This window comes from Kitasatospora sp. NPDC043949 (assembly GCF_056435365.1).
This window is the reverse complement of the sequence record NZ_JBWKEQ010000005.1, coordinates 163,899-257,033: the sequence shown is the minus strand read 5'-3', so window position 1 is coordinate 257,033 and position 93,135 is coordinate 163,899. Positions and strand designations below refer to the sequence as shown.

At 74.7% G+C, this 93,135-nt stretch carries 78 protein-coding genes (1 of these 78 cut by a window edge); 43 read left to right on the top strand and 35 right to left on the bottom strand.

Translation table 11 applies throughout. The features are described from left to right. Positions 1–388: 388 nt before the first annotated feature. From AC07AL_RS07370 to AC07AL_RS07360, 3 genes are all read right to left on the bottom strand, one after another. Entirely contained in the window at positions 389–1,252 is an 864-nt protein-coding gene (locus AC07AL_RS07370) for a hypothetical protein (protein WP_400810151.1), read from the bottom strand. After that, positions 1,239–1,763, bottom strand: a complete 525-nt coding sequence (locus AC07AL_RS07365) for a SigE family RNA polymerase sigma factor (protein WP_363585614.1) — start codon at positions 1,761–1,763, stop codon at positions 1,239–1,241. Before AC07AL_RS07365 ends, AC07AL_RS07370 begins: the two co-directional genes overlap by 14 nt. Before the next feature lie 351 nt (positions 1,764–2,114). Then, on the bottom strand, positions 2,115–3,590 hold the full coding sequence (locus tag AC07AL_RS07360; RefSeq protein ID WP_400810154.1) for a M1 family metallopeptidase: 1,476 nt from the start codon (positions 3,588–3,590) through the stop codon (positions 2,115–2,117). 411 nt (positions 3,591–4,001) lie between these two features. Here AC07AL_RS07360 and AC07AL_RS07355 point away from each other — a divergent pair, with 411 nt between their 5' ends. Further along, the gene (locus AC07AL_RS07355; protein ID WP_363585612.1) at positions 4,002–4,892 is read left to right on the top strand and encodes a carbohydrate kinase family protein; all 891 of its coding nucleotides are present in this window, start codon (positions 4,002–4,004) and stop codon (positions 4,890–4,892) included. A gap of 8 nt (positions 4,893–4,900) precedes the next feature. Here the strand turns inward: AC07AL_RS07355 and AC07AL_RS07350 are convergent, their stop codons facing one another. After that, a complete protein-coding gene (locus tag AC07AL_RS07350; RefSeq protein ID WP_363585611.1) occupies positions 4,901–5,422 on the bottom strand; it encodes a GNAT family N-acetyltransferase in 522 nt (173 codons plus the stop codon). Positions 5,423–5,675: 253 nt separating this feature from the next. On the opposite strand from AC07AL_RS07350, the gene AC07AL_RS07345 reads away from it, so the two are divergent. Then, positions 5,676–6,611: a polysaccharide deacetylase family protein gene (locus AC07AL_RS07345; RefSeq protein WP_478317136.1), complete on the top strand. Its 936-nt coding sequence runs from the start codon at positions 5,676–5,678 to the stop codon at positions 6,609–6,611. A gap of 27 nt (positions 6,612–6,638) precedes the next feature. Here AC07AL_RS07345 and AC07AL_RS07340 read toward each other — a convergent pair whose 3' ends face one another. The 3 genes from AC07AL_RS07340 to AC07AL_RS07330 all read right to left on the bottom strand — a co-directional run bounded on the left by AC07AL_RS07340 (position 6,639) and on the right by AC07AL_RS07330 (position 9,335). Continuing rightward, on the bottom strand, positions 6,639–7,076 hold the full coding sequence (locus tag AC07AL_RS07340; protein ID WP_478317135.1) for a YchJ family protein: 438 nt from the start codon (positions 7,074–7,076) through the stop codon (positions 6,639–6,641). A gap of 69 nt (positions 7,077–7,145) precedes the next feature. Beyond that, positions 7,146–8,696: an FAD-dependent monooxygenase gene (locus AC07AL_RS07335; protein WP_363585608.1), complete on the bottom strand. Its 1,551-nt coding sequence runs from the start codon at positions 8,694–8,696 to the stop codon at positions 7,146–7,148. 27 nt (positions 8,697–8,723) lie between these two features. After that, a complete protein-coding gene (locus AC07AL_RS07330) occupies positions 8,724–9,335 on the bottom strand; it encodes an acyl-CoA-like ligand-binding transcription factor (protein ID WP_363585607.1) in 612 nt (203 codons plus the stop codon). Positions 9,336–9,591: 256 nt separating this feature from the next. On the opposite strand from AC07AL_RS07330, the gene AC07AL_RS07325 reads away from it, so the two are divergent. Continuing rightward, on the top strand, positions 9,592–9,990 hold the full coding sequence (locus tag AC07AL_RS07325; protein ID WP_350881931.1) for a cytochrome C oxidase subunit I: 399 nt from the start codon (positions 9,592–9,594) through the stop codon (positions 9,988–9,990). A 78-nt stretch (positions 9,991–10,068) separates the two neighbouring features. Here the strand turns inward: AC07AL_RS07325 and qcrB are convergent, their stop codons facing one another. Continuing rightward, positions 10,069–11,691, bottom strand: a complete 1,623-nt coding sequence (gene qcrB / locus AC07AL_RS07320; protein ID WP_478317147.1) for a cytochrome bc1 complex cytochrome b subunit — start codon at positions 11,689–11,691, stop codon at positions 10,069–10,071. A 395-nt stretch (positions 11,692–12,086) separates the two neighbouring features. Between qcrB and AC07AL_RS07315 the strand changes: the two genes are divergently transcribed. From AC07AL_RS07315 to efeB, 3 genes are all read left to right on the top strand, one after another. Next, the gene (locus tag AC07AL_RS07315) at positions 12,087–12,410 is read left to right on the top strand and encodes a hypothetical protein (protein WP_478317134.1); all 324 of its coding nucleotides are present in this window, start codon (positions 12,087–12,089) and stop codon (positions 12,408–12,410) included. 207 nt (positions 12,411–12,617) lie between these two features. Then, positions 12,618–14,687, top strand: a complete 2,070-nt coding sequence (efeU, locus tag AC07AL_RS07310) for an iron uptake transporter permease EfeU (RefSeq protein WP_363585605.1) — start codon at positions 12,618–12,620, stop codon at positions 14,685–14,687. Continuing rightward, the gene (efeB, locus tag AC07AL_RS07305; protein WP_400987463.1) at positions 14,687–16,012 is read left to right on the top strand and encodes an iron uptake transporter deferrochelatase/peroxidase subunit; all 1,326 of its coding nucleotides are present in this window, start codon (positions 14,687–14,689) and stop codon (positions 16,010–16,012) included. The genes efeU and efeB overlap by 1 nt, the downstream gene beginning before the upstream one ends. Positions 16,013–16,142: 130 nt before the next feature. On the opposite strand, the gene AC07AL_RS07300 is transcribed toward efeB, so the two are convergent. Beyond that, positions 16,143–17,534, bottom strand: coding sequence for a sensor histidine kinase (locus AC07AL_RS07300; RefSeq protein ID WP_363585603.1), 1,392 nt, complete (start codon positions 17,532–17,534; stop codon positions 16,143–16,145). Continuing rightward, entirely contained in the window at positions 17,531–18,211 is a 681-nt protein-coding gene (locus AC07AL_RS07295) for a response regulator transcription factor (protein ID WP_363585602.1), read from the bottom strand. The genes AC07AL_RS07300 and AC07AL_RS07295 overlap by 4 nt, the downstream gene beginning before the upstream one ends. Positions 18,212–18,448: 237 nt before the next feature. On the opposite strand from AC07AL_RS07295, the gene AC07AL_RS07290 reads away from it, so the two are divergent. Then, the gene (locus AC07AL_RS07290; protein WP_363585601.1) at positions 18,449–19,918 is read left to right on the top strand and encodes a glutamate synthase subunit beta; all 1,470 of its coding nucleotides are present in this window, start codon (positions 18,449–18,451) and stop codon (positions 19,916–19,918) included. Between the two features lie 87 nt (positions 19,919–20,005). On the opposite strand, the gene AC07AL_RS07285 is transcribed toward AC07AL_RS07290, so the two are convergent. Next, positions 20,006–20,455, bottom strand: coding sequence for a hypothetical protein (locus AC07AL_RS07285; RefSeq protein WP_478317133.1), 450 nt, complete (start codon positions 20,453–20,455; stop codon positions 20,006–20,008). Positions 20,456–20,667: 212 nt separating this feature from the next. Between AC07AL_RS07285 and AC07AL_RS07280 the strand changes: the two genes are divergently transcribed. Continuing rightward, positions 20,668–21,177: a hypothetical protein gene (locus AC07AL_RS07280; RefSeq protein ID WP_478317132.1), complete on the top strand. Its 510-nt coding sequence runs from the start codon at positions 20,668–20,670 to the stop codon at positions 21,175–21,177. A gap of 38 nt (positions 21,178–21,215) precedes the next feature. On the opposite strand, the gene AC07AL_RS07275 is transcribed toward AC07AL_RS07280, so the two are convergent. Beyond that, entirely contained in the window at positions 21,216–22,526 is a 1,311-nt protein-coding gene (locus AC07AL_RS07275; protein ID WP_478317131.1) for an MFS transporter, read from the bottom strand. A 122-nt stretch (positions 22,527–22,648) separates the two neighbouring features. On the opposite strand from AC07AL_RS07275, the gene AC07AL_RS07270 reads away from it, so the two are divergent. Further along, on the top strand, positions 22,649–23,296 hold the full coding sequence (locus AC07AL_RS07270) for a TetR/AcrR family transcriptional regulator C-terminal domain-containing protein (RefSeq protein ID WP_363585597.1): 648 nt from the start codon (positions 22,649–22,651) through the stop codon (positions 23,294–23,296). A gap of 25 nt (positions 23,297–23,321) precedes the next feature. On the opposite strand, the gene murQ is transcribed toward AC07AL_RS07270, so the two are convergent. The 4 genes from murQ to AC07AL_RS07250 form a co-directional block, all read right to left on the bottom strand. Then, positions 23,322–24,224, bottom strand: a complete 903-nt coding sequence (gene murQ / locus AC07AL_RS07265) for an N-acetylmuramic acid 6-phosphate etherase (RefSeq protein WP_478317130.1) — start codon at positions 24,222–24,224, stop codon at positions 23,322–23,324. 166 nt (positions 24,225–24,390) lie between these two features. Then, on the bottom strand, positions 24,391–25,008 hold the full coding sequence (locus AC07AL_RS07260) for an HAD family hydrolase (protein ID WP_363621849.1): 618 nt from the start codon (positions 25,006–25,008) through the stop codon (positions 24,391–24,393). A 156-nt stretch (positions 25,009–25,164) separates the two neighbouring features. Beyond that, positions 25,165–25,845 (bottom strand): DUF6445 family protein, encoded by a 681-nt coding sequence (locus AC07AL_RS07255; RefSeq protein WP_363621847.1) that lies wholly within the window; start codon positions 25,843–25,845, stop codon positions 25,165–25,167. Positions 25,846–25,941: 96 nt separating this feature from the next. Next, positions 25,942–26,688: a TetR/AcrR family transcriptional regulator gene (locus tag AC07AL_RS07250; protein ID WP_400987473.1), complete on the bottom strand. Its 747-nt coding sequence runs from the start codon at positions 26,686–26,688 to the stop codon at positions 25,942–25,944. Positions 26,689–26,850: 162 nt separating this feature from the next. Between AC07AL_RS07250 and mca the strand changes: the two genes are divergently transcribed. Beyond that, positions 26,851–27,804 (top strand): mycothiol conjugate amidase Mca, encoded by a 954-nt coding sequence (mca, locus tag AC07AL_RS07245; protein WP_400987475.1) that lies wholly within the window; start codon positions 26,851–26,853, stop codon positions 27,802–27,804. A 23-nt stretch (positions 27,805–27,827) separates the two neighbouring features. On the opposite strand, the gene AC07AL_RS07240 is transcribed toward mca, so the two are convergent. Further along, positions 27,828–29,270 carry an extracellular catalytic domain type 1 short-chain-length polyhydroxyalkanoate depolymerase gene (locus AC07AL_RS07240; RefSeq protein WP_400987477.1) on the bottom strand — a complete coding sequence of 481 codons (1,443 nt, stop codon included), beginning with the start codon at positions 29,268–29,270 and terminating at the stop codon, positions 27,828–27,830. A 201-nt stretch (positions 29,271–29,471) separates the two neighbouring features. Here AC07AL_RS07240 and AC07AL_RS07235 point away from each other — a divergent pair, with 201 nt between their 5' ends. After that, a complete protein-coding gene (locus AC07AL_RS07235) occupies positions 29,472–30,056 on the top strand; it encodes a PaaI family thioesterase (RefSeq protein WP_400329178.1) in 585 nt (194 codons plus the stop codon). Positions 30,057–30,176: 120 nt separating this feature from the next. Here the strand turns inward: AC07AL_RS07235 and AC07AL_RS07230 are convergent, their stop codons facing one another. The 3 genes from AC07AL_RS07230 to AC07AL_RS07220 form a co-directional block, all read right to left on the bottom strand. Then, on the bottom strand, positions 30,177–31,175 hold the full coding sequence (locus tag AC07AL_RS07230; protein ID WP_363585589.1) for a YdcF family protein: 999 nt from the start codon (positions 31,173–31,175) through the stop codon (positions 30,177–30,179). Between the two features lie 120 nt (positions 31,176–31,295). Beyond that, positions 31,296–32,249 (bottom strand): prolyl aminopeptidase, encoded by a 954-nt coding sequence (gene pip / locus AC07AL_RS07225; protein WP_478317129.1) that lies wholly within the window; start codon positions 32,247–32,249, stop codon positions 31,296–31,298. A gap of 119 nt (positions 32,250–32,368) precedes the next feature. After that, positions 32,369–33,046: a TetR/AcrR family transcriptional regulator C-terminal domain-containing protein gene (locus AC07AL_RS07220; protein WP_478317128.1), complete on the bottom strand. Its 678-nt coding sequence runs from the start codon at positions 33,044–33,046 to the stop codon at positions 32,369–32,371. Positions 33,047–33,215: 169 nt separating this feature from the next. Here AC07AL_RS07220 and AC07AL_RS07215 point away from each other — a divergent pair, with 169 nt between their 5' ends. Further along, on the top strand, positions 33,216–34,934 hold the full coding sequence (locus tag AC07AL_RS07215; protein ID WP_478317127.1) for an MFS transporter: 1,719 nt from the start codon (positions 33,216–33,218) through the stop codon (positions 34,932–34,934). Positions 34,935–34,984: 50 nt separating this feature from the next. Here the strand turns inward: AC07AL_RS07215 and AC07AL_RS07210 are convergent, their stop codons facing one another. The 8 genes from AC07AL_RS07210 to AC07AL_RS07175 all read right to left on the bottom strand — a co-directional run bounded on the left by AC07AL_RS07210 (position 34,985) and on the right by AC07AL_RS07175 (position 46,311). Beyond that, positions 34,985–35,797 carry a lysophospholipid acyltransferase family protein gene (locus AC07AL_RS07210; RefSeq protein ID WP_363585585.1) on the bottom strand — a complete coding sequence of 271 codons (813 nt, stop codon included), beginning with the start codon at positions 35,795–35,797 and terminating at the stop codon, positions 34,985–34,987. After that, the gene (locus tag AC07AL_RS07205; RefSeq protein ID WP_363585584.1) at positions 35,794–36,630 is read right to left on the bottom strand and encodes a GNAT family N-acetyltransferase; all 837 of its coding nucleotides are present in this window, start codon (positions 36,628–36,630) and stop codon (positions 35,794–35,796) included. Before AC07AL_RS07205 ends, AC07AL_RS07210 begins: the two co-directional genes overlap by 4 nt. Positions 36,631–36,980: 350 nt before the next feature. Further along, the gene (locus AC07AL_RS07200; protein ID WP_363585583.1) at positions 36,981–38,360 is read right to left on the bottom strand and encodes a serine hydrolase domain-containing protein; all 1,380 of its coding nucleotides are present in this window, start codon (positions 38,358–38,360) and stop codon (positions 36,981–36,983) included. Between the two features lie 233 nt (positions 38,361–38,593). Beyond that, positions 38,594–39,973, bottom strand: coding sequence for a M1 family metallopeptidase (locus AC07AL_RS07195; RefSeq protein WP_363629693.1), 1,380 nt, complete (start codon positions 39,971–39,973; stop codon positions 38,594–38,596). Beyond that, the gene (locus AC07AL_RS07190; protein WP_478317126.1) at positions 39,955–43,881 is read right to left on the bottom strand and encodes a Pls/PosA family non-ribosomal peptide synthetase; all 3,927 of its coding nucleotides are present in this window, start codon (positions 43,879–43,881) and stop codon (positions 39,955–39,957) included. The genes AC07AL_RS07195 and AC07AL_RS07190 overlap by 19 nt, the downstream gene beginning before the upstream one ends. Before the next feature lie 438 nt (positions 43,882–44,319). Continuing rightward, positions 44,320–45,186: an NmrA family NAD(P)-binding protein gene (locus AC07AL_RS07185; protein ID WP_363585580.1), complete on the bottom strand. Its 867-nt coding sequence runs from the start codon at positions 45,184–45,186 to the stop codon at positions 44,320–44,322. Next, positions 45,183–45,665: a hypothetical protein gene (locus AC07AL_RS07180; RefSeq protein ID WP_400810182.1), complete on the bottom strand. Its 483-nt coding sequence runs from the start codon at positions 45,663–45,665 to the stop codon at positions 45,183–45,185. The genes AC07AL_RS07185 and AC07AL_RS07180 overlap by 4 nt, the downstream gene beginning before the upstream one ends. A gap of 124 nt (positions 45,666–45,789) precedes the next feature. Then, entirely contained in the window at positions 45,790–46,311 is a 522-nt protein-coding gene (locus tag AC07AL_RS07175; RefSeq protein ID WP_363373080.1) for a MarR family winged helix-turn-helix transcriptional regulator, read from the bottom strand. A gap of 140 nt (positions 46,312–46,451) precedes the next feature. Between AC07AL_RS07175 and AC07AL_RS07170 the strand changes: the two genes are divergently transcribed. The 4 genes from AC07AL_RS07170 to AC07AL_RS07155 all read left to right on the top strand — a co-directional run bounded on the left by AC07AL_RS07170 (position 46,452) and on the right by AC07AL_RS07155 (position 51,037). After that, a complete protein-coding gene (locus tag AC07AL_RS07170; RefSeq protein ID WP_478317145.1) occupies positions 46,452–46,691 on the top strand; it encodes a hypothetical protein in 240 nt (79 codons plus the stop codon). A 302-nt stretch (positions 46,692–46,993) separates the two neighbouring features. Beyond that, positions 46,994–48,613: an alpha/beta hydrolase gene (locus AC07AL_RS07165; RefSeq protein ID WP_363585578.1), complete on the top strand. Its 1,620-nt coding sequence runs from the start codon at positions 46,994–46,996 to the stop codon at positions 48,611–48,613. A 471-nt stretch (positions 48,614–49,084) separates the two neighbouring features. Continuing rightward, on the top strand, positions 49,085–50,704 hold the full coding sequence (locus AC07AL_RS07160; RefSeq protein WP_363585577.1) for an FAD-binding oxidoreductase: 1,620 nt from the start codon (positions 49,085–49,087) through the stop codon (positions 50,702–50,704). 57 nt (positions 50,705–50,761) lie between these two features. Further along, positions 50,762–51,037, top strand: a complete 276-nt coding sequence (locus AC07AL_RS07155; protein WP_363585576.1) for a hypothetical protein — start codon at positions 50,762–50,764, stop codon at positions 51,035–51,037. Positions 51,038–51,166: 129 nt separating this feature from the next. Here AC07AL_RS07155 and AC07AL_RS07150 read toward each other — a convergent pair whose 3' ends face one another. Then, complete coding sequence (locus AC07AL_RS07150) at positions 51,167–51,892, bottom strand: ABC transporter ATP-binding protein (RefSeq protein WP_363585575.1); 726 nt, start codon at positions 51,890–51,892, stop codon at positions 51,167–51,169. 394 nt (positions 51,893–52,286) lie between these two features. Here AC07AL_RS07150 and AC07AL_RS07145 point away from each other — a divergent pair, with 394 nt between their 5' ends. The 3 genes from AC07AL_RS07145 (at position 52,287) to AC07AL_RS07135 (ending at position 59,567) form a co-directional block, all read left to right on the top strand. Next, positions 52,287–55,634, top strand: coding sequence for an ABC transporter permease (locus AC07AL_RS07145; RefSeq protein ID WP_478317125.1), 3,348 nt, complete (start codon positions 52,287–52,289; stop codon positions 55,632–55,634). Then, on the top strand, positions 55,631–58,435 hold the full coding sequence (locus AC07AL_RS07140; protein WP_363629697.1) for a hypothetical protein: 2,805 nt from the start codon (positions 55,631–55,633) through the stop codon (positions 58,433–58,435). The genes AC07AL_RS07145 and AC07AL_RS07140 overlap by 4 nt, the downstream gene beginning before the upstream one ends. Positions 58,436–58,577: 142 nt before the next feature. After that, positions 58,578–59,567 carry an ABC transporter ATP-binding protein gene (locus AC07AL_RS07135; RefSeq protein WP_363585572.1) on the top strand — a complete coding sequence of 330 codons (990 nt, stop codon included), beginning with the start codon at positions 58,578–58,580 and terminating at the stop codon, positions 59,565–59,567. Between the two features lie 46 nt (positions 59,568–59,613). On the opposite strand, the gene AC07AL_RS07130 is transcribed toward AC07AL_RS07135, so the two are convergent. Then, positions 59,614–59,793, bottom strand: a complete 180-nt coding sequence (locus tag AC07AL_RS07130; RefSeq protein WP_363621809.1) for a hypothetical protein — start codon at positions 59,791–59,793, stop codon at positions 59,614–59,616. A 151-nt stretch (positions 59,794–59,944) separates the two neighbouring features. Continuing rightward, a complete protein-coding gene (locus AC07AL_RS07125; protein WP_363629700.1) occupies positions 59,945–61,486 on the bottom strand; it encodes an AMP-binding protein in 1,542 nt (513 codons plus the stop codon). 175 nt (positions 61,487–61,661) lie between these two features. Between AC07AL_RS07125 and AC07AL_RS07120 the strand changes: the two genes are divergently transcribed. Continuing rightward, the gene (locus AC07AL_RS07120) at positions 61,662–62,324 is read left to right on the top strand and encodes an AAA family ATPase (RefSeq protein WP_363585569.1); all 663 of its coding nucleotides are present in this window, start codon (positions 61,662–61,664) and stop codon (positions 62,322–62,324) included. 77 nt (positions 62,325–62,401) lie between these two features. On the opposite strand, the gene AC07AL_RS07115 is transcribed toward AC07AL_RS07120, so the two are convergent. Continuing rightward, positions 62,402–63,352 carry an SDR family NAD(P)-dependent oxidoreductase gene (locus AC07AL_RS07115; protein WP_363629703.1) on the bottom strand — a complete coding sequence of 317 codons (951 nt, stop codon included), beginning with the start codon at positions 63,350–63,352 and terminating at the stop codon, positions 62,402–62,404. 229 nt (positions 63,353–63,581) lie between these two features. Here AC07AL_RS07115 and AC07AL_RS07110 point away from each other — a divergent pair, with 229 nt between their 5' ends. From AC07AL_RS07110 to AC07AL_RS07100, 3 genes are all read left to right on the top strand, one after another. After that, positions 63,582–64,334 carry a thioesterase II family protein gene (locus tag AC07AL_RS07110; RefSeq protein WP_350881847.1) on the top strand — a complete coding sequence of 251 codons (753 nt, stop codon included), beginning with the start codon at positions 63,582–63,584 and terminating at the stop codon, positions 64,332–64,334. 105 nt (positions 64,335–64,439) lie between these two features. After that, complete coding sequence (locus AC07AL_RS07105) at positions 64,440–65,744, top strand: styrene monooxygenase/indole monooxygenase family protein (RefSeq protein WP_363629705.1); 1,305 nt, start codon at positions 64,440–64,442, stop codon at positions 65,742–65,744. 100 nt (positions 65,745–65,844) lie between these two features. Beyond that, complete coding sequence (locus tag AC07AL_RS07100; protein ID WP_363621797.1) at positions 65,845–66,300, top strand: archease; 456 nt, start codon at positions 65,845–65,847, stop codon at positions 66,298–66,300. A gap of 109 nt (positions 66,301–66,409) precedes the next feature. Here the strand turns inward: AC07AL_RS07100 and AC07AL_RS07095 are convergent, their stop codons facing one another. Next, positions 66,410–67,909, bottom strand: a complete 1,500-nt coding sequence (locus tag AC07AL_RS07095; protein WP_478317124.1) for a carboxylesterase/lipase family protein — start codon at positions 67,907–67,909, stop codon at positions 66,410–66,412. A gap of 387 nt (positions 67,910–68,296) precedes the next feature. Continuing rightward, positions 68,297–69,613, bottom strand: coding sequence for a COG1470 family protein (locus AC07AL_RS07090; protein ID WP_363585564.1), 1,317 nt, complete (start codon positions 69,611–69,613; stop codon positions 68,297–68,299). Between the two features lie 239 nt (positions 69,614–69,852). Between AC07AL_RS07090 and AC07AL_RS07085 the strand changes: the two genes are divergently transcribed. The 8 genes from AC07AL_RS07085 (at position 69,853) to AC07AL_RS07050 (ending at position 79,729) form a co-directional block, all read left to right on the top strand. After that, positions 69,853–70,578: a helix-turn-helix transcriptional regulator gene (locus tag AC07AL_RS07085; RefSeq protein WP_400329592.1), complete on the top strand. Its 726-nt coding sequence runs from the start codon at positions 69,853–69,855 to the stop codon at positions 70,576–70,578. A gap of 135 nt (positions 70,579–70,713) precedes the next feature. After that, positions 70,714–73,992: a hypothetical protein gene (locus tag AC07AL_RS07080; protein ID WP_478317143.1), complete on the top strand. Its 3,279-nt coding sequence runs from the start codon at positions 70,714–70,716 to the stop codon at positions 73,990–73,992. Further along, entirely contained in the window at positions 73,989–74,732 is a 744-nt protein-coding gene (locus tag AC07AL_RS07075) for a Pvc16 family protein (RefSeq protein WP_363585561.1), read from the top strand. The genes AC07AL_RS07080 and AC07AL_RS07075 overlap by 4 nt, the downstream gene beginning before the upstream one ends. Next, positions 74,729–76,867: an AAA family ATPase gene (locus AC07AL_RS07070; protein ID WP_478317123.1), complete on the top strand. Its 2,139-nt coding sequence runs from the start codon at positions 74,729–74,731 to the stop codon at positions 76,865–76,867. The genes AC07AL_RS07075 and AC07AL_RS07070 overlap by 4 nt, the downstream gene beginning before the upstream one ends. A gap of 195 nt (positions 76,868–77,062) precedes the next feature. Then, positions 77,063–78,610, top strand: coding sequence for a phage tail sheath family protein (locus tag AC07AL_RS07065; protein ID WP_478317122.1), 1,548 nt, complete (start codon positions 77,063–77,065; stop codon positions 78,608–78,610). Between the two features lie 38 nt (positions 78,611–78,648). Then, positions 78,649–79,089 (top strand): phage tail protein, encoded by a 441-nt coding sequence (locus AC07AL_RS07060; protein ID WP_063346012.1) that lies wholly within the window; start codon positions 78,649–78,651, stop codon positions 79,087–79,089. Next, entirely contained in the window at positions 79,086–79,574 is a 489-nt protein-coding gene (locus AC07AL_RS07055; protein ID WP_363585558.1) for a hypothetical protein, read from the top strand. Before AC07AL_RS07060 ends, AC07AL_RS07055 begins: the two co-directional genes overlap by 4 nt. Further along, the gene (locus AC07AL_RS07050) at positions 79,571–79,729 is read left to right on the top strand and encodes a DUF6760 family protein (RefSeq protein WP_347878560.1); all 159 of its coding nucleotides are present in this window, start codon (positions 79,571–79,573) and stop codon (positions 79,727–79,729) included. Before AC07AL_RS07055 ends, AC07AL_RS07050 begins: the two co-directional genes overlap by 4 nt. A 609-nt stretch (positions 79,730–80,338) precedes the next feature. On the opposite strand, the gene AC07AL_RS07045 is transcribed toward AC07AL_RS07050, so the two are convergent. After that, positions 80,339–80,872 (bottom strand): hypothetical protein, encoded by a 534-nt coding sequence (locus AC07AL_RS07045; protein WP_400810209.1) that lies wholly within the window; start codon positions 80,870–80,872, stop codon positions 80,339–80,341. A 2,368-nt stretch (positions 80,873–83,240) separates the two neighbouring features. On the opposite strand from AC07AL_RS07045, the gene AC07AL_RS07040 reads away from it, so the two are divergent. The 12 genes from AC07AL_RS07040 to AC07AL_RS06985 form a co-directional block, all read left to right on the top strand. After that, a complete protein-coding gene (locus AC07AL_RS07040; RefSeq protein ID WP_363585556.1) occupies positions 83,241–83,516 on the top strand; it encodes a hypothetical protein in 276 nt (91 codons plus the stop codon). A 67-nt stretch (positions 83,517–83,583) separates the two neighbouring features. Continuing rightward, positions 83,584–84,012, top strand: coding sequence for a phage tail protein (locus AC07AL_RS07035; protein WP_363373130.1), 429 nt, complete (start codon positions 83,584–83,586; stop codon positions 84,010–84,012). Between the two features lie 58 nt (positions 84,013–84,070). Beyond that, complete coding sequence (locus tag AC07AL_RS07030; RefSeq protein ID WP_363585555.1) at positions 84,071–84,790, top strand: CIS tube protein; 720 nt, start codon at positions 84,071–84,073, stop codon at positions 84,788–84,790. Beyond that, complete coding sequence (locus AC07AL_RS07025; protein ID WP_400810212.1) at positions 84,787–86,568, top strand: VgrG-related protein; 1,782 nt, start codon at positions 84,787–84,789, stop codon at positions 86,566–86,568. Before AC07AL_RS07030 ends, AC07AL_RS07025 begins: the two co-directional genes overlap by 4 nt. Before the next feature lie 60 nt (positions 86,569–86,628). Further along, positions 86,629–86,940 carry a PAAR domain-containing protein gene (locus AC07AL_RS07020; protein ID WP_363585553.1) on the top strand — a complete coding sequence of 104 codons (312 nt, stop codon included), beginning with the start codon at positions 86,629–86,631 and terminating at the stop codon, positions 86,938–86,940. After that, positions 86,937–87,392 (top strand): GPW/gp25 family protein, encoded by a 456-nt coding sequence (locus AC07AL_RS07015; RefSeq protein WP_350881814.1) that lies wholly within the window; start codon positions 86,937–86,939, stop codon positions 87,390–87,392. Before AC07AL_RS07020 ends, AC07AL_RS07015 begins: the two co-directional genes overlap by 4 nt. Continuing rightward, a complete protein-coding gene (locus AC07AL_RS07010; RefSeq protein ID WP_363585552.1) occupies positions 87,392–89,353 on the top strand; it encodes a putative baseplate assembly protein in 1,962 nt (653 codons plus the stop codon). Before AC07AL_RS07015 ends, AC07AL_RS07010 begins: the two co-directional genes overlap by 1 nt. Next, entirely contained in the window at positions 89,350–89,976 is a 627-nt protein-coding gene (locus AC07AL_RS07005) for a phage tail protein (protein ID WP_478317121.1), read from the top strand. The genes AC07AL_RS07010 and AC07AL_RS07005 overlap by 4 nt, the downstream gene beginning before the upstream one ends. Positions 89,977–89,979: 3 nt before the next feature. Further along, a complete protein-coding gene (locus AC07AL_RS07000; protein WP_478317119.1) occupies positions 89,980–91,167 on the top strand; it encodes an NADase-type glycan-binding domain-containing protein in 1,188 nt (395 codons plus the stop codon). Between the two features lie 83 nt (positions 91,168–91,250). Beyond that, complete coding sequence (locus tag AC07AL_RS06995; RefSeq protein ID WP_478317117.1) at positions 91,251–92,297, top strand: TIGR03617 family F420-dependent LLM class oxidoreductase; 1,047 nt, start codon at positions 91,251–91,253, stop codon at positions 92,295–92,297. A 305-nt stretch (positions 92,298–92,602) separates the two neighbouring features. Continuing rightward, the gene (locus tag AC07AL_RS06990) at positions 92,603–92,962 is read left to right on the top strand and encodes a hypothetical protein (protein ID WP_363585548.1); all 360 of its coding nucleotides are present in this window, start codon (positions 92,603–92,605) and stop codon (positions 92,960–92,962) included. Next, positions 92,959–93,135, top strand: the start of a protein-coding gene (locus AC07AL_RS06985; protein WP_478317115.1) for a GMC family oxidoreductase. The gene runs 1,719 nt beyond the window's last position; only the first 177 of its 1,896 coding nucleotides appear in the window; it begins with the start codon at positions 92,959–92,961; its stop codon lies beyond the right edge, outside the window. Before AC07AL_RS06990 ends, AC07AL_RS06985 begins: the two co-directional genes overlap by 4 nt.

The window sequence follows — 93,135 nt, the reverse complement described above, 5'->3', positions numbered from 1 at the left end:
TCTTTCCCCTTCCCCCCCCCCCCCCCTCCCCCCCCCCCCCCTCCCCCCCCCCCCTCCCCCCCCCCCCCCCCCCCCCCCCCCCCCCCACCGCCGTGTCACGGCCGCGTCAGGACCGGTGGAACGCCCGCCCGGCGGCACCCGAGGAGACCGACCCGACCCCGGGTATCAGCCCGCCGGTGATCGGCCGGGTGTCCGCACCGCGCAGGGCCGCCCCGCCGCCCGCGCCGTACCACCGCGCCGTCCACCGGTCGCAGCCCCCGGCACCTACCCGTCGCCGCTCGCCACCCATGAGAGGACCCCCGTTCTCTGATCGTGCTCGGGACGCTAGCAGGAGCCACTGACACTGAACCCAGGTCGGCCAGGTCGGCCAGGTCGGCCCGGACGGTCCTCAGCGGGTCGTGGTCGAGGAGGGAGTGCTCCCCTCGGAGGTCCGGATCGAGTCCAGCACCTGCTGCACCTGCTGGATCGTCACGTGCGACGGCTCCCGCAGGCAGGCCGTCAGCTGGATCAGCACCAGCGTGCCGGTCCGGGCGACGGCCCGATGGCCGATGAGCTCGCGGGTGCCGCCGAGCGTGAGGCATTCCTTGTCGAGCGTGACGTCGGAGGTGACGGCCAATGAGGTGGTGAACTTCCCGACCAGGTCCGGTTGGTCCACCAGCCGGAGGGTGAGGAGGGCGCCGCCGACGGGCAGCAGCGTGTCGGACGGGCAGGCGATGCCCGCCGTCCGGCAGGGGGACGCGGGGCTGATCGGCCCGGTGGCCAGGTAGCCGATGCCGTTCCGGGGGTCGCCGTTGAAGGTGCTCTGGCTGTACCAGCCGCTCGGCAGGTCGAGCGCCAGGTTCGGGTACGACGAGAAGCGGACCTGCGATCCGGGCGTCGGCACCATGGTCGGTGTCGCGCTGGGGCCGATCGTCGGAGTGGGCGGTACCCCGCCCGGCACCGTTTCGGCCGGTCCGGTCACCCCCGGTCCCGCAGCCGTCCCCAGTCCCGCGCCCACCCCGCGCTCCGGCGTGGGCGCGATCGCGGGCGCGGCGGCCAGCGCCGCGGCGACCAGCCCGGCGGTCAGTCCGGCCCCGAGCCCGGCGGCCCGCCGTCGGCGCCGGGTGCCGATGGCGCGGGCGCGTACCCGTTCCATCCGGTCCTCGGGCGTGGCGAGCTCCGGTACGGCCTGGTGGAGCAGGATCCGCAGCTCCTCGCCCTCACCGCCGTCCGGCCTCGGGTCGTCCGGGTCCAGCAGGTCAGTACCGATCACGGGGTCCCCCCGCCAGCAGCAGTTCCCGGGCCGGCAGTCGGCCGCGCAGCGCGGCGAGCGCGCGGTGCGTCTGGCTCTTGACCGTGCCGGTGCTGCAGCCCAGGACCTCGGCGGTCTCCTCGACGCTGAGGTCCTCGAAGAAGCGCAGCACCACCACGGCCCGTTGGCGCGGCGGCAGGGCACGGACGGCCTGGGCGACCACCTCTCCGAGCACCACCCCTTCGTACGGGTCCGCGCTCGCCGGCGGCGGCTCCGGCAGTTCGCCGTGCGGCAGTTCGCCGGTCCAGCGGCGGCGCCACCAGGAGACGTTGCAGTTGACCAGCACCTTCCGCAGGTAGGCCTCGGGCCGGTCGATGGAGATCCGGTCCCATTTGGGCCAGATCTTGGCGAGCGCGGTCTGCAGCAGATCCTCCGCCTGGTGCGGGTCGCCGGTCAACAGCCAGGCCACCCGCAGCATCTTCGGGCCGCAGGCGGAGACGAACTCCTCGAAGTCCGGTGTGCCATCCCTCATCCCGCCGTCCCCGCCATGGTGTCCGTGCCGTCCCTGTCAGCCGTGGCGGCCTGCTGGGCCGCGATCGTGGTGTCCTACTCACAGCTGATGAACGTGCTGGACGGTGTTTCGGGTTGTCTTCCGGGCACGGGGATTTTCGGCCGGCCGGCGCGGGGAGGTTGGACGGCCCGCGAGCCGGCCGGGACTCGGCCGGGCGGCGGGCGGGCCGTGGGCACCACGATGGCCGCGTCGGGCCCGTCCGGCCAGAGGCGCTCACGGGGCGTCCGGGCGCACGATGCGGCGCGCCAGGGGCGTACGGGTGGGACGCAGGGGGCGGCGGACCACGGACCGGGCCAACCGGGTGACGGCGGGTCAGAGCGTCCCGGAGCCGTGCGGCGCCTCGGTGGGGACACCGCGAGCGGCGGCCGCCGGGTCCGAGGTCACCGGGGTGACCGTCCAGTCGGGGTGGCCGGGCATCGGCGGGGTGCGCAGCCCGTACAGCCAGTCGGTGAGGAAGCCGGAGAGGTCCTGGCCGGAGACCTCGGAGGCGGTGCGCAGGTAGTCCCGGGTGGTGGCGGTGCCGTACCGGTGCCCGCGCAGGAAGGTGTGCTCGATCCGGTCGAAGGTCCCGGCGCCGACCCGCTCGCGCAGTGCGAACAGCACCAGCGCGCCGCCGGTGTAGCGCTGGCTGTCGAAGAGCTTGGCAGCGCTGGGAGCGGCGACCGGTCCGGAGTCGTGCCGCCACTGGTCGCCGAGGCCGTAGAGGGCCCGCATCCGGTCGACCAGGGTGGTGTGGCCCCAGGCGTCCGGCCAGCCGCGCTCGTAGCGGTAGACCAGGGCGTAGTAGTCAGCGTGCCCCTCGTTGAGCCACAGGTCCGCCCAACTGGCGGGGGAGACGCTGTCGCCGAACCAGGAGTGCACCAGCTCGTGCATCTGGTGCGAGCCGATCGCGGACTCGGGCTGGCGCAGGAAGTCAGGCTTGTAGAGGGTGAGGGTCTGGGTCTCCAGGCCGGTGAAGCCGAACGCGGCGGGGTCGTCGGTGTCGGCCGGCAGGAGGCCGTAGGTCTCGAAGGGGAACGGCCCGAGGTGCTGCTCGGCCCAGGTCAGCTGGTCGGCGGTGAGCGCCAGGGCGGGTTCGAGGTCGGCGGCCCGGGCGGTCGGGACGACGTCGCGCAGCGGCAGGCCGTGCGGGCCGGTGCGCTCGCGGACGGTGTAGTTCCCGACGGAGACCTGCACCAGCTCGGTGGCCATCGGCTCGCGGGAGGCGTAGCGCCGGGTGGTCCGGCCGTCGCCGAGCCGTTCGGTCTGCGTCAACTCCCCGTTGGCGACGCCCAGCAGGCCGTCGGGCGCGGTGACGGCGATGGTGAACCGGGCCTTGTCGCTGGGGTGGTCGTTGCACGGGAAGACGGTGTGCGCGCTGTCCGGCTGGCCGGCCACCGCGAAGCCGTCCGGGGTCGGGACCCAGCCGGTGTGCGGGAGCCTGGCGCGAGGGTCGGCGGTGTACTCGACGGTCAGCCGCGCGGTGGTGCCGCGGTGCAGGGGCCGGGGCGGGGTGATGGTCAGTTTCTCGTCGTGGGCGGCGAATCCCGCCGGGCGCCCGTCGACCCGGACGGCGCGCACGGTCAGGCCCAGCGCGTCCAGCTCCAGGCGTGCCAGGGTGCGGGACGGCCGGGCGGTGATCGCCGCGGTCGCGTCGACCGTACGGGTATCGGCGCGGTAGTCGAACGACAGGTCGTAGGCGAGCGCGTCGTACCCGCTGTTGCCGAGTGAGGGGAAGACCGGGTCGCCGAGGCCGTCCGCGGCGGTGGCGGCCGGGGTGCCGGCGGACAGCAGCACCGCACTGAGCACGAGTGGGAGGACGAGGCCGACACGGGGCCTGGACAGGGTGATCACCGCACTTCGGGAGTCGTGGCCTCGGGGGGCCTGGCTGCGGGATTCGTGGCTTCGGGAGCCCCGGTGAGGAGCGGGGCCGGGCGGCGGTACGTGCGCGACGCACCGGGCACGGACCCTAGCGGACCGGGGCGCCCGCCAGGCGCCGCCGCCCGGACGGTTGTCGACACGAGTCCATCCCCCGGACGGCCTACAGCGATGGCGGGGCCGCCGCGCGCTGGCTAACGTTCGAAGTGCTTCGCCCCCTGACGGACGAGGCCACGGCCGTCGGAGAACCTGGCCAGGTCCGGCGGCCGTCCTTCATGCCCGGGTGCACCCCGTAGGCTGGCGGCCGAGACGACGCCCGCGTACCGGATGCCAGGAGCCGCCGTGACCAGCCCCGATTCGCACGTTCTGGTGATCGGCGAGTGCGTCGCCGACATCGTCCGCACGGATGGCGCCCCGGACACCGTCCACCCCGGCGGCAGCCCCGCGAACGTCGCCTACGGCCTGGCCCGGTTGGGGCGGCCCGCCACCCTGCTCACCCAGCTCGGGGAGGACGCCAACGGCCGGCTGATCCGGGCGCACCTGGAGTCGGCGGGGGTGGTGGTCCGGGCCGCCGGGGTGGCGCGGACCCCCTCGGCCGTGGTGCGTCTCGACGGGCAGGGGCGGGCGCGCTACACCTTCGACATCGGCTGGACGTTGCCGCCGACCGAACTCGCCGAAGCGCCGGGCGCGATCCACCTCGGCTCGATCGGGGCGGTCACCGACCCGGGCGCGGCGGCGGTGCTGGCGCTGGTCGAGCGGTGGCGCGGCCGGGCGCAGATCAGTTACGACCCGAACGTGCGCCCCGCGCTGATGGGCGAGCGGGCGCGGGCCGTGCGGCGGGTCGAGCGCTGCGTGGCGCTGAGCGACGTGGTCAAGGCGAGTGATGAGGACCTGGCCTGGCTCTACCCCGGTGAGGATGCGGAGGCGGTCGCGCGCAGCTGGCTCGCCCTCGGCCCGGCCGTGGTCGCGGTGACCCTGGGCGCCGACGGCGCGTTCGCGCTCACCGCCGGGGGCGGGCACGCGCGGGCCGCAGCCGTTCCGGTGCCGGTCGCCGACACCGTCGGCGCCGGGGACTCCTTCACGGCGGCTTTCCTGCACGCCCGCGCGGCCGGCGCCGACCTCGCCGGCTGCCTCACCCAGGCGGTGACGGCCGCCGCGCTGACCGTCTCCCGCCCCGGCGCCAACCCGCCCTCGACGGCGGAGCTGACGGCCGCCCTGGCGCAGGCGAGTTAGGGCGTGCTCTAGCCGGCCAGCTCCTTGCCGTACCAGATCTGGGCGTACGGGCCGCTGCTGTAGGCGGGGATCTCGCGGTAGCCGTGGCGGGTGTAGAGCGCGCGGGCCTCGACCAGGTCGAGGCGGGTGTCGAGGACGATCCGCCGGGCGCCGAGCGAGCGGGCGGCCTCGTCGACGGCGGCGAGCAGCCGGGCGCCGCCGCCGGTGCCGCGCAGGCCGGGGCGGACGAACACCCGGGTCAGCTCGACGGTGTCGGCGTCGCGCCGGCGCAGCCCGGCGCAGGACTGGGCCGCGCCGTCGTAGTGGCCTAGCAGGAAGAGGCCGTCCGGTGCGGCGAGGTCGTCGCTGGGGGATCCGGCCAGCCCCGACTCCAGTTCCTCGGGGGTGCCTTCGCGGCCGAGGTGCAGGCGGTAGTAGCGGTTGGCCACGTCGTAGTAGTACTCGCGCAGCAGGGCCAGGGCCTCGGGTGCGGTGACGTCCGCCGTGGCGACGGACCAGAGGCGGGCGGTGCGGGGCGCGGTGTCGGTCATGGGCGCATGATCGGTGGTCGCGGGCCCGGTCCGCAATCGGGTTTCGCACGGCCGCCCGGTCGGCTCGGGTGCCCGGCCGGTTCGGCAAAGGAAGGGCAAGGAGCCCGGCGCGTCGTTGCCCCGCACGGGTGATGAGGGGGTTGGTGGGGGTGCGCTGCGGGGGAGCAGTGCGTCTATGAACAGATCATCAAATCATCGCATTAATGCGGGTTTGAGAGGGATCCGGGGACGCGGCGCCGGTGCTCGGGCGGGTGTGCGGACCAGTCTGCTGGCCACCGTCTGCCTCTCCGCCGTCGCCGCCGGCTGCGCGGGGCCGGCCGACCCCGCGCGGCCGGCCGTCGTCCCGCCCGCGCCGGGTGCCGTGCCCGTCGTCGAACACGGGGTCGGCCGCCCGCCCGAGGCGCTGCCGGTGCTGCCGGGCCTGGCCCGCAAGGAGGAGGAGGCCGGCACCGAGGCGGTCGCGCGCCGGGAGTCGGAAACCCGGGCGGCCCTGGAGACCGCGCACCGCTGGGGCCTGGAGGCCCCGCCGCTGAAGGCTCCGCCACGCCCGGCGACCAGGCCGGTGCTGGCCCAGTCGCAGGGCGTGAAGCTCAAGGAGGGGCGACCGCCGGTGGTCTACCGGGTGCCGACCGACGAGAAGGTGGTCTTCCTCACCGTCGACGACGGCTCCGAGAAGGACCCGGAGTTCTCCCGGATGGCCGACGAACTCGGCATCCCGCTCAGCACCTACGTTTCCGACTACCTGGCCCGCGAGAACTACGGCTACTTCCGCGACCTGCACGTCCAGGGGGTGGAGATCAACAACCACACCATCAACCACCGCAACCTGAAGGTCCTCGGCTACGAGGCCCAGCGCGACGAGATCTGCCGTCAGCAGGACCAGCTGGAGAAGCAGATCGGCGTCCGCCCCCGGCTGTTCCGGCCCCCGTACGGCGAGTACAACGACGACACGCTGCGCGCGGCGGCGTCCTGCGGGGTCCAGGCGGTGCCGCTGTGGAACGAGGAGGCCTTCCCGGACCACATGGAGTGGCGCTACGACGACCGCAAGCTCCACTCGGGCGACATCATCCTCACCCACTTCCGGGGCACCGACCTCTGGAAGGCCTCGATGCCGGACCTGCTCCGCAAGGTCGTCAACGACGTCACCGCGCAGGGCTTCGCCCTCGGCCGGCTGGACGACTACCTGTAGGGGTTCGCCCGTCGGGGCCCCCGGGGGTCAGCCGAGCGAGAGGGCGTCGAGGTACACCCAGGCGCCCTCGTGCCGGACGAACCGGCTGTGCTCGGTGAGCACGCCCTGCTCGCGGCCCTCGGTCCAGTGCGCCCGGAAGGCGACCGTGCCCTCCGCGTGGAAGGCGCCGCCCTCGGTGGTGGCCACCACCTCCAGGCCAGTCCAGCGCAGCGCCGGGTCGAAGTCCACCTCGGCGGGCCGGGTGTCCGGGTGCCAGGTGCGCAGCAGGTAGGCCTCGTCCTGGGCGGCGAAGGCGCTGTACCGCGAGCGCATCAGGGACTCGGCGGTGGTGGCCGCCGTCTGGCCGCGGTGCAGCCGCCCGCAGCAGTCGCCGTAGGCGGCGGGCAGGCCGCAGGGGCAGGGGGAGGAGGGCAGCAGCCGGGGCGCGGAGGAGGCGGCGCGGGGCGCGGGGTGACGTCGGGACATGCGGTCCATTCTCTCCCCCCGGCCCCGGCCGCCCCGACCGGGGCCGGTGGGGCGTCCGGGTGCGGGTGCTCAGCAGTGGGCGGAGTCCGGTTCGCCGAACCAGGCGTGCAGCGCGCGCAGCAGCCCGTCCGGATCCTCCTCCCCGGGAGCGGCGGCCCAGGCGACGTAGCCGTCCGGGCGGACCAGCAGCGCGCCGGCGGGTGGTTGCGGGCAGTCGGCCGTGAGCACGTCCACCCGGCCCTTCCAACCGGCCGCGAGGTCGGCGAGCCGTGGCGGGCCGTCCGCGAGGTCGAGCAGCAGGGCCCGGCCGCCGCGGGCCAGTTCGGCGAGCCGGGTGGGGCCGGTGGCGGTGGTCAGCGGGAGGTCCGGCGCGAAGCCGCCGGCGAGCGGGTGCGGGCAGTCGGTGTCGTACCGGACGTCGCTGCCCGCCATGAGCGCGGCGATCCGCCCGAGGTTGTCCTGGTACGCGAGCAGCTCGCCGAACAGGGCGCGCAGGGCGGTGACGGCCGGGCCCGGGGACATCAGGGCCATCTGGGCCTGCGAGTGCATGAAGACCCGTTCGCCGATGGGGTACCGCTCGCGGTGGTAGCTGTCCAGCAGGCCGGGCGGGGCCCAGCCCTGGAGGTCGGCGGCCAGCTTCCAGCCGAGGTTCGCGGCGTCCTGGAGTCCGAGGTTGAGGCCCGGACCGCCGGTGGCGGCGTGCACGTGCGCGGCGTCGCCGACCAGCAGCACCCGGCCCTCGCGGTAGCGCTCGGCGAGCCGGGTGTTGTGCCCGACCTGGCGGCGCGGGGTGTGCGCGCCGGGCGTGTCGGCCGGGGCGAGCGGCAGGTCGGCGCCGGTCACCCGGCGGACGCTGGCGCGCAGTTCGTCCAGCGTGGCCGGCACGGTCTCGTCGACGGGCGGGCCGGCCCACTCCATGGTGGCCATCATGGCGAGTTCCGGGCCCATCGGGGCGAGCACGAACACGCCGTGCGCGGTGCGGGTGTGGGTGAACGGGCGGAACGGCGTCGGGCAGCCGGGCAGCAGCACCTCGCCGGTGTCGAGCACCCGCAGTCCCTCGGGCGGGCGCACGTGGGCGATGCGCGCGACGGGGTCGGGCGAGGTGACCCCGGGGAAGCCGATCCCGGCCAGCTTGCGGACGGTGCTGCGGCCGCCGTCGGCGCCGACCAGGTAGCGGGCGCGCAGCCGCTCCGGCCCGTCCGGTCCGAGGACCTCGACGGTCACCCCCGCCGCGTCCTGGCTCAGGCCGGTGACCTCGCGGCCGTGGTGCACGGTCACGCCGAGTTCGCGGGCCCGCTCCGCCAGGGCCTGCTCGATCCGGTGCTGCGGCACCGGCAGGGCGTACAGCGGGTTGCCGTCGAGCTCCCGGAGGTCCAGCGGGAACGCGCCGAACACGAAGCGGGGCACCGGGGCCGGGGCGCCCGGGCCGCCGAGCCGCTCGTACAGGCCGCGGTGGTCCAGCAGCCGGATCACCTGGCCGACCAGCCCGTTCGCCTTCTGCTCCGACGAACGTTCGGCCAGCCGGTCCAGCACCACCGGCCGGACTCCGGCCAGCGCCAGTTCGCAGGCCAGCATCAGCCCGTTCGGGCCGGCGCCGGCGATGATGACATCGTGGGTCATGGTAAATCCCCCTGTGCGACGGTGAGTTCACGAAGACGACGGTTCGGGGAGGCCGGCCGCCAGCTGCCGCAGTGCCTCCGCCAGGAGCGTTTGCAGCGGTACCGGCGGGTCGGCGCGCAGCCATACGTCGCTGGCCGCCTTGAGTGCGGCCAGGACGCCGGCGGCGACCAGTCTGGGGTGGAGGCCGCCGGGGTCGACCCCGGTCCGGGCGGCCACCGCCGCGGTGAGCCCGGCCTCGGCGTCCGCGCCGGCACGGGCCAGCTCGGCCTGGAGGGCCGGTTCGCGCAGCAGTAGCCGCACCGCGGCGGTCCACCGCGGGTCCGGCTGCTCCGCCGCGCCGTCGAAGGGCGCGAGGGTGGCCCGGGTGAGCGCCTCCCAGAGCGGTTCGGCCGCGGGCCGCTCGCTCAGCGCCTCGCCGACGAGCCGGATGCGGTCGCAGTGCCGGGAGACGATGGCCTCGGCCTTGCTGGAGAAGTAGTTGTTGTAGGTGCGCGGCGACACCCCGGCCGCGGCCGCGATGTCCTCGACCCGGACGTTCTCCAGGCCCCGTTCCACCGCCAGGCGCAGTGCGGCCCAGCTCAGCGCCTCCCGGGTCGCGGCCTTCTTCCGTTCCCGCAGACCGATCTGACTCTTCGTCATGACCACCACTCTCCCCAGAAGCCTGCGCGCCGCGCAAGACTGCGCGGCACGCAACTTTTTCGGAGCCGACACCCCGGGCGGATCCGCCCCGGCGGGGTTGCGAGGAGTCGCGCGGCGGCTCGGCGAGTCGCCCTGCCCACCCGGTTGGTCACTGATAGTAGTGGCCTGGTTGCGGAGCGGTCTCCCGCGCCGGTTCGGCGGGACGGTTCGACAGGACGTCCCGACAGCACACCTCGACAGGACATGAGGAGCGGTCATGGGTGGCAGACAGCGTCCGCCGGGAGCGCGGACCCCTCGGCAGGGCAGGCCCGTCGCGGGCGGCCGGGTGAACGCCCGGGCGGAGATCGCCCGGCTGGAGGGTTATCTCGCCTGGGAGGCCGAGGTCGCGGCGGCCGAGCGGGACGCCCGGGCCTTCGCCGGGCAGTTCCCGTGGCTGCCCGCCGCGGAGCGGGAGAGCCTGGAGCAGGCCTACGCCGCCGACCGGCTGCGCTACGCCGAGGAGGTCGTCGACCGCGCCGTCGAGCGCTGCCGCCGGCTGGCCGCCCGCTACCGCAGCGAGTGCCGCCGGATCTGCGCCCGCTGGGCCGCGCTCTGCCTCTCCGTCACCCTGGCGGCGGCGCTGTTCGCCGTCGTCCCGGCGGCCCTGCGGGCCTGAGCCGGGCCGATCCGCCGGCACGCCCGAGGGCCCGCCGCGCCGATGACGGCGCAGCGGGCCCTCGGGCGTGCGCGGGGATCAGTGGTGGCCGTGGCCGCTGCTGATCTCCTGGTGCTCCTCGGCGGTGGGCTTGGCGATCTGGCTGTCCTCGCCGTAGAAGCCGCGGGACAGCTTGGCCCTCGTCCGGGCGAACAGCCCGGCCTTGCGGACCACCCCGTTCTCGTCCACCTCCGGCGGCAGGTCCTCCGGCTGCGGCTGCTCGTGCGCGGTGAGGGTGTACATCCGGCCCGGCGGGAGCGGGGCGTGCACCTCGACGAACTCGCCGTGCTGGAGCCGGTTGATCACGCCGGTCTCCCGGCCGTGCAGCACCTTCTCCTTGTCGCGCCGCTGCAGGCCCAGGCACCACCGCTTGGTGACCACGAAGACGACCACCGGCACGATGAAGAAGCCGGTGCGCACCGCGTAGGTGATCGCGTTGATCGACAGGTGGAAGTGGGTGGCGAGCAGGTCGTTGCCGCCGCCGGCCAGCAGGATCAGGTAGAGGCCGATCCAGGCCGCGCCGAAGGCCGTGCGCACCGGTGCGTTGCGCGGCCGGTCGGCGAGGTGGTGCTCGCCGCGGTCCCCGGTGACCCAGGCCTCCAGGAACGGGTAGCACCAGATGATCAGCAGCACGGTCGGGAAGACCATCAGCGGGACGAACACCCCGAGGTTCAGGGTGTGGCCGCCCCAGACGCTGATCTCCCAGCCGGGCATCACGCGCACCAGACCCTCGGAGAAGCCCATGTACCAGTCCGGCTGGGCGTCGGTGGACACCTGGTCGGGCCGGTAGGGGCCGTACGCCCAGATCGGGTTGACGGTGGCGATCGCCGACATGAACGCGACCACGCCGAAGACCAGGAAGAAGAAGCCGCCGGCCTTGGCCATGTAGACCGGCATCAGCGGCATGCCGACCACGTTGTCGTTGGTCCGGCCGGGCCCGGCGAATTGGGTGTGCTTGTGGTAGAAGACCAGGATCAGGTGCGCCGCGAGCAGGCCGACCATGACCCCCGGGATCAGCAGGACGTGCACGGTGAACAGCCGCGGCACGATGTCCTGGCCGGGGAACTCGCCGCCGAACATGAAGAACTGCAGGTACGAGCCGACGATCGGCACGGCCAGGACGGCACCCTCCATGAACCGGATGCCGGTGCCGGAGAGCAGGTCGTCCGGCAGCGAGTAGCCCATGAAGCCGTCGAACATGCCGAGGAACAGCAGCAGCGCGCCGAAGACCCAGTTGATCTCGCGGGGCTTGCGGAACGCGCCGGTGAAGAAGACGCGCATCATGTGCGTCAGCATCGAGGCGACGAACACGATCGCCGCCCAGTGGTGGACCTGGCGCATCAGCAGGCCGCCGCGGACCTCGAAGCTGATGTCGATGGTCGAGGCGTAGGCCTCCGACATCTGGATGCCCTTGAGCGGGACGTACGAGCCGTCGTAGATGACCTCGCCCATGCTCGGCTTGAAGAAGAGGGTCAGCCAGACGCCGGTGATGATGATGATGACGAAGGTGTAGAGCGCGATCTCGCCCAGCATGAAGGACCAGTGGTCCGGGAAGATCTTGCGCAGATTGGCCTTGGCCAGGGAGTAGATGCCGACCCGGCCGTCGGTCCAGTCGGCCAGGGCCTCGGCCTTGTTCGCGGGGTTGGCGCGCGTGCTGGTCACCGGTCCCGGCTGCGACTGCTGGTCGGTTCTCACGACGGACTCCCCGGCGTCCTCGGCGTGCCGGGCTGGAGGCCCGCCGGCAAAGACGCCGGCCGGCGAAGTGTTGTGATCATGGGACCTCTCGATACGGGCCCGCCGGCTGAACCGGCACGCGGAGCGGGTGACCCACTGGCCCGTTGCTCAGGGTGATGGAGCGCTTACTCTGTCATGCTGTCGGCAGGGGGCCGACTGTGCACGTCCATCGGTCCGTACGGCCGCTCGTGTCGGGCCGGACGGGGGGTCCTGACGTCCGATCGGCCGCCGGACGGGTGGCGGTGCTGCGCCCGGGTGCCGCTGAACCGTTTCGGCGCGCGCCGCGTCCGGAGGTCGCGCGATTCCGGGCCTACGCTGCGCCAATGGTGGATCACCCTGAACTCTTCGAGGACGTCACCGCGGCCCTCGCCCGCGCCGGGATCGACGCCCGGCCGGGCCCGTCCCTGCTGCGGATCGGCCATCGGCCGCCGGGGGTGGCGGTCGGCTGGTCGCCGGGGGAGGGGCCGGACGGGCCGCCCTCCCGGGGGGCGCGCGAGGCGGTCAGCGGTGCGGTCGCCGTCGTGCTGCGCGAGTGCGGCTACCTGGTCGCCGAGACGGCCGGCGGCGAGCTGTTGGTGACGCCCGCCGCCGCACCGGTGGCGGTGCCGGCGGAGCCGGAGACGGTGCCGGAGCAGTGGTGGGGCTGAGCCGGGCCGGCTCGGCAGCCCTCATACCGAACCCTTACCTGAACGGGGGGTCCTGTTGACCACGGCGGCTCTAAGGTTTGCCTAAGCTAAGTCGAAGCGCCCTGGACCCCCGTGTCCGGGGCGTTCGGCTGTGCCGCGCCGCCGCCACCCGCGGCGGGCCGCCGAGTTCAGGTACGACCCGGGGTGACCGGGGGAGGAGCCCGCTGCATGTGGGATGAGGCGTTTCCCAGCTTTCTGATCGGGCTGCGCGAGGGTCTGGAAGCCGGACTGATCGTGTCGATCCTGGTCGCCACGCTCGTCCGCTTCGGGCACAAGGCCCGGTTGCCGCAGGTGTGGACCGGTGTCGCGGCGGCGATCGCGCTCAGCCTCAGCTTCGGCGCGGTGCTCACCTTCACCGCCGCCAACCTCTCCGGCCACGCCCAGGAGGCGTTCGGCGGGGTGCTGAGCCTGATCGCGGTCGGCTTCGTCACCGCGATGGTGTTCTGGATGCGCCGCTCGGCGCGCACCCTCTCCGCCGAGCTGAAGGAGAAGGTCCAGGCCTCGCTGGCGATGGGCGCCGGCGCGCTGGTGCTCACCAGCTTCCTGGCCGTCGGCCGCGAAGGGCTGGAGACCTCGCTCTTCCTGTGGACCAACGTGCGCACCGCCGGGGAGTCCACCGGGCCGCTGCTCGGCGCGGCCGTCGGCCTGGTGCTCTCGGCCGGCCTCTGCTGGGGCCTGTACCGGCGGGCGCTGAAGATGAACCTCACCCGGTTCTTCACCATCACCGGCGTCGGCCTGATCGTGGTCGCGGCGGGCGTGCTCGGTTACGGCCTGCGCGACTTGCAGGAGTCCGGGCTGGTCGGCGGCGGCAGCTCGTACGCCTTCGACCTGAGCGGCCACCTGGACGCCTCCTCCTGGTACGCCACGCTGGTGCAGGGCACCCTCAACCTGACCGTCACCATGACGGTCCTCCAGGTCGTCGGCTACCTCGCCTACCTGTGCATCGTGATGACGCTGTTCGTCGAGGGCGTCCGCGGCGGCAAGACCGCTCCGGCCGCCGGGAAGGCGGCGCAGGGCGAGGCGACGCAGGGCGAGAAGGCCGGGGCGGCCGCGCCCGAGGCCGCCGGGCCGGCGCGGTCCGGACGGCCGCGCTGGGCCGTGCCGACCGCGCTGGTCGCGGTGCCGGTGGTGGTCGCCGGGGCCGTGATCGCGGTCAGCGACGGCAAGCAGGGCAGCTCCGCCACCGTGTCCGTCTCCGAGCAGGAGTGCGGCAAGGGCTTCAGCACCCCGCTGCCCGGCCAGCAGGTCTTCCAGATGCACAACACCGGGGACAAGGTCTCCGAGGTCTACCTGGTCAACCCGGCCAGCGGCGCCGTCTACGGCGAGATCGAGGGTCTGGCCCCCGGCACCACCCGCGCGCTGACCGCGACCATCGGCTCCGGCGACTACGCGTGGCGCTGTGTGCCCACCGGCGGCACGTCCGTCACCTCGGCCGCCGTGCACGTCACCGGCGGCGGCCAGGTCAAGGCCGTCAAGCCGGTCGCCGAGGACGACCTCAAGGGCCCGCTCGACGCCTACAAGGACTACGTCGACAAGGGCCTCGCGACCCTGCTGACGCAGACCCAGAAGCTCCAGGCCGACGTCCACGGCGGCGACCTCGCCACCGCCAAGGCCGACTGGCTCACCGCCCACCTCCAGTACGCCTCGCTCGGCGCCGCCTACGGCACCTTCGCCGACCTCGACGGCAAGATCGACGGCCGGCCCGACGGGCTCGCCGACAAGGCCCAGGACAAGGACTTCACCGGTTTCCTGCGCCTGGAGTACGGCCTGTGGCACGGCCAGTCCGCCGCCGACCTGACGCCCGTCGCCGACCAGCTGGCCGCCGACGTCGCCAAGCTCGGGCAGGACTTCCCCGGCCAGGACTTCGACCCCGGAGACCTCCCGCTGCGCGCCCACGAGATCCTGGAGAACACCCTCCAGTTCGAGCTCACCGGCGACACCGACCAGGGCAGCGGCACCAACCTGGCCACCACCCAGGCCAACCTGGCCGGCACCCGGGAACTGCTGACCGTCCTGCAGCCGCTGCTCGACGAGCGCGACCCGCAGTTGCTCCCCCGCGTCGACGCCGGGATGAAGCGGGTCGGCGACCTGGTCGCCTCCGCCCACAAGCCCGAGGGCTGGACCGCACTGGAGCAGCTCCCCGCCGACGCCCGCCGCCAGCTCAACGGCGCCACCGGCCAACTGCTCGAAGACCTCGCCCCCATCCCCGCCCTGCTCGAGATCCGGAAGGCCGCCTGATGACCGACCACACCGCTGCCGGAGGCTCCTGCCCGTTCCCGCACGCCGCCGCGCCCGCCCCGGCCGTCGCCGAGGGCGGCTGCCCGGCCGGCCCGGCCCGCCGCAGCTTCGTCCGGACCGCCCTCGGCGCCGGCGCCGGAGCGGCCGTCATGGCGGGCGGGGCGTTCACCCTGGCCGCCGGTCCGGCCTCAGCCGGGGACAGCCGCCAGGCGAAGAGCGGAGTCGTCCCGTTCCACGGCGACCACCAGGCCGGCGTCACCACCCCGGCCCCCGGCTACGCCGCCTTCGTGTCCTGCCAGGTGATAGCCCAGGACCGCAACGGCCTGGAGGACCTCCTCAAGACCCTGACCGAGCGGATCCGCTTCCTCACCGCCGGCGGCACCCCGCCCGACCTCGGCGTCGGCGCGCCGCCCGCCGACAGCGGCATCCTCGGCCCCACCGTGCCCACCGACAACCTGACCGTCACGGTCGGCGTCGGCGCCTCGCTGTTCGACGACCGGTACGGGCTGGCCAAGGCCAAGCCGACCAAGCTGGCCCCGATGAAGACCTTCCCCAACGACAATCTCCAGGCCGCCGAACTCCACGGCGACCTCTCGCTGCAGATCTGCGCCGACCGCCAGGACACCGTGCTGCACGCGCTGCGCGACATCACCCGGCACACGCGCGGCGCGATGCAGATCCTCTGGCGGATCGACGGCTTCCAGAGCGAGTCCCGCCCGGACGGCGCCCAGCGCAACCTGCTCGGCTTCAAGGACGGCATCGTCAACCCCGACACCACCTCCGCCCGCGAGATGGACCGGCTGATCTGGGTCACCGACGGGCTGGGCGAGCCCGCCTGGGCGACCGGCGGCAGCTACCAGGTGATCCGGATCATCCGGATGCTGATCGAGTTCTGGGACCGCGTCACCCTCGCCGAGCAGGAGAAGATGTTCGGCCGCCGCCGCGACACCGGCGCGCCGCTGGACGGCCGCCAGGAGACCGACGCGCCGGACTACGGCAAGGACCCGGAGGGCAAGGCGATCCCGCTCAAGGCGCACATCCGGCTCGCCAACCCGCGCACCGCCGACACCGACACCTCGCGCATCCTGCGCCGCGGCTTCAACTACGACCGGGGCGTCGACCAGGCCGGCAACCTGGACATGGGCCTGGTGTTCTGCTGCTACCAGCAGGACGTGGTGCGGCAGTTCGAGGCCACCCAGACCCGGCTCGTCGACGAGCCGCTGGTCGACTACATCTCGCCGACCGGCGGCGGGTACTTCTTCGTCCTGCCGGGCGTGAAGGACAACGCCGACTGGCTCGGGCGCGGGCTGCTCGCTGCGGTCTGACGGCGGTCTGACGGGCGGTCTCACGGCGGCCGACGTGACGCCGGGCCCCGGGCGCTGCCGCGTGCCCGGGGCCCGGCGGCGTTGCGCGTGCCCCGGAGCCGCCACGCGGACGGGAGGTCGAGGACACGCCCTACGGGCCGAGGGTGAAGCCGATCACCGCGCCGCCGCCGTCCCGGTTGGCGGCGAAGGCCTCGCCGCCGTGCGAGCCGGCCACCTCGTGCACGATGGCCAGGCCCAGCCCCGAACCGGGCAGGCTGCGCGCGGCGGTGGCCCGGTAGAAGCGGTCGAAGACCCGGGAGAGGTCGGCCTCGTCGATCCCCGGCCCGCCGTCGCGCACCTCGACCCGGCGGCCGCGCACCACCACCTCGATCGGGGCCTTCCCGGCCGGGTCGAACTTGGCGGCGTTGTCCAGCAGGTTGCCCACCGCCCGGGCCAGCGCGTCCGGGCGGGCCGTGACCACCGTGTCGTCGGCGTCCACGGTGATCTCCCGGCCGCTGCGCCGCCGGGCCTGTGCGGCGGCCTCGCGCACCAGCTCGGCCAGCACCAGCTCGGTCGGCTCCTCGTCGGCCTTCCGGTCCGCGGCGAGTGCCACCAGCTCCTCCACCAGAAGCGTCAACTCCCTTGCCTCCTCGGCCAGATCGGCCATCAGTGCGGCCTGTTCGGCGGGCGGCAGGCGGTCCAGGCTGGGCAGGACCGAGAGGTTGGTGCGCAGGCTGGTCAGCGGGGTGCGCAGCTCGTGCCCGGCGTCCTGGACGAGCCGGCGCTGGTTCTCCTTGGCCGTGGCGAGCCGGCCCAGCATCCGGTCGAAGGCCCGGCCGAGCCGGCCGACCTCGTCCGTTCCGGCGGCCGGCACCGGAACGTCCAACCGTCCGCTGGCGGCGACCAGTTCGGCCGCGTCGGTGAGCCGGACCAGCCGGCCGGTGATCCGCCGGGCGAGCAGCCAGCCGGCCCCGCCCGCGAGCACCGCGACCACCGCCACCGACACCCCGGTACGGATCCGCAGCGTCGCCAGCAGGTGCTCGGTGGGGCCCAGTTGCTGGGCGATCTGGACCGCGCCGCGGCCGCCGCCGAGCGAGACCACGGCCACCCGGTAGGTGTCGCCGTGCACGTGCCGAAGCCCGGACGAGGTCTGGCCGGGGTCGTCGGAGCGGGCGAGGGAGCGGTCCTCCGGGGTCGGCCGGAGGTCGATCCGGGCGGTGCCGGGCAGCACCTCCCCGTCGGGGCCGAGGGACTGCGAGGTGACCCGGATCGGGCGCAGCAGATCCTCGCTCAGGCCGCCCGTGCCGTTGAAGTCGCCGGGGAACAGCATCTCCCGGCCGACCTGCTGGTGCACCGCCTGGACGGCCGCGGTGAAGTCGGCGCCCTCGTCGTCCCGGATCAGCCGGGCGGCGGAGTGGTAGCCGAGCGCGCCGATCAGCACCGCGACCAGGGCGGCCATCGCGGCGAAGGCGAGCGAGACGGTGGTGCGCAGCCCCGGGCGCGGCCACAGCGGCCGCGGCCGCGACCGGCCCCGGCCGGTCACGACTCGCGCAGCGTGTAGCCGACGCCGCGGACGGTGTGGATCAGCGGTGTCAGGCCGGGCCGGTCCAGCTTGCGGCGCAGGTAGCCGATGAACACCGCGAGGTTCTTCGAGCCGGGGCCGAAGTCGTAGCCCCAGATCCGCTCGTACACCGTGGCCTGGTCGAGCACCGAGCCCGCGTGCCGGGTCAGCAGCTCCAGCAGGTCGAACTCGGTCCGGGATAGCTCCAGTTCCTGCCCGGCCCGCCAGGCCCGCCGGGCGTGCGGCTCGACCCGCAGGTCGGCCACCGCGAGGACGCCCCCGGCGGGTTCGGGCGCGTTGCGGCGCAGCAGGGCGCGCAGGCGGGCGAACAGCTCGTCCACGTCGAAGGGCTTGACCAGGTAGTCGTCGGCCCCGGCGTCGAGCCCGGCGATCCGGTCCGGGACCTCGACCCGGGCGGTGAGCATCAGGACCGGGATGCGGTCGCCGTCGGCGCGCAGGCGGCGGCAGACCTCCAGGCCGTCCGGGCCGGGCATCATCACGTCCAGCACCAGCAGGTCCGGGCGCTGCTCCGTGAGGGCGGCCAGGGTCTGCGCGCCGTCCGCGGCGGTGCTCACCCGGTAGCCCTCCAGCTGGAGGGCGCGGGTGAGGGAGTCGCGGATGGCCCGGTCGTCCTCGGCGATCAGCACGGTGTGGGTCATGGCCCCGATTCTCCCCGGCGCGCCCACGGCGGCGTCCGGCGGGTCCGGGCGGCGGCGCGTGACGGGTCTGGGGGAAGGGTCTGGGCGAGGGCGGCGTCCGGCGGGTCCGGGCCCGGCCGGTGGCCGTGCCGGCCGCGGCTTTCGCAGCGCCGGGGAGGGGCGTACGGTGGCCACACGGTGGCGTGTCCGCCGGGGGCGCCGCCGGGTCCTTGTCGGCACACCCCGCCGGAGGCCGCGATGGCAGACCGGATGGCCTTCCTCACCACCCCGCGCGCCGAGCGCGAGCGGCGGGACGCACAGCAGCGACTGGGGGACTCCCGGGAGGTGTACCGGCCGCGGACGCCGCTGCCGGTGGTGGGCGGGCAGGCGGGCCGGTGCATGGACTGCGGGCTGCCGTTCTGCCACCACGCCTGCCCGCTGGGAAACCTGGTGCCGGAGTGGAACCGGCTGGTGGCGGACGCGGACTGGCGGGCCGCCGCCGCCCGGCTGCTGGCGACCAACAACTTCCCCGAGTTCACCGGAAGGCTCTGCCCGGCACCCTGCGAGAGCGCGTGCGTGCTGGCGATCGACGGCGCGGCGGTGGCGATCAAGAACGTCGAGCTGGCGATCACCGACCGGGCCTGGGAAGAGGGCTGGGACCTGCCGCAGCCGCCCGAGCGGGGCGCCGGGTGGCGGGTGGCCGTGGTCGGCTCGGGCCCGGCGGGCCTGGCCGCCGCGCAACAGCTGACCCGGGCCGGGTACGCCACCACGGTGTACGAGCGGGCCGACCGCCCCGGCGGGCTGCTGCGCTACGGGATCCCGCCGTTCCGGCTGGAGAAGCACCGGCTGGACCGGCGGCTCGACCAGATGCGGGCCGAGGGCACGGACTTCCGCACCGGGGTGTTCGTCGGCCGGGACCTCGCGGCCGGGGAACTACGGGCCGGGTGCGACGCGCTGGTGGTAGCGGTCGGTGCGACCGCCTGCCGGGAGCTGGCGGTGCCGGGGTGCGCCCTGCCCGGCGTGCACCAGGCGATCGACTACCTGACCTGGGCGAACCGGGTCGACGAGGGCGACCGCGCGGCCCCGCCGGTGTCCGCCGAGGGTCGGCACGTGGTGATCGTCGGCGGCGGGGACACCGCGGCCGACTGCCTGGGGACGGCGCTGCGCCAGGGCGCGGCCTCCGTCACCCAGCTCGACATCAACCCGTGTCCGCCGGTGTGCCGGGCGCCGGAGCAGCCCTGGCCCGTCCACCCGAAGGTGTACCGGGAGACCACCTCGCACGAGGAGTCGGGGGCCGCGGCGGCCGGTCCCCGGGTGTTCGCGGCGACCACGGTCGGCTTCGAGGCCGGACCGGACGGCCGGCTGGCCGCCGTCCGCTTCGCCGAGGCCGAACCGGCCGACCGCAGCCCCCGGACCGGCACCGAGCGGAGCATCCCGGCGGAGCTGGTGCTGCTCGCGCTGGGCTTCAGCGGCCCGGAGCCGGACCAGGGGCTGATCGCCCAACTCGGCCTCACCACCGGCCCGGACGGCGCCCTGGCCCGGGACGACGACTTCGCCACCGGCGCGCCGGGCGTCTTCGTCGCCGGGGACGCCGGGCGCGGGCAGTCACTGATCGTGTGGGCGATCGCCGAGGGGCGGGCGGCGGCCGCGGCGGTGGACCGCCATCTGCGCGGCGGCACCGAACTCCCGGCGCCGATCCGGGCGTCGGCGCGGGCGCTCACGCTCTGAGGGGCGTGCGGGCGCAAACGCGCTGAGGGGCGCACGGGGTACCTGCTGTCGTCGCGTTGAGCACGGCCGGGCCCGGTCGGCTCCGGGTCAGAGCAGCGGCAGTCGGCGGAGGAAGACGTCAGGGGCCTGGTTGGTGTCGCCCGGGACGAGTGTGCCGTCCTCGGAGGTGAACAGCACCGTGGTGCCGAGGGCGTCGACGAACGGCCGCTCCGAGGCGCCGGCGGCCTGCGAGCCGTCCGTCGCCACGCTGACCCGCTCGGTGCGGCCGGTCCACTGATTCCGGACGAGGACGTCCGACTTGCCGTTGGTGTCGCCGGGAACCAGGTTGGCGGCCTTCGAGGTGAAGACGGCGAAGCGGCCGTCGGCGCTCGGACCGGCGGCGTACGAGGCGCCGTCGGGCTGCGTCCGGCCGAGCCCGGCGGACACCCGTTCGGTGCGGTTGCGCGGCGCGTCCGCCTGGGCGGGCTTCGCCACCGTGACGGCGGCCAGCGCGCCGGCCGCGCGTAGTAGGGGTGGTGCGGAACGTGTGCGGGTCATCCGGCCCTCCCCTGGGTGCGGCCGGCCGCGTCGAACTCCCCGGAGGTCGGTTCGTGGTGAGCCAACCGCCGGGTGCGGCGGGAGCTCAACGATGCCCGCCCGGGAGCGGCGGAATCGCGTCACCGGGAGAAGACGGAGAGGGTGATGGATCGGGTGCACACGGCTTTTGCTAGCATCCGGCGGCAGATGCGTCGGAGGGGGTTGGCAAGCAGGTGGAGGAGTCGGTCGAGGTCCGCTACACGCCGACGACCGCGGACTTCCGGGCGGCCTTCGCGGCCCGGGCCCGGGGCACGGCGGCGGGTCGGCGGGCCCAGCGGTCGAGGTACCTGATCGCCTCCTGCGCCGCGTCCGGCGCAGTGCTGACTTCGGTCGCCGACCGGACGGTGGGCCCGCCGGCCCTGGTGATGCTCGCGGTCGCGCTGCTGCTGGTGGTCGGACCGCCCTGGCTGCAACTGCGTCAGGTGCGGCAGATGGCGGCGGACAAGGGCGAGTTCCGGATCGTCCTCGGCGAGGCCGGGGTGACCGTCACCAACGCGGTGTCCAGCACCGAAATCGCCTGGTGGGAGCTTCCGCACTACCTGGAGACGCCCGGACTCTTCGTCCTGCTGGGCGGGGGTGAGCAGACGCACGTGCTGACCCTGCTGCCCAAGCGCGGCACCGGCGACCCGGGCCGGCTCGGCGCGTTGATCGCCCGGCACGCCACGGTGCCCGCCCGGGACTGAGGGGCGGCGCCCCGGTCCGCCGCTGTCGAGGTGGGCGGTCATGGCGTGGGTTGTTGGTCGGGCCGGACGGGCTGGTGGTGTCGGTCGGGTTGGTCGCGGGTGTTCAGCTGGTCGCGCTGGTCGTAGCGCCAGAGCGCGGGCAGCGCGGCCGACAGGGCGGCGGTGCCGGCCAGGCAGAGCAGACCGCCGGTGCGCAGCGCGACGCGGATGCCCTGCCGGGCGGCGAGGCCGCCGGCCCGCAGGTCCCCGAGGGCGGGGCCGGCGGAGCCGATCAGCATCTCCAGGCCGGCGGCGCGGCCCCGCAGTTCGTCCGGAATGGACTGGTTCCAGATCGCGCTGCGGAAGGTGTCGCCGATCTGGTTGGCGCCGCCCGCGACGAGCAGGCAGAGCAGGACGGCCCACAGGCCGGGGGCGATCGAGGCCGCGGCCGTCGCCGCGCCGACGAAGGCGGCGCAGAGCAGCACCAGCCGGCCGTGCCGGTGGACCCGCTCGGTCCAGCCGCCGGTGGCGGCCGCGAGCAGGCCGCCCGCCGCAGCGGCCGAGTAGAGCAGGCCGAGCGCCCACACCGCGTCCAACTCCTGGGCGAGGAAGGGGAACAGCGCGGTCGGCAGGGCGCAGACGGTGGCCGCGAGATCCGCGAGGTAGGTGCCCAGCAGGTCGGGGCGGCGGGCCGCGTACCGGGCGCCGTCGACGAATTCCCGCAGCCGCGGTGCCTCGGCGTCCCGCTGCGAGGGGACGGGCCGGACCCGGGCCAGCAGGGCGATCGAGACCAGGAAGGTGCCGAGGTCGACCAGGTAGGCGGCCGGGACGCCGGCCGTGGCGATCAGCAGCCCGGCGGTGGCCGGGCCGGCCAGGCCGGCGATGCTCCAGCGCAGCGAGAGCAGGTTGCCCGCCGCCACCAGCTGGTCGGGCGGCACCAGCCGGGGGATCATCGCCTCCGCCGAGGGCTGCTGAAGGCCCTGCAGTGCCGCTGCCAGTCCGGCGGCCGCGTACAGCGGCCAGAGCGCGGGGGTGTCGAGCAGCGCGTTGGCGAGCAACAGGGCGCTCAGTGCGGCGAGTGCGAGTTCGGTGACCAGGGCGACGGTGCGGCGGTCGGCACGGTCGGCGAGGACGCCGCCGTAGAGGCCGAACACGATGGTCGGCAGGAGTTCGACGGCGCCGACCGCGCCCACGGCCAGCGGTGAACCGGTGAGGTCGGCGATCTGGAGCGGGATCGCCGTCATGGTGAGGACGGAGCCGAGCAGGGTGACGGTACCGGCCGTCCAGGTGAGGCGGAAGTCGCGGGAGGACCGCCAGGGCGCGGTGTTCGGCAGCAGTCGGGACCTGGGACGGTCCGTTCCTGGGGTCATGGGGTGGTGGTCCCTTCGGGCCGTCGATCACGACGGCTCTCCTTATCGCTGATAAATTCCAGCTCGGAACTTATCGGCGATAAGGTGGAGTGGGCAAGCGGATAACGGAGAGGTGGTCGGCGGTGGCACTGCAGCGCGACGAGGTGGTGCGCACCGCGCTGCGCGTACTCGACGAGGAAGGCATCGACGGCCTGACCACCCGGCGGCTGGCCCGCGAACTCGGCGTCCAGTCACCCGCGCTGTACTGGCACTTCAAGAACAAGCGGGAACTGCTCGACCTGATGGCCGAGGCGATGCTCGCCGAGGCCCTCCCGGCCGACCGCAGCCCGGATCCGGAGCACTGGCCGGACTGGCTGGCCGCCGACGCCCGCGCCAAGCGCCACGCCCTGCTCGCCTACCGCGACGGCGCCCGGGTGCACGCCGGAACGCTGCCCACCGAAGACGAACTGCCCGCCGTCGAAGCCCAGTTGGACGCCCTCCGGCAGGCCGGCCTGCGGCCCCGCACCGCGCTGCGGCTGCTGCTCACCATCGACCGCTACATCATGGGCTGGGTCACCGAGGAGCAGGCCTGGCGACAGGACGCCGCCGACCGCGCCCGGCCGCCCTTCCCGGACGAGGTCCTGCGCGACCTCCCGTTGCTGCGGGAGGCGGCCGACGTGCTGCGCATGACCGACCACGACGCCGACTTCGAGTACGGGCTGCGCGTCCTGATCGAGGGCTTCCGGGCCGAGATCGCGCGCGAGGCGCTCGGGACGGACGGGCCCGCGTGACCGGCCGTGATCGGTCGGACAGTGCCTAACGGTGGGGGTGCAGCGCCTCGCGCAGCCGCCCGCCGGAGGCGGCGAGCTGCCGGGCGGCGGTCGGCGCGTCCACGTCCGCGAGCAGGACCAGGATCGCGTCCTTGGCCCGGCCTCCGGTGGCGGCGAGCGCGTGGCGGACCGCAGCCTCGTCGGCGCCGGTGGCCTCCGTGACGATCCGGTGGGCCCGTGCGCGGAGCTTGGCGTTGGTGGCCCGGACGTCGACCATCAGATTGCCGTACGTCCGGCCGAGCCGGACCATGACGGCCGTCGACAGCATGTTGAGCACCAGCTTCTGTGCCGTTCCCGCCTTCAGTCTGGTCGAGCCAGCCAGCACCTCCGGGCCGACCTCCACCTCGATCCCCAGCTCGGCCGCCGCCACCAGTGCCGAGCCCCGGTTGCACGCCAGTGCGACCGTCAGCGCCCCGGCCGCCCGTGCGGTCCGGACGGCCGCCACCGTGTACGGCGTGCGGCCGGAGGCGGAGACGCCCAGCACGGTGTCGGCCGGGGTGAGCCGGAGCGCGGCCAACTCGGCCGCCGCCAGCTCCGGGCGGTCCTCGGCGCCCTCGACGGCCCCGGTCACGGCGGTCCCGCCCCCCGCGATCAGGCCCACCACCAGGCCCGGATCGGTGCCGAAGGTCGGCGGGCACTCGGCGGCGTCCAGCACTCCGAGCCGCCCGGCGGACCCCGCCCCGGCGTAGACCAGCCGCCCACCGGCCGCCATCCGTGCCGCCGTGGCGTCCACCGCGGCGGCGATCCGGACCAGCTCCCCGGCCACCGCGGCGGGGACGGTGCGGTCCTCGGCGTTCATCAGGCGGAGCAGGTCTGTGGTCGGCAGCTGGTCGATCCCGGCCCAGTCGGGGCGGATCGTCTCGGTCGGCGGTAGGGCGTCCTGGTCCATGCGGCCAGCGTCCCCGGACATGGCGGTCGCCAATCGGCGCGGGGCCGCGCGTGGCGGTGGTCTCCGGGTCCTCGGTCGTGGCGGCGCCATGGCGGACGCCGGGAAAGCCGCGGTGGGAGCGACCGGTGTGCCCGTGATGCCTTCCTCGTGCGGAGTGCCCAGCCCGTCAACGGGCGTCGCCGTCGCCGAGGTGACGGGCGATGCGGGCGATGGCGGGTGCGTTGTCCTCGAACAGATGGGCCTGCATGCCCACCGCCCGGGCGGCTTCGACGTTGGGCGCGTGGTCGTCGACGAAGAGGCAGTCGACCGGGCTGACGCCCAGGGCGGCGCAGGTGATCTCGTAGGCACGCGGGTCGGGCTTGCCGGTCCCGATCTCGTGCGAGTAGACGATGTGCTCCACCAGCTCGTCGAACCGGTAGAGCGGGACCTCGCGTTCGCGGGCGCCGACGAAACTGTTGCTGAGGATGCCGAGCCGGGCCCGCCCGCGCAGTCCGCGCACGTGGGCGATGAGCTCCTCGTTCGGCGTGCCCAGGTACTCCTCCCAGAGGTCGGCCATGAAGGCCTCGACCTGGGCCGGGCCCAGGTGCAGCCGGGCGGCCACCTGCTCGCGCACCTCCGGCTCGGTGATGCCGCCGATCGCGCCGGCCCGCCAGACGTCCCGCAGCCGCTCGTCGATCGCGTGCGGCGGCAGCTCCAACCGGCGCTCCCAGCGCTCCGGCCAGCCCGTCCTCGGGGTGTACTCCAGGACGCCACCGATGTCGAGGATGAGGCAGGGTGCGTTCACGGGTGGTCCCCTCTTCGCTGCGGCCGCCGTGGCGCGGCCCGCACCTGCCACTCTCAGGGGTGCGGGCGGGGCCGGGTCAAGGGGGCGGTGAGTCCTCGGAGGTTCCGGCGAGCGCGTTCGGCGTCCGCGTCGGCGGCAGGGCGTGCTGCGGGCCCGTCAGGCCATCCAGAAGAAGACGGCCGTCATCCGACGCTCCGGCAGCTCGGTGCCGTAGTAGGAGGTCGCGCTGTGCATGAGGTTGGCGTGGTAGAGGAGCAGTTGGTTGTAGCGGTTGGGGACGCGGACGTCCTCGGTGAAGTGGTCGGCGGGCACGTGGCGGGTGCCGAGCGCCTCGACCAGATTGTTGTGCGGCGCGTTGACGAGGTTCCCGCCGAGGCGTCCGCCGGGGAACTGCTGGCGGAAGAAGCTGGTGCCGGCGTCCTTCGGCGCGCCCGGGCTGAGGTAGAGCACGGCGGCGTAGCGGCAGAGCGCGCGGGAGTCGGTGTGCGGGCGGGACTCCGACTCCCCGGCGCCGACGACCTGGACGCAGTTGTGGTTGAGCGTGCCGCCGCCCGGGGTGCTCTGCACCCAGAGCCGGGAAGCGCCGGTGGCCTTGCGGACCAGGGCCTCCACCCGGGCCAGCTCGTCGGGCTCCAGGCCGGGCATGGTGCGCAGGCCGGGCCAGGTCTCGGGGCGGTACGGGTAGCCTTCGGTCCAGTCGCCGCGGGCCAGACAGCGCTCGCGGACGGCGTCCGGGTCGGTGAGGACGTTGTCCAGGACCCAGTAGTCCCGGCCTCGGGTGGGCTTGCGGTAGGGCAGGACCGGCAGGGTGGTGGGCCTGATGGGCTGTGAGGGCATGGGCCGACGATAGGGGCGGCGGTCGTCAACCTTCTGCCGTGAGCAGGTCAACCTTTCGTCAAGGGCTGTCCATGGGCGGGCACCTCGCGCCGCAGGTCAGGAGCCCGGCCGGACGGCGAAGGTGCCCAGGGCGCCCTCCAATCGGTCGAAGGCCCGGACGGCCGAGGGGCGCACCGCCGCCGTGATGGCGGCGGCCTCGTCGCCGGCCAGCAGCCGGCGGAACACTTCGGTGAACACCGTGCGGTCGACGGCGGCGAGGAGCCCGGCGGCCACCCGGCTCTCGAAGTCGACCGGTGGGCCGACCGGTGTGCTGACCGGTGTGTCGGGCGATGCGCCGGACGGAGTGCCGGTTGTCGTCGTGGGGCGGGTGGCCCCGGCCAGGGCCTCGGCCAGGGCGGCCTCGCTCTGCTCGTGCAGTTCGCGCAGCCGGGCGACCAGGGCGGGGCTGTCGGAAACGGTGCGGGCGAACGCCGGGCCGGAGAAGCCGAGCCGCGGGTCGTGCCGGTCGAGGCCGGCCAGGCAGTCGCGGCGCAGCGCGGCGAGGGCGGACTCGCCGGGCGCACGCTCGGCGACCGCCCGGGCGAGCCGGCCGACGATCTCCTCGTGCAGGTCGAGGAGGAGGTCCTCCTTGCGCGGGAAGTGGTTGGTGACGGTCATCTTGGCGACGCCGGCGGCCGTCGCGACCTCGGCGATGGTGGTGCGGTCGAAGCCCTGGTCGATGAAGAGCCTGGTCGCGGCGTGCGAGATCGCCTCGCGGGTGCGGCGCTTGTTGAGCTCGCGCAGGGTCGGGGTGGCCCCGGGCCCCGTCGTGGGCCCCGTCGTGCCCATCGTGGGTTCCGTCACGGTTTCCGTCGTGGGTTCCGTCGTGGGTTCCGTCATGGGGGCAGCGTAGCGCAGTTGGCTGGGTCGGACCCAGAAATTAGGCTTGACCTAATCGCTGGGTTCGTCCTAAGTTCCTTCCGGGCGGTCGGAGTGGCCGCCGGACGGACGACCCGGGGAGGGCGCATGACCACATCGGCCACGTACGGAGGCGCCATGTTCACCCAGCACACCGGGCGGCTCCGCCTGCTCAGCGTCCACGCCCACCCCGACGACGAGTCCAGCAAGGGCGCTGCCACCCTCGCGCGGTACGCGGCCGAGGGGGTGGACGTCCTGGTCGCGACCTGTACCGGCGGCGAGCGCGGCTCGGTGCTCAACCCGGCCATGGACCGCCCCGAGGTCCGGGCGGACCTCGCCCGGATCCGGAGCGAGGAGATGACGGTCGCCCGGGGCGTCCTCGGCGTGCGCCAGCAGTTCCTCGGCTTCGTGGACTCGGGCATGCCGGGCCCGGGCGAACCGCTGCCGGCGGGCTGCTTCGCCGACCAGCCCGTGGCGGCCGCCGCGGCGCCGCTGGTCGCCCTGATCCGGGAGTTCCGTCCGCACGTGGTGGTCACCTACGACGAGACCGGGGGGTATCCGCACCCCGACCACGTGATGACCCACCAGGTCACGGTCGAGGCCTTCGAGGCCGCCGCCGACCCGGGCCGCCACCCCGAGGCGGGGGAGCCCTGGCAGGCGGCGAAGCTCTACTACCACCTGGCGCTCTCCAGAGCCTGGTTCCAGACCCTGCACGACGCGATGACGGAGCGGGGTGTTCCCTCGGGCATGGGCGCACTGCTCGCGGACTGGCCGGACACCCCGCCCGCCCTCGCCACCACCACCCGGATCGCGTGCGCCGAGCAGTTCGCCGTACGGGACGCGGCACTGCTGGCGCACGCCACCCAGATCGAGCCCGGGGTCGCGTTCATGGCCCACCCGCGGGACATCGAGCGCGAGGTCTGGCCGACGGAGGACTACCACCTCGCCCGGAGCCTGGTGTCGGGCGAGGGCGAGAGCGAGGAGGAGGGGCCCGAGACCGACCTGTTCGCCGGGCTGCGCTCAGGAGGGGCGGGGCTGCGCCAAGGAGAGGGGGACGGATGAGCCGGAGGTCGGGTTTCGCCCGCTCAGCACTGGCCGTCGGCGAGCACGAAGTAGCCCGGGCCGGTCTGCTTCAGGGTGTGCGTCACGAAGGTGTTCCAGAGGCCCATGCTCTGGCCCGAGCCGAGTGCGTAGGTCAGGCCGCCGCTCTGGGTGGCCCGCCCGGCCCGGACCTGGTTGTAGTTGCTGTCGGTGAAGCACTGCGCGGCGCCGCCGCCGGTGGTCGCCGTCACCGCCGCCGATCGGGTGCCCACGGCCCCCGACGGGTCGACCGCCGCCACGGTGTAGCCGTACGACGTGCCGGGGGCGAGCCCGGTGTCGGTGAAGGACGGGCCGGTGGCACTGCCCGCCATCGCGCCCTCCCGGTAGACCTGGTAGGAGGCGGCCCCGCTGACGGCCTGCCAGGCGAGGGCGATCGAGCCCTGGCCCGCCGGGGTCGCGGTCAGCCCGGTCGGGGCGGGCAGGCCGGGGTTGGTGGGCCCCGTGCCGCCGTCGAGGCCCCAGAACTGCGCGGTGTAGTAGCTGGAGCAGATCGTGTTGAGGAAGTAGCTGCCGGTGGCCCCGCACCGGTCGGCTGCGGAGCCGGGGTTGACGGCCAGCCCGTGGCCCATCCCGGCGATGGTGAACAGCGCCACGGCGGGCCGCCCGCCCGCGTCGGCGTAGACCTCCTCGGTGGTGCCGCCCGGCAGGCTCCGGGTGCCGGTCGGGCTCTGGCCGACACCCTGGACGTTGGTCCACTGGTCGCGCAGTTCCGTCGCGTTCACCGGCCTGACCACGGTGTCCGCGCCGCCCTGCCAGATCGCCACCCGGGGCCAAGGACCGGCGTAGCCCGGGTACGCGGCCCGGACCTTGTCGCCCCACTGGGCTGGGGTGAGCCCCTGGTCGGAGTTCTGGCAGCCGGAGGCGGCGCCCTGGGTGGTCGCGCACTGGGCCGGGAGGCCGGAGTCGATCGCCCCGCCGGCGAACACGTCCGGGTAGTCGGCCAGCAGGTCGGAGGCCATCCCGCCGCCGGCCGACAGCCCGGTGACGAACACCCGCCGGTCGTCCGAGCCGTACAGGGCCTTGGCCTTGGTGACCATCTCGATCACCGACTCGGCCTCGCCGGCGCCCCGGGCGTCCTTGGTCGCGTCGAACCAGCTGAAGCAGGAGAGGCTGTTGTTGGCACTGCTGGTCTGCGGGAAGACGACCGCGAAGCCGTACCGGTCGGCGAAGGTCGTCCAACCGGAGTTGCGGTAGTAGTCGTTGGCGGTCTGCAGACAGCCGTGCAGCGCGACCACCAGCGGCGCGCCACTCGGCAGTCCGGTGGGGGTGTAGGAGTACATCGCCAGGTTTCCCGGATTGGCGCCGAATCCGGTGACCTGCTGGAAGGTCCCGCTCACGGTGTCGGCCGCAGCCGGGGCGGGTGCGGTGGTGCCGATCGCGAGTGCGGCGGCCGTCAGCAACGCGGCGGCGGCAGGACGGAGAGACATGAGGGCTCCTGGGTGGGGGAGGAGTGGGGGCGGATGCCGTGCAGCGTGGCGCGCCCTGCGCCCCGGTGCCATGTGACGGCCACCCGAGGTCCACCGCGCCGCCATGGCGTGGACCGCCATGGTCCGATGCCAGGGGGACGCGCGCCGGCCGTACCCCGGAAGGCACTTGAGGGGCGTGCGCGAACAGGGCAGGTTGATCCCATGACGACGAACGAGGCAGACCCCGGCGGCGCGACGTCCCCGGAGGGCCAGGAGCTCCTTGAGGGCCAGCAGTCCCTGGAGGGCCAGGCGCCCCGGACCCGGACGCACACCTGGACGGCGGGCCCGCCGATCTCCGCCTTCCCACACCTGAGCGGAGAGGAGATTCTGCACGAGATCCTCGCGGGCCGGATTCAGGAGCCCGCGATCTGCAGCACCCTGGGGTTCCACCTGACCGAGGTGAAGCCGGGTACGGCAGTGTTCGAGGGCGAACTCGGCGACCACCTCTACAACCCGATGAACACCGTGCACGGCGGTTACCTCGCCACTCTGCTCGACTCGGCGCTCGGTTGCGCCGTGCTGAGCCGGCTGCCCGCCGGGATCGGCTACACCACCACGCAGTTGAACGTCCACATGCTGCGCCCGCTGTTCGCCGACTCGGGGCCGCTGCGCTGCGAGGGGCTGGTGCTGCATCTGGGCCGGACGATGGCGACGGCCGAGGCCAGGGTGGTCGGGGTGGAGAACGGCAAGCTCTACGCGCACGCCACCACCACCTGCGCGATCCTGGCGCCCCGCCCGGTGGCCTGACTTGATGGCCTGACCGGTGGATTGATCGGAGGCCTGGTCGGAGGTCTGGGCTGAGGTTCGGCTGAAGGTGCGGCCGGGCCCCGGTCGCTGCGGCGGCCGGGGCCCGGGGTCGGCTGCGGTTCAGAGGGCCGCGAGCAGCCCGCAGAGCGCGAGGAGGCCGCAGATCCCGAAGTTGACCAGCTTGTGGGAGAGGAACACGGCGGCGAACTCGCGGATCGTCGCGCTCGGCCAGTAGTACGCGGCGGTCGGCGAGCCGAACACCTGCCCGTTGACGCCGGTCTTGCGGGCGGTGAGCGCCGCCCGGAAGGCGTGGAAGTTGTTGGTGACCACGACACAGCGGTAGTCGGGCTTGGCCTGTTCCATGATGGCCTTGCTGAAGAGCAGGTTCTCCTCGGTGGTGCGGGAGCGGTCCTCGCGCTCGATGTGTTCGGCCGGGAAGCCGCGCCCGGTCAGGTAGTCGGCCATCGCGTGGGACTCCGGCAGCTTCTCGTCCGGGCCCTGGCCACCGGAGGTGATCAGCACCGGCGGGTTGCCGCGCGCGGCCTGCTTGTCGTACACCTCCCGGCCCCGGTCGAGCCGGCTGGCCAGCAGCGGCGGGACGCGCTCGCCGCCGATCAGGCCGGAGCCGAGGACGACCACGAAGTCCACGTTCCGGCGCGGCCGGTGGCGGCCGTAGAGGAACGCGTAGCCGACGAAGCAGACGAACAGGAAGGAGATGTAGCCGACCACCAGGACGGCGGTGCCCGCCAGGACGCCCAGCTGGTGCGAGCGGGTGGCCAGGGCCGCGAGCAGCAGCGCGATGACGGCGAGGATGCCCAGCCCGGCGAGGAGGGACAGCAGGTTGGCGGGCCGTCTGCCCTCCTTGCGGATCATGGTCAGGCCGTTGGCGATCAGGAACCAGACCAGGGCCGCCGTGCCGAGGGCCGGCAGCAGGATGATCGCCACCGCTGCCAGTCCCATCACCAGCGTGGGCGCCTTGCGCAGCTCGGCGAGCAGGGCGAGGGCGAGCAGGGAGACGGCGATGCCGAGCAGGACGGCATTGCTGAACTGGCGGCGGTCGCGTAGTACCCCGACTCCGAACAACAGGAAGAACAGGGCGGCTGGGACATAGGCGATCATGCTTCGTATCGTAGGCGGAGGCCGTTAGCGCGAACCGGCCGTCCGCCCGAACCGTCCGCCCGGACCGGCCGCCCGAACCAGCCGCCCGAACCGGCCGGGCGGACTGGCCGAGCGGACCGGTCAGGCGAACCGCTCGATCGCGGTGAGGACCGCCTCGGTCATCGCCGGACTCCCGGTGTGCCCGGACTCGTCGATGACGGTCAGTCGGGCCTCCGGCCAGGCCTGGACCAGCCGCCACGCGGTGTCGAGTGGCGAGCCGAGGTCGAGGCGGCCGTGGATCAGTTCGCCTGGGATGCCGGTCAGCCGTCCGGCGTCGCGCAGCAGTTGGCCGTCGGCCAGGAACGCGTGGTGCGCGAAGTAGTGCGCGGTGATCCGGGTGAACGCCATCAGCGCGTCGGTGGGGCGGTCGCTGTAGGCGTTCGGCTTGCCCAGCGCCTCGTGCGCGATGACGGCGTCCTCCCAGGTGGCCCAGGCGTTCGCGGCGGCCCGCCGGACGGTCTCGTCCTGGTTGTTGAGCAGCCGGCTGTAGGCGGCCACCAGGTCACCGTCGCGGTCGGCGGCCGGCAGGAAGTTCCGGAACTCCTCCCACGGGCCGGGCAGGAAGCGGGCGACGCCCCGGTAGAGCCAGTCGGTCTCCTCGGGGCGGGTCGTGGTGACGCCGCAGAGCACGATCTCGGAGACCCGCTCGGGGTGGGCCTGGGCATAGGCGAGGATCAGCGTCGAGCCCCAGGAGCCGCCGTACAGCAACCACTTCTCGATGCCGAGGTGTTCGCGCAGCCGCTCCATGTCCGCGATCAGCCGCTCGGTGGTGTTGTGCTCCAGCCCGGTCGTCGGGTCGGCGGCGTGCGGCAGGCTCTGTCCGCAGCCGCGCTGGTCGAACTGGACCACGTGGTACCGCTCGGGGTCGAAGTACCGCCGGGTGCCCGGCCGGTGGCCGGATCCGGGCCCGCCGTGCACGATCGCGGCGGGTTTGCCAGCCGGGTTGCCGGAGGCGTTCCAGTGCATCCGCTGACCGTCTCCGACGTCCAGCAGGCCTTGTGTGTAGGGCTCGTAGTGGGGGTGCAGCTCGGGCATCGCGGAACTCCTCCGTGGACGTGCGGCCGGACAGACCCTAGCGGGCGCTCGCAGGCCGGGCCGCGGATTTTCGGCGGGCCCGGGCGGGGGCCCGGCCGGCCGGGCCCGCCGTGGTGGGGTCAGTGCCGTTCGGCGGGCAGCAGGGTCGCGAGCCCGTCGAGGACGCGTTGCACGCAGAACTCGAAGCGGGTGTCCATGTCGGGTTCGGTGAGGTCGTCGGCCAGGGCGACGAGGTTGGGGAAGGTGTCGGCGGGCAGGGCGCGGAAGCGGTCTCCGGTGGCGTCGGCGATGTCCCGGCGACTGGTGCCGAGGACTTCGGCGGCCGAGATCGGGGACTGTTCCTGGAGGACGAACCCCTGGACGAATGCGCCCAGCAGGTAGGTGGCCATGGCGGCGTCGGCGTCGGAGAAGCCGGCCGCGCGGAGCCGGTCGAGCTGGTCCTCCATCAGGCCGAGCAGGTGGGGGCCGGGGGAGAGGCGGCCCGAGACGACCTTGGCGGCGTCGCGCTTGTCGAGCAGCAGTCGGCGGTAGCGCCAGCAGTAGGCGTGGAACTGCTCGCGCCACCCGCCCTCGCGCGGCGGGGGTTCGGCCGAGGCCATCACCGCGTCGGTGAGCAGGTCGAGCAGTTCCTGCTTGTTGCGGACGTGCCAGTACAGCGAGGCCGCCTTGACGCCGACCTCGGCGGCGACCTTGCGCATCGACAGCCCGTCGAGGCCGTCCCGTTCCAGTACCCGCAGCGCGGCCTGGGTCAGCGCGTCCCTGGTCAGCGGCGGTGTCGTGTCGTCGTTCTCCGGCATGGCTGTGCGGACGCCTCCAGCGGTCTCATCCGGTCGCGAGTCTCGTGGCGACTGTCCGTGGCGAGTGCCGTCGCGAGATCCCGCTTGCAATCTAACACCGTTAGGGGCACTCTGTGCGTGCCGCACCACTCCCTAACGCTGTTAGGGGCCAGGAATCGGGAGGGTTCCCATGCAGGAGTCGAGCGCCCGGCGCAAACGGCTCGCGCTACTGACGCTCTGCGTCACCATGTTCATGTCCATGCTGGACAACGTCATCGTCAACAACGCCCTGCCCCGCATCGGCCAGGACCTGGACGCCGGGATCAGCGGCCTGCAATGGGTCGTCGAGGGATACAGCCTCGTCTACGCCGGGTTCGTGCTGACCGGCGGCGCGCTCGGCGACCGGCACGGCCGCACCCGGATGTTCCGGTTCGGCCTCGCGCTGTTCACGGTCGGCTCCGCGCTCGCCGCGCTCGCCGGAACGATCGGCCTGCTGGTCGGCGCCCGGATGCTGCAAGGCGTCGGGGCCGCACTGCTCACCCCGGGCAGCCTCGCCCTGCTGCGCCACGTCTTCACCGACGAGCGCGAGCGCGCCAGGGCGATCGGCCTCTGGTCCGGGGTCTCCGCGTTGGGTCTGTCGATCGGCCCGGTGGTCGGCGGGCCGATGGTCGAGCACCTCGGGTGGGCCAGCGTGTTCTGGATCAACGTGCCGATCGGCGTGGCCGGACTGGTGCTCGCCGCCCGCGTGCTCCCGGACATCCCCCCGCGTGCCCGGCGGATCGACCTCGGCGGCCTCGTCCTCTCCGCCGCAGGCCTCGGCCTGCTGGTCTACGCGCTGATCGAGGGGCCGACCCGTGGCTGGACGGACACCCGGGTGCTCCTCTGCGGCGCTGCGGCGCTCGTGCTGCTGGCCGCCTTCCTGGTGCTCGAACTGCGCCTCGCCGAACCGATGCTGGAGCTGCGGCTGTTCCGCGACGGCGCCCTCGGCGGCGCGCTGCTCAGCGGCTTCATGGTCAGCTTCGGGATCTTCGGCGCGCTCTTCTTCCTGCCGCTGCTGATGCAGGGCCCGCTCGGCTGGTCCCCGTCCGACGCCGGCTACGCCGGGCTGCCGATGACCGGGATGATCGTCGTCGCCGCCCCGCTCTCCGGCCGGCTGACCTCGCGGTACGGGCCCCGGCTGCCGTTGGTGCTCGGTCTCGTGCTGTGCGCGGCGGGCCTCGGCGGGCTGTCCCTCTACGGCGAGCACGCCCACTACGTCGAGTACCTGTGGACCCTGTTCGCGATGGGCCTCGGGATGGGGATGACCTTCACCCCGGTGTCGATCGCGGTGCTCCAACGGGTCGCCCCGGCGCAGACCGGGATGGCCTCGGCGAGCATCAACACCCTGCGCGAGCTGGGCGGCGTCCTCGGGATCGCGGTGCTCGGCGCCGTGCTGACCAACCGGATGACCGGCAGCCTGACCGCCGCCCTGCACCGGCTCGGCGTGCCGCCGGACGCCGTCGGCCCGATCGCGGACGCGCCCGCCGGGGCGGGGCACGGCGGTGGCGGCGCGGCCGCCGTGCTGCCCGGCCCGGTCCAGGACGCGGTGGACGGCGCCTTCATCGAGGGCCTCCACCTCGCGGCGCGCTGCGGTGCGGCCGCGCTCGTCGTCACCGCCGTCCTGGTCGCCGTCCTGCTGGGCCGGGCCCGCCCGCTCGCCCAGAGCGGCACCGGCCTCCCGGAATCGGCCCCCGACTCGGCGTCGGCCCCCGACTCGGCGTCGGCCCCCGACTCGGCGTCGGCCCCCGGCCCCGGCCCCGGCCCCGGCCCGGACTCCGGCCCCGGCCCGGACTCCGACCCTGGCCCCGACCTCGACCCGAACTCCGGTCCGGAGCCGCTGGCCGAGGCCCGGACGGTCCGACCGACCTGACGGGTCCGGCCGACCTGATCGGTCTGACCGATCCGCGTGCCGACGCCGCGTCAGCGGATGCCCTCGACCGCCGCCTGCGCCGTGCGGGCCAGTTCCCGGCGCGCCCCCGCCCGGGTGGCCTGCGGCGCGGGCGGCGGAATCGGTGGCAGGAACGTCACGTCGGCGACCAGACCGCGCACCGCGACCACCCGGGCGAGCGAGGTGAGCAGTCCGTCGTCGCCGATGAAGGCGGGCACGCTGGTCGGCCGTCCGTCCGCCAGCCGGTAGCGGATCGTCACCGGCTGGACGAAGGCGCCCGCCTCCACCGCCGCCTGGAACAGCGCGGGCCGGAAGCGGCCGCTCTCCCGCCCGCACCAGGTGGACCCCTCCGGGAAGACGATCACCGGCTGGCCGGCGCGCAGCACCTCGGCCACCGTCGCCACGGTGTCGGGCAGCGCGCGCAGCCGGTCGCGGTCCAGGAACACGGTGCCGCCCCAGGCGATCAGCGGCCCGAGCACCGGCCACCGGCGGACCTCGGTCTTGGCCAGTGAGCGGCCCGGGCGGCCCGCCGCGATCAGCGGGATGTCCAGCCAGGACACGTGGTTGGCCACCACGAGCGTCCCGCCGCCGAGCGCGCCGCCCGGCGTCCCGAGGTGGACGGTGACCCCGAGGGTGTGCAACAGGACGCGCGCCCAGAGCCGGATCAGCCGCTCCCGGGTGCCGTGCGGGAGGAGGCGCAGCGGCAGGCTGAGCAGCACGCCCGCCAGCACCGCCGCCAGGCAGGCCGCCAGCCGCAGCGCCCGCCGGGGGTGCGAGACGGCGGGCGCCGTCTCGGCCAGGCAGGTCTCGGGCCGGCAGGGGGCCGTCGGCAGCCAGACGCTCATGATGAGGCGCCGAGGGGCCGGGCGGGCAGTCCGGACAGGAAGTGCCGCAGGTAGCGCGGGTCGGTGCGCTCCAGCGACAGCAGCACGTACAGGTCGACGCAGTCGAAGTCCGGGTCGTACGCGGGCTCGCCGCAGACCCAGGCGCCGAGCCGCAGGTAGCCGCGGAGCAGGGCGGGCAGCGCGCCGCGCTCGGCGCGCGGCACGCCGGTGGCGTCCCAGCGGCGGCGCGGGGTGACCCGGTACTGCTCGGGCGCCAGGTACTTGGCGCTGACGGTGTCCCAGACCCGGGCCGCGGTGGCGCCGCCGTCGTCCAGCGGGATCGAGCAGCAGCCGCCGACCCAGGTGTTGCCGGTGTCGGCGAGGTAGCGGGCGATGCCGCCCCACATCAGGTTGATGACGGCGCCGTTGCCCCGGTGGTCGGGGTGGATGCAGGAGCGGCCGAGTTCCACCAGGCCCGGGCGGACCGGGGCCAGGGCGGAGAGCTCGAACTCGCCGTCGGAGTAGAGCCGTCCGGCCCGCCGGGCGGCCTCGGGGCGCAGCAGCCGGTAGGTGCCGACGACGGCGCCGTGCTCGCCCTCGCGGACCAGGAGGTGGTCGCAGAACTCGTCGAAGGGGTCGACGTCGAGGCCGGCGACCGGGCTGTGCAGGACGGCACCGAGCTCGGCGGCGAACACCTGGTGGCGCAGCCGCTGGGCGGCGCGCACGTCGTCGGCGTCGCGGGCGAGGGAGACGGTGTAGGCGGCCGGGGCCTGCGGCCGGCGGGGGGCGGGGACGGCGGGGGCGTCCTGGGTGGGGGCTACTGCGGTCGGAGCGTACGTGGGGACGGTGGTCATGGCGGACCCTCCAGGGCAGCACGATCGGCGGCGCCCTGGATCGCCAGGGCACCGGCCCGGCCCGCAGGCGTTGGGCCTGCACGCGAACCGGTCCCCGTATATCTCTCCGAGCCGGTTGGCATCCATGTTGCGGCGCGGCGGAGCGCAGATGTGCAACTGCTGAATGGGACCACCCGTCGCCTCCCGGTCATCTGCCGGGCACCGGGCGCTCGCCCGCCGGGGGTGGACAGCCCGGGCGCCTGTGCGCCCGGGCCTGCCACCCTCCCCCGGGATTCCCCCGGAACTCCCGTGGACGGGTGTGGTGTTGCGCGCGACCGGCGTGCTCCGAGAAGCGCGCGCCCCGGCGGGGCCTAGAGGGCCTGCCAGCCCTGCGGGTCGACGTCGCCCGGGATGACGGGCGCGGGGCCGTAGGGTTCGCGGGTGAGGACGAAGGAGCCGAGGTCCAGGTGGCTGACGGTGCCGTCGGCGGCCCGGACCACCCGCAGGGTCTCGCCCGTGTAGTAGTTGTCCAGCCCCGTCCAGGTGCCGTCCGGCTCGGCGCGGAAGCGGGAGCTGCGGGCTCCGCCGACGAGCGAGGTCAGTTCGAGGCCGCGGTCGGCCCGCAGCCGCAGGGCCTGCGCCGAAGTGCCCCAGTACCAGGGGCCGGTGAGGGCCAGCAGCTCCTCGTCGACCTCGGGCAGCGGACGCCAGGGTTCGGGCAGCCGGGGCTCGTGCTCGGCGGTCAGCGTGATCAACTGGGCGGCCACCAGGGTGGTGCCGGCGCCGGTGGTGGCGTTGGACAGGGCGATCGCGGCCAGGCCGTCCTCATCGCTGACCCACAGTGCGGCGGTGAAGCCGGGCATCGAGCCGGTGTGGCCGTACAGCACCCGGCCTTCGTGGCGGCGCAGTTGCAGGCCGAGGCCGTATCCGGAGGTCCAGGCCGTGTCGTCGGGGCCGGTGGCGGGCCGGCGCATCTCGGCGAGCGAGTCGGCGGCCAGCACCTTGTCGTCCCCGGCGGAGAGGAAGGCCGCCCAGCGGGCCAGGTCGGCGACGGTGGACCAGAGTTGGCCGGCCGGGCCCATCAGCCCGGTGTCGGTGAGCGGCTCCGGCAGCATGACGTCGGCCCACGGGTGGACGGCGAAGCCTCCGGCGTGCGGGTGCTCGGGCAGCAGGGTGGTGCGGTCCATGCCGAGCGGTGCCAGCACCTCGCGCCGCAGCACCTCGCCCCAGGGCTCGCCGCGCAGCCGCTCGACCAGCGCGCCGAGCAGCGCGTAGCCGGGGTTGGAGTAGTGGTGGAGGCGCCCGGCCGGGTGCTTGATCGCGGCGCCGGGCTCCAGCAGGTCGTCCAGTCCGGGCCGCAGGGAGCCGTCGGTCCGTTCCCACCAGGGCCCGGGTGTCTCGGCGGCGAGTCCGGCGGTGTGGGCGAGCAGTTGCGCGACGGTCGCGCCGTCGGCCGGGGTGCCGGGCAGGTGTCGGGCGAGCGGGTCGGCGAGGTCGAGCAGGCCCTCGTCGCGCAGCCGCAGCACGAGCACGGCGACGAAGGTCTTGGTGAGCGAGCCGATCCGGTACTGGACGTCGGGGGTCGGCGCGTGTCCGTCGATCATGCTGCGGGCGCCGCTCCAGACCAGTCGGCCGTCCCGGACCACTCCGGCGGCCAGGGAGGGCGTGCGGCCTTCGGCCTGGGCGACGGCGATCCGCTGCAGCAGGGCGCGGCGGGTGGTCGGCAGCAGTTCGTCGGACTGATCGGTCATCTGATCCTCTGAATCCTTCGGCGTGGTCCGGCGGGGAGGCCCGTCGGAGTGGTCTGCCACGAGGTCCGCCGACGAGACCGTCGGCGAGGTCCGCAGGCGAGGGCCGCCGGCCAACACGGACGGGCAGCAGACGAACCCAACCTAGCCAGGCCGCTCCGAAGGATCCACCCGTTATCTCCGCAAACGCCCCGCGATCGCCCCCTGAACGCCTCGCGATGTCGCCGCCGGCCCGGTCAGCCCGGCAGCGGCGGGAGTTCGGGCCGCTGCAGCCAGGCCTCGAAGACCGGGGCCAGCGGGGCGGCCGCGTACCGGGAGGCGTGCGCGAGCAGGTCGGCGGTGCCGACGACGCCGTGCCGGTGGATGCTCGTCCAGTCCCGCAGCATCGCGAAGAAGGCGTCCTCGCCCAGCGCCCGCCGCAGCGCGTGCACGGCGAGGCCGCCGCGCTGGTACAGCCGGTCGTCGAACATCAGCCTGCGGCCCGGGTCGGCGAGCCTGAGGTCCTGCGGGAGCCCGGCCAGCAGGCCGTGCGCGGCGGCGGCGTGGGTGGCCGCGGCCGGGCCGCCGGCGTGCTCGGACCACAGCCACTCGGCGTACTTGGCGAAGCCCTCGTTCAGCCAGATGTGCCGCCAGTCGGCGATCGTCACGCTGTTGCCGAACCACTGGTGCGCCAGCTCGTGGGCGATCAGCCGCTCGCGCTCCCAGCCGCCGCCGAGGTGGTTCGTCCCGAAGGTGGCGACGCCCTGCGCCTCCACGGGGACGTCCAGTTCCTCGTCCGCGACGACCACCGCGTACTCGCCGAACGGGTACGGCCCGAACACCTCGCCGAAGTACGCCATCATCTCCGGCTGCCGCCCGAAGTCCCGGGTGAACGCGGGGACCAGCCGCTCCGGCACGTAGCCGGTCTGCGGCACGGCCGGGCGGGCCGCCAGCGGCACCGGCCGGTAGTGGCCGATCGACACCGTCACCAGGTACGGCGAGGTCGGCGCGCTCTGCTCGTACACCCAGGTGGTGCTGGACGCCCGGGTGGTGCGGGTCAGCAGCCGGCCGCTCGCCAGCACGGTGAACGGGGACGGCGTGGTGACCGCGATCTGGTACGTCGCCTTGTCGGCGGGCCGGTCGTTGCACGGGAACCAGGACGGCGCGCCGATCGGCTGGCTGGCGACCAGCGAGCCGTCGGTCAGCTCCTCCCAGCCCAGGCCGCCCCACGGGCTGCGCACCGGACGGGGGTTGCCGGTGTAGTGCACCTCGACGGTGAACGCCGCCCCCGCCGCCAGTGCCCTGGCCGGACGGATCCGCAGCTTGCCGGCGCGGTGGGTGTAACGGGCGGCCTTGCCGTCGACCAGCACCCGCCCGATCCGGAACTCGGCCAGGTCCAGCGCGAACTCGGCCAGCGCCGCGTCCGCCACGGCGCTCAGCCGGGCCGAGGCCGCCAGCCGGTTCGGCCCGGGCCGGTAGTCCAGCACGAGCTCGTAGCGGTGGACCCGGTAGCGGTGGTCGCCGTTGGCCGGGAAGTACGGGTCGGGGGCGCCGGCGGTCGCCGGGACGTGCTTGGGCTTCACGGGGGCGGGCACTTCCTGCGGGCCGGGACGGGTGGTCATGACGTGGGCTGCCACGCCTCGATGGGGTTGCCCAGCCACCGCGTGTCGGCGGGGACGGACTCGGCGCGCATCACCAGCGAGGCCGGGCCCAGCGTGCTGCGCGCGCCCACCGTGCTGCCGGGCAGCACGATGCCGCCCGGGCCCAGGGTGGCGCCCTCGCGGAGGACCACAGTATCCATCCGCATGATCCGGTCGTGGAAGAGGTGCGTCTGCACCACGCAGCCCCGGTTGACGGTGACGCCGTCCCCGAGGGTGACCAGGTCCGCCTCCGGCAGCCAGTAGCTCTCGCACCAGACGCCGCGGCCGATCCGCGCGCCGAGCGCCCGCAGCCAGAGGTTCAGCACCGGCGTGCCCGGCACCGCGCCGACCAGCCACGGCACCGCCAGCACCTCGACGAAGGTGTCCGCGAGCTCGTTGCGCCACACGAAGCTGCTCCACAGCGGGTGCTCCACCGCCCGGAACCGGCCGACCAGCAGCCACTTCGCCGCCACCGCGACCAGGCAGGCCACCGCGCCGGCGCCCAGCAGCACCAGGCCCGAGAGCAGCGCGGCCACGCCCGCCGACCAGGAGACGGACAGCCGGGACAGCACCGCGACGGTCAGCACGCCGAGCGCCCCCGAGGCGAGCACCGGCAGCAGCCGGGCCAGCTCGACCAGTCCGCGCGCCCAGAGCAGCCGGGCCGGCGGCTCGTAGGTCAGGCCCTGGTCGGCCTCGTCCGCCGCGCGCGGCAGCCGCATCGGCGGCATGCCCAGGTACGAGCCGCCCTTCTTGGCCTTCTCCGGCGTCGCCGACAGCACGCCCACCAGGCCCCGCTTGGGCACCGCCCGCCCCGGCGCGGTCATTCCCGAGTTCCCGAGGAACGCCCGCTCGCCGACCTTCGCCTCGCCGAGCCGCACCCAGCCGCCGCCCAGCTCGTACGGCGCGATCAGGGTGTCGTCGGCCAGGAACGCGCCGTCGCCGACGGTGGTCAGGCTGGGCAGCGCCAGGACTGTGGACACCTCCGCGCCCCGGCCGACCCTCATCCCGAGCGCCCGCAGCCACAGCGGCGTGACCAGCCCCGCGTACAGCGGGAAGAGCACCTCCCGGGCCCGGTCCATCAGCTGGGTGACGGTCCACGCCTGCCAGCCGACCCGGCCGTGCAGCGGGTGCACCCCGGGGACCAGACCGCGGCTCAGCAACCGGACGGCGGCCACCAGCTGCGCCGCGTACACCGCGCCGTACGCCAGGGTGGCGGGCAGCAGGCCGAGCAGCGCGCCGCCGAGCGCCGCGCCGAGGCCGTCGCCCTGGTGGACGAAACCGGCGAGGACCGCGAGCGCGGCCAGCGCGGGCGCCACCGGGAGCAGGCCGAGCGCCGTGCCGCTGGCACCGTAGAGCGCGGCCCAGAAGACCCGGTGCGGCGGGCGCTCCTTGGGCCACGCCCGCTCGACGCGGCCCAGCTTGACGGCGGGCGCGCCGCCCCAGCGCTGGCCGGTCGGCACGTGCCCGGTGACGCTGGAGCCGGGCAGTACCTGGGCGCGCTTGCCGACCCGGGCGCCGGGCAGCAGGGTCGAGCGGGTGCCGACCACGGCGCCGGAGCCGACCTTGACCTGGCCGACCTCCAGCCGGTCGCCGTCCAGCCAGTAGCCGCACAGGTCCACCTCGGCCTCGACGGCGCAGCCCCGGCCCAGCTTCAGCATCCCGGTGACCGGCGGCAGCGAGTGCAGGTCGACCTCGGGCCCGACCTTGGCACCCAGCGCCCGGGCGTAGCGGACCAGCCAGGCGCCGGACAGCGCGGTGGCGCCGCTGAGCTCGGAGAGCCGCTCGGCGGTCCAGAGCCGCAGGTGGACGGCGCCGCCGCGTGGATGGCTGCCCGGGCGCAGGCCGCGCAGCAGCAGCCGGGCGCCGCCGGCCGCGATCGCCAGCCGGCCCGCCGGGGTGTACAGCGCCAGGGCGCCCGCGCCGACCGCCCACCAGGAGGCGGTGGGCGCCCACGGGTAGTCGCCCAGGTGGGAGAGCAGGTTGCCGGCCGCCAGCAGGGCGACCGTCCAGCGCAGGCCGACCACGGTGAACAGCGGGATCAGCAGGAGCAGCTGGAGCAGCTTGGCCCGGGTCGGCACCAGGGCGATGGTGCGGGCCTGGCCGCCCTGGGCGGCGGTGCGCTCCAGGTGCCGGGCGAGCTTGCGCAGCGTCGGGTGCTGGTAGACGTCCAGCACGGCGGCGTTCGGGTAGCGGGTGCGCAGCAGCGTGGTGAGCCGGGCGGCGGCCAGGCTGCCGCCGCCGATGCCGAAGAAGTCGTCGCGCGGGCCGCTCACCGTCACACCGAGGATCTCGGTCCACTGCTCGGCCAGCCAGGCCTCGGTGCCGTACAGCTGCTCGCTCGGCCCGGCGTTCTCCAGCTCGGGCAGCGGCCAGGGCAGGGCGGCCCGGTCGACCTTGCCGGAGGTGCGGGTGGGCAGGGTGTCGACCGGCGCGAGCAGCGGCACCAGGGCGGCCGGCAACTCGGCGCGCAGCTTCTCGACGGCCTGCTCGCGGTCGAAGCCGTCCTGGACGACCAGGTAGCCGACCAGCAGCTGGTTGCCGCCGCGCGCGGTGCGGACGGCGGCGGCCGCGCCCGCCACGCCGGGCAGGGCCTGGAGCGCCGCGTCGACCTCGCCGAGTTCGATCCGGCGGCCGCCGAGCTTGATCTGCTCGTCGGTGCGGCCGAGGAACAGCAGGCCGGCCGGGTCGGCCTGGACCAGGTCGCCGCTGCGGTACGCCCGCTCCCAGCCGAGCGAGGCCAGCGGCGCGTACTTCTCGGCGTCCTTCTCCGGGTCGAGGTAGCGGGCCAGGCCGACCCCGCCGATCACCAGCTGGCCGGTACCGCCGGCCGCGACCGGCTCGCCGGTCTCGTCGACCACGGCGAGGTCCCAGCCGTCCAGCGGCAGGCCGATCCGGACCGGGCCGTCGCCGGTCAGCAGCGCGGCGCAGGCGACCACGGTGGCCTCGGTGGGGCCGTAGGTGTTCCAGACCTCGCGGCCCTCGGTGACCAGCCGCTGCACCAGCTCCGGCGGGCAGGCCTCGCCGCCGAAGATCAGCAGCCGCACCTCGTTGAGCGCCTCGGCCGGCCAGAGCGCGGCCAGCGTCGGGACGGTGGAGACCACGGTGATCTCCTGCTCCGCCAGCCAGGGGCCGAGGTCGGCGCCGCTGCGTACCTGGGAGCGGGGGACGGGCACCAGGCAGGCGCCGTGGCGCCAGGCCAGCCACATCTCCTCGCAGGAGGCGTCGAAGGCCACCGACAGGCCGGCCATCACCCGGTCGCCGGGGCCGATCGGCTCGTCCTGGAGGAAGAGCGCCGCCTCGGCGTCGACGAAGGCGGCGGCGTTGCGGTGGGTGACGGCCACGCCCTTGGGGCGGCCGGTGGAGCCGGAGGTGAAGATGATCCAGGCGTCGTCGGCCGGCGTCGGGCGGGGGCGGGGTTCCGCGGCCGCCTCGCCGGGGTCGGGGACCGGGCGTTCGCGGTGGACGGTCAGCGCGCGGTCGGTGCCGAGCACCGCGGCGACGCCGGCCTCCCCGAAGACCAGCTGGGCGCGCTCGTCCGGGTCCTCTGCGTCGACCGGCACGTAGGCGGCGCCGGCGGCGAGCACGGCGAGGATCGAGACGTACAGGTCGTTGGTGCCCGAGGGGACCCGCACGCCCACCCGGTCGTCCGGGCCGATCCCGGCGGCGGCCAGCCGGCGGCGCAGCTGCTCGACCTCGGCGGCCAGGGCGCGGTAGCCGAGCACGGTGCGCCCGTCGTCCAGGGCCGGTTCGTCGGGGTGGGCGCGGACGGTGGCGTCCAGGACGTCGACCAGGGTGCGCGGTGCGGCGGCCGGACGGCCCGGGAAGAGGGCCTGTGGCGGTGGGGCCTGTGGTGGTGTGGCGTGGGGCGGCGTGGCGGACTGCTCCGTGCTCGGTTCAGCTGTCATGGCAGCCCGTACGCTCCTCGTCCTCGCCCCGTTCCGACTGATGCCCGGCCCTTCGGGGCGGTGGGAGCACTCGCCTGACCGGGTGACCCCACTCCGGGGCCGGAGCGGACAACCCGACTGATGGTAGCCCCGGGTGCGAGGCGCCGTACGGCCCGACACTTGGCTCAACTAGGCCGGAAATGGCCTGAGCTGACGTTGTGTCAGTCAACAACTGGGTGGGCCTGGCAGTCATGTGACTGGATGTCAGTCAAATTGACGGATCGTCAGGCCTAATTCTCGATCGTGATCCACGCCACAGCGAATGCTGCTCCCTTCGGGTGGCGGGCCCGGCTTCCCGGCCCGGTTCCGGCCCGGCCGCCGGGCCCGCCAAGGCGTCGGAGCGGTGTCCGAGAGGCGCCGGAGAGAGACCCGAATGGCGCCCGAATGGTGTCAGGGCGGTCAGCGGAAGCGGTGCAGGTACTCCTGGAGGAACGCCTCCAGGGTGCGCGGGGCGCGCCTGGTGAGGTGGGCGAGGGTGCCGTCGGGTGCCTCCCGGCGGACCGCCGCGAGCTGCTGGATCTCCACCACGTGGGAGGCCAGCCAGGGCGGCATCCCGGCCCGCTCGACCAAGTGGGTGTGCAGCCCGGCCGGGGGCAGGTCGAGGTAGCGGACCGGGCGGCCGAGCAGCTCGCCGAGCAGCCCGGTGAGCTCCGGGTAGCTGTACGCCCGGCCGCCGGTGAGCGGATACGTTCCGCCGGCGAGCTCCGGGCGGGTGAGCACCTCGGCCGCGGCGTCGCCGATGTCCCGGGCGTCGACGTAGTTGCAGCGGGCCTGGCCCATGGCGCCGTGCACCACCCCGGCGGCGGCGATGCCGGGGGCCAGCAGCAGCAGCTTCTGCATGAACGCGTACGGCCGCAGCACCGTCGCGGTGACGCCGGACGTGCGCAGGCGCTCCTCGACCAGGTGGTGGCCGCGCGAGACGGCCACGGGGGAGTCCGGTTCGGCTGCGGGTGCGGAGATCTTGACGATGTGCTCCACGCCGCTCTCGACCGCAGCGTCGATCGCGGCCAGCTCGTGCTGGACCTGGTGCGGGCCGTTGGCCATGGTGAGGAAGAGCTGGTGCGCGCCACGGAAGGCTTCGCGCAGGGAGTTCGGGTCGGCGGCGTCGGCCGGGAGCGTCTCGGTCAGTGCGAGGGTCCGGTCGTCGAGGCCGGCCGCGAGGCGGGCGGGGTCGCGGCTGAGTGCGCGGCTCGGTGCACCGAGGGCGGCGAGGCTGCGCAGGGTGGCACCGCCGGTGGCGCCTCCGGCGCCCATGACGACGATCATGAGGTCTGTCCTTCCGGTCGGGTGGAGAGTCGGTGCTGCGGGGATCGGGTCCGGCGGCTGCCGCGCCAGCGCCAGGTGATCACGGTGGCCGCGATCGCCGACGAGACCGGCAGGTCGATCGGAAGGCGGCCGGGCCAGGGGCTGGTGGCGAGCCCGTGGATCTGCGGCAGCCAGTGCGCGGCCGCGAGGCCGACGGTGAGTGCGACGGCCGCGGCGGCCAGGCCGAGTGCGGGGGCCAGCAGGGCGCGCGGTGCCCGGCCGCCCGGGGAGCGGTCGGGCCGGCGTCGCAGGGCGGAGCCGACCAGGGTGGCGACGACGGCCGAGGTGCCGCCGATCGTGGTGGCCGCGGCGATCATCAGCTGCGGCTGGTGCGTGACGGCCCCGCCGATGCCGGCCATCACGGCGGGCATCGCGTAGGCGACGAGGACCTCCCGCCACAGGGTGAAGGGGGGCGGTGCGCCGGGTGCTTTCTTGCTCATGGGCTTCTCCTGCGGAGGTGTTGGGGTGAAGTGATTAGGTGGCTAACTATTAGTGCTTAGGTGCCTAACTATTGGGTCGTGAAGCCGGCGGGCCGCCTTGCGCGGCCCGCCGTTCTCGACCGGGTCAGTCCGCGGTCAGCGCGTCGGCACCCTCGACCACCCTGGCCAGGAGGTCGAGGAAGGTGGCGCGCTCCTCGACCGAGAGCCCGCCGACCAGTGCCTGCATCCGGGCGAAGTGCTCGGGCGCCAGATCGCGCAGCCGCTGCGCGCCGCGTGCGGTGAGGACCACCACGTTGGCGCGGCCGTCCTCGGCGGACGGACGGCGGACCACCAGGCCCTCCCGCTCCAGGCCGTCCACCAGGCCGGTCACGGTCGCCCGCGAGACGCCGAGGCCGGCCGCGAGCTGGGAGGGCGACTTCTCGCCGCCGTGGTCCTCCAGGTCGGCCAGCAGTCGGTAGCGGCCGGTGGAGAGCCCGAACCGGGCGAAGTGCACCTCCCCGGCCTGGCCGATCCGGGCGCCCGCCGCCATCAGCCGGGCCGCGACCAGGATCGCCTGCGGGTCGGCCGTGAGGCCGTAGCGGGCGATCTGGCGGCGCGCCTGGTCGAGAGTGGGGGCGCCGCTGCCGGCGTCGGGGCGTTGTGTCATGAAAGTAATATGGCGCCTCATCAGTTTCCCGGTCAAGTCGACGGCCGCACCGACCGGTTCCCGGACGGTGCGGGCCGCGGTGACGCCGGTCCCTCCGGGGTCGAGGGTGGCCGGGCGGTGCGCCCAGGGCGAGTCTCGTCATTCCCGGCGTCGCGCGCCCGGCGGGAACGGCGGGACACGTCCTACGCGGCGCGGCGCGCGCCGCCGTCCGCACCTTCCTGGCCGACCAGGGTGTGCCCGACCCCGACGGGCGGACCGCCACCCTGCTGGCCTGCGTCGACGGACTGGTCTTCGACCGGCTGGTGGGCGGCGGGGAAGTCCGCGTGGACGAGGTCCAGGGGCTGGTGGCGGCTGCGCTGCGCGGGACGGCCGGACGGTAGGGCGTTTCTTCGAACTCCCGTCGCTTGGAGGCAGTTTGAAAAGGCGCCCCCGGCGGGGTGTGGCGGCCTCGCCGCACGAAGTGCCGTAGGGCGGCGCTCCGGCGGCCCGGATGCGGCGGTGGCCGGGGTGGTGGCTCGGTGGTGACGAGCAATCAGGTCAATCAACCGTCAAGTTGGTTCATTCACAGAATAATCCGGTCGCAAAGTGGACGGCATCGAAACATTTACGCTGCTTCCAGGTCTTCACATGGAGATCTCAGACTGACAGGCTGGGGCCGCCCTTTCAGTACTGAGGAGGTTCCTTGTCCCGTATATCCACGCTGGCCGGAGCGGTCACCTGCGCCCTCGCCCTCGTCACCGGTAGTGCTGTCGCGGCATCGGCAGCGCCGATAGACCTGGCGCCGGGTGCGGCGGCCGAGGCGAAGGTCGCCGCTGTCAACTGGACCCCGTGTAACCCCGACCCGAGCAAGCCGGACCCAGGTATCTACGACTGTGCCGTGTACCCGGTTCCGCTGGACTATGACAACCCGTCGGGTGAGAAGATCGGCATCGCCATGATGCGCCGGCGGGCGAGCGACCCGTCCAAGCGGATCGGCTCGCTGTTCCTCAACCCGGGCGGCCCGGGTGGTAGCGGCTACCTGTGGGCGACCACCACCCGGTTCGGTACCGAGGTGCAGTCGCGCTTCGACCTGGTCGGTTTCGACCCCCGTGGCGTGGCCCGGAGCAACCCGCTCAAGTGCTTCAAGACCCAGGAGGACGCCGACGCGGTCAACGGCCGCATGGTCGGCGTGCCGGTCACCAAGGCCGAGATCAACGAGACGCTGGACGCGGACCAGGACTACACCGACGCGTGCAGCAAGAACGCCGGCCCTCTGATCGAGCACATGTCGACCATCAACGTGGTCCGCGACCTCGACCGGATGCGCCGCGCCGTCGGCGACTCCCAGCTCAACTTCGCCGGGTTCTCCTACGGCACCCTGATCGGCGCGACCTACGCCGGGATGTACCCGAACAAGGTGCGCACGATCATCGTCGACGGCAACGTCGACCCGAACCTGCGCCTGCACGACGGCCTGGAGTACGACCGTCAGCGGGCGGGCGGCTTCGAGCTGGCCCTGGACGAGTTCCTGAAGCGCTGCCAGGCCGCCGGCGCCCCGCGCTGCGCCTTCGGCGAGGGCGACACCCGGGCCAAGTTCGACCAGCTCCGCGACCACCTGCGGACCAGCCCGGTCACCCTGCCGAACGGCTCCCAGGTGACGCTGAGCACCTTCACCAGCGAGGTGGCCAGCGCGCTGTACTCGCAGGCCAAGCTGGCGCCGCTGGCCAAGTCGCTGCAGGCGACGTACCAGCTGGTCCAGAAGCCGGCCGCGAACACGCTGATGGCGCCGAAGGCGACCGTCTCGGACGACGACGCCAACATCCTCGCGGTGAACGCCCCGCGGGCGCTGCGTGAGGCCCCGGCCGACTCCGAGTACACCGCCGACGACTCCTACATGGGCGTCAACTGCCAGGACAAGCCGTACCCGTCGAACGACCGGGTCTTCCCGAACGTCGCCAAGGCCTGGGAGAAGGAGTCGCCGACCTTCGGCCGCTACCAGGCCTTCGACGCGCCCGCCTGCGCGAGCTGGCCGGCCCCGGCCCGGGACGCCGAGCGCTTCAGCGGCCCGTGGAACAAGAAGACCTCGAACACCGTCATGGTGATCGGCAACCTCTACGACCCGGCCACCCAGTACAAGTTCGCCCAGCGGATGCAGCAGCAGCTGGGCAACGCCGTGCTGGTCAGCGTGGACTCGATCGAGCACTGCGCCGTCGGCCGCAGCCAGGCGCTGAACGCGCTGGTCACCCGCTACCTGGTCGACGGCACCGCGCCGAAGCCGGGCCAGCTGCTGAAGCCGGACGCGGCGATCTTCCCGGCGGCCTGACGGGGCCGAGCGGCTGGCCGGTGCCGGCCCGCGCGGCCCGCAAGGCCCGCCCGGCAGGACTGGCCGCGCGGCCCCCGGAGGCCTGAGGTACGTGTGAACGGATGTGGTGGTCGGCGGCGCCGGCCACCACATCCGCGTTTTCCGGCCGAGCCCCCGGAGGACGGCGTGAACGCGGATGGCCGTGCGAAAGCGGATGACGGCGCGAACCGGGTATGCGGCGTGAATGCGGCGGTGGATCGCCATCCGGCCCTCCTCGGAAACGAGTTCATCTCGGATTCTTCTCGGATGTCGGGGACCGTAGCCGATACCACTGACAATCGGCCGCCGGGCCCGCAGCGGCCTGGGACCTGCGCTGATTCGCCGAAAATGACGTACTGTCACACTAGTTCGTTAAAGGATTCCCACCCTCGAATACCTGTGTTAGCGTGCCGCCGCCAGCTTCTCTCATCGCCGAGAAAGTGAGGTCGGGCCATGGAGGGCGCATTCTCCCGACGGGGATTCCTGGGCACCGCCGGTGCGGCGGCCGGGGTGTCCGCCGGCTCGACGGGCACGGCGCCCGCGGCCGGGGCGCGCCGGGAGCCGCCGGAGGGGCGGTCGGTCCGGCCGGGCGATCCCCGCTACCGGACGCTCGGCCAGGGCTTCAACCAGCGCTGGCGCAGCAGCCCCGCCCACATCCGCCTGGTGGCCGACGAGGCCGACGCCGTGGGCGAGTTGAACCGGGCGCTGGACCACGGGATGCGGCCGACCGTCCGCGGCGGCGGCCACTGCTACGAGGGCTTCGTCGACAACGACGGGGGCGTCATCCTCGACCTCAGCATGATGCGGGGTGTCGCCGCCGCCACGGACAAGTTCGGCCGTCCGACGTACTGCGTGGAGGGCGGGGCCACCAACTGGGACGTCTACACCACGCTCTTCCGCGCGTACGCGGTGACGCTGCCGGCCGGGTCCTGCTACTCGGTCGGCGCGGGCGGGCACATCTGCGGCGGCGGGTTCGGCCTGCTCTCGCGGCGGCACGGGCTCACCGTGGACCACCTGGTCCAGGTCGACGTGGTCACCGTGCGGGGCGGCACCGCTGTGGTGACCAGGGCGCACCGCGACGACGGCGAGGGCTCCCCGGAGGCGGACCTCTTCTGGGCCCACACCGGGGGCGGCGGCGGGAACTTCGGGGTGGTGCTGCGCTACCACTTCGCGGTCGGCGTGCCGAAGCCGCCGCCCCGGGTCTGGCTCAGCAGCGTCGCCTGGCCCTGGGGCGAACTGGTGGAGCGGCCCGGCGACTTCGAGACCCTGGTGCGCAACTTCGGCGCCTTCATGGCCGAGCACAGCGGCCCGCGGGAGCCGACCTACCAGGGCCTGTTCGCGATCCTCAAGCTCACCCACCGCTCCAACGGGAACGTAGTCCTGGTGAGCCAGTGGGACGGTGACGACCCGGGGCCGCTCGACGCGTTCCTGGCGGCCGTCGAGCGCGGGATGGCGACGCGGTCGGTGGTCCAGACCCACAGCGCCGGCGGGCTGTTCCTGCCCTACCCGGAGAAGCGTCGCCAACTGCCCTGGTTCCAGGCCACCATGACGCTCAACCCGTCGGGCGACAACCAGCGCGGCAAGTACAAGTCGGCCTACCACCGCGAGCCGTTCAGCCGGGCCCAGATCGCCACCTTCTGGGACTGGCTGGTGCGGGAGGTCGAGGGCGTGGACCTCACGAAGACGCTGGTGCAGATCGACTCCTACGGCTGCCGGATCAACACCCGCGGGCCCGAGGAGACCGCTGTCCCCCAGCGCGACTCGATCATGAAGCTCCAGTACCAGACGTACTGGACCGACGAGGCCCAGGACGCCGACCACCTGGCGTACCTCGGCGGGCTCTACCGGGACGTCTACCGGGAGACCGGCGGTGTCCCGGAGATCGACACCGCGACGGACGGCGCCTACGTCAACTACCCGGACGTCGACCTGGGCACGGCCGACCAGCCGGACCCGGCCTACCAGCGGCTCTACTACAAGGGGAACTACCCGCGGCTGCAGCGCACCAAGGCGTACTGGGACGGCGCGGAGGTGTTCCACCACGCTCAGTCGATCACCCTCCCCGGGGCCTGACCGGGAGGGGGCCCGCCACCGGATGCGCGAGCCGCCGTAGGGGCGCAGGGTCGAGGTATGAGCGGAGTGGTCGTGCTGGTCGAGCTGGAGCCGTCCACCGAGGTGCTGGACGCGGGCGAGGTCGACGTGGGCGCGCGGATTCGCTGGGTGCACGCGGCGCCGCCGGATCCGGACGTGCCGGAGGATCCGGGGCCGGTGACCTTCTGCGGCCTCGACACGGCGGACCTCGAACGGGAGTCCTACCGCCCGGCCGGGCCCGGCGAGCCGTGGTACCCGCCGTCCCAGCGCACCCGGCGGTGCCGAGCCTGCGAGGCGGTGCTCAAGGCACCCTGAACGGGCTCGCGGAGCGCGGCCGGTTCCACCACCGGCCGCGCCCGGGAGCGCGGGCCCGCCCGACCGGACAGGCCCGCCCGACCGAACGGCCCGGACAGGCCGGACAGGCCGGCGCACCCCGGGCCACCCCTACGCGGCCGGCTTCGCCGCCTCCTCGACGATCCGCCCGTCACGCAGCTCGATCACCCGGTCGGCGAGTTCCATCAGCGTCGGGTCGTGGGTGGCGACCACCACGGTGACGCCCTCGCTGCGGACGACGGCGCGCAGCAGCTGCATGATCGAGCGGCCGGTCTCCGAGTCCAGCTGGCCGGTCGGCTCGTCGGCGATGATCAGGCCGGGCTCGTTGGCCAGCGCGCGGGCGATGGCGACGCGCTGCTGCTGGCCGCCGGAGAGCTCGCCGGGCCGCTGGTTGGCCTGGTCGGCGAGGCCGACGAGGGCCAGCAGGGTGTGCGCGCGCTCCTCGCGTTCGGCGGCCGAGACCTTGCGCAGCCGCATCGGCACGCCGACGTTCTCGGCGGCGGTGAGCATCGGGATCAGCCCGAAGGACTGGAAGACGAAGCCGATCCGCTCCCGCCGCAGGGCGAGCCGGCCGTCCTCGTCCAGTTCGGCGAGGTCGGTGCCGTCCAGGGCGATGCTGCCGGCGGTCGGGGCGTCCAGGCCGCCGACCAGGTTGAGCAGGGTGGTCTTGCCGGAGCCGGACCGGCCCTTGAGCGCGGCGAGTTCGCCGCGGCCGACGGTGAAGGAGACGCCGCGCAGCGCGTGCACGGTCCGCTCGCCGGTGCCGAAGCTGCGCCGGAGGTCGGTCACGGCCACCATCGGGGCGTTGGTGGTGGCGGTGGCCTGAGGCTGCGTCATTGAGGCTTCCCCCTGTGTGTGTCTACCCAGTGTCTACGGACGGGCGGCGCCACGGGTTCACGGTTTCGGGCGGCGATTTCCGGGGTGCGGGTCGGCGTTCCCAAAGGCGTGCTGTGGAGCCTGAGTTATGAAATGTTCATGGCATTCTGGCGGGTGCCCGAAGTGCGGGTGCTGCCAATGCAAGGAATTTGCTCATTACTTACTTGTTAGCGCAAGTCCCTTCCGTTCCTGGATCGAATCTGACAGAGTCGTCCGCTATCCGGTGATCAAATGCCGGTGATCATTGCGTTGATGTGCCCTAAGTGTGTCCATTCGTGGCCGAGTTGTGACCGAATCGGATCGATGAACGGGGCTGGGACGCGACCTGGGGACGTAAAGACCGGGGAGGAACTTGATGCTCGGCTTCGTCGTGCGCCGACTGCGCGGGCGACTGCCGCTGGCTGCCGCCGTGCTGCTCGCTGTACTGATCACCACGGCCGTGCTGACCGCGCTGGTGGCGTTCAACCGCAGTGTCGGCGAGGCCGGTCTGCGGCAGGCGCTCCAGGGGCCAGGACATGCTCGGACCACGGTCGTGGTGACCGCCGAACACGGGCTCGACCAGCGTGCGAAGGACGAGGCGGAGCTCGCCGCCTACCGCGGCAGGCTCTTCGGGGACCTGCCCGTGCGCACCGACAGCCTGCTGCGCAGCCGCTCCTACGGCCTGCCGGACGGTGCCGGCACCACCGGCACCACTGGTACCAACGGCGCCACCAGCACCAGCGGCGCCCCCGGGTCCGCGGTCCCCGGACCCGGGACCCAGCCCGACCTGACGGTCCTCGCCGACCTCGACCGCGACCGGACCCGCCTGCTCGCCGGCGCGTGGCCCGCCGCGGCCTCCGGCCCGGTCCAGGCCGCCGCCCCGCAGGTCGCCGTCCCGCAGACCATGCTGGCGCGGCTCGGCCTCACCGACCAGGCCCTGCCCGCCGATGTTCAGGTGGCGGACCGCCTCGGCGGCAAGTCGCTGACCGTCCGCGTCACCGGCGTCTACCGGGCCGTCGACCCGACCGACGCGTACTGGCGCATCGACCCGGTCGGCGGCCACGAGGTCGAGGTCAGCGGCTTCACCACCTACGGCCCGATGCTGGTCGACCAGAGCGCCTTCACCACCGGCGGGTTGGTGCAGAGCAGCCGCAGCTGGCTGCTCGACGCCGACTTCGCGGGCATCGGTCGCTCCGCGGCGGAGGCCATGGGCGACCGCGCCCAGGGCCTCGCCGACGACCTGCAGACCCGCGCCAGCATCAGCTCGCGGACCGAACTGCCAGACATCCTGCGCGAGTTGTCCTCCAGCATGATGGTCGCCCGGACCACCCTGCTGATCGGCGCCCTCCAGCTGGCCGTGCTCGCCGTCGCGGCGCTGCTGCTGGTCGTCAACCTGATCGCGACCCGGCAGACGGCCGAGAACGAGCTGCTCGCCGCCCGCGGCGCCTCCGGCGCCCGGCTCGGCGCCTTCACCGCGACGGAGTCGCTGCTGCTCGCCCTGCCCGCCGCGCTGCTGGCCCCCCTGCTGACTCCGTTCCTGGTCCGCGCCCTGGCCGGCTTCGGGAGCGACCACCAGGTGCCCCTGGACACCGGCATCAGCTGGTCGCTCTGGCCGATCGCCGTGCTCTGCGCCTTCGCCTGCATCCTGCTGGCCAGCCTGCCCAGCCTCCTGCGCGGCGCCGGAGCCGCCCTGCGCAGCCGCTCCGGCCGCCGCCAGGCCCTGGTCTCCGGCATCGCGCGCAACGGCGGCGACCTCGCCGTGCTCGCCCTGGCCGTGCTCGCCTACCAGCAGCTCAGCCAGTACGGCGGCGGGCTGTCCACAGACTCCTCCGGCCGGCTCGGCGTGGACCTGCTGCTGGTCGCCACCCCGACCCTGGCGCTCTGCGCCGGCACCCTGGTGGTGCTGCGCCTGCTGCCGCTCGCCGCCAGGCTCGGTGCCCGGGTGGCCGCGCGCGGCCGTGGCCTCGGCCCGGCCCTGGTCGGCTGGCAGCTGGCCCGTCGGCCCGCCCGTGCCACCGGCCCCGTGCTGCTGCTGGTGATGGCCGTGGCCACCGGCGTGCTGGCGCTCGGCCAGCACGCCACCTGGACCGCCTCCCAGCGCGACCAGGCCGCCTTCAACACGCTCGGCGGCCTGCGGATCTCCGCCTCGCACAACGCCCTGATGGGCCAGGGCGGCCGCTACGGCGCGCTGCCCGGCGGCGACCGGCTGGTCCCGTTGGTGCGCGAGGAGCAGTCCCTGCCCAACGGCAAGGGGCAACTGCTCGCCGTGGACACCGCCGCCTTCGCCGAGCGCGTCCCGGTCCGCTCCGACCTGCTCGGCGGGCGCACCCGCGAGGACCTGTTCGGGTCGCTCGCCCAGCCCGCCCCCACCGGGCCGCAGGCCGGCCTGGAACTGCCCGGCCACCCGCTGCGGATCGACGCGGAGGTCACCGTCCAGCAGCCGGAGCAGCAGGCCGGGACGCCCGGCGGCAGGACTGGTCCGTCGCTTCACCCGGAGGCCAGGTTGCTGCTGCGCGACCGCTTCGGCATGATCCACAAGGTCTCGCTGGGCACGCTCCCGCTGACCGGCGACGCCAAGGTCTCGGCCTCGCTGACCACGCTGGTCGACGCCCCGCTCGGCTCGGCCGCCGCGCCGTTGACCGTGGTCGGCGTGATCGTCGCCTTCGGCGACCGGTCCAACGGGGAGCTGACCGTCCACCGGCTGTCCGTCTCCGACAGCGCCGACGGCCCCGCGACCGCCGTCCAGGTGCCGGCCGGCTTCGGCTGGACGGCGACGGCGCCCCCCGTCCGGGCCATCGGCGACGTGGTGCCCGGGCCGGCCGCCGTCCTCGGATCCGAACCGACCGGCGCCGACCGCTTGTTCACCATCCGCTACCGCTTCGCCAACGGCCTCGGGGACATGGTCCGCGCCGTCCTCCAGCCGACCGGGACGAGCGTGCCGGCCACCGTGTCCGGCATCGTCACCCGCGACTACCTGAAGGTCGTCGGCGGCTCCGTCGGCGACACCGTCCAGGTGCCGTTCTCCGGGATCGTCCTGCCGGTCAAGATCACCGCCGTGGTCGACGCCCTGCCGGCGGCCGGCCTCAACGCGCTCATGGTCGACCTCTCCACCACGGCCCGGCTGCTGGCCGCACAGGGCGGCGAACTGCCCAACCGCGCCGAGTGGTGGCTGCCCGCCACCGGCCCCGGCGACCGGACCCCCGCCGAGGCCGCCGCCGCACTGCGCGCCGCCCCCGGCGCCCAGGACGTCCAGCTTTACGAGGAGGCCGTCGAGGACCTGCTCAGCGACCCGGTCGGCGCCGCTCCGCAGAGCGCGCTCATGGTCATCGCGGTCGTCACCGGGGTGCTCGCCGCGATCGGCTTCGGCGCCGCCGTGGCCGCCTCCGCCCGCGAACGCTCCCGGGACTCCGCCCTGCTGCTCGCGCTGGGCGCCCGCCGCAAGCAGGTGACCCGCACCATGGCCGCCGAACAGGCCCTCCTGGTCGCCCTCGGCGGGGCCGTCGGACTGGCCCTCGGCACGCTGCTCGTCCACCTGATCGTGCCGTTCGTCGTGCTGACGCCGGCCGCCCGCCGCCCGACGCCCGGGGCGCTGATCGAGCTGCCGCTCGGCCAGGCGCTACTGCTCACGGCCGCGATCGCCGTCGTTCCCCTGTTGTCGGCCTTCCTGATCGGACGCCGCCGTCGAGACGTGGCCGCCCGGCTGCGCCACGTGGAGGAGATGTGACCACCAAGGCCGGCACCACCGTGCCCACCCCTTCGCCCGCGCCCGCCCACGGCCCCGCGCCCTGGGTCCGCACCCGGCTGCGCGCGACGCCGCTGGCCACCCTGCTCATGGCGGCGCTCGCCTTCGTCACGGTGTTCATGGCGGCGGCCTTCCCCCGCGTCGTCGACCGGGGCGCGGACAGCGCCCTGCGGGACTTCGTGCACCAGAAAGGCGTCAACGCGACCAGCCTGCAAGCCACCTCCGAGCCGAACCTGAGCGACCCGGCCTCCGCCCTCGACGACGTGCAGCAGAAGCTGACCGCGGAGATCGGCCGGAACCTGCCGCTCACCGAGACCAGCCAGCTCTACGGCAGCCGGGCCAAGTCCCCGCGCAAGATGTTCAACGAGGGCTACGCCCGTCTCTCCGACCATCCGCCGGTGCTCGGCCTGCTGTACCTGCACGGGCTCAAGGAGCTCGTGACCCTCACCGACGGCGTCTGGCCGGGCCCCGCGGCCGAGGGCGCACCCCTGCCGATGATCGTCAGCCAGAAGGCCGCCGAGACCATCGGCGTCAAGCTCGGTGACGTCGTCGACAACGGCAGCGACCTGACCGGCCGGACCCGGTCCACCGTGGTCGGCTTCTACCGCGTCAACAACCCCACCGACCCGACCTGGGACGACATCGGCTGTCCCGCCCGCGCCTGCCTGGAGGGCCAGGGCACGGAGCTCCACTGGGCGACCACCGGTTTCGTCGGCGACAGCGGCCTGCACCAGCTGATCCTCTGGGGCAACGGCGGCGTGAACTTCTGGCGGCTGCCCGTCGACTCCGGCGCCCTGCGCGCCGACCAGCTGGCCGAGACCCGCGCCACCGTCGGCTCCTACCTGGTCGGGCGCGGCGCCACCACCCTCGCCGACGTGACCAAGCGCCCGGACCTGCACGTCACCTCGCTCCTGCCCGACGTCTTCACCCGGGCCACCGCCCGCTACGACGCCGCGGCCCCGCTGGCCGCGATCGGACCGGCCGGAGTGGCGGGGGTGGCCGTCGTGGTGCTGTGTCTCGCGGCGGCCCTCACCGCCGACCGGCGCACCGCCGAACTCCGGCTGCTCCAGGCCCGCGGCGGCTCGCGCGGCGGCATCCTGCTGCGCCTGCTCGGCGAGGGCGCGGCGACCGTGCTGCCCTCCGCCCTGCTCGGAACGGCCCTCGCCCTGGTGCTGCTGCCCACCCCCCGGTGGGGCAACGCCCTGCTCACCGCCCTGGCGGTCACCCTGATCGCCGTGCTGGCCTTCCCGGCGCGCGCCGCCGTACTGCTGTCCCCGCCGAAGGCCGTGGCCGGCTGGCGCCGACTCGTCGGCGAACTCGCCGTCCTGGCCGTCACCGCCGCGGCCGTGGCCGAGGTCCGCCGCCGCGGCGTCGCCCCCGGCAACGGCCTGGACCCGCTGCTGGTGGCCGCCCCGCTGATGCTCGCCCTCACCGGCGGCCTGCTGCTGGCCCGGATCCAGCCGCTGGTGGTCGGCTGGCTGGCCGCCCTCGCCGGGCGTGGCCGCGGCCTGATCGGCTTCCTCGGCCTGGCCCGCGCCGCCCGCGACAGCTCGGGCCGCCGCCGGCCCTCCGCGCTGCCGCTGCTCGCCCTGGTGATCGCCGTCACCACGACCGGCTTCGGCGCCACCGTGCTCGACACCGTGGACAGCGTCCGGCTGCGCGCCGGCCGGATCGCCACCGGCGGTGACGTCTCCGTCACCCTGCCGGTCTACGCGACCCTGCCGGAGGCGTTCACCACGGCCGCCGCCGAACTGCCCGGCGTACGGGCCGCGACCGGCGTGTGGGTCGAGCCCGGGGCCTTCTTCACCGGCGCCGACGGCGACTCCACCTCGGCCATCCTCGTGGTGGCCGAGCCGAAGGCCTACGCCGAGATCGCCCGGACCTTCGGGGTGGGCGAGTTCGACCCGGCGGTGCTCGCCGGCACCCCCGGCGGCCCGGACACCCCGGTGCCGGCACTGTTCAGCAGCGGCCTGTCCAAGCAACTGGCCGGCGGCCCGCCCCGGCTGCGCACGCCCAACGGGGGCCAACTGCGCACCACCGTCGCCGGGATCGTCACCGGCACCCCCGCCCTGCCGGACCCCGGCAAGCCGTTCATGGTGGTGCCTGTCGGGCCCGCCTCCGAGCGCCTTCCGGAGCTCAAGCGGACGAACAAGTGGCTCTCCGCCGGCAACGTCGACGCCGGCCAGGTCAGGAACCTGCTCCTGGACCGGGGCCTGACCACCGCCACGGGCCTCGCCAAGCTGATCCGGGACGAGGCCGTGGCCGCCGGCAAGGGCAGCTACGGGCTGCCCCCCGGGTACACGGTCCGCAGCAGCCACGAGGTGGCCGCCACGCTCGCCGCCGACCCGCTGCAGCGCTCCGCGGAACGCCTGTTCTGGTACTCGGGTGCCGCCGGCGCCGGGTTCGCCCTGCTGGCCGTCCTGCTGACACTGGTCCGGGCCGCCCCCGAGCGCACGGCCCTGCTGGCCCGACTGCGCACCATGGGCCTGCGGCCCCGGCAGGGGCTGGCGCTGATCATCACCGAGACGCTGCCGCAGGCCCTGGTGGCGGCCGTCGGCGGCGGGCTGGTCGCGCTGGCGGCGGTCGGACTGCTCGGGTCGGCCTTCGACCTGTCGGCGCTGGTCGGCGCCAACGTCGGCGACGTGCTGACCCCCGTCCTGCTGCCGGTGCTGCTGCCCACGGCGGGCCTGGCGCTGGTGGTCTGCCTCGGGGTGGTCCTGGAGACGGCCGTCTCCGGCCGGCGCCAGATCGCCACCGAACTGCGGGCGGGGGACCAGCGGTGAGGGCGGGAGGAGCGGTACGGGCCGTGACACCGGCGCCGGCCGCCGGGACCGTGGGGACCGTCAAGGTCGTCGAGATTTTCAGGACCGTCAGGACCTTCAGGACCGCCAGGACCTCTAGGACAGTCAAGACAGGAGACGAGCGGTGAAGAGCACTCCCCAGGAGCAGCCGGTCGCCGAGGCCCCCAGCTTGCAGGAGCTCCGGCAGCGGGCCCTCGCCGCCGCCTCGCCCAAGGCGTACGGCGAGGGCGCGGCCATCGTCTGCGACCGGCTGGTGCGGATCTTCAGCGCCGAGGGCGTCGAGGTCCAGGCGTTGCAGGGCTTGGAGCTGACCATCCAGCAGGGCGACCTGGTCGCCCTGGTCGGTGCCTCCGGCAGCGGCAAGTCGACCCTGCTGACCATCCTGGCCGGGCTCGACGTGCCGACCGCCGGAAGCGCCACCGTCGCCGGCTGCGACCTGCTGGAGATGTCCGCCCGGGAGCGGCTGCGCTACCGGCGCGAGGTGGTCGGCTTCATCTGGCAGCAGACCGCCCGCAACCTGCTGCCCTTCCTCACCGCCGCCGAGAACATCGCCCTGCCGATGCAGCTGCGCGGGCGCCGGGCCGGGGCCGGGCGGGCCAAGCAGCAGGCCGACCGGGTGGCCGAGCTGATGGAGGCGCTGGAGATCGGCGACCTCGCCCACCGCCGCCCCAACGAGCTCTCCGGCGGCCAGCAGCAGCGGGTCGCGATCGCGGTGGCGATGGCCAACAACCCGCCGGTGCTGCTCGCCGACGAGCCCACCGGCGAACTGGACTCCGAGACCGCGGGGGTGATCTTCGAGTCCTTCCGCACCGTCAACCGCGAACTCGGCGCCACCGTCGTCATCGTCACCCACGACCCGATGGTCGCGGGCGAGGTGCGCCGCACGGTCGCCATCCGGGACGGCCGGACCAGCAGCGAGGTGCTGCGCCGCACCGTCACGGACGAACACGGCGAGGAGTCGGTCAACGAGCGCGAGTACGTGATGCTGGACCGCACCGGCCGGGTGCAGCTGCCGGTCAAGTTCCTGGAGGCGCTCGGGATGGAGCACCGGGTGGCGGTCGACCTCGCGGCCGACCACATCGAGGTCCGTCCGGACGACATCGCCGGGCACTGAGGCGGCGGGCACCGAGGAAGCGGGTGGGCGGCGGCCGTCGGGTCCGTCAGCTGTCGCCGCCCATCCGCTGGAAGAGCCCGCTGCCTTCGGCGTCCGCGCGCAGGTCGGGTGCGTCCTCACCGGCGCGCTCGCCCCGGGCGGTGGCGGTGCAGAGGGCGAAGACGAGCACTGCACTGGCCGCGACGGCGAGGATTCCGAGTGCGGTCAGGACGCGTAGCCAGGTCAAGGAAGTGCCTCCTGGGGACGGTGCGGAGGAACGCCGCCGGGGTTGTATCGGCAGTTCGGTCCGCACGGTCGAGTGTCCACAGGCGGTTCTTCCCGTCGTCCGCCGCGCGAGAGGTCGCCCGCGCGGGCGCTCGAAGCATCAGTAGGGCGCGTCACACTCCCTCGCGCGCCCCTGTAGGGGTGACGGTCCGGCCCTCCGAGGACGTGGCCAACGCCCGCAGCGCGTCGAGGTCCGGCTTCCCCGCCCCGGTCAGCGGGATCCCCGGCAGCACCAGGACGGAGTCCGGCGCGCACCGCGGCCCGACCCGCTCCCGGGCCCAGCGGCGCAGTTCCTCCGCCGTCGCCCGCGATCCCGGCCCGGTGACCACGGCCGCGTGCACCCGTTCCAGCCGGTCCGGGCCGGCCGTCGCGAACATCACCGCCTCCCGCACCTCCGGGTGCGCGCGCAGCGGCTCCTCGACGTCCCGGGGGAAGACGTTGTGCCCGTCCACGATCGCCATCGGGCGGCGCCCGGCCACCGTCAGATAGCCGGCCGCGTCCAGGCTGCCCAGATCGCCGGTGTGCAGCCAGCCGTCCCGCAGCACCCGGGCGGTCAGTTCGGGGTCGCGCCAGTAGCCGACCATCGCCGTCGGGGTGCGGACGCAGATCTCCCCGGTCCGGCCCGTCGGCAGCACCGTCCCCTCCTCGTCCACGATCCGCACCTCGGTGTCCGGGAACGGGCGCCCGGCCGTCGCCAGCAGCCGCGGGTCCAGGTGCTCGTCCGGGCCCAGCCTCGTCACCGGCCCGCACTCCGTCAGGCTGTACGTCTGGTGCAGCACCCGGCCCAGCCGCCGCGTCGCCTCCGCCAACCGGCGCGGCGACGGCGGACAGCCGGTGTACGTGACGCGGCGCAGGCTGCCGGTGTCGGTCGCGCGCAGCAGCGGATGGTCCAGCACGCGGTAGAGCAGGTGCGGCGGCAGATACACCCGGGAGACCCGGAACCGCTCGATCGCCGCCAGCACCGCCTCGGCGGCGAAGGCCTCCTGCAACACCACCGTGCCGCCCGCCGCCAGCGCCAGATCCGCCGTCGTACCGCCGCCGTGGCACAGCTCCGTACAGAGCAGGAACGTAGAACCGGACAGGAGCGCCGGTCGCGGCGGCCGGGCGAACCGGCGCAGCACACCCTTCGGCCGGCCCGTCGTCCCGCCGGTGAACCGCACCGCCATCACGTCCTGCGGGCGGAACCGCGGGGCCAGCGGCTCCGGCGAGCAGGACGCGGCCGACGCCGACAGGTCCACCCCGAGCGCCGACGGCCCCAGCGCGAACAGGCCCGCCGAGGGCAGCGCCCGCGCGATCCCCGCGGCGGCGGCCCGGCAGCGGGCCGGATCGAAGACCAGCGCCGACGTCCCGGCGAACCCGGCCAGCGCCACCGACTCCCCGACCGGGCCGTCCGGATGCGGCATCGCGACCCGGCACCCCAGCAGGTTCGCGGCCAACCGCACCAGCACCGCCTCCGGCCGGTTCCCGGCCAGCACCGTCACCCCGTCCCCGCGCCCGAGCCCGGCACCCGCCAGCGCCCGCGCCGTCCGGTACACCCCGTCCAGGCACTCCCGGGCGGTCAGCGCCTCCTCCCCCCAGCGGATCGCCACCCGCCCCGGATCCCGCTCCAGCCCCGCCAACACCAGCCCGGTGTACGTCGGCCCCGACTCCGCCATGCTGCGGCCTCCTGTCTGATGGGACGTCAGCTTAGGGCGGGCGCGGTGGTGGAGTGGTGCCGGGGATCCCGGGTGCAGGGGCCGCTGCCGGGGCGTCCTGCCGTGACCGGACCGGAGTGCCGTACCCGCGGCCGGGAGTTGTTAGGGTTCCCCGTCGGACAGGGACGGGGGACACGTGGGCACCAGCACGGGCACGGCCGAGGCGCCGGGCGGGCAGGGGGCCGAGGAGCGCCCGCACGGCGTCCTCGACCTGCGGGGCGTCGCGGGGGCGGCGTTCACCGTGGGCTACCCGCCCGATGCCGTCGTGGTCGTGTCGGGCCTGCCGGGCGCGGGCAAGAGCACGCTGCTGCGGCGCTGGTCCGGGGCGGGGGCGGTGCCGACCGTCGACCCGCGCGCCGTCCACGAGGCCTGCGAGGCGGTCATGCCCGCGCGCCTGCCGTACGCGGTCTACCGGCCCTGGGCCCGACTGGAGCACGTCCGGTTGCTGCGCGCCTCCGTGCGGCGCGGCGGGCCACTGCTGGTGCACGACTGCGGCAGCCGCGCCTGGATGCGCCGCTGGCTCGCCCGCGAGGCCGCCCGGCAGGGCCGGCAACTGCACCTGGTGCTGCTCGACGTCGGTGCCGCCACCGCGCTGGACGGCCAGCGCGCCCGGGGCCGCCACGCCTCCGCCCGGGTCTTCGCCCGCCACCGCCGGGGCCTGGACCAACTGCTCGCCGCCTTCACCCGCCACACGCGCTCCGGCGCGCCGACGCCGGCCCCGGAAGCGGCGTCCGTCCTGCTCCTCGACACCGCCTCCCGCTCCCGCGCCACAGCCGTCCACTTCGGCCCGGCCCGGTGAGGCCCCCGGCGGAGGCGGTGACCGGGAGCAGTGCCTGAGCCGCCGGGAGCGGTGAAGTCCCCTGGCCGGAGCGGTGGTCAGAGGAGGCCGAGGTGGGGGTCCACGGCGGCGAGTCGGCAGGTGGCGTCCCAGAGGCGGTCGGCGACGGCGCGGTCGGTCAGGTGGGGCTGGGCGGGTTCGAGGCGGGGGGCGCCGCGCAGGCCGAAGACGCGGGGGCCCCAGAGCTGGCCGCCCTGCGCCTGCGGGTCGAGGACGGCCCGGACGATCGGCCACGCGCCGTGGTCCTTGCCCTGGAGGAGGAGCCCGGCCGGCAGGCCGCGCAGCCCTTCGCCGACGGTCCGGGTGTGGACCGGCGGGCGGGGCGGGGTGAGCGAGTCGAGTGCGCCGCCGGGGTGCGCCAGCAGGCTGAGCACGGTGCTGCCGGCGGCGCGGAGGCGTCGGTCGAGTTCGAGGCCGAAGGTCATCTGCGCCAGTTTCGAACGGCCGTAGGCGCGTTTGGGCCGGTAGTCCACGGCCGACTGGAGGTCGTCGAGGTCCAGTCGCTCCGAGCGGGCCGCGAAGCTGCCGACCGTCACGATGCGGCCCGCCGGTGCGGCCGCGAGCAGGGGGGCCAGCCAGCGGGTGAGCGCGACGTGCCCGAGGTGGTTGGTCGCGAACATCAGCTCGTGCCCGGCCCCGGTCTCCCGGCGTGGCGGATCGTCCAGCGCGACCCCGGCGTTGTGGACGACCGCGTCGAGGCGGTCGAGGGCGAGCCCGTCCACGGCGGCCCGCAGGGAGGGCAGGTCGGCGAGGTCCAGCGGGAGGTGGCGCACCACGGCGCCGGGGACGCGGGAGCGGATCGACGCCATGGCGGCCCCGGCCCGACCGGCGTCCCGGCTGCCGAGCACGACCGTGGCGCCGGTCCCGGCGAGCTGCTCGGCGACGAAGTAGCCGATACCGGCGTTGCCCCCGGTGACCAGGACGCTCCTCCCGGCGGCGGCCGGCGGCCGGTGAACGTCCCACGGCCGACTGCGGGTTGTGGACGACATGCTGATGACCTCCTGGCGAATTCGGGGCCGCCGGGACACCCGCGATTCGAGACCGCGGCCCCGCCGGCAGCCCCACGATCACAGGCCTGACCGGCAGATCGCTGACAGATCGCCGTCACCGCCGTCGGGCCTCAAGATCGTCGAACCGCCGGGTTTCGGGCCCGCGTCGGGTGGGGCCCTGCGAGACTGGGGTCAGCAGAGTTCGTCACGGAGAGAGGTCCGCATCCGCATGTCCAGCAGTGCCGCCGTCGACAACCCGTGGTTCCGCCGCTTCAGTCCGTCCGACTCCGCCCCCGCCCGGATCGTGATCTTCCCCCACGCGGGCGGCTCCGCCAGCTACTACATGGAGTACGCCAACGCGCTCGCGCCCTACGCCGACGTGCTCACCGTCCAGTACCCGGGCCGTCAGAACCGCTTCGCCGAACCGGCGATCGACTCGGTGCTGGAGCTCGCCGAGCAGCTCTACCGGGAGCTGCGCGAGTGGACGGACCGGCCGCTGACCTTCTTCGGGCACAGCATGGGCGCGGCCGTCGCCTTCGAGACCGCCCGCTGCTTCGCCCGCGACGGCCTCCCGGGGCCCGAGCGGCTGTTCGTCTCGGCGGGCCGCGCGCCCTCGCTGCCCCGGGAGACCGCCGTCTACCGGCTGCCGGACGACGGGCTGCTCGACACGATCGTGCGCCTCGGCGGGACGGACGAGCGGATCCTCACCATCCCGGCGCTGCGCGAGCTGATCCTGCCGGCGCTGCGGGCCGACTACACCGCCATCGAGACGTACCGCTGCGCGCCGGAGGCGACCGTGCCGCAGCCGATCACCGCGCTGGTGGGGGAGACCGACCAGAACGCCACCGTCGACCAGGCCGCCCAGTGGGACCGGCACACCACCGGCGGTTTCGACCTGCGGGTCTTCCCCGGCGGGCACTTCTACGTGGCGGACCAGACCGCGGCCGTGGTCGAGGTGCTCACCGCGCACCTGCGCGGCTGAGCCGGCCGCGCCGGGGCGTAGTCGGCGCTGGTGGAGCCCCGGACCGAGCGGCCGGGCCCGCCCGGCCCCGGTGACGCGCCCCGGCGGCTCGGCTACTGTGCCTGCGTGACGGGCCGTCAGCCGGGCCGCCGGCGGCGCCGTCAGCCGAGACCACCCACCCTGGAGGCCGCCATGCGCCGGATCGCCGTCGTCGGAGCGGGCCAGGCCGGCCTGCAACTCGCGCTGGGGCTGGTGGCGGCCGGCTACCAGGTGACGCTGGTCGCCGAGCGCACCCCCGAGCAGGTGTGCGGCGGGCGGGTGCTGTCCACCCAGGCGATGTTCGGACCGGCGCTGCGGACCGAGGCGGCGGCCGGGCTCGACCTGTGGGCGGGGGAGGCGCCGGCGGTCCGCGCCGTCCGGTCGGTGCTCGCCGTGCCGCCCGGGGTGCGGGCGCTGGAGTTCACCATGACGCTCGACGAGCCCGCCCAGTCGGTGGACCAGCGGCTGAAACTGGCGCGCTGGCTGGAACTGCTGGAAGAGCGCGGCGGCCGGGTCGAGTACCGCTCGCTGGACCGGGACGGCCTGTGCGAGCTCGCCCGCCGGCACGAGCTGACGGTGGTCGCGGCCGGGCGCGGCGAACTGGCCGGGGTCTTCGAACGCGACGCCGCCCGCTCGCCGTTCGACCGGCCGCAGCGGGCGCTGTCCTGCCTGTACGTCCACGGGGTGGGCTCGCCGGATCCGGCCACCGAGCCGCGGGCGCGGATGCACGCGCTGCCCGGCCTGGGCGAGCTGTACCTGCAACCGGCCCTGACCCTCTCCGGCCCGTGCGCGATCCTGTTGTGGGAGGCGCTGCCCGGCGGGCCGCTGGACGCGTTCCGCGACGCCCCGGCGCCCGACGCCCAACTCGCCCGGATCCGAGCCCTGTTGCGCGAGTACCTGCCGTGGGAGGCGGAGCTGTGGGCGGACGCCGAGCCGACCGATGCCGGGGCCGGACTGTCCGGCGCCGTCACCCCGGTGGTGCGGCGGCCGGTGGCGGAGCTGGGCACCGGCGTCGACGCCGTCCACGTGCTCGGCCTCGGCGACGCGGTGGTGGTGAACGACCCGATCGCCGGCCAGGGCGCCAACAGTGCCGCGCGGGCGGCGCAGGCGTACCTGCGGGCGATCGTCGAGCACGGCGAGGCCCCCTACACCGCGGACTGGATGTGCCGCACCGCAGAGCGCTTCTGGCGGCAACACGCCCGGCACGCGGTCGAGTTCACCGCCGCGATGCTCACCGTGCCGGACCACGTGCGGGGTGTGTTCGCGGCCGCCGCCGAGCACGAGCCGGTCGCCCGCCGGCTCGCCAACACCTACGCGGAGCCGAGTGACCACGCCGCCTGGCTGGCCACCCCCGACCTGACCGCCGCCTACCTCGCCTCGGTCCGCGACTAGGTCGTGTCCGACCCGCCCCGGGAGCCTCCGCGGTTGCCTCCGGGTGCCCCACGGGACGAGGCTGGAGGGGGAACGTCAACGGGGGCGGGAGGCGTCACTCGTGGACGGTCGCGGACCCGCGGGGCGTGCCGGCAGCGGCCACCGGACCGTGCCGCACACGGCGGACCTGCGGGTGGAGGCCTGGGCGCCGACGGCCGAGGGCTGCATCGGCGAGCTGGTGCACGCCGTCGTGGGCGGCTTCGCGGACCTCTCCGGCGCGCGGATCGTCGGCGAGCGCGGCTGCACCGTCCTCGCGGCGAGCGACGCGGACCTGCTCGCGGGCGTCCTGGAGGAGGTCGTCTACCGGATGGACGCCGACGGCGAACTCCCCGCCGGGCTGGCGCTCGGCCCGATCCGCGGTCTGGACGGCGCCCGGACGGTCGAGGTCCGCTTCCGGATGGCGGACGCCGCCACCGCGGCCCTGGTCGGCGCCGTGCCGAAGGCGGTCTCGCTGCACGACCTGGACCTGCGCGCCGGCCCGGACGGCTGGACCTGCCGGGTGACGGTGGACGTCTGAGCGGGCCGGGGGCGGCACCGAGCGGGACGGGCCGGGCACGGAACGCGGAACGGGCACGGAACGGGGTGAGCGAAGTGGAGATCGCACTGGTCGGCGGCGTCCCGGGCGGTCAGCGCAGGTCGAAGGCGGCGGGGTGGTGTCCGGTCCAGATCCGGCGGGCGGTCTGCTCGGGGTAGCGGACGGTGCGGGGGCGGGCGTCCAGGACGCGGGTGAGCTGTTCGTCGGGGTGGAAGGCGGGCCAGCCGGGATCGCCGGTGGTGGCGAAGGAGACCCAGGCCCGGTGGAGCTCGTGGGAGACCGCGACGGCCTCCGGCGAGGGGGTGTCGCCGAGGAGCTGCCGCCCGATCGGGCTGTCCAGCGTTCCGAAGGCCAGGGGGACGTCGAGGCTGTGGCAGGCGCCCAGGACCCCGCCGAGCGCGGGCAGGGCCAGCTCGAACAGGTAGGAGGTGCCGCCGGCGGCGGTGTTGGCCTCGGCGAGCTGGAGCGAGGGCATTCGGAACAGGGCGTCGGAGCGGACGGACTCCAGCAGTTCGTCCGGGGTGGCCCGCGGGTACGCGGCGCGGTAGGCGTCGGGGCCGTGCGGCTGCGGGGCGAAGAGGTCGAGCGCGGTGCGGGCGTCCTGTTCGGTGAAGGTGCCGAGGAGGCCGGCCATGACGGTGAACAGCCGGAACTCGTCGCGGGTGTGGCCGACGAGCAGGTCGATCCCGGCGGCCCGGCCGGCGGCCAGGGCGGGCCAGGGTGCTTCGGGCAGGACGTCGCCGTCGACGACCGGGCAGACCGCGAGGCCGGACTGGGCGAAGGCCCCCCAGCGCTCGCCGTGTCCGGGCAGATCGGCGCTGAGGGCGGTGAGCTCCCCGGCGAGGCGCCAGGGGTCGACCGCGGACAGGGCGGCGGCGGTGGGCGCGGTGCCGAGCCGGCCGGCCAGTGCGGCGGTGACGTCGGCGGCCAGGGCGGGGGTGCAGTGGCTGCCCGGCACCGAGTGGGTGACGGCGCGTCGGAACAGGCCGCGCACCGGCTTCATGGTGAGCAGTGCGGCGATCGAGCCGGCCCCGGCGGACTGGCCGGCGACGGTGACCTGGTCGGGGTCGCCGCCGAACGCGGCGATGTTGCGCCGGACCCACCGCAGTGCGGCGGCCTGGTCGAGCAGGCCGCGGTTGGCCGGGGCGCCGTCGAGCCGGCCGAAACCCTCGACGCCCACCCGGTAGTTGAGGCTGACCACGACGAGTCCGGCGGCGGCCAGGGCCGCGGCGTCGTACATGGGGTCGTCCGAGGCCGCCGCGACGTAGCCGCCGCCGGGGATCCAGACCAGGACGGGCAGTCCGGCCGCGCCCGGGTCGGGGGTGTGGACGTTGAGCGTCAGCCAGTCGGTGTCCCCGGCCGGGCTCGCGGCTGTCGGCCCGGACTGCGGCGGGGTCGGGCCGAACCGTGCCGCCTCGCGGACGCCGTCCCAGGGTTCGGCCGGGGCGGGGGCGGCGAAGCGCAGCGCTCCCACCGGGGGCCGGGCGTACGGGACGCCCCGGAAGACGGCGTGCCGGCCGAGGAGGCGGCCGCGCAGCAGGCCCTCGGCGGTGCGCACGGTCGGGTGGGTGGGCAGGTCGAGCTCCGGCACGGGTCTCTCCTCGGTCCGGCTGCTCCGACCGCCTCCAGGGTAATCGACGGCCCTCGACCGGCACCCGGACGGGCCGTTCGCCCGTTTCCGACCGACCGACCGGTCGGCGATCCTGTTTCCGGGCGCGGTGGTTGACGAGGTGTCAGGCATGGGCGAAAGGGCAGGATCCACTGTACGAACGGGCCGCTCCGCTTGCCCGTTCGGGCGGATGACCGGTCCTGGCGGGCCCTATGGCGTCCGCCGGGCTTCCGGGCGGGTGTCACTCACGTCACTCTCTGTCCCATCAAGGCCGGGTTGGTGTTAGAAACGACTACTGAACCCGCCAGTAATGTCGCACTCCATTGACAGGTGCATGGTGTGAACGAGAAGTGAGGGAGAGGTGCGGTTTCAGCGCTTGATATCGCTCAACTGCCCACTGACGTTCAGCAGTTCGTGGCACTGGGTGGCCTGCTTCCCCGAGGCGGGCGTACCCGGCTGCTGGCAGACAACGCTCGCCGTCACCGTCTGGTCCTCGGGGACCTCGATGGGAGTCACCCAGTGATAGTCCTGGTTACGGAAGGTCTCCAAGGCGATGGTCGTGATCGTCTGCTCGCCGAACTTGATGGTCAACAGCCCTTGGTCGCCCTGGAAGTTGGCGGCGACGATGTCGGTGATGCGGAAGACCTTGCCGTGGTCCACCCGGTAGGCGCCCACCGCGGAGCCGCCGGTGTTGGTGGTCACGTCTACCGTCGTGGAGAACTGCTGCTCCGTCCCCGGGACCGAGCGGCCGGAGCCCCCGCCCGAACCACCGCCGGAGCCGCCGCCCGCAGCGCCGCCCTGCTGCCCCTGACCGCTCGGAGTCGCTCCGGGGGCCGGGGCCGGCGGAGCCGCGACGGGGGCCGGGGTGAACGAGGCGACCTTCTGCTCGACGGCCTTGTCGGCGGCCTGCTTCGCGGAACTGCGCACCGCCGGCCGGACCAGCGTGAGCCAGGCCAGCAGCAGCGCGATCAGCGCCGCGATGAGCGCGAGCAGCCACTTGGGCAGCAGCGCGTGCTGGACGAACTCGCCCTCCAGGACGTGCGGCCGCTCGGCCGGCTGCGGGCCGTCCGTCTTGGCGGCCTCGCCCTCCTGGCCGACGGTGACCTCGAAGGGCCAGGTGGCCGGCTTGCCGAACCAGATCAACTTGCGCGCGCGCACCCGAAGCCGGGTCTCGGCGGACTCGCCCGGTGCGAGTCGCAGCCGCTCCGGGGCGAACCCGAAGCGCAGCTCCTCGCCGGGCTGCGCCGGGGCGAACGTCACGACGGCCGCGGTGTTCCCGAGGTTGCGCACCGACGTCCGGTAGCGGGCGCGGAGCCAGCCCCGGCGGCGCCGGGGAGCGAGCGCGGCGCGCAGCTCCCGGAACGGCGTCACGGTGACGGTCGTCTCCGGCACGGTCACCAGTTCGGGGCGCTCGGCGGGCAACACCCGGATGCCGAGCGGGAACTCACCCGCCCGCACCTCGTGCGAGCGGGCCGGGGCGAGCCGTATCGTCACCGTCTCGGACGTCCCCGGGAAGAGCGAGAGACGGGCCGGCTCGACCGTCGTCCACGGAGCGCAGGCCCCGACCACCTCCAGCGAGTACGCCTCAACGATATCGGTGTCGTTGCGTACCGTCAGGGTCGTCGTGGCCACGTCTCCGGGCGACACCGTCAGCGCGGGAAGGCCGAGTTCGGCGGATGCGGTCATGCCGTGACGGTAGGACCGGAGGACACCCCCAGGAGAGAGCCCCGCGGGCAAGCCGCGGGCACACCCCTTGCCCGCGGGAACAACCGGGCCCTGCCCGGGGCCGATGCCCCGCCCCCAGCCAACGCTCCCCACCCCGTCCCCCCGGCAACACCCGCGGCCGGCTCCATGACATGGCGCCCGGCCGTCCTCACCATGCGTCCGGTGACGCAGACGAAGCAGAACGGAACAGTTGGATGACGATGATCGAAACCACCACCCATGAGGCCGTCGGGGCGACCAGGTCCGTGCAGGCCCGACCGCGTGGATCGGCCGAGCCCGCCACGGTGCGCGTGAACGTGAAGCCGGGCCGGGTCCAGGTGGCGGTGTACGCGGAGGACATCATCCTGCACACGGGCGTCGTCCAGCAGCTGAGGCACCGGCCGGAGGTGGAACTGCTCGCCGAGGGCGACGTCGCGCGCGCACAGGTCTCCCTGATGGTGGTCGACGGGCTGAACGACGCCGTGACCGACCGGCTGCGCCGGCTCCGCCTCAACACGCAGAGCCGGACCGGGCTGGTCGTGGGCCACTTCGAGGCCGGCGGCCTGCAGACCATCATCGAGTGCGGCGTCGGCGCCGTGCTGCGCCGCTCGGACGCCGACCAGGACCGGCTCGTCCACCTGATCACCGCCCTGGCCAACGGCGAGGGCGTCATGCCGGGGGACCTCCTCGGCAAGCTGCTCGACCGGGTCGGCAGCCTCCAGCGCACCATGCTCGACCCGCGCGGGCTGACCCTGTCGACCCTGACCGCGCGCGAGGCGGAGATGCTCCGGCTGGTCGCCGACGGCCTCGACACCAGTGAGATAGCGGCCGAGACCTCGTACTCCGAACGCACGGTCAAGAACGTGCTGCACGAGATCACCACCCGGCTGGGACTGCGCAACCGCGCCCACGCCGTCGGGTACGCGATGCGCCACGGCCTCATCTGAGGACGCCGCCGGAGCGTCGGCGCCGGATTGCCCTCAGGGGCACCGGTCGCTACCCCCGGCTCGGGTGCCCGGGGCCTGTCGCCCCGGCGCCCGGGCCGGGGAGACTGCCGGACGTACCCTTCTCGGTCTGTGAGGTTGAGCGTGATCGGCGCCACCGGCACTCCCCGCCCCCTGCGGCGCTCGGCGCGAGCCGCCGTCGCGACGTTGCTGTCCCTGGCCGTGGCCGTGGTGACGCTGGGCACCGCGAACTCCGACGGCGACGGACGAGGCGCCGCCCCGGTGGCCGCCGGGGCCACGGCGGAGAGCGGACGGATCGTCTACGCCGGCACCGGCCACCGCAGCCTGGCGCGGCTGACCGGGCCGACGTCGAGCGCGTCGCTGTTCGGGCCCGGCCCCGTCCACTTCGACACCGAACCCTCCGCGCGCGGCGACCAGTTGGTGTTCACCAGCCTGCGGGACGGCCCGCTGCCCCAGGTCTACCTGCGCGAGGCGTCGGGCGCGGTGCGCAGGCTCACCACCGGCATGGACACCGCGGAGCCGACGCTCGCCCCGGACGGCAGGACCGTCGTGTTCGACGCGGTGGAGCCCGGCGGGCGCAACGGGCAGACCCAGCGGGACCTCTGGGTGGTCAACACCGACGGCACCGGCCTGCGCAGGCTGACCGACACCGCGGACTCCGAGGCGCACCCGACGGTCTCGCCCGACGGCAAGTGGGTCGCGTACACCTGCGACGTGGACCCGGCGCACACCCAGGTCTACGTCATGCCGCTGGCCGGCGGCGCGGCGCGACGGATCACCGCGGTGACCGCCGGCAACGCCGTCGAACCGGCGTGGAACCCGGTGGACGCGCCCGACCTGCGCGACCAGATCGTCTACACCTGGGACCAGGCCGGCCAGACCGGGCCGCAGCTGCGGGTGATCTCGCCCGAGGGCACCAACGACCGGGCGTTCTTCCCCGGCGTCGGCGGCGACTGGCGGACCAGGTCCGCCGGTTGGCTGCCCGACGGCAGCGGCGTGCTCTTCCTCAGCCCCAACCGGCAGAACGCCGACCCGACGCCGTACGAGAACGTGTACCGCGCCCTGACCTGCTTCTGCGGCGGGGCCGAACTGGTGGCGAGCGAGGACCGTGCCGTCCGCACACCGGTCTGGCTCGGCCCCCAGAAGGGCGGCGGGCCCGTCGTGGACCGCAACAGCGCCGACACCCCCAACGTGGCCGACCTGTCGGACATCCGCCCCGACGGAGCGGACCCGCGCGACCTGGGCGTCAGCGTGCTCCGGGAGGACTCGGCCGCCGACACCGACACCGACCCCGCGGCCGACCCCCTGTTCAACCCCCGCCCCGGCTACGACCCGTGGTTCGAACGGCAGACCTACACGCCGGACGGCCGGCGGATCGTGCTGACCCGCTTCGAGGACTCGCCCGCCGGCCGGATCGAACGGATCTGGCAGACCGGCGCCGACGGCTCCGACCCGAAGCCGATGAACCTCGCCGGGCGCGGACCGAAGGACTGGGACACCGACCCGGAGCTCTCGCCCGACGGCCGCCTGATGGCCTTCACCAGGACCTCGCCCGGCGGCGTCGGGGCGGCCTCCGGCCCCGGGCGGGTGCTGATCGCGGACGTGTCGACCGGCGCGATCGTCGGCACCGTCGAACCGACCAACGGCCAGCCGGCCGCGTCCATGGCCCAGCCCTCGTGGTCCCCGGACGGCAAGCTGATCGCCTACACCAGGACCGAGGTCGTCAACGGCAACGGCGGCAACAAGCACGTGTGGACCGTGCCCGCCAACGCCCTCGACCGGCCGACCGACCTCAGCCGCAGGGCCTGCCCGGGCGCCTGCGACGTCATCGACGACAGCCCCGCGTTCTCGCCCGACGGCCGGCGCGTCGCCTTCAACCGCAAGACCGGCGACGGCGGGCTCAACCAGCAGAACGGAGTCCTCGTCAGCTCGGCCACCGGCGACGGCTGCACGGTGGTCCTGCCCGCCGGACTGAGCCAGGACCGGAACGCCTGCCGCCGCCCGCTGCCGGACACCTCCGCCACCGGCCCGTTCCAGCCCCGCGACGTCGCCTGGACGGCGGACGGCGGGCAGCTGGTGCTGACCTCCCGCCGGGCCCTGCCGGCGAACTCGCCGGAGGCGCTGCAGAGCTACGACTTCGCGACCGGCCGGCTCACCTCCATCAACTCCAGGCTGCCGGGGCGGCAGAAGGAACCGAGCGTCCAGCAGTCCGTCGACCTGTCGCTGAGCGCGCCGGCCGCCACCATCCCGATGCAGATCGGGGGCTCCACCACCGTGGCCATCACCGTCACCAACCACGGCCCGGCGCCCTCACCCGGCACCGCGTTCACCGCGTCGGTGCCGACGGGCGCCCGGCTCACCGGGCTCAAGGCCACGGCCGGCACCTGCGCCGCCGACGCCCTCCGGTGCGAACTCGGCACCCTGGCCCCGGGCGCGGTCGTCCAGGTGACCGCCACCGTCGTCGGGACCGTGGCCGGCGACCAGCGGTTCGGCTGGTGGGTGACCGGGGCGGTGGTCGACCCGAAGCCCGAGGACAACATCGCGCAGACGGTCGTACCCGTCCAGGCCGCGTCGCCGTCCCCGAGCCCGTCTCCGACCCCGACTGCCTCGCCGATCCCGACCCAGACCCCGACTGCCTCGCCGATCCCGACCCAGACCCCGACCCCGACACCGCCCGTCTCCTCACCCCCGGCCCCGCCGCCACCGCCGCCCGCCCCGGCCCCCGCACCGCAGCCGGCGCCGCCCGCGCCGAAGGCCGGACCGGCCGTGACGGTCGGCGCCCAGCCGAACCCCGGATACGTCGGCGGCCGGGTCACCGTCACCTACACCGTGCGCAACGACGGCCAGGCCCTCGCCACCGGACTGCGCGTCTCGCTCGGCCTGCCCGCCGGCGTCCCCACCGGGCCGATGCCACCCGGCTGCACCGGCGGCGTCTGCGACGTGGCCGACCTGCCCCCGGGCGGCAGCGCCGTCGTGCAGGTGGTGCTCGCCCCCGAGGCGACCCTGGACACCACCATCACCTCCGTCCTGACCACCACCGGCACGGACGCCGACCCGGGCGACCACGTCGCGCGGACTCCGCTGCGCATCCTGCAGCCCCGCATCGTCGCGGTGCCGCCGATCGGCAAGCCCGGCTTCGTGACCTCCGTCCGCGGCGTGGACTTCCCGCCCGGCACACCGGTGACCCTCACCTGGACGCCCGGCATCACCGCCGCCGCGGCGCCCACCGTCCCCAAGACCGACGGCACCTTCGCGGGCCAGCTGCTCATCCTCGCCAAGGACGAGACCGGCCCCCGGACCATCACCGCGAGCGGCCCCGGCTTCTCCCCGGTGACCACCCCCTTCCTCGTGGTGGCCGGCAGCGTCGGCCCGCCGGGGGAGGTGCAGCGGCGGTGATCCACGAAGTCGACGAGGCGCTGCGGCTCCTGCTCGTCGAGAGCGGCCTCCAGGAACGCGGGATCGAGCTGGTCTTCGAATCGCCGACCCGGGACTGGGCCGCCCGGCGCAACGCCCCCACCGTCAGCGTCTTCCTCTACGGCATCCGCGAGGACGTGTCCCGCCGCCAGGCCGGCGCCGCCGAGCAGCACGACGCCGACGGCGTGGTCGTGGCCTGGCGCAGCGCGCCCCGCTGGTTCGAACTGGCCTACCTGGTGACGGCGTGGACCAACCGGGCCCAGGACGAGCACCGGCTGCTGTCGGAGGTGCTCCGCTGCCTGACGGCCGCCGACGCGCTGCCCGCCCGGCTGCTCACCGGCACGCTCGCCGAACTCGGGCTCACCGTCGGGCTGGAGACCGCCGGGCGCGGCGAGGGCATGCCGTCGGTGTCCGACGTGTGGTCGGCCCTCGGCGGCGAGCTGAAACCCTCGATCGACCTCAGGGTGCTCGCCCCGCTGTCCGGCCGGCGGGCCCAGGCGGGGCCCCCGGTCACCGACGGGCTCGTGCTGCGCGCCGTCGACAAGGGCGGCGAGAGCGGCGAGAGCCACGAGAGCGACGCCGACGCCCCGGAGGCCACGGGTGACCCGGGCCGCCGGCTGCGTTACGAGGGCGGCACGGACCCCGGCGCGGACGGCTTCGCCGCGCCCCGGGAACGCCAGCTGCCGCCGGGCCGCAGACGGCGCGGCGGTGCGCCGCGATGACCCTCGACCTGGAAGCGGCGGCCACCAGCGGGCCCGCCGCCGACCTGGACGACCTGTGGGTGCGGCTGAGCCGCCTCGAACAGCGGATCCGGGCCGCCGTCCGCGAGCGCAGGGCCGACGACCCGGACCCGGACGACCCGTACCGGGGCCAGTACCTCACCCCGGAGGCGGCGGAACGGATCCTCGCGGCGCCCGCCGCGACGGGCCGGGCCGGCGCCGACCTTGGGGAACCGCCGCCGCCACCGCCCGGATCGAGGACCGAACGGCTCGTCGACGGCTTCGGACTGCTCCCGCTGGACCTCGAACTCCTGCTGGTGGCACTCGCCCCCGACCTCGACACCCGCTTCGAACGGCTCTACGGGTACCTCAACGACGACCTGACCCTGCGCCGGCCGACCATCGGGCTCGCGCTCGAACTGTGCGGGCTGTCCGGGGCGGGCGCCGGCCGGTTCCGCTTCTCCGCCCAGGCCCCGCTGGTCGCCGGCGGCCTGCTGGAGATCACCGAACCGGAACGCCCGCTGCTCTCCCGGGGCCTGCGCCTGCCCGACCGGGTGACGGCCCATCTGCTCGGCTCGGACGAACCCGACGGCGCGCTGCGCGGGCTGGTCCGCGTCGGCCGGTCCGGCGTCGGCACCCCGCCGCAGGCCGCGCGCCGACTGCGCGCCACCGTGGCCAACGGAGGCGGACTGGTGCACCTGCTGGACCGGGGCGGCAACGCCGGGCGGCTCGCGGTCGACGCCCTCGCGGGCCTCGGCCGCCGGGCCCTGGTCGTCGACGTCACCGCGCTCGCCGCCCGCCCCCCGGAGGCCGTGGTCCGGGCGCTCGCCCGGGAGGCGCGGCTGAGTGGCAGCGGTGTGGTGCTGGGCCCGCTGGAGCGGATCGAACCCGAACGCCCCGAGCGGGCCGGGCTGTTGCGCGAGCTGTGCGCGGAACTCGCCGAGGTGCCGCTGCTCGTACACGGGTCGCGCCCGTGGGATCCGACGTGGGCGCAGGAGAGCCCGGTGGTGCTCGTGGCCCCTCCGCTGGACCCGGCGCAGCGTGCAGAACGCTGGGCGCACGCGCTGGGCGGGGCTTCGCACGAGCCTTCGGGTGAACCCGGGGAAGGCCCTGCGGAAGGGCCGTACGAGGGCGTGCTGAGACCCGAGTTGGCCGAGGCCGTCGCCCCGTACCAGCTGGACGAGGACCAGGTGGCCAGGGCCGCCGGGGTCGCGACCAGGACGGCCGCCGCCGAACACCGCCCGGTGACCGCCGACGACCTGCGGGCCGCCGTACGGGCGCAGAACGGGGCGGGGCTCGCCCGCCTCGCCCGCCGGATCGAGCCCGCCGTCGGGTGGGACGACCTGGTGCTGCCCGAGCCCACCGCGCGCCAACTGCACGAGCTCGCGCTGCGTGCCAGGCACCGCGACCAGGTGCTCGGCCAGTGGCGGATGCGGCCGGGCGGAGGGCGCGGGCGCGGGGTGATCGCGCTGTTCGCGGGGGAGTCCGGCACCGGGAAGACCATGTCGGCCGAGGTGGTCGCCGCCGAACTCGGCATGGAGCTGTACGTCGTGGACCTGTCCACCGTCGTGGACAAGTACATCGGCGAGACGGAGAAGAACCTGGAGCGGATCTTCACCGAGGCCTCGCACGTGAACGCCGTCCTGCTGTTCGACGAGGCCGACGCGATCTTCGGCAAGCGGTCGCAGGTCAAGGACGCCCACGACCGCCACGCCAACGTGGAGTCGGCGTACCTGTTGCAGCGGATGGAGTCCTTCGACGGGATCGCCGTGCTGACGACCAACCTGCGCGCCAACCTCGACGAGGCGTTCACCCGGCGGCTGGACGTCATCGCGGAGTTCCCGGTGCCGGACGAGGAACAGCGGCACGCCCTGTGGGAGCGCTGCCTGGGCCCGCGGATCCCCCGCGGCGACGACCTCGACCTGGCGTTCTGCGCACGGCACTTCGAACTCGCCGGCGGCTCCATCCGGGCCTGCGCGGTGACCGCGGCCTACCTGGCCGCCGAGACGGGCCGCCCGCTGGGCATGGCGGAGCTGGTGTTCGCGGTCGAGCGGGAGTACCGCAAGCTCGGCCGGCTCGTCCTGGAGAGCGAGTTCGGGCCGTGGTCGCGTGCCTCCGGGGGCACCGGGCGGGCCTGAGCGCGCGGCCGGGCGACCACCGGCCGACGGTCGGCCGGTGACCGACTGACAACCGGCTGACGACCGGTGAGGCCCTGCCGGGGTGCCCGCCGGGGCAGCGGCTCTGCCCCTGGTCCGGGACCTGCGGACATGTCGCGGGTGGCGGCCCGGCAGCAGACTCGGTGGCGAATGATCGGCCACCCCGAAGGAGCGAGCATGCCGTCGTACCTCACCCCGGGCGTGTACGTGGAGGAGGTCCAGTCCGGTGCCCGGCCGATCGAGGGTGTCGGCACGGCCGTCGCCGCCCTCGTCGGCTTCGCCCAGACCGGCCCCTTCCACGAGCCCACCCTGGTGACCAACTGGGACCAGTACGTCCAGCAGTTCGGCGGCTTCTCCGAAGGCACCTACCTGCCCCACGCCGTCTACGGCTTCTTCGCCAACGGCGGCGGCGCCGTCTACGTCGTGCGGATCGGCGAGCCCGCCGGCGAGACGGCCGGCGGCTGGCCGCCGGTCGCCCGATCGGCGCCCGCGCCCACCGCCCACGCCGGCTTCCTGTTCACGGCCCTGCCCGCTGGGGGCGCCGACCTGACCGTCGAGATCGCCGACGTCGAGGGCGACAACGTCCCCGACGACCGGTTCCGGCTGGTGCTCCGCAAGGGCGCCGAGGTCGCCGAGACGTACGACGTCTCGACCCGCAAGAACACCAAGGGCTACGTCGTCACCCAGCTGCGCGAGTCCAAGCTCGTCGCGGTCAGCGAGCAGCCGGGCACCGCGCCGAGCCGCCCGGAGCGCCAGACGCTCGCCCTCGCCGCAGCCCCCGCGCCCGGGCCGGTCGCCCCCGCCGCCACGACCCGGCTCAGCCCCGCCGAGTACGTCGGCGACGCCTCGGCCCGCACCGGGTTCTCCGGCCTGGAGGCGATCGACGAGATCACCATGGTCGCGGTGCCCGACCTGATGAGCGCCTACCAGCGCGGGGACATCGACGCCGAGGGCGTGCGGACCGTCCAGCTCGCGGTGATGTCGCACTGCGAGCAGATGGGCGACCGGATCGCCGTCCTGGACGCCCCGCCCGGGCTGAGCGCCCAGCAGGTGCGCAACTGGCGCAACAACGAGGCGGGCTTCGACTCCCGCTACGCGGCCCTGTACTACCCGTGGATCAAGGTGTTCGACCCGGCGACCGGCCGCAACACGATGGTCCCGCCGAGCGGGCACGCCGCCGGGGTGTGGGCGCGCAGCGACGCCGAGCGCGGCGTGCACAAGGCGCCGGCCAACGAGGTCATCCGCGGCGCGGTGGACCTGGAGATCCGCCTCAGCAAGGGCGAGCAGGACCTGCTGAACCCGATCGGCGTCAACTGCGTGCGGGCCTTCCCCGGGCGCGGCATCCGGATCTGGGGCGCCCGGACCCTCTCCTCGGACCCGGCGTGGCGCTACCTCAACGTGCGGCGGCTCTTCAACTACCTGGAGGAGTCCATCCTCCTGGGGACCCAGTGGGTGGTGTTCGAGCCCAACGACGACCGGCTGTGGTCCAGCATCCGCCGCAACATCACGGCGTTCCTGACCGAGGAGTGGCGGCGCGGAGCGCTGTTCGGCGCCACCGCCGCAGAGGCCTTCTACGTCAAGTGCGACCGTGAGAACAACCCGCAGGAGTCCATCGACCTCGGGCAGGTGGTGTGCGAGATCGGGGTCGCTCCGGTGAAGCCCGCCGAGTTCGTGGTGTTCCGGCTGTCCCAGTTCTCCGACAGCACGAGCCTCGTCAACGAGTGACCAGCAGGCCAGCACAGACCGGAAGGTGACAGGAAGTCATGGCTGAAGGCGATCCGCTCTCCACACACATATTCGGCGTCCAACTCGGCGGCTACAACGTCGAGTCCGTCAAGGAGATCAGCAACCTGACCGTCGACCAGGACGTCGTCGAGTACAAGCAGGTGACCCAGCAGGGCAAGCTGATCGTCCGCAAACAGCCCGGCGCGCGGCTGCCGGGCGAGGTGACGATCACCCGCGGGCTCGACAAGAGCGGGGCGTTCACCAAGTGGATCAACGAGACCCTCAACAACGGCGCGATCAACACCGCGCGGCAGAACCTCACCATCGAGGTCAAGGACACCACCGGTGCCACCCTCCGGCGGATCCAGCTGATGAACGCCTGGGCCAGCCGGTGGGAGGGCCCCACCCTCACCGCCGGTGAGTCCAGCGCCGCGACCGAGACGGTGACCATCGTGTTCGAGGAGATCACCGTCGAATGAGACGACGGATCAGCCTCGACGAACTCCTGGAGCAGGCTCCGGCAGCCGCCCCCGCTCCCGCCGCGGCCCCGCAGGCCGCCGCGCCGCAGCGGGGGCGGGGCCCCCAGGGGCACGGACTGCACACGGAGTTCGAGTTCGAGCTCCCGCGCGGGTACCTGGACGACGAGGGCGTCCTGCACCGGCACGGCGCCATGCGCCTGGCCACCGCGCGGGACGAACTCATGCCCCAGATCGACCTGCGGGTCAAGGAGAACCCGGCGTACCTGAGCGTGGTGCTGCTCAGCCACGTGATCACCCGGCTCGGCACCGTCACCGACGTGCACGCCGGCGTCGTCGAGCAGATGTACGCCACCGACGTCGCGTTCCTCCAGGACTTCTACCAGCGGATCAACAGCGAGGGCCACACCCGCGCCGCGGTGACCTGCCCGCACTGCGACGGCTCCTTCGAAGTCGACCTCGCTGGTGGGCGCCTGGGGGAATGGTGACGTACGCGACCACCCGGCTGTACGAGGAGGTCGCGTACATCGCCTACCACTTCCACTGGCAGCGGGAGGACATCCTCGACCTGTCCCACCAGGAACGCCGCGCGTGGGTGCGGGAGATCGCGCGGATCAACACCCGCGTCAACGAAGGCGGGTGAGCGCGGGATGGGGATTCGGGACCGGCTCGGGCGCCGGAAGGCCGGCGGTCCGGGCGAGGCGGGCGCTTCGGGTGCCCCGGGCACCTCGGGTGCTGCCGGCGGCACGGGTGACGCGGCTCCCGCGCCCCGGGCCGACGCGCCCGCCCCGGACGGTGGTTGGCGCGCGGTCGCGCCTCTGACCCCGACCCTCGCGGGGGCGGCGGGCGGGGTCAGCGACGGCCTGCGGTTCCGGTCCCGGCTCGCCTCCTGGCAGAACCCCTCGCTGACCGGCGCACTCGGGCACGCGGTCCTGCCGTCCGCCCCGGCGGGCATCCTGCGGGCGGTGGCACGGCCCCTCGGCCCGGCGGTCTCCGCCGGGGCGGACGGGCCCGTGCTGCCGTACGCCGCACCGGCGGTGGCGCCGTCGGAGGCTGCGGATCCGGTACCGGCCTCGGCTTCGGATTCGGCTTTGGATTCGGTGGGGCGCGGGCCGGGCGCGACGGGCGGGCTCGGTCAGGTGCGGCAGGTGCAGAGGTCCGGCGCCGTGGTGCGACGGCTGCCCGTACGGGCGGTGGCTGCCGAGGGCGGCGACGCGCAGGCTGCCTCCGCGCCCGCTGCCCCCGCGCCCGCTCACGGTTCCGAGGTGCCGTCTGCCGGGCAGGCCAGGACTGCCAGGCCGGTCCCGTCGCGTCGCGTCGGGAAGCCGCTGACCACCGCACCCCGCCCCCGGTCGCTGCCGACGCGCGCGGTGGCCGTGATCCCGCCCCGGCCGGTGCAACGTGCCGCGAGCGCGACGACGGTGGAGCGTGCCGCTGCCGTCGCGTCGGTGGAGCGGTCCGACGGTGTGAAGCCGGTGGAGCGGTCCGAGGGCGCGGCCCCGGTGGAACGGCCCGCGAGCGCGCCGACGGTGGAGCATTCCGCCGCCGTCGCTCCGCCCGTCGTGGAGCCGGGTGCCACTGCGCGGCCGTCCGAGACCTCCGAGCCGGCTCCGGTGCGGCCGACCGATGCCCCGACCCCGCGCACCGGCAACGCCGTGCAGCGCGCCGCGAGGGGAGGCAGCGCGAGGGGAGGCGCCGCACCGGGCCGACCCGTGCTCGGTGCCCCGCTGACCTCGCTGCCCGCCAGCGCCTCGCCACGGCTCAACGCCGACGGCGCGTCAGGCATCGTCCCTGGTCAAGGCCCCGAGGCCGGGCACGGACCGATGCCGATCGTCTCCCCGCCCGCGCAGCAGGAAGCTCCGGCGGGGAGCGGGCCGGACGGTGTGGAGCCGTCGGCACCGGGCAGCCCGGCGCGCTCGGCTCGCCCTGCCCGTCCCGAGCCCGGACGGCGCGGGGACGCCCCTGTGCAGCGCGCCGTCCAGACCGGCGGCGGTCCGACCGCCGTGCGGCGTGCCACACAGCCGCGCACCGAGCAGGCGCGCCCCGAATCGTCCAACGCCCGCACGCACGGCGGCCTGGGTGCGCCGCTGACCGCGCTGCCGCCGACGGCGGGCGCGGCACCCGGAGCACGGGCCGCCGGTACGGCCGACGGCCGGCGCGGCCCCGTCCGGCGGACCACGGCCCCGGGCCACGGAGCCCCCGCGACTCCCGACACCCCACGGACTCCCGCCACCCCCGTCACTTCCGCACGACCACAGCCGACCGGCCGAAGCGCGGCGGCCCCGAGCCCGGAAAGCGCTCCTCGCGCCACGGGCACGGCCCCCGCCGAGCCGGGCGCCACGGCAGTCCAGCGTGCGGCTGCGCCCGGCGCGCGAAGCGCTGACACGAGCGGGCAGGGCGGCTCCACCGAGCCCGGCCCCGCCGTCGGGCCGCAGTCGCCCCCCGGGACGGCACCGCAGGACGCGGGCCGCCGGGCCCGGCGCAGCGGTGGTACCGGTGGTACGGGGGGTACCGATGGCGCCCGGGACGTGCGGCCCATCGCTTCGCCGGGCGAGCCCGGCCCGCTGGTCGTGGCCCGCTCGCCGATCGGCGGCACCGCCGCACGTCCGGTGGCTGGCCCGGGCCACCGCACGCTGGGCCTGCTCGGCGAGCGCCGCATGGCGTCCACACTCGCCGCACCGGCGACGGCGCCCGCACCGGTGTCCGGCCGAGCGCCGGCGCCGACGCCCGCCCCACCCGTCGTCAGGGCCGCCTGGCCACCGGAGCCGCCCGCGCGCACCCAAGTGCCGCAGGCCCCGGAACCGGTGGCACCCGCGAGCTGGCGGCACCGGGCCGCCGCCGTCCTGCGCCTGCCCCGACGGGCACAGGCGAGCCGACCCGACGCTGCGCGCCCGGCGTCCCCAGCGGCACCGGCGTCCCCGGCGGACCCGGAAGGCACCGGCCCGGCGGCGCGGGGTGGTGTGGTGGCGCGTGCGGGTGCGCGGGGACCGGCGTCCGGCGGCTCCGCCGACCCTGCCGGCTCGGGCGCGGTAGGGCGTTCTGCTGCCGTGAGGCGTCCGAGCGTGCAGCGTTCGGCGGCCGGCGGCGGCGGCCCGGTGAAGGCGGATGCGCGTTCATCGGCGTCGGCAGGCTCGGCGGCGCGGGGGCCGCGGCCGTCGGAGCGCGGTGGGGCCTCCTCGGGGCGTGCGGGTGTGCGGGGTCCGGCGACTGATGGCACCGGTCCGGTGGCCGTCGGCCCCGGTACCGGCCCGATGGAGGCGGATACGCGCCGGTCGGAGCACGGCGGTCCTCCTGCGGGGCGGGCCGGTGTGCAGCGTTCGACGACCGTCGGGGGACCTCGCCCGGAGGCGTCGGACGGGCAGCCCGTAGCGCCGGACACCGCCCCGGCCGGGCGGGCGCGACGCGGGGAGACTCCCGTGCCGCCGCCGGCTGTGGAGCGTGGCGGCCGTGGTCCGGCGGTGCAGCGGTCGGTCTCCGGCGGCCCGAGGCCCGTCGAGCCGGGTGTCCGGTCGGCGGAGCCGCGAGGTGCTGTGGTGCCTGTCGTGGTTCCCGCCGGGCGGGTGCGGCGCGGGGAGCGTCCAGCACCCCCGGTCGTCGTGGCCGATGCCGGCCCGGCGGCCGTGGGCGCCTCTCGTGTCGGGCGCGCTGCGAGCGTGCAGCGCTCGGTGTCCGCCGGCCCTGTTGTCGCGGGCCCTGCCCTCGCCCCCGGCCCCGGCCCGGTCGAGGCGGCCGTGCGACCGGCGTTCTCCGACGACGCGTCGGCGCCTGCCGCCGTCCCCACCGTCCCCGCCGGTCGCGGGGGGCGTCCTGCGTCCGCGCCCGCTGCCTCCTCCGGCGGCCGTGTTCCCAGCGTGCCGTTGGTACGACTCACCCCGCCGAGCGCCCCGGCGTCCCCGGCGGCTCCGGCGATGGTCCAGCGGCTGCCGGTCGCCGGGCCCGCCGGCCCCGCCGTGCCCGCGTCCGCGACGCCGCCGCTGCCGAGCGGTGGCGCCTGGGCGCCGGGCGTCGCGGGGGGCGGCTTCGGCGGACCGGGGGCAGGCGGGGAGTCGCCGTTGCGCACCGGGTCGTGGTCGTGGACCGCGCCGTCCCGAGCCGGCACGGGCCCGTCTTCAGGGCCGTCCGGGCCGGCGCGGCCTTCGACGGAGACGGCCCGGGTGCTGCAACGGGTGGCGGAGCAGGCGGGGTTGTCCGGGGTGCCGTTGACCGCCGTACCGGCCCGCACCCCGGTGACCGTCCAGACCGCTTCGTCCCCGCCGCCGACCGCGGCCCCGCCCCCGCAGCCGGGCGGCGGATCGTCGACCGGGTCCCCGTCGGGGGCCGACCTCGACGAACTGGCCCGGCGCCTGATCGAGCCCGTCGGACGGCTGCTGCGCGTGGAGTTGCGCAGGGGGAGGGAGCGCGCCGGGCGGCCGTACGACGGCCGTCGCTGAGCGCTCGGGGCGCGGCGGGCAGACGGGCAGTGGCAGGTGGCAGGTGGGCAGGGCGACGGAGGCAGGAATGACCGACAACATCTTCGCGACGAGCGTGTTCTTCAAGCTCACGATCGGCGGCAACGACCTGGGCGAGTTCACGACGTGCTCGGGGCTGGGTGCCGAGGTCGAGATCCACCAGTACGCCGAGGGCGGCAACAACGGCTTCTCCTGGCAGTTGCCGGGCCGGATCACCTGGTCGAACATCACGCTCACCCGCGCGGTCACCGCGGACACCGTCAAGATCGCCCGCTGGCTGGACGAGACCGTGCGGCGGGTCCAGCCCAAGAACGGTGAAATCGTGGCCCTGCGGCCCGACTTGAGTCCCATCGTCAGCTGGCAGGTGCTCGGCATCGTGCCCGTCCGCTGGCAGGGCCCGTCGTTCGACCCGGCGAACTCGCAGGCGGCGACGGAGTCCCTGGAGATCGCCCACGCCGGGCTGCGCCCGTCATCGTGACGGCGCGTCGCACCCGGCGCAGGCCACCCATCGGACGACGAACGGAAGGAGGTGCGGGATGTCAGAGGTCCCCGCGAGTGTCACCCGGGCCCAACTGGCCATCATGGAGCCGCCGGCGACGGTCGGCGCCCAGCCCGGCGGGGTGATCGCGCGGCTCCCGCTCCAGTTCAACCCGTCGAGTCTGGTGCTGCGGAAGTCCTCGGAGTGGCGCCGTACCCCGTCCCGGATGGCCGCCGAGTCCGCGCTGCCCGAGTTCGTCGGCAGCGGGCCCCGCTCGCTGTCCATGGAGGTGTTCCTCGATGCGACGGCGACCCATGACGACTCCGTGGAAAAGGCGGTGGAGCAGCTGATGACGGCCTGTGTGCCGACTCCGGCGAGCCTGGCGCGCAAGAAGCCGGCGAGCCCGTGGATACGGCTGGACTGGGGCACGTCGTCGACGACGTCGTTCAACGGGGTGCTGACCGGCCTTCAGGTCACCTACTCGCTCTTCGACGTCGACGGCAAGCCGCTGCGGGCCACCTGCTCGTTCACCATCGACGAGGCCAGTGTCGACACGCCGGGCCAGAACCCGACCTCCGGCTCGATGGAGGCGCGCAGCACCCACCGGGTGATCGCGGGCGACAGCCTGCCGCTGCTCGCCTGGCGCGAGTACGGCGACGCGACGGCGTGGCGCACCATCGCCGAGGCCAACGACATCGACGACCCGATGGTGCTCGTCCCCGGGGTGGAACTGATCGTGCCGGGGATCGACGAGCCCACCCGAGGAGGGCGGTCATGACCACTCCCGAGGCACGCGGCGGCCGCTCCTTCGCCGCGGATCCGATCGTCGAGGCGCCCGGCCCGTTGCCGCCGGTCTGGGCGGCCCAGCTGGTCTCCTGCGACATCGAGGAGAGCACGGGCCTGCCCGACACGGCCGTGCTGATGTTCCGCGACGCGGACCACACCTTCCTGTCCGCGACCGGGGTCACCATCGGCACCCGGCTGCGGGTCTCCGTGATGACGGTGCAGGGCAACGCGCAGGTGCGGCTGTTCACCGGCGAGGTGACGGCGCTGGAGCTGGACGTGGACACCACCGGCTCGTTCACCGTGGTGCGGGCGTCCGCCATCACCCACCGGCTGATGCGCGGGCGCCGGGTGAAGGCGTTCCGCAACATGTCGACGGCGGACATCGTCCGTCAGGTCGCCGCGGGCGCCGGGCTCGGCTGCGGCCGGGTCGACGCGTTCCCCGTCGTCCACGAGCAGCTGTCGCAGGCCAACGTCTCGGACTGGGAGTTCCTCCAGTACCTGGCGCAGGAGAGCGGCGCGCAGGTGCGGGCGGACGACGAGGGGCTGCTGGAGTTCGTCAAGCCCGAGCAGGCCTCCTCGGCCCCGGCCCCCTCGACGCCCGCTCCGCAGAACCCGATGGTCCTGGAGTACGGCCGCAACCTGCTGGAGCTGCGCGGTGTGCTGACGGGCGGCGGCGGGGCGGACACCGTCGAGGTGCGCGGCTGGAACGTCCTCACCAAGAAGGCCCTGGTCGCCACGGAGCCGTCGGTGGCCAGCGAGACGGTGCGGCCCGGGATGAGCCCGTCGACGGCGGCCGCCGCCTTCGCCGGGAAGGCGCGGATGACCGTCACCGACACCCCGTACCGCACGCAGGCGGAGACGGCGGCCGCGGCCGGGTCGGTCGCCGCCTCGGTGGCCGCCGGGTTCGGCGAGCTGGAGGCGGTCGTCGAGGGCAACCCGAAACTGCGGGCGGGTGTTCCGGTCGCCCTGGGCAACGTCGGCGCCGCCTTCTCGGGCCGCTACACGGCCACCGCGGTGCGCCACCTGCTGGAGCCCTACCGCGGCTACCGGACGACCGTCGTGGTCAGCGCGGCGCCGGACCGCTCCCTCGCGGGGCTCGTCGCCGGGGGCGGCGCGGTGCCGCGCGGGCCGCGGATGCCCGGTCTGGCCATCGCCGTGGTCACCGACGTCCGGGAGCCGGGGGGCGCGCAACGCGGCTGGGTGCGGCTGAAGTTCCCGTGGCTGGACGACACCTACGTCTCCGACTGGGTGCGCACCGTCCAGTGGGGCGGGCAGGGCGGCGGCGGCGTGTTCAGCCCCGAGGTGAACGACGAGGTGCTGGTCGGCTTCGAGCAGGGCAGCCTGGACAGCCCGTACGTGCTGGGCGGCCTCTACAACGGCGTCGACAAGCCCTCGCCGCACGAGGTGCCGCTGGTCGACCCGGCCGGCGGGAAGGTCAACCGCCGCTCGCTGGTCTCCCGTTCGGGCCACCGCCTGGAGCTGCTGGACGTGCCGGGCGGCCAGTCCGGCGTCCGGCTGGCCAGCGGGGACCGGAAGCTGGAGGTGCGGCTGGACGAGCAGCGCGGCGAGATCGTCCTGACCGTCTTCGGCGCGGCCGGTGCGGCGGCGGCGAGTTCGGTGCGGCTGTCCTCCACCGGCATCACCATCGACGCCGGCGCCGGGGCGGTGAACCTGCGCGGGGGATCGGTGAACGTCACCGGCCGCACCGAGGTCACCGTGGAGGGCGGAGCGCTGGCGGTGCTCAAGGCGGCCCTCGTGCGCATCAACTGAACCACCGTCGGCACGGCCCGGCCCTCCGGCCCCCTCGAACCACCCGATTGGAGAACGCAGATGCCCCCCGCAGCCCGGATGGGTGACACCACCAGCGACGGCGGTGCCATCACCACCCCGCCGCCAGGCGCCCTCGCGGCGGCGACCGTACTGATCGGCGGCCGCCCGGCCGCCGTCACCGGCAGCCTGCACGTGTGCGTGCCGCACGTGGAACTCGGGCCCGGCAACGTCGTCATGCCCAGCCCCAAGGCGGCGGCCGGGGGCCTGGTCCTGATCGGGGGGCTGCCCGCGGCGCGGGTGGGCGACCAGACGGCCTGCGGCGCGAAGATCGTCACCGGCGCGTTCAACGTGCTGATCGGGGGCGTCGCGTGAGCGGCTTCATCGGGCGAGGCTGGGCCTTCCCGCTGCGGGTGAACGCCACCGGCGGCATCGGCATGGTGGACCGGGACCGGGAGATCGAGGAGGCCATCCGGCTGATCCTCGGCACCGCCCCCGGGGAGCGGCCGATGCGCCCGGAGTTCGGCTGCGGCATCCACGAGTACGTGTTCGCGCCGAGCGACGGCGGTACGGCGGGCCGGATCGCGCGCGAGGTGCGCACCGCGCTGGAACGCTGGGAGCCGCGGATCGAGGTGGACGACGTCGTGATCGCCTTCGACACCGTCGACGACGGCACGCTCTACATCGACGTCCACTACACCGTGCGGTCCACCAACGACCGCCGCAACCTGGTCTTCCCCTTCTACACCATCCCGAGCTCGCCGGACGCCCCGGATGTCCAGGACGTCCCGGGTGCCCTGGGCGCCGTGACCGGGGGAGTGAGCTGATGGCGCTGCCCTCCCCGAACCTGGACGACCGCCGGTTCCAGCAACTCGTCGACGAGGCCAAGCGGTTCGTCCAGCAGCGGGCCCCGGAGTGGACCGACCACAACGTGTCCGACCCCGGGGTCACCCTGATCGAGACCTTCGCGTACATGGTGGACCAGCTGCTCTACCGGCTGAACCGGGTGCCGGAGAAGAACTACTCCGCCTTCCTCGACCTGCTGGGCGTCCGGCTCTTCCCGCCGGCCGCGGCGACCGCGGAGGTCGACTTCTGGCTGTCGGCCCCGCAGCCCGAGACGGTGCTGCTGCGGGCGGGCACCGAGGTGTCCACGCTGCGGACCGAGACCGAGGAGGCGGTGGTGTTCTCCACCGCCGAGGACCTGCCCGTCGTCCCCAGCTCCCTCGACCGGCTGGTCACCGTCTCCGCCGCGGGGGAGCAGACCGACGCCACGGCGCGGCTGGCCGACGGCGTGGACGTGCCGTGCTTCCAGCCGCGCCCCCAGGTCGGGGACGCCATGCTGTTCGCGCTGCCGGCCGTCGTGCCGCGCTGCATCCTCGTCGTCCGGCTGGACAGCCGGGTCGAGGGCGTCGGCGTCGACCCGCGCCAGCCCCCGCTGGCGTGGGAGGTGTGGGACGGCGCGCGGTGGATCGCCTGCGAGACCGGCTCCGACACCACCGGCGGCCTCAACCGGCCCGGCGAGGTGGTGGTGTTCGTGCCCGCCGGGCAGGTCGCCTCGGTGGTCGCGGGGCGCCGGGCGGGCTGGCTGCGCTGCCGGGTGTCCGCGCCGGAGCCGGGCCAGCCGTTCTACGCGGAGTCCCCGACGATCCGCCGGGCGGAGGTGTTCACCGTCGGCGGCACCGCGACCGTCGTGCACGCCCAGACCGTGACCGACGCGCCGCTCGGCACCTCGGAGGGCGTCGCGGGCCAGCGCTTCCGGCTCGCCAGGCCGCCCGTCCTGCTCGACGGCGGGCCCCCGGTGGTCGAGGTCGCGGCCGGCGACGGCTGGGAGCGGTGGACGGCCGTCGAGCACTTCGGTGACTCGGCGCCGACCGACCGGCACGTGGTGATCGACGCGACCACGGGCGAGTTCGCGTTCCCGCCCGCCGTCCGGGAACCCGACGGCGGCCTGCACGCCTTCGGCGCGGTGCCGCCCAAGGGTGCGCACCTGCGGGTACCGCGCTACCGCACGGGCGGCGGCACCGCCGGGAACGTCGCCCGGGCGACGATCACGGTGCTGCGCAGCTCCGTCCCGTACGTGGCCAGGGTCGACAACCGGGAAGCGGCCAGGGGCGGGGTCGACGGCGAGACGGTGGAGAACGCCAAGGTGCGCGCCCCCCACCTGCTGCGGCTCCAGGAACGGGCCGTCACGGCCGGGGACTTCGAGCTGATCGCCCGGCAGGCCGCCCCCTCGGCGGCCCGGGTGCGCTGCGCGCCGGCCGTCGCCGGGGAGGCGGGCGCGGTGCGGGTGCTGGTGGTCCCCGACGCGGTCGCGGACGAGGGCGACCGCCTGCGGTTCGAGCAGCTGATCCCCGGCGAGCAGGTGCTGTCGGCCATCGCGACGGCCCTGGACGAGCGGCGGCTCGTCGGCACCCGGCTCGTCGTCCAACCGCCCGACTACCAGGGGGTGACGGTGGTCGCCCGGCTCGCGACCCGCTCCCCGGACGGCGACCGGGTCCGGGAGGCGGCGCTCGCGGCCCTGTTCCGGCACCTCAACCCGCTGCGCGGCGGCGCCGACGGAAGGGGCTGGCCGTTCGGCCGGGCCGTGCAGTACGGGGAGGTGTTCGCGGTGCTCCAGCAGGTGGCCGGGGTCACGGCGGTCGAGGAACTGCGGCTCTTCCCGGCGGATCCGATCACCGGGCGCCGGGGCGCGCCCGCCGAACGGGTCGACGTCGCCCCGGACGCGCTGGTCTTCTCGCACCAGCACCAGGTCGTGGTCGCCGCGCTCCCGGCGGACGGTCCGCGATGAGCAGAGCGGCCGTCCCCGGGCTGCCCAGCCCGCATCCGATCGGCGAACTCCTGCCCGCGCTCTACGCCGAGGACGACTTCGCCCAGCGGTTCACCGCGGGCCTGGACACCGTCCTCGCCCCGGTCTTCGCCACCCTGGACAACCTGCCCGCCTACTTCCAACCGCGCCTGGCCCCGGCCGACTTCGTCGAGTGGCTGGCGGACTGGGTCGCCGTCGAGACCGACCCGGCCTGGCCGGAGGAGGTCCGCCGGGCCGTGGTCGGCCGCGCGGTCGAGCTGCACCGGTGGCGGGGCACCCGGCGCGGGCTCCGGGAACGGCTGCGGCTGATCCTCGGCGTCGGCGCGCAGATCGTGGACGGCGGCGGCGTGGCCTGGTCCACCACCGCGGGCGCGGAGTTGCCGCCCGCGCCCTCCGGGGAACTGCTGGTGCGGGTCTGGCCCGAGCGCACCCCGGCGGTGGACGAGGAGCAGGTGCTGGCGGTCGTCCGGGCGTCCTGCCCGGTCCACCTCACCTGCCGGGTGGAGGTCCTGCCCGGCCCGCCTGGTCCATCCGGTCCGCCTGGTCCATCCGGTCCGCCTGGTCCATCCGGTCCACTCGGTCCACTCGGTGCGGAAGAGAGCTGAGCAATGCGTACGTGTCCCGAGTGCGGAGTGGCCAACGAGGACGGGGACGACTTCTGCGGCAACTGCGGTGCCTACCTCGGCTGGTCGGGGACGGCTGCCGCCACCTCGGCGGCTCCCGCCTCCGGGGCTCCCGGCTCTGCCGCCGCCCCGCCCGCTGGCGCCAACCCGCCCGCTGCGTCGCCCGCTGCTCCGCCCGCCGGTGCGGCCCGCGAGGAACCGCCCGTGCGGCCGTCCGCGGCGCCCGCCGAACCGCCTGCCGCGCGGCCCGCCGAGCCGGCGAGGCCGTCCGCCGCCGCGCCCGCTGCTGCGCCCGCGCCCGCACCCGCGCCCGTACCCGCACCCGCCTCCGAGGTGCCGCCGGTCCGCCCCGGCGCGGTGCCGCCGCAGCCCACGGCCGCCCGGCAGCCGGCGGCGGACCCGGTGGCGGTGCAGCCCGCCAAGCCCGTCGCGCCCCGCCCGACCGTCCGCCCGGCCGCGGCCGACGAGGCCCAGGTCGGCCCACCCTGCCCCCGGTGCGGCACGCCCAACCGGCCCGACCGGAAGTTCTGCCGGCGGTGCGCGGAGCCGCTGACCCCCACCGAACTCGTGGCGGCCCTGCCGTGGTGGCGCACCCGCTGGCCGTTCCGCCGCCGCGTGCGCATCGGCGGCTCCGGCAGCACCCTGCGCCGGATGATCGCGCTGCTCGTGCTGGCGGCGCTGGTGGTCGCGGGCGTGCTGTTCTACCCGGCAGGGCGGAACATCTACGAGGACGTGCTGGACAAGCTCCGCGACGCCTCGGCGATCTCCCCCACCGGGGCGGCGGCGAGCGCGGAGGTCGAGGGCCATCCCGCGAAACTGACCGTCGACGGGCTGAGCAACACCTACTGGGGGGCGCCGAACGTCGGGGACTCGATCAGCTTCCCCTTCGCCCGACCGTTCCGGCTGGTGGACGTGATCATCCACACCGGCTCCTCCACCGAGCCGCAGCAGTTCCAGCAGCAGGCACGGCCCACCGCCCTGGACCTCCGGATGACGACCTCGGACGGCAAGGTGCACGAGCAGAAGGTGACACTGAACGACAAGCCGGGCCCGCAGACGGTGCTGACCGGCGTCAGCGACGTCGTGAAGGTGACGCTGGTCGTCCGCGCCGCCGCCGGGACGGGGCCCGGAATCCCCATCGCGCTGGCCGAGGTGGAGTTCTTCAAGCGTTGAGGGGCAGGCTGCGGGGGTGGGCCCGGGCGCCGGCGTGGGAGGCTACCCGGGTACCGCCGCAGCCCGCGCCCAGGAGCACCGCCATGCACCGACCCCCCGCCTTCCGTCTCGACGCCACCGCCTCCGGGCACCCGGCGGGGATCCTCGACGCCGCCGAGCGGGCCGAAAGCCGGGGCGTGGACCGCCTGGTGGTCGCCGAGACCGCGTACGACCCGTTCCTCCAGCTGGCCCGCGCCGCCGACCGGACCGAGCGGATCGAGCTGGCCACCGGCATCGCGGTGGCCTTCGCCCGCACCCCGATGACGCTGGCCTACCAGGCCTGGGGGCTGCACGCGGCCTCCGGCGGACGGGCCGTCATCGGGCTGGGCTCGCAGGTCAAGCCGCACATCGAGAAGCGCTTCGGGATGCCCTGGGACCGGCCGGCCGCGCGGATGCGCGAGTACGTGCACGCGGTGCGGGCGATCTGGCACAGCTGGCAGACCGGCGAACGGCTGCGCTTCCGGGGCGAGTTCTACACCCACACGATGATGACGCCGGTCTTCTCGCCCGACCCCGTCCCCGCCGGGGTGCCGAGGATCCTGCTGGCCGGCGTGGGGCCGCTGATGACCCGTACGGCCGGGGCGGTGGCCGACGGGTTCCTCAGCCACCCGTTCTCGTCGCCCGCCTACCTGGCCGAGCAGGTGCTGCCCGGTCTGACCGGGGCCCGGGCGCAGGCCGAGGCCGAGGGCGCCCCGTGGACGGCGCGGCCGTTCGAGGTCGCCGGCAGCGTGCTGACCGCCACCGGCCGGACGGAGGAGGAACTGGCGGCCAACCGGGCGGGGGTGCGGGAGCGGCTGGCGTTCTACGCCTCCACCCCGGCCTACCGCCCGGTGCTGGCCCAGCACGGGTGGGAGGGGCTCCAGGAGGAACTGCACACCCACTCGGTGCGCGGCCGCTGGGCGGAGATGGCCGCGCTGATCGACGACGAGGTGTTCGACACCTTCGCGGTGTCCGGTCCGGTCGAGGACGTCGCCCGCGAGCTGACCCGGCGGTACGCGGGCCTGGTCGACCGGCTGTCCGTCAGCCTGCCGGAGGAGGCGGACCCGGAGCTGGGCCTCGACGTCCTGGCGGCCGTCCGCGCCCTCGGCTGAGCTCCGTCGGACCCTCATCGACCCTCGTCGACCCTCGCCGGACCTCCGCCCGGTCCCGCCGGACCCCTCGCCGTACCCTCGCCAGCCCCCGTAGCCCGACCGGAAACAGCCGCCGACCGAACGCGGTGGGCGGCAGATCGGGCAGGAGACGGCCAAGACCGGGCACATTCGGGCAACGGGTTCCCGGTGGCGACGGCGGGCGGCAGGATCGCGCTGGCAGACCGTGACGGGCCGCCGACTTCACCCACCCCACGGTCTGTCATGTCTTGGCCACCGTCGACGACCGTGGGGGTGCCCGCTTGTCCGTGCCAGACGACCATCCTGCCGTTGACTGCCTCGCCGAGTTCGGGGCGCCCGACGACCTCGCCGACTTCGACGAGTTCCTGCGCGTGTGCGCCGAACTGACCGGCTTCGACGAGCCCGAGCTGCGCGCCACCGGCATGGCGCACGAACACCACCGCACCACCCTGGCCCACCGGGTCCGCGACGACCACGCCCTGGTCCACCTCTGGTACGTCGGCGCCTGGCCGGGCGAGACGCCCAGCTCCGCCCGCGCCTACGACCAGGGCCTGGCCTGGCGGACCTTCCGCGCCGACCCGCCCGGCGCCGCCGCCCCCGGCCACGGCAGCTGGGCCGAGGCCCCCCGAGGGGTTGAGGAACGGTGACCGCCCGTTGGGACGTCGTCGTGGTCGGCGCAGGCTTCGCCGGAACGCTGGTCGCCCACCGCCTCGGCGCGCAGGGCCGGCGGGTCCTCGTCCTCGAAGCCGGCCGGGCCGCGCCCTCCGGGCCCGAGACCGCCGCCGCCTTCCGCGCGGCCGGCGGCGGCCCGCCCACCTCG

Coding starts and splice junctions, on each gene's coding strand:
- AC07AL_RS07365 (WP_363585614.1), bottom strand. CDS start 1,763: ATGAGGGATGGCACACCGGACTTCGAGGAGTTCGTCTCCGCCTGCGGC.
- AC07AL_RS07350 (WP_363585611.1), bottom strand. CDS start 5,422: ATGACCGACACCGCGCCCCGCACCGCCCGCCTCTGGTCCGTCGCCACG.
- AC07AL_RS07340 (WP_478317135.1), bottom strand. CDS start 7,076: ATGTCCCGACGTCACCCCGCGCCCCGCGCCGCCTCCTCCGCGCCCCGG.
- AC07AL_RS07335 (WP_363585608.1), bottom strand. CDS start 8,696: ATGACCCACGATGTCATCATCGCCGGCGCCGGCCCGAACGGGCTGATG.
- AC07AL_RS07330 (WP_363585607.1), bottom strand. CDS start 9,335: ATGACGAAGAGTCAGATCGGTCTGCGGGAACGGAAGAAGGCCGCGACC.
- AC07AL_RS07325 (WP_350881931.1), top strand. CDS start 9,592: ATGGGTGGCAGACAGCGTCCGCCGGGAGCGCGGACCCCTCGGCAGGGC.
- AC07AL_RS07315 (WP_478317134.1), top strand. CDS start 12,087: ATGGTGGATCACCCTGAACTCTTCGAGGACGTCACCGCGGCCCTCGCC.
- efeU (WP_363585605.1), top strand. CDS start 12,618: ATGTGGGATGAGGCGTTTCCCAGCTTTCTGATCGGGCTGCGCGAGGGT.
- efeB (WP_400987463.1), top strand. CDS start 14,687: ATGACCGACCACACCGCTGCCGGAGGCTCCTGCCCGTTCCCGCACGCC.
- AC07AL_RS07295 (WP_363585602.1), bottom strand. CDS start 18,211: ATGACCCACACCGTGCTGATCGCCGAGGACGACCGGGCCATCCGCGAC.
- AC07AL_RS07290 (WP_363585601.1), top strand. CDS start 18,449: ATGGCAGACCGGATGGCCTTCCTCACCACCCCGCGCGCCGAGCGCGAG.
- AC07AL_RS07285 (WP_478317133.1), bottom strand. CDS start 20,455: ATGACCCGCACACGTTCCGCACCACCCCTACTACGCGCGGCCGGCGCG.
- AC07AL_RS07275 (WP_478317131.1), bottom strand. CDS start 22,526: ATGACCCCAGGAACGGACCGTCCCAGGTCCCGACTGCTGCCGAACACC.
- murQ (WP_478317130.1), bottom strand. CDS start 24,224: ATGGACCAGGACGCCCTACCGCCGACCGAGACGATCCGCCCCGACTGG.
- AC07AL_RS07255 (WP_363621847.1), bottom strand. CDS start 25,845: ATGCCCTCACAGCCCATCAGGCCCACCACCCTGCCGGTCCTGCCCTAC.
- mca (WP_400987475.1), top strand. CDS start 26,851: ATGACCACATCGGCCACGTACGGAGGCGCCATGTTCACCCAGCACACC.
- AC07AL_RS07240 (WP_400987477.1), bottom strand. CDS start 29,270: ATGTCTCTCCGTCCTGCCGCCGCCGCGTTGCTGACGGCCGCCGCACTC.
- AC07AL_RS07235 (WP_400329178.1), top strand. CDS start 29,472: ATGACGACGAACGAGGCAGACCCCGGCGGCGCGACGTCCCCGGAGGGC.
- AC07AL_RS07230 (WP_363585589.1), bottom strand. CDS start 31,175: ATGATCGCCTATGTCCCAGCCGCCCTGTTCTTCCTGTTGTTCGGAGTC.
- pip (WP_478317129.1), bottom strand. CDS start 32,249: ATGCCCGAGCTGCACCCCCACTACGAGCCCTACACACAAGGCCTGCTG.
- AC07AL_RS07220 (WP_478317128.1), bottom strand. CDS start 33,046: ATGCCGGAGAACGACGACACGACACCGCCGCTGACCAGGGACGCGCTG.
- AC07AL_RS07215 (WP_478317127.1), top strand. CDS start 33,216: ATGCAGGAGTCGAGCGCCCGGCGCAAACGGCTCGCGCTACTGACGCTC.
- AC07AL_RS07210 (WP_363585585.1), bottom strand. CDS start 35,797: ATGAGCGTCTGGCTGCCGACGGCCCCCTGCCGGCCCGAGACCTGCCTG.
- AC07AL_RS07205 (WP_363585584.1), bottom strand. CDS start 36,630: ATGACCACCGTCCCCACGTACGCTCCGACCGCAGTAGCCCCCACCCAG.
- AC07AL_RS07200 (WP_363585583.1), bottom strand. CDS start 38,360: ATGACCGATCAGTCCGACGAACTGCTGCCGACCACCCGCCGCGCCCTG.
- AC07AL_RS07190 (WP_478317126.1), bottom strand. CDS start 43,881: ATGACAGCTGAACCGAGCACGGAGCAGTCCGCCACGCCGCCCCACGCC.
- AC07AL_RS07185 (WP_363585580.1), bottom strand. CDS start 45,186: ATGATCGTCGTCATGGGCGCCGGAGGCGCCACCGGCGGTGCCACCCTG.
- AC07AL_RS07180 (WP_400810182.1), bottom strand. CDS start 45,665: ATGAGCAAGAAAGCACCCGGCGCACCGCCCCCCTTCACCCTGTGGCGG.
- AC07AL_RS07175 (WP_363373080.1), bottom strand. CDS start 46,311: ATGACACAACGCCCCGACGCCGGCAGCGGCGCCCCCACTCTCGACCAG.
- AC07AL_RS07160 (WP_363585577.1), top strand. CDS start 49,085: ATGGAGGGCGCATTCTCCCGACGGGGATTCCTGGGCACCGCCGGTGCG.
- AC07AL_RS07155 (WP_363585576.1), top strand. CDS start 50,762: ATGAGCGGAGTGGTCGTGCTGGTCGAGCTGGAGCCGTCCACCGAGGTG.
- AC07AL_RS07150 (WP_363585575.1), bottom strand. CDS start 51,892: ATGACGCAGCCTCAGGCCACCGCCACCACCAACGCCCCGATGGTGGCC.
- AC07AL_RS07145 (WP_478317125.1), top strand. CDS start 52,287: ATGCTCGGCTTCGTCGTGCGCCGACTGCGCGGGCGACTGCCGCTGGCT.
- AC07AL_RS07125 (WP_363629700.1), bottom strand. CDS start 61,486: ATGGCGGAGTCGGGGCCGACGTACACCGGGCTGGTGTTGGCGGGGCTG.
- AC07AL_RS07115 (WP_363629703.1), bottom strand. CDS start 63,352: ATGTCGTCCACAACCCGCAGTCGGCCGTGGGACGTTCACCGGCCGCCG.
- AC07AL_RS07110 (WP_350881847.1), top strand. CDS start 63,582: ATGTCCAGCAGTGCCGCCGTCGACAACCCGTGGTTCCGCCGCTTCAGT.
- AC07AL_RS07090 (WP_363585564.1), bottom strand. CDS start 69,613: ATGACCGCATCCGCCGAACTCGGCCTTCCCGCGCTGACGGTGTCGCCC.
- AC07AL_RS07085 (WP_400329592.1), top strand. CDS start 69,853: ATGATCGAAACCACCACCCATGAGGCCGTCGGGGCGACCAGGTCCGTG.
- AC07AL_RS07070 (WP_478317123.1), top strand. CDS start 74,729: ATGACCCTCGACCTGGAAGCGGCGGCCACCAGCGGGCCCGCCGCCGAC.
- AC07AL_RS07065 (WP_478317122.1), top strand. CDS start 77,063: ATGCCGTCGTACCTCACCCCGGGCGTGTACGTGGAGGAGGTCCAGTCC.
- AC07AL_RS07060 (WP_063346012.1), top strand. CDS start 78,649: ATGGCTGAAGGCGATCCGCTCTCCACACACATATTCGGCGTCCAACTC.
- AC07AL_RS07055 (WP_363585558.1), top strand. CDS start 79,086: ATGAGACGACGGATCAGCCTCGACGAACTCCTGGAGCAGGCTCCGGCA.
- AC07AL_RS07045 (WP_400810209.1), bottom strand. CDS start 80,872: ATGCCTGACGCGCCGTCGGCGTTGAGCCGTGGCGAGGCGCTGGCGGGC.
- AC07AL_RS07035 (WP_363373130.1), top strand. CDS start 83,584: ATGACCGACAACATCTTCGCGACGAGCGTGTTCTTCAAGCTCACGATC.
- AC07AL_RS07030 (WP_363585555.1), top strand. CDS start 84,071: ATGTCAGAGGTCCCCGCGAGTGTCACCCGGGCCCAACTGGCCATCATG.
- AC07AL_RS07025 (WP_400810212.1), top strand. CDS start 84,787: ATGACCACTCCCGAGGCACGCGGCGGCCGCTCCTTCGCCGCGGATCCG.
- AC07AL_RS07020 (WP_363585553.1), top strand. CDS start 86,629: ATGCCCCCCGCAGCCCGGATGGGTGACACCACCAGCGACGGCGGTGCC.
- AC07AL_RS07010 (WP_363585552.1), top strand. CDS start 87,392: ATGGCGCTGCCCTCCCCGAACCTGGACGACCGCCGGTTCCAGCAACTC.
- AC07AL_RS07005 (WP_478317121.1), top strand. CDS start 89,350: ATGAGCAGAGCGGCCGTCCCCGGGCTGCCCAGCCCGCATCCGATCGGC.
- AC07AL_RS07000 (WP_478317119.1), top strand. CDS start 89,980: ATGCGTACGTGTCCCGAGTGCGGAGTGGCCAACGAGGACGGGGACGAC.
- AC07AL_RS06995 (WP_478317117.1), top strand. CDS start 91,251: ATGCACCGACCCCCCGCCTTCCGTCTCGACGCCACCGCCTCCGGGCAC.